Annotated in this window: 94 protein-coding genes, 1 tRNA gene and 1 pseudogene (2 of these 96 cut by a window edge); 37 read left to right on the forward strand and 59 right to left on the reverse strand. The window is 39.3% G+C overall.

The window, feature by feature from the left end; translation table 11 throughout:
• From nrdA to yfaE, 3 genes are all read left to right on the forward strand, one after another.
• A protein-coding gene (gene nrdA, locus J8L71_RS08380) for a class 1a ribonucleoside-diphosphate reductase subunit alpha (RefSeq protein ID WP_211000144.1) crosses the window boundary here: on the forward strand, positions 1-1,519 show its 3' portion. The gene continues 764 nt to the left of window position 1, outside the view; only the last 1,519 of its 2,283 coding nucleotides appear in the window; its start codon lies off the left edge, out of view; its stop codon occupies positions 1,517-1,519.
• Between the two features lie 66 nt (positions 1,520-1,585).
• Positions 1,586-2,716 (forward strand): class Ia ribonucleoside-diphosphate reductase subunit beta, encoded by a 1,131-nt coding sequence (gene nrdB / locus J8L71_RS08385; protein WP_211000145.1) that lies wholly within the window; start codon positions 1,586-1,588, stop codon positions 2,714-2,716.
• Positions 2,716-2,988, forward strand: coding sequence for a class I ribonucleotide reductase maintenance protein YfaE (gene yfaE / locus J8L71_RS08390; RefSeq protein WP_211000146.1), 273 nt, complete (start codon positions 2,716-2,718; stop codon positions 2,986-2,988). Before nrdB ends, yfaE begins: the two co-directional genes overlap by 1 nt.
• Before the next feature lie 66 nt (positions 2,989-3,054).
• Here the strand turns inward: yfaE and J8L71_RS08395 are convergent, their stop codons facing one another.
• Positions 3,055-3,645: a DUF1287 domain-containing protein gene (locus J8L71_RS08395; RefSeq protein ID WP_211000269.1), complete on the reverse strand. Its 591-nt coding sequence runs from the start codon at positions 3,643-3,645 to the stop codon at positions 3,055-3,057.
• Between the two features lie 30 nt (positions 3,646-3,675).
• A pseudogene (locus J8L71_RS08400) lies at positions 3,676-4,038 on the reverse strand (hypothetical protein); the annotation flags it as partial.
• 236 nt (positions 4,039-4,274) lie between these two features.
• Here J8L71_RS08400 and J8L71_RS08405 point away from each other — a divergent pair.
• Entirely contained in the window at positions 4,275-5,207 is a 933-nt protein-coding gene (locus tag J8L71_RS08405; RefSeq protein ID WP_247655251.1) for an alpha/beta hydrolase, read from the forward strand.
• Between the two features lie 96 nt (positions 5,208-5,303).
• On the opposite strand, the gene J8L71_RS08410 is transcribed toward J8L71_RS08405, so the two are convergent.
• Positions 5,304-5,732 (reverse strand): tetratricopeptide repeat protein, encoded by a 429-nt coding sequence (locus J8L71_RS08410; protein WP_211000148.1) that lies wholly within the window; start codon positions 5,730-5,732, stop codon positions 5,304-5,306.
• Positions 5,733-5,961: 229 nt separating this feature from the next.
• Between J8L71_RS08410 and J8L71_RS08415 the strand changes: the two genes are divergently transcribed.
• Both J8L71_RS08415 and J8L71_RS08420 read left to right on the forward strand, forming a co-directional pair.
• The gene (locus J8L71_RS08415; protein ID WP_211000149.1) at positions 5,962-6,348 is read left to right on the forward strand and encodes a YkgJ family cysteine cluster protein; all 387 of its coding nucleotides are present in this window, start codon (positions 5,962-5,964) and stop codon (positions 6,346-6,348) included.
• Between the two features lie 178 nt (positions 6,349-6,526).
• Complete coding sequence (locus tag J8L71_RS08420) at positions 6,527-8,908, forward strand: TonB-dependent receptor (RefSeq protein WP_211000150.1); 2,382 nt, start codon at positions 6,527-6,529, stop codon at positions 8,906-8,908.
• A 220-nt stretch (positions 8,909-9,128) separates the two neighbouring features.
• On the opposite strand, the gene J8L71_RS08425 is transcribed toward J8L71_RS08420, so the two are convergent.
• The 7 genes from J8L71_RS08425 to J8L71_RS08455 all read right to left on the reverse strand — a co-directional run bounded on the left by J8L71_RS08425 (position 9,129) and on the right by J8L71_RS08455 (position 14,596).
• Positions 9,129-9,749 (reverse strand): FKBP-type peptidyl-prolyl cis-trans isomerase, encoded by a 621-nt coding sequence (locus J8L71_RS08425; protein WP_089347571.1) that lies wholly within the window; start codon positions 9,747-9,749, stop codon positions 9,129-9,131.
• Positions 9,750-9,818: 69 nt separating this feature from the next.
• Positions 9,819-10,205 carry a hypothetical protein gene (locus tag J8L71_RS08430; protein WP_211000151.1) on the reverse strand — a complete coding sequence of 129 codons (387 nt, stop codon included), beginning with the start codon at positions 10,203-10,205 and terminating at the stop codon, positions 9,819-9,821.
• 52 nt (positions 10,206-10,257) lie between these two features.
• Positions 10,258-10,348, reverse strand: a tRNA-Ser gene (locus J8L71_RS08435).
• Positions 10,349-10,496: 148 nt separating this feature from the next.
• On the reverse strand, positions 10,497-10,874 hold the full coding sequence (locus tag J8L71_RS08440; protein ID WP_211000152.1) for a hypothetical protein: 378 nt from the start codon (positions 10,872-10,874) through the stop codon (positions 10,497-10,499).
• Positions 10,875-11,072: 198 nt separating this feature from the next.
• On the reverse strand, positions 11,073-11,621 hold the full coding sequence (locus tag J8L71_RS08445; protein WP_211000153.1) for an NAD(P)H nitroreductase: 549 nt from the start codon (positions 11,619-11,621) through the stop codon (positions 11,073-11,075).
• A gap of 237 nt (positions 11,622-11,858) precedes the next feature.
• Positions 11,859-12,542, reverse strand: coding sequence for a DoxX family protein (locus J8L71_RS08450; protein WP_211000154.1), 684 nt, complete (start codon positions 12,540-12,542; stop codon positions 11,859-11,861).
• Between the two features lie 92 nt (positions 12,543-12,634).
• Complete coding sequence (locus J8L71_RS08455) at positions 12,635-14,596, reverse strand: NADPH-dependent 2,4-dienoyl-CoA reductase (protein WP_211000155.1); 1,962 nt, start codon at positions 14,594-14,596, stop codon at positions 12,635-12,637.
• A gap of 219 nt (positions 14,597-14,815) precedes the next feature.
• Between J8L71_RS08455 and sppA the strand changes: the two genes are divergently transcribed.
• Together sppA and ansA are read left to right on the forward strand one after the other, a co-directional pair.
• The gene (sppA, locus tag J8L71_RS08460; protein WP_211000156.1) at positions 14,816-16,681 is read left to right on the forward strand and encodes a signal peptide peptidase SppA; all 1,866 of its coding nucleotides are present in this window, start codon (positions 14,816-14,818) and stop codon (positions 16,679-16,681) included.
• Positions 16,682-16,762: 81 nt separating this feature from the next.
• On the forward strand, positions 16,763-17,773 hold the full coding sequence (gene ansA / locus J8L71_RS08465) for an asparaginase (RefSeq protein WP_138683616.1): 1,011 nt from the start codon (positions 16,763-16,765) through the stop codon (positions 17,771-17,773).
• An 81-nt stretch (positions 17,774-17,854) separates the two neighbouring features.
• Here the strand turns inward: ansA and gndA are convergent, their stop codons facing one another.
• Positions 17,855-19,228 (reverse strand): NADP-dependent phosphogluconate dehydrogenase, encoded by a 1,374-nt coding sequence (gene gndA / locus J8L71_RS08470; RefSeq protein WP_211000157.1) that lies wholly within the window; start codon positions 19,226-19,228, stop codon positions 17,855-17,857.
• A gap of 378 nt (positions 19,229-19,606) precedes the next feature.
• Here gndA and pyk point away from each other — a divergent pair, with 378 nt between their 5' ends.
• On the forward strand, positions 19,607-21,043 hold the full coding sequence (pyk, locus tag J8L71_RS08475; protein ID WP_211000158.1) for a pyruvate kinase: 1,437 nt from the start codon (positions 19,607-19,609) through the stop codon (positions 21,041-21,043).
• A 62-nt stretch (positions 21,044-21,105) separates the two neighbouring features.
• Here pyk and J8L71_RS08480 read toward each other — a convergent pair whose 3' ends face one another.
• From J8L71_RS08480 to thrS, 10 genes are all read right to left on the reverse strand, one after another.
• Positions 21,106-21,930: a LytTR family DNA-binding domain-containing protein gene (locus J8L71_RS08480; protein ID WP_211000159.1), complete on the reverse strand. Its 825-nt coding sequence runs from the start codon at positions 21,928-21,930 to the stop codon at positions 21,106-21,108.
• Positions 21,927-23,000 carry a histidine kinase gene (locus J8L71_RS08485; RefSeq protein ID WP_058549093.1) on the reverse strand — a complete coding sequence of 358 codons (1,074 nt, stop codon included), beginning with the start codon at positions 22,998-23,000 and terminating at the stop codon, positions 21,927-21,929. Before J8L71_RS08485 ends, J8L71_RS08480 begins: the two co-directional genes overlap by 4 nt.
• 238 nt (positions 23,001-23,238) lie before the next feature.
• Complete coding sequence (locus J8L71_RS08490; protein WP_211000160.1) at positions 23,239-24,795, reverse strand: SulP family inorganic anion transporter; 1,557 nt, start codon at positions 24,793-24,795, stop codon at positions 23,239-23,241.
• Positions 24,796-24,912: 117 nt separating this feature from the next.
• Positions 24,913-25,371, reverse strand: a complete 459-nt coding sequence (locus J8L71_RS08495; RefSeq protein ID WP_002960703.1) for an Lrp/AsnC family transcriptional regulator — start codon at positions 25,369-25,371, stop codon at positions 24,913-24,915.
• A 108-nt stretch (positions 25,372-25,479) separates the two neighbouring features.
• On the reverse strand, positions 25,480-26,121 hold the full coding sequence (locus J8L71_RS08500) for an MBL fold metallo-hydrolase (protein ID WP_211000161.1): 642 nt from the start codon (positions 26,119-26,121) through the stop codon (positions 25,480-25,482).
• Position 26,122: 1 nt separating this feature from the next.
• On the reverse strand, positions 26,123-27,940 hold the full coding sequence (locus tag J8L71_RS08505) for a M14 family metallopeptidase (RefSeq protein WP_211000162.1): 1,818 nt from the start codon (positions 27,938-27,940) through the stop codon (positions 26,123-26,125).
• Positions 27,941-28,326: 386 nt separating this feature from the next.
• Positions 28,327-28,689, reverse strand: a complete 363-nt coding sequence (gene rplT, locus J8L71_RS08510; protein ID WP_004587841.1) for a 50S ribosomal protein L20 — start codon at positions 28,687-28,689, stop codon at positions 28,327-28,329.
• Between the two features lie 15 nt (positions 28,690-28,704).
• Entirely contained in the window at positions 28,705-28,905 is a 201-nt protein-coding gene (rpmI, locus tag J8L71_RS08515) for a 50S ribosomal protein L35 (protein ID WP_002960713.1), read from the reverse strand.
• Positions 28,906-29,116: 211 nt separating this feature from the next.
• The gene (gene infC / locus J8L71_RS08520; RefSeq protein ID WP_008466946.1) at positions 29,117-29,677 is read right to left on the reverse strand and encodes a translation initiation factor IF-3; all 561 of its coding nucleotides are present in this window, start codon (positions 29,675-29,677) and stop codon (positions 29,117-29,119) included.
• Positions 29,678-29,739: 62 nt separating this feature from the next.
• Complete coding sequence (gene thrS, locus J8L71_RS08525; RefSeq protein ID WP_211000163.1) at positions 29,740-31,650, reverse strand: threonine--tRNA ligase; 1,911 nt, start codon at positions 31,648-31,650, stop codon at positions 29,740-29,742.
• Between the two features lie 381 nt (positions 31,651-32,031).
• Between thrS and J8L71_RS08530 the strand changes: the two genes are divergently transcribed.
• Both J8L71_RS08530 and J8L71_RS08535 read left to right on the forward strand, forming a co-directional pair.
• Complete coding sequence (locus J8L71_RS08530; RefSeq protein WP_058403926.1) at positions 32,032-32,478, forward strand: DUF3010 family protein; 447 nt, start codon at positions 32,032-32,034, stop codon at positions 32,476-32,478.
• 186 nt (positions 32,479-32,664) lie between these two features.
• Entirely contained in the window at positions 32,665-34,398 is a 1,734-nt protein-coding gene (locus J8L71_RS08535) for an AMP-binding protein (protein ID WP_211000164.1), read from the forward strand.
• A gap of 59 nt (positions 34,399-34,457) precedes the next feature.
• Here J8L71_RS08535 and J8L71_RS08540 read toward each other — a convergent pair whose 3' ends face one another.
• The 5 genes from J8L71_RS08540 to J8L71_RS08560 all read right to left on the reverse strand — a co-directional run bounded on the left by J8L71_RS08540 (position 34,458) and on the right by J8L71_RS08560 (position 39,181).
• Positions 34,458-34,922: a DUF1456 family protein gene (locus J8L71_RS08540; protein ID WP_211000165.1), complete on the reverse strand. Its 465-nt coding sequence runs from the start codon at positions 34,920-34,922 to the stop codon at positions 34,458-34,460.
• Positions 34,923-35,028: 106 nt separating this feature from the next.
• The gene (locus J8L71_RS08545) at positions 35,029-36,273 is read right to left on the reverse strand and encodes a lipoprotein-releasing ABC transporter permease subunit (protein WP_211000166.1); all 1,245 of its coding nucleotides are present in this window, start codon (positions 36,271-36,273) and stop codon (positions 35,029-35,031) included.
• The gene (gene lolD / locus J8L71_RS08550) at positions 36,263-36,961 is read right to left on the reverse strand and encodes a lipoprotein-releasing ABC transporter ATP-binding protein LolD (protein WP_211000167.1); all 699 of its coding nucleotides are present in this window, start codon (positions 36,959-36,961) and stop codon (positions 36,263-36,265) included. Before lolD ends, J8L71_RS08545 begins: the two co-directional genes overlap by 11 nt.
• Positions 36,954-38,171 (reverse strand): lipoprotein-releasing ABC transporter permease subunit, encoded by a 1,218-nt coding sequence (locus J8L71_RS08555; RefSeq protein ID WP_211000168.1) that lies wholly within the window; start codon positions 38,169-38,171, stop codon positions 36,954-36,956. The genes lolD and J8L71_RS08555 overlap by 8 nt, the downstream gene beginning before the upstream one ends.
• A 137-nt stretch (positions 38,172-38,308) precedes the next feature.
• Positions 38,309-39,181, reverse strand: a complete 873-nt coding sequence (locus J8L71_RS08560) for a LysR family transcriptional regulator (protein WP_211000169.1) — start codon at positions 39,179-39,181, stop codon at positions 38,309-38,311.
• 131 nt (positions 39,182-39,312) lie between these two features.
• Between J8L71_RS08560 and J8L71_RS08565 the strand changes: the two genes are divergently transcribed.
• Positions 39,313-40,434: an S-(hydroxymethyl)glutathione dehydrogenase/class III alcohol dehydrogenase gene (locus J8L71_RS08565; RefSeq protein WP_211000170.1), complete on the forward strand. Its 1,122-nt coding sequence runs from the start codon at positions 39,313-39,315 to the stop codon at positions 40,432-40,434.
• Positions 40,435-40,499: 65 nt separating this feature from the next.
• Positions 40,500-41,342, forward strand: coding sequence for an S-formylglutathione hydrolase (gene fghA, locus J8L71_RS08570; protein WP_211000171.1), 843 nt, complete (start codon positions 40,500-40,502; stop codon positions 41,340-41,342).
• On the opposite strand, the gene J8L71_RS08575 is transcribed toward fghA, so the two are convergent.
• Entirely contained in the window at positions 41,296-41,670 is a 375-nt protein-coding gene (locus tag J8L71_RS08575; protein WP_211000172.1) for a hypothetical protein, read from the reverse strand. The genes fghA and J8L71_RS08575 overlap by 47 nt on opposite strands.
• Before the next feature lie 321 nt (positions 41,671-41,991).
• Here J8L71_RS08575 and J8L71_RS08580 point away from each other — a divergent pair, with 321 nt between their 5' ends.
• Complete coding sequence (locus tag J8L71_RS08580) at positions 41,992-42,408, forward strand: MgtC/SapB family protein (RefSeq protein ID WP_211000173.1); 417 nt, start codon at positions 41,992-41,994, stop codon at positions 42,406-42,408.
• A 144-nt stretch (positions 42,409-42,552) separates the two neighbouring features.
• Positions 42,553-43,737, forward strand: a complete 1,185-nt coding sequence (locus J8L71_RS08585) for a heparan-alpha-glucosaminide N-acetyltransferase domain-containing protein (RefSeq protein ID WP_211000174.1) — start codon at positions 42,553-42,555, stop codon at positions 43,735-43,737.
• Between the two features lie 77 nt (positions 43,738-43,814).
• Here J8L71_RS08585 and J8L71_RS08590 read toward each other — a convergent pair whose 3' ends face one another.
• On the reverse strand, positions 43,815-45,722 hold the full coding sequence (locus J8L71_RS08590) for a beta-ketoacyl synthase (RefSeq protein ID WP_211000175.1): 1,908 nt from the start codon (positions 45,720-45,722) through the stop codon (positions 43,815-43,817).
• Between the two features lie 124 nt (positions 45,723-45,846).
• Here J8L71_RS08590 and J8L71_RS08595 point away from each other — a divergent pair, with 124 nt between their 5' ends.
• A complete protein-coding gene (locus tag J8L71_RS08595) occupies positions 45,847-46,857 on the forward strand; it encodes a helix-turn-helix domain-containing protein (protein WP_211000176.1) in 1,011 nt (336 codons plus the stop codon).
• A 75-nt stretch (positions 46,858-46,932) separates the two neighbouring features.
• On the forward strand, positions 46,933-48,159 hold the full coding sequence (locus J8L71_RS08600; RefSeq protein ID WP_211000177.1) for an EAL domain-containing protein: 1,227 nt from the start codon (positions 46,933-46,935) through the stop codon (positions 48,157-48,159).
• Positions 48,160-48,456: 297 nt separating this feature from the next.
• Here J8L71_RS08600 and J8L71_RS08605 read toward each other — a convergent pair whose 3' ends face one another.
• Genes J8L71_RS08605 through J8L71_RS08615 form a run of 3 tightly spaced genes read right to left on the reverse strand, consistent with a single transcriptional unit; the run spans position 48,457 to position 51,495 of the window.
• Positions 48,457-48,969, reverse strand: a complete 513-nt coding sequence (locus J8L71_RS08605) for an MgtC/SapB family protein (protein WP_211000178.1) — start codon at positions 48,967-48,969, stop codon at positions 48,457-48,459.
• Between the two features lie 17 nt (positions 48,970-48,986).
• A complete protein-coding gene (locus J8L71_RS08610; protein WP_211000179.1) occupies positions 48,987-50,096 on the reverse strand; it encodes a GNAT family N-acetyltransferase/peptidase C39 family protein in 1,110 nt (369 codons plus the stop codon).
• A gap of 4 nt (positions 50,097-50,100) precedes the next feature.
• Positions 50,101-51,495, reverse strand: a complete 1,395-nt coding sequence (locus tag J8L71_RS08615; RefSeq protein ID WP_211000180.1) for a RimK family protein — start codon at positions 51,493-51,495, stop codon at positions 50,101-50,103.
• A gap of 305 nt (positions 51,496-51,800) precedes the next feature.
• On the opposite strand from J8L71_RS08615, the gene J8L71_RS08620 reads away from it, so the two are divergent.
• Entirely contained in the window at positions 51,801-52,139 is a 339-nt protein-coding gene (locus J8L71_RS08620; RefSeq protein ID WP_211000181.1) for a zinc ribbon domain-containing protein YjdM, read from the forward strand.
• Between the two features lie 183 nt (positions 52,140-52,322).
• Here J8L71_RS08620 and J8L71_RS08625 read toward each other — a convergent pair whose 3' ends face one another.
• The 6 genes from J8L71_RS08625 to J8L71_RS08650 all read right to left on the reverse strand — a co-directional run bounded on the left by J8L71_RS08625 (position 52,323) and on the right by J8L71_RS08650 (position 57,987).
• Positions 52,323-53,090, reverse strand: a complete 768-nt coding sequence (locus tag J8L71_RS08625) for a hypothetical protein (protein ID WP_211000182.1) — start codon at positions 53,088-53,090, stop codon at positions 52,323-52,325.
• Positions 53,091-53,252: 162 nt separating this feature from the next.
• On the reverse strand, positions 53,253-53,780 hold the full coding sequence (locus J8L71_RS08630; RefSeq protein WP_211000183.1) for a hypothetical protein: 528 nt from the start codon (positions 53,778-53,780) through the stop codon (positions 53,253-53,255).
• A gap of 277 nt (positions 53,781-54,057) precedes the next feature.
• Entirely contained in the window at positions 54,058-54,534 is a 477-nt protein-coding gene (locus J8L71_RS08635) for a GreA/GreB family elongation factor (RefSeq protein ID WP_211000184.1), read from the reverse strand.
• Positions 54,535-54,648: 114 nt separating this feature from the next.
• Entirely contained in the window at positions 54,649-55,584 is a 936-nt protein-coding gene (gene secF / locus J8L71_RS08640) for a protein translocase subunit SecF (RefSeq protein ID WP_211000185.1), read from the reverse strand.
• A complete protein-coding gene (gene secD, locus J8L71_RS08645) occupies positions 55,577-57,415 on the reverse strand; it encodes a protein translocase subunit SecD (protein WP_211000186.1) in 1,839 nt (612 codons plus the stop codon). Before secD ends, secF begins: the two co-directional genes overlap by 8 nt.
• 110 nt (positions 57,416-57,525) lie before the next feature.
• Positions 57,526-57,987 (reverse strand): hypothetical protein, encoded by a 462-nt coding sequence (locus J8L71_RS08650; RefSeq protein WP_211000187.1) that lies wholly within the window; start codon positions 57,985-57,987, stop codon positions 57,526-57,528.
• Positions 57,988-58,092: 105 nt separating this feature from the next.
• On the opposite strand from J8L71_RS08650, the gene J8L71_RS08655 reads away from it, so the two are divergent.
• The 4 genes from J8L71_RS08655 to J8L71_RS08670 all read left to right on the forward strand — a co-directional run bounded on the left by J8L71_RS08655 (position 58,093) and on the right by J8L71_RS08670 (position 64,408).
• Positions 58,093-59,871, forward strand: coding sequence for an ABC transporter ATP-binding protein/permease (locus J8L71_RS08655; RefSeq protein ID WP_211000188.1), 1,779 nt, complete (start codon positions 58,093-58,095; stop codon positions 59,869-59,871).
• Positions 59,872-60,045: 174 nt separating this feature from the next.
• On the forward strand, positions 60,046-62,124 hold the full coding sequence (locus J8L71_RS08660) for a M13 family metallopeptidase (RefSeq protein ID WP_211000189.1): 2,079 nt from the start codon (positions 60,046-60,048) through the stop codon (positions 62,122-62,124).
• A gap of 200 nt (positions 62,125-62,324) precedes the next feature.
• Positions 62,325-63,038 carry a YebC/PmpR family DNA-binding transcriptional regulator gene (locus J8L71_RS08665; RefSeq protein WP_211000190.1) on the forward strand — a complete coding sequence of 238 codons (714 nt, stop codon included), beginning with the start codon at positions 62,325-62,327 and terminating at the stop codon, positions 63,036-63,038.
• Between the two features lie 74 nt (positions 63,039-63,112).
• Entirely contained in the window at positions 63,113-64,408 is a 1,296-nt protein-coding gene (locus J8L71_RS08670; protein WP_211000191.1) for a leucine-rich repeat-containing protein kinase family protein, read from the forward strand.
• Between the two features lie 66 nt (positions 64,409-64,474).
• Here the strand turns inward: J8L71_RS08670 and gap are convergent, their stop codons facing one another.
• The 5 genes from gap to glk all read right to left on the reverse strand — a co-directional run bounded on the left by gap (position 64,475) and on the right by glk (position 70,359).
• Complete coding sequence (gene gap / locus J8L71_RS08675) at positions 64,475-65,479, reverse strand: type I glyceraldehyde-3-phosphate dehydrogenase (protein WP_211000192.1); 1,005 nt, start codon at positions 65,477-65,479, stop codon at positions 64,475-64,477.
• Positions 65,480-65,488: 9 nt separating this feature from the next.
• Positions 65,489-66,109, reverse strand: a complete 621-nt coding sequence (gene eda, locus J8L71_RS08680; protein WP_211000193.1) for a bifunctional 4-hydroxy-2-oxoglutarate aldolase/2-dehydro-3-deoxy-phosphogluconate aldolase — start codon at positions 66,107-66,109, stop codon at positions 65,489-65,491.
• Between the two features lie 34 nt (positions 66,110-66,143).
• Positions 66,144-67,994 carry a phosphogluconate dehydratase gene (gene edd, locus J8L71_RS08685; RefSeq protein ID WP_211000194.1) on the reverse strand — a complete coding sequence of 617 codons (1,851 nt, stop codon included), beginning with the start codon at positions 67,992-67,994 and terminating at the stop codon, positions 66,144-66,146.
• 323 nt (positions 67,995-68,317) lie between these two features.
• Positions 68,318-69,331, reverse strand: coding sequence for a LacI family DNA-binding transcriptional regulator (locus J8L71_RS08690; protein WP_138613384.1), 1,014 nt, complete (start codon positions 69,329-69,331; stop codon positions 68,318-68,320).
• Positions 69,332-69,366: 35 nt separating this feature from the next.
• Positions 69,367-70,359: a glucokinase gene (gene glk, locus J8L71_RS08695; protein ID WP_211000195.1), complete on the reverse strand. Its 993-nt coding sequence runs from the start codon at positions 70,357-70,359 to the stop codon at positions 69,367-69,369.
• Between the two features lie 279 nt (positions 70,360-70,638).
• On the opposite strand from glk, the gene J8L71_RS08700 reads away from it, so the two are divergent.
• Positions 70,639-71,655, forward strand: a complete 1,017-nt coding sequence (locus J8L71_RS08700) for a LacI family DNA-binding transcriptional regulator (protein WP_211000196.1) — start codon at positions 70,639-70,641, stop codon at positions 71,653-71,655.
• A gap of 170 nt (positions 71,656-71,825) precedes the next feature.
• Here the strand turns inward: J8L71_RS08700 and J8L71_RS08705 are convergent, their stop codons facing one another.
• From J8L71_RS08705 to J8L71_RS08735, 7 genes are all read right to left on the reverse strand, one after another.
• On the reverse strand, positions 71,826-74,753 hold the full coding sequence (locus tag J8L71_RS08705; protein WP_211000197.1) for a TonB-dependent receptor: 2,928 nt from the start codon (positions 74,751-74,753) through the stop codon (positions 71,826-71,828).
• A gap of 486 nt (positions 74,754-75,239) precedes the next feature.
• Positions 75,240-77,651 carry a glycoside hydrolase family 15 protein gene (locus J8L71_RS08710; protein ID WP_211000198.1) on the reverse strand — a complete coding sequence of 804 codons (2,412 nt, stop codon included), beginning with the start codon at positions 77,649-77,651 and terminating at the stop codon, positions 75,240-75,242.
• A gap of 9 nt (positions 77,652-77,660) precedes the next feature.
• Positions 77,661-79,157 carry an MFS transporter gene (locus J8L71_RS08715; RefSeq protein ID WP_211000199.1) on the reverse strand — a complete coding sequence of 499 codons (1,497 nt, stop codon included), beginning with the start codon at positions 79,155-79,157 and terminating at the stop codon, positions 77,661-77,663.
• The gene (locus J8L71_RS08720; RefSeq protein ID WP_211000200.1) at positions 79,150-81,009 is read right to left on the reverse strand and encodes an alpha-amylase family glycosyl hydrolase; all 1,860 of its coding nucleotides are present in this window, start codon (positions 81,007-81,009) and stop codon (positions 79,150-79,152) included. The genes J8L71_RS08715 and J8L71_RS08720 overlap by 8 nt, the downstream gene beginning before the upstream one ends.
• Positions 81,010-81,100: 91 nt before the next feature.
• A complete protein-coding gene (locus J8L71_RS08725) occupies positions 81,101-82,954 on the reverse strand; it encodes a glycoside hydrolase family 13 protein (protein WP_211000201.1) in 1,854 nt (617 codons plus the stop codon).
• Positions 82,954-84,447, reverse strand: coding sequence for a tryptophan halogenase family protein (locus tag J8L71_RS08730; RefSeq protein WP_211000202.1), 1,494 nt, complete (start codon positions 84,445-84,447; stop codon positions 82,954-82,956). The genes J8L71_RS08725 and J8L71_RS08730 overlap by 1 nt, the downstream gene beginning before the upstream one ends.
• Before the next feature lie 121 nt (positions 84,448-84,568).
• Positions 84,569-87,361, reverse strand: a complete 2,793-nt coding sequence (locus J8L71_RS08735; protein WP_211000203.1) for a TonB-dependent receptor — start codon at positions 87,359-87,361, stop codon at positions 84,569-84,571.
• A 652-nt stretch (positions 87,362-88,013) separates the two neighbouring features.
• Here J8L71_RS08735 and J8L71_RS08740 point away from each other — a divergent pair.
• The gene (locus J8L71_RS08740) at positions 88,014-89,639 is read left to right on the forward strand and encodes an alpha-glucosidase (protein ID WP_211000204.1); all 1,626 of its coding nucleotides are present in this window, start codon (positions 88,014-88,016) and stop codon (positions 89,637-89,639) included.
• A gap of 123 nt (positions 89,640-89,762) precedes the next feature.
• Here J8L71_RS08740 and J8L71_RS08745 read toward each other — a convergent pair whose 3' ends face one another.
• Positions 89,763-90,314, reverse strand: coding sequence for a TIGR00645 family protein (locus J8L71_RS08745; RefSeq protein ID WP_211000205.1), 552 nt, complete (start codon positions 90,312-90,314; stop codon positions 89,763-89,765).
• 241 nt (positions 90,315-90,555) lie between these two features.
• Here J8L71_RS08745 and J8L71_RS08750 point away from each other — a divergent pair, with 241 nt between their 5' ends.
• Positions 90,556-90,798, forward strand: coding sequence for a hypothetical protein (locus J8L71_RS08750; RefSeq protein ID WP_211000206.1), 243 nt, complete (start codon positions 90,556-90,558; stop codon positions 90,796-90,798).
• A gap of 302 nt (positions 90,799-91,100) precedes the next feature.
• On the opposite strand, the gene topA is transcribed toward J8L71_RS08750, so the two are convergent.
• Complete coding sequence (gene topA, locus J8L71_RS08755) at positions 91,101-93,806, reverse strand: type I DNA topoisomerase (protein WP_211000207.1); 2,706 nt, start codon at positions 93,804-93,806, stop codon at positions 91,101-91,103.
• Positions 93,807-94,058: 252 nt separating this feature from the next.
• Complete coding sequence (locus tag J8L71_RS08760; protein WP_211000208.1) at positions 94,059-96,770, reverse strand: hypothetical protein; 2,712 nt, start codon at positions 96,768-96,770, stop codon at positions 94,059-94,061.
• A 193-nt stretch (positions 96,771-96,963) separates the two neighbouring features.
• On the opposite strand from J8L71_RS08760, the gene J8L71_RS08765 reads away from it, so the two are divergent.
• Positions 96,964-98,298 carry a dicarboxylate/amino acid:cation symporter gene (locus J8L71_RS08765; protein ID WP_211000209.1) on the forward strand — a complete coding sequence of 445 codons (1,335 nt, stop codon included), beginning with the start codon at positions 96,964-96,966 and terminating at the stop codon, positions 98,296-98,298.
• 67 nt (positions 98,299-98,365) lie between these two features.
• Here the strand turns inward: J8L71_RS08765 and sohB are convergent, their stop codons facing one another.
• Both sohB and J8L71_RS08775 read right to left on the reverse strand, forming a co-directional pair.
• Entirely contained in the window at positions 98,366-99,382 is a 1,017-nt protein-coding gene (gene sohB / locus J8L71_RS08770; protein WP_211000210.1) for a protease SohB, read from the reverse strand.
• A gap of 101 nt (positions 99,383-99,483) precedes the next feature.
• Positions 99,484-101,913 (reverse strand): VolA/Pla-1 family phospholipase, encoded by a 2,430-nt coding sequence (locus J8L71_RS08775; protein ID WP_211000211.1) that lies wholly within the window; start codon positions 101,911-101,913, stop codon positions 99,484-99,486.
• Between the two features lie 207 nt (positions 101,914-102,120).
• Between J8L71_RS08775 and J8L71_RS08780 the strand changes: the two genes are divergently transcribed.
• On the forward strand, positions 102,121-102,867 hold the full coding sequence (locus J8L71_RS08780) for a YciK family oxidoreductase (protein ID WP_211000212.1): 747 nt from the start codon (positions 102,121-102,123) through the stop codon (positions 102,865-102,867).
• Between the two features lie 66 nt (positions 102,868-102,933).
• On the opposite strand, the gene rluB is transcribed toward J8L71_RS08780, so the two are convergent.
• The 4 genes from rluB to J8L71_RS08800 form a co-directional block, all read right to left on the reverse strand.
• On the reverse strand, positions 102,934-103,803 hold the full coding sequence (gene rluB, locus J8L71_RS08785; RefSeq protein ID WP_058549033.1) for a 23S rRNA pseudouridine(2605) synthase RluB: 870 nt from the start codon (positions 103,801-103,803) through the stop codon (positions 102,934-102,936).
• Entirely contained in the window at positions 103,800-104,390 is a 591-nt protein-coding gene (gene scpB, locus J8L71_RS08790) for an SMC-Scp complex subunit ScpB (protein ID WP_211000213.1), read from the reverse strand. The genes rluB and scpB overlap by 4 nt, the downstream gene beginning before the upstream one ends.
• Positions 104,391-104,539: 149 nt before the next feature.
• The gene (locus J8L71_RS08795; RefSeq protein ID WP_211000214.1) at positions 104,540-105,061 is read right to left on the reverse strand and encodes an EF-hand domain-containing protein; all 522 of its coding nucleotides are present in this window, start codon (positions 105,059-105,061) and stop codon (positions 104,540-104,542) included.
• A 224-nt stretch (positions 105,062-105,285) separates the two neighbouring features.
• Complete coding sequence (locus J8L71_RS08800; protein WP_211000215.1) at positions 105,286-105,717, reverse strand: exonuclease III; 432 nt, start codon at positions 105,715-105,717, stop codon at positions 105,286-105,288.
• A gap of 240 nt (positions 105,718-105,957) precedes the next feature.
• On the opposite strand from J8L71_RS08800, the gene xthA reads away from it, so the two are divergent.
• From xthA to J8L71_RS08815, 3 genes are read left to right on the forward strand one after another with little or no spacing between them, the layout of a single operon-like run.
• Positions 105,958-106,764 (forward strand): exodeoxyribonuclease III, encoded by an 807-nt coding sequence (gene xthA / locus J8L71_RS08805; RefSeq protein WP_211000216.1) that lies wholly within the window; start codon positions 105,958-105,960, stop codon positions 106,762-106,764.
• Positions 106,765-106,769: 5 nt separating this feature from the next.
• On the forward strand, positions 106,770-107,417 hold the full coding sequence (locus tag J8L71_RS08810; protein WP_211000217.1) for an energy-coupling factor ABC transporter permease: 648 nt from the start codon (positions 106,770-106,772) through the stop codon (positions 107,415-107,417).
• On the forward strand, positions 107,414-108,217 hold the full coding sequence (locus J8L71_RS08815; RefSeq protein WP_211000218.1) for a putative RNA methyltransferase: 804 nt from the start codon (positions 107,414-107,416) through the stop codon (positions 108,215-108,217). Before J8L71_RS08810 ends, J8L71_RS08815 begins: the two co-directional genes overlap by 4 nt.
• Here J8L71_RS08815 and yfbV read toward each other — a convergent pair.
• Positions 108,201-108,647 carry a terminus macrodomain insulation protein YfbV gene (yfbV, locus tag J8L71_RS08820; RefSeq protein WP_211000270.1) on the reverse strand — a complete coding sequence of 149 codons (447 nt, stop codon included), beginning with the start codon at positions 108,645-108,647 and terminating at the stop codon, positions 108,201-108,203. The genes J8L71_RS08815 and yfbV overlap by 17 nt on opposite strands.
• A 257-nt stretch (positions 108,648-108,904) precedes the next feature.
• On the opposite strand from yfbV, the gene J8L71_RS08825 reads away from it, so the two are divergent.
• From J8L71_RS08825 to J8L71_RS08855, 7 genes are all read left to right on the forward strand, one after another.
• Positions 108,905-110,119 (forward strand): acetate kinase, encoded by a 1,215-nt coding sequence (locus J8L71_RS08825; RefSeq protein WP_211000219.1) that lies wholly within the window; start codon positions 108,905-108,907, stop codon positions 110,117-110,119.
• A 2-nt stretch (positions 110,120-110,121) separates the two neighbouring features.
• Positions 110,122-112,281: a phosphate acetyltransferase gene (gene pta / locus J8L71_RS08830; protein ID WP_211000220.1), complete on the forward strand. Its 2,160-nt coding sequence runs from the start codon at positions 110,122-110,124 to the stop codon at positions 112,279-112,281.
• A gap of 227 nt (positions 112,282-112,508) precedes the next feature.
• Complete coding sequence (locus J8L71_RS08835; protein ID WP_211000221.1) at positions 112,509-112,895, forward strand: ACT domain-containing protein; 387 nt, start codon at positions 112,509-112,511, stop codon at positions 112,893-112,895.
• Positions 112,896-112,898: 3 nt separating this feature from the next.
• Positions 112,899-113,396 (forward strand): PTS glucose transporter subunit IIA, encoded by a 498-nt coding sequence (locus tag J8L71_RS08840; RefSeq protein ID WP_211000222.1) that lies wholly within the window; start codon positions 112,899-112,901, stop codon positions 113,394-113,396.
• Positions 113,397-113,400: 4 nt separating this feature from the next.
• Positions 113,401-113,745: an ArsC family reductase gene (locus J8L71_RS08845; RefSeq protein WP_211000223.1), complete on the forward strand. Its 345-nt coding sequence runs from the start codon at positions 113,401-113,403 to the stop codon at positions 113,743-113,745.
• Positions 113,745-114,875 carry a succinyl-diaminopimelate desuccinylase gene (gene dapE / locus J8L71_RS08850; protein WP_211000224.1) on the forward strand — a complete coding sequence of 377 codons (1,131 nt, stop codon included), beginning with the start codon at positions 113,745-113,747 and terminating at the stop codon, positions 114,873-114,875. The genes J8L71_RS08845 and dapE overlap by 1 nt, the downstream gene beginning before the upstream one ends.
• Positions 114,875-115,343 carry the 5' portion of a M15 family metallopeptidase gene (locus tag J8L71_RS08855; RefSeq protein ID WP_211000225.1) on the forward strand. Its footprint extends 218 nt past the window's final position, so 469 of the gene's 687 nt are visible here — the first part of the coding sequence; the start codon lies at positions 114,875-114,877; its stop codon lies beyond the right edge, outside the window. Before dapE ends, J8L71_RS08855 begins: the two co-directional genes overlap by 1 nt.

Raw genomic sequence — 115,343 nt, forward strand, 5'->3', positions numbered from 1 at the left:
TATTAACGCTGGTCGTATTCGTGCTTTAGGTAGCCATATTCGTAACGGCGAAGCATACCACACCGGTTGTATTCCATTTTACAAGCACTTTCAAACAGCAGTTAAAAGCTGTTCACAAGGTGGTGTACGCGGCGGCGCAGCTACCCTATTCTACCCGCTTTGGCACTTAGAAGTAGAAAACCTACTCGTACTTAAAAATAACCGTGGTGTAGATGACAACCGTGTTCGCCACTTAGATTACGGCGTACAGTTTAATAAATTAATGTATTCTCGTTTAATTAAAGACGACTACATTACGTTATTTAGCCCATCAGACGTACCGGGTCTTTACGACGCATTCTTTGAAGACCAAGACGAGTTTGACGCGTTATACATAAAATACGAGCAAGACGAATCAATTCGTAAAAAACGTATTAAAGCGATTGAGCTTTTCTCAATGTTTGCTCAAGAGCGTGCAAGCACAGGTCGTATTTACTTACAAAATGTGGATCACTGTAATACGCACAGCCCGTTTATTTCTAAAGTGGCGCCAATTCGCCAATCCAACTTATGTTTAGAAATTGCATTGCCAACTAAGCCATTAAATAACGTGAACGACGAAGAAGGCGAAATTGCTCTTTGTACGTTGTCTGCATTCAACTTAGGTGCCATTGAGTCACTTGATGAGCTTGAAGAACTCGCTGAGCTTGCAGTTCGCGCACTTGATAACCTACTAGATTTCCAAGATTACCCAGTACCGGCTGCACGTAATGCCACTATGGGTCGTCGTACGTTAGGAATAGGCGTAATCAACTACGCATACTACTTAGCTAAAAACGGTAAACGTTACTCAGACGGCAGCGCAAATGCACTGACTCACAAAACATTTGAAGCGATTCAATACTACTTAATGAAAGCGTCGAATGAGCTTGCTAAAGAGCGTGGTGCGTGTCCTAAGTTTAACGAAACAACGTACTCTCAAGGTATTATGCCAACAGATACGTATAAACGTGACCTAGACAAAATCTGTGATGAACCTCTTCACCTTGATTGGGATTCACTTCGTGCGAGCATTCAAGAGCACGGTATGCGTAACTCAACACTAAGTGCGTTAATGCCATCAGAAACATCGTCGCAAATTTCTAACGCAACTAACGGTATTGAGCCACCACGTGGTCACATTAGTGTTAAAGCGAGTAAAGACGGTATTTTAAAACAAGTTGTGCCTGAGTACGAACGTTTGAAAGATAACTATGAGCTACTGTGGGATATTCCATCAAACGATGGTTACTTACAACTTGTAGGCATAATGCAAAAATTTATTGACCAAACTATCTCGGCCAATACTAATTATGATCCAAATAAATTCGAAGGCGGTAAAGTACCTATGAAAGTCTTGTTAAAAGACTTACTAGGCGCCTACAAATTAGGTGTTAAAACCTTGTACTACCATAACACCCGCGATGGTGCATCTGATTCCCAAGACGACACTCCAGAAGTCGAAGATGACGATTGTGCAGGCGGCGCGTGTAAAATATAGTTACTGATTTTAATTTTAAGCGGGCGCATAGCCCGCTTTGTTCTGATAGTTTTTTGAGTGATAAACATGTCTTATACTACTTTTAGCCGTAATCATAATAACCAAATGCAAGAGCCGATGTTTTTTGGCCAAACTGTAAACGTATCGCGCTACGATCAACAAAAATACCCTATTTTCGAAAAGCTGATTGAAAAGCAACTGTCTTTCTTCTGGCGTCCTGAGGAAGTAGATGTAAGTAAAGACCGTTTAGACTTTCAAGCATTACCAGATCACGAAAAGCACATTTTTTTAAGTAACTTAAAATATCAAACACTGCTTGATAGTGTTCAAGGGCGCTCGCCAAACGTTGCCCTACTTCCTATTGTATCTATTCCAGAGCTAGAAACGTGGATAGAAACATGGGCATTTAGTGAAACTATTCACAGCCGTTCATACACGCATATCATTCGTAACGTAACGCAATCACCAGAGCTTATTTTTGATGACATTGTAAGCAACGACAAAATTAGCGAACGTGCTGATGCCGTAACAACGTACTACGATGATTTAATCAATTCTGTATCGCTTTATAACCTATACGGTGAAGGCAAACACGAGATTAACGGTAAAACCGTTATTGTTAATTTATTCGAACTTAAAAAGAAACTTTACCTTGCTATGATGTCGGTAAACATTCTTGAAGCAATTCGTTTTTACGTAAGCTTTGCATGTTCGTTTGCGTTTGCTGAGCGTGAATTAATGGAAGGTAATGCTAAAATCATTAAGCTAATCGCACGTGATGAAGCCCTTCACCTTTCGGGTACTCAGCATATTTTAAACATTATGCAAGATGGCAAAGATGACCCTGAAATGGCGATTGTTGCTGCGCAGTGCCGCGATGAAGCCATTAAAATGTTTGTAGAAGCCGCTGAGCAAGAAAAAGAGTGGGCCGAGTACTTATTCAAAGATGGCTCTATGATTGGCTTAAATAAACATATTTTATGTCAGTATGTTGAATACATTACTAATGCACGTATGACTGCAATTGGCCTACCTGCACAATTTGAAAACAACAGTAACCCGATTCCATGGATCAACTCATGGCTTGTATCAGACAATGTGCAAGTAGCTCCACAAGAAGCTGAAATTAGTTCATACCTTGTTGGTCAAATTGACTCTCAAGTTGATGCCTCAGAATTTGGTGACTTTGATTTATAATGAATGACAAACCCACTGCAAGCATAACGCTTGCAGATAACAGCCAGTGTATTGAGTTTAGCACTGGCTGCCCTTCTGTTTTACATTGCTTAGAATCACAAAAAATAGACGTAGCGTATCAATGTCGCGAAGGCTATTGTGGAGCGTGTAGAGCGACTTTACTCACAGGTATTGTTGAATACAACGAAGAGCCTTTAGCCTTTGTACGCGAAGGCGAAATCCTGCTGTGCTGTTGTAAACCCAATGGTAATATAAGTATTAATTTAAAATAAGCGTTTTTAAATTAATACTTGAGGAAATTTATAGTACAGAGCGTAGGTTAAATATTAATGCCTTGGCTAAAACCCTTCTGGTACAAATCGATAATGCCCTGTAATTTTATAATTAAAAAGCATATCGCTTTTTTGGGGCCCTCGACCAATATTGTGAACTATAAACGGATTACCTGTCTTTTTTGAGTGCTCATCAATCACCATACCAATATGCGGTAAATTGCCCGGTAACATCCACGTAACTATATCACCAGCTTCATAATCTGCGGGGTTAGCAGACATACTCAAAATATGCCCATGTCTTTTAAAATAAGTTTGTAAATTAGGTACTCTTCGGTGGTCTATATTTTTATCCGGCTTAGTTAAACCCCATATACGTTTAGAAGGATACAATGCAAAATTTTGCAACATATCTTCGTGTACACGTTTTTGTAAATCGATACCTAACTTTCTGTAACTTCTGATTATAACGTCCGTACATACCCCAATATTTTCAGGCACATCACCACCTGGGTATTCAATTGAGTGATAAGCCCCGTCGTAGGTAATATTGTGTTTAGTTCGCTCGAGTAAGGCTGATACTATACTTTCCTCAAACGTTACAGCTTGTGCATTAATACACATTAAAGTTAAAAAGCATCCTAACGTTTTGTTCATATAAATTCCTTTAAAATTAAGCGCTAATAACAGAGTATGAGCTACATATTTTGGCACATCTATTTTTTTACCACGACTAGCACATTGCTCGTCAAGCGCGTATGCCATCTTTTCGAGCGGAGCATGGTGATATCCCACACGTTGAACTTCATTGATGTAACGAAGTATAAATGCGTCAGCGTCTAGCTCAAGCCACTGCGCAACCTGAACAAGTTCATGAAAATGAACCCTTAAATTAGTAGCGACGTGGGGAAGTATATAATAAGTATTTTTTTACGTTATACCCGCCGCGTCCATATCAACAAAATCACCTAGGCCCATTTCTCGTAGACCCGCAAAGTCTGGCTTTGGCATTTGGTCTACAACAACGAAATATGCGTTTTTTGAAAACTTGCATCCTTGTACACTATTATTACACTTCAAAAGCGCAGATATTATTGCTATGTACTAATTAGAAATAACAACTTATACACTATTAACCTGAATAAAATGGTGTAAATAACAGGTCTATTAGATCAATAAAGCGTTATTACAAAAATCACGAGTTTCTTATGCATCCAAATATACAAAAAAGCCTTAAAATAAAACCAGCTCATATCATTTCATTCATTATGCTTTTACTAGTTTCTATGTCTACGCTAACTGCCAATGTGTATGCAGCTGATGCTGTATGGCCTTCAAAAACCACTTATAAATATGCAAACGTCAATGGTAAAAAAATCTTCTATCGAGAAGCCGGTACACAACATGAACAAACCATTGTGTTGTTACATGGTTATCCATCGTCGTCACATAGCTACCGAGAACTAATTCCTCTTTTATCTGGACGCTACCACGTAATAGCACCCGACTATTTAGGTTCTGGTTATAGCGCACGTCCAAGCCCTGATAAACAAAAATACACGTTTGATTTACTTGCTAAATTTGTAGATGGGTTACTCAATAAGCTTGAGGTAAAAAACTATAGCCTTTACATACAAGACTTCGGAGCACCAGTAGGGTTTAGAATGCTTTTAAATAACCCTGATAAACTCGATGCACTTATCGTACAAAATGGTAATGCGTATTTGGAAGGTTTAACACCTGCAAGACAAGCATTTTTTAAAGCAGCAAATAAAGATAAGTCAAAAGAGCAACAGGCTAAGCTTTACTCATTTACATCAGAGCAAGCCATTATTAATAAACAATATTTACGTGATGTGCAAAATAAGACACAAATAATGAACCCAGACAGTTGGACTCACGACCTAAGTTTTTTACAAACAAAAAGCGATCGATTAATTCAAGTGCAACTATTTCAAGACTATTATAATAACTTGCTAGACTACCCAAAATGGCAAGCTTACTTGAGAAAGCATCAGCCACCTACGTTAATTATATGGGGTAAAAACGATCCAGCATTTATAGCCGCAGGCGCTAAAGCGTATTTAAAAGATGTACCAAACGCCGAACTACACTTACTTGATTCTGGGCACTTTACTGTTGAAGAAAAACCCGTTGAAGTTGCAAAGTATATCGTCAATTTTATGGATAAATTGGCTCTTAAAAACACACAAAAGTAATTAATTTTGTAATGCACATACAAAAGCGCTGGGATATAAACTGCCAGCGCTTTTTTATTGATTAATTTTAAGGTTAATACCGCTAATAAAATGGACTTAACCTTCTTCTTCGACAAGCGACTCGAGTAAATCGTGTATCTCGGCTTTAAGTTCTTTATCTGTAATTTTATTTGCGCTAACTTTAGCGTTTTGAAGATTTTTAATAGCCTCATCTTTTTGACCAAGCTCAAGCTGCAGGGTTGCCATAGAAAAAGCAATCGATGACATGTGATCTTTATTATTTATCGAAATAGCTTTTACTAATGCCTTTTTATAAATTGTGATTGCATCTTCTAACTCCTCAGTGAAATCGGCTAGAGTTTCCCACTGCACCGGATGATCTTTAGGCGTGTTTTCGTTTTCGTCGCATATACTTTTAAGCTGCTGAAGTAAAACATCGAACTTTTTTTGATCATTTTTATTCGCAGCCATCATCAGCTTTTCTGCTAAATCATGTACTGCTTTATATACTTTTGTGTTCATCATCACGTAATACCTACTGATATAACTAAATAAAATTCAGTTAATTAAACTATTTTACTATAACCACATGAAATACAAGTCAGTGGTTAAGTCTTTATGACGCAATAATACATGAATTAGCGTCATACGTTTTACTTAAAGACCGTCATAAAGGATAAATTTAAAAGATATTAAATATAGCTACGGTGCTAAACTCATTAATTACTAACAGACATAACTTAACAGCTAGATTATGAAAGAATGCAATCAGTGCGGTAAATGCTGCATTAAATATGGCGGTGGAGACTTAAATGCCTCAAAAGAAGAAATAGATTTATGGGAGCTTTTTAATCCCGAAATTTTTGTATACGTCAAAAATAACGAAATTTGGTTCGATCCAAATTCGGGTCTAAGATTAGCAACGTGTCCGTTTTTAGAAATTGCCCCTAAAAAAGACCCTCTCGATAAAAATATGTATACCTGCAGTATCTACCTAGACAGACCTGAGGACTGTCGCCACTACCCTAGTCTAATCCCCGAAATGATTAGAGATGAGTGTGAAATGATAGAGCCAATAGATGTAACCAATCAGGTCAGAGCACAAAATAAACTTGATGTCATAATGATTGATAGTCGGTAAGAATTAATGAGGACATACTACATATGAATAATAAAAAGCTGTTTAGTACTTAAAACCAATAATCTTAAATACGTGTTTATCTGTCGCAAAATGCTAAGCTATAGTATAACATTGTTGATAAGTCAATAATGCGGTGTTATATTATATCACAACATTATTACCACATATTTTTATAATTATGACAAAGTTAACTTTAATCTCCTCTGCAGTATTTTCTGTTTTATGTTCTCATTCAGCACTGGCTGCCACAGTATCGGGTAAAATTACAGACGATAAAAACCAACCCATTGAAAATGCAGCTGTACATGTCCATGGTAAAAGTCAGGGTGTAAAAACAAATGCACTTGGTGAGTTTTCAATTGAAGTAGACTCGCAGAGTCAATTACATGTAAGTAAAAATAACTTTGTTGATTCACGTATACCAGTAAGCGAGAATTCAAACAACGTCACAGTTTCTCTTATGCCTACCTCTGTTGAGACAGTTGTTGTGTATGCATCAGCTCTACATAAAAACAGTTTAGAAATGATTTCGCCTGTGAGTGTTTTATCAGGTGACGAGCTTAAAAACAAATCAAAACCAACACTTGGGGAAACACTTAAAGGTTTACCAGGTGTTAATGCTAGTTACTTTGGCCCCGTTTCATCGAGCCCAATTATTCGTGGCTTAGATGGCCCGCGTGTTAAAATTACACAAAACGGCTTAGATGCAAGTGACGCATCGCGTATTGGTCCTGACCATGCAACATCGAGCGACAGTTTATCAGCTGAACAAATTGAAGTTTTACGTGGTCCTAGTACCCTACTTTATGGCTCTGGTGCTATCGGCGGTGTTGTAAACGTAGTAGATAATCGCATTCCTACAAGCAACATTGACGATTTAACCGGTGCGGCAGAATACAGCCACGACACGGTATCTAATTCAAACACTGTTGCTGCAAAGCTTGAAACAGGTAATGAAGGCTTTAACTTTCATTTTGATGGCACAAAGCGTAGCGGCGACGATTACCAAACTCCAACATTTACTATTACCGATGACGATGGTGATGTTGAAACAGAAAACTCTGTAGAAAATACCTTTATTGATAGTGAAACACTCAATTTCGGTACTAGTTATGTGGGCGATCATCTAACAGTTGGTTTTTCTTACGGTAGCATAGACACCGATTATGGTATCCCTGGCCATGAGCATCATCACGAGCATGAAGATGAAACCGAAGAAGAGCATGATGAACACGAAGATGAAGAAGCAGAAGAAGCTGTTTATGCTAAGTTAGAGCAAGACCGTTGGCAGGGCTTAATTAGCTATGCTGTAGATAATAGCTGGATAGAAAATATTAATCTTCGTGTCGGGTACACAGATTACTCACACAGCGAAATTGAAGATGGTGAAGTCGGCACAACCTTTAAAAATGAAACCACTGAAACACGTTTAAATGTTGAGCATAAATTAGGCCAATGGCACGGTATGATTGGCTACCATTATAGTGATTCAGATTACGATGCGATTGGCGAAGAAGCATTTACGCCAGCAAGTGTAACTACGACTCATGCGTTATATTTACTTGAAGAACGTCAGTTTGGCGATGTAACTATTGAGCTTGGTGCGCGTATTGAAGATTATAAGATTGAAAGCAACATTACTGAAGGTGAGCATCACCACGATCATGATGAAGAAGAGGAAGATCATGACGAAGAAGAAGCACAAAGCATTGCATACAGTGAAAGCTTCACAAACGTAAGTGCATCAGTCGGTGGTATTTGGCAATACACCCCAGGAGAAAGCGTAGCACTTAGTTTGTCTCATTCAGAGCGAGCACCGCTTTCAGCAGAGCTGTTGTCGAATGGTTTACACATTGCTACAGGTACCTATGAGCTTGGCTTAGGGTATCATATAGAAGATAACGAAGCCCATTTTGAACCAGAAGACATCGAGCAAGAAAAATCTACAAACATCGATTTAAGTTTTAGACGTTTCAGTGGCGATTTTGGTTACACAGTTAACTTTTTCTATAACGATATTAAAAACTTTTACTTCCAAGAAAACACAGGTTTAGTTTTCGATGAAGAAGATGGCTTAGAATCTGCTGTTGGGGCTCATGATGATGCTGTTGCGGTTTATCAATTTAGAAGCAAAGACGCTGAGCTTTACGGTATTGAATTTGACGCTCATTACCAAATAACGTCAAGTGCTATGGTTAAAGTTTTTGGTGATTCGACACGTGCAAAACTAAAAGACGATGAAGGTAACCTTCCTCGTATACCGGCTAATAAACTGGGTTCTGAGTTACAATACGACTTAGGTGATCTACAACTTACGCTTACTGGTACTCATTATTTTGAGCAAGATGATATAACCGCGTTTGAAACCAAAACAGACGGATATACGTTATTTGATGCCCAAGCTAATTACCAGTTAGGGCTTGGCGCCATAGATGCACAGCTTTATTTAAACGTAGATAACATTACCGATGAGTTAGGTTTTGTTCACAGCTCATTTATTAAAAATAAAGCACCACTACCTGGTAGAAATTTCCGCTTTGGTATTCGTGGCTACTTTTAATAACAATATGACGCTTAAAGCTTAACGTTGAAGATCGTTAACTCTCTCTAAAACCGCATTTAGTAAATGCGGTTTTTTTATACCATTTCATTAATAAAGCGCCCTGTTTTAATATACGAAATACTATTGATATTGGTCTTATCGCTAATTAGTGTAATAAATACAAAAAAGCCGTGTTCAAATTGAACACGGCTTTTTAAATTCTTAATTAATATTTAAATTAAGAAAGGATTTCGTGTAACTCAACGTCAAATACAAGCGTTGAGAACGGTGCAATTGCAGCACCTGCGCCACGTTCGCCATAAGCAAGCTCATGAGGAACATAGATGCGCCATTTAGTACCTACTGGCATCATTTGTAATGCTTCAGTCCAGCCTTTGATCACGCCACCAACTGGGAATTCAGCAGGTTGACCACGCTCATAAGAGCTATCAAAAACAGTACCGTTAATTAGTGTACCGTGGTAATCAACACGTACTGTAGACTCAGCAGTTGGCTTTTCGCCTTCGCCAGTTGCTAATACTTCATATTGAAGACCAGACTCAGTAACAGTGATTTCAGGACGTTTAGCGTTTTCTTCTAAGAAGGCAATACCTTCTGCAGAAAGTACTTTAGACTCTTCTTCACGACGAGCTTGAATCTCTTCGTTAATTTTTTCGAATGCAGCTTGGATCTCAGGGATCTCAACTTGAAAAGCGCTACCAGCGTACGCATCTTTCATGCCTTCAAATACTGAATTTAGGTTTAAGCCTTCAAAAGGATTAGACTTAAGTTGCTCACCCATTTGTAAGCCAATACCGTAACTTGCTTTTTCAGCATCTGTAGTAAAATTATCTGACATAATGTGTATTTCACGTTTTGTTAGTTAAAAGACGCGTACATGCTAACACAAAATAAAAGCCGTTTGGGGCTAGTTTTTGCTGAGTTTTACCTTAATTAGGCCAACAATATAACTACAAAGCGGCAAACTGAATAAAATTCCAACAAGTAAAGGTGTAGCAATTAAACCCGACTCACCAAAGAGCATTAATGGTACTGCAATCAGCCCTACAAAACCGATAAATGCAGCTGCAATTACAGGCCAAACCGTATCGTATTTTGTAATTAAGTGAGCAGTCAAAATATTAAAACCCAATCCATAAATAAGTGCCGTTAGCATTGGGTAGTCTGGCTGCGCATCTGATGCCATTTTGACTAATAAATTAACAGCACTTTGATAACAATAACCAAACACAGTCCATAATAAAATATGCTTAATTAATCGCTGTGAGGTTGATAGATTTTTTGTGTTTTTCATTTATTAAACTCCACATAGCAAAAAACCGCCCATAAGGCGGTTTTTTAAATAATGGTGGAGAGATAGGGATTTGAACCCTAGATGGGCTATAAACCCATGCCGGTTTTCAAGACCGGTGCATTCGACCACTCTGCCATCTCTCCGTACGGCGCGAATAATATGGCTAAACGCATTATTTGTAAAGACCTAAATATAAATTTACATAAAATAATAGTTAACTGGTGAGAATATGCCCAGCCTGCTCTTTAATTAATCCATATTTGTATTAATTGGTTAATGGGTTACCGATTACTAGTAGTATTGTTTTGGTCTGCGAGCAATCCATGAGCATATTAAACAAGCTAATAAGCTTAATGCAGTAAAGGTGACGCTTTGAAAAATTAAGTCAAAACGATTTAAATCATCACTGGGGACAACAACAAACATAAAAGCAGGTAAAATGCTGAGTAACAGTACATAGCAACACACTTTAAAAGCACGTCCAAAGTCAAACCGTTTAGTTTGCTGCATCCACACTGTAAGTAATGCCAACATTCCCATCGCTGAGAAAACCATAAAATGAGATGCATTTGTGCTCATTGCAACATATAAAGTAACAAAAGCACCTATAATTCCCCAAATTGACCACGCTAGCCAATTTTCTTTCTCACGTAAAAATAAGTTTCCCATAGTTTTCGTCTTCTTTATCGTTGTTTTTATTAAGACTTTCCATAATGTATCAAAAAACAACCGATTAAAAAACAAACTGAAGAAGAATTAATTTGATGCTTCCGAGCGCTTCTCACAGCAACGCGATTAACTTTTAATACTACTATTCATAACCTTAATGAAATATGACTATGCAAACTTCAAAAAGTTCATACTATTTCACAAAGAGGTAAAATAATTCTCAGGCTTATGGCGCGCAGGCTTTTTGCAATCAACCTCTGGAGTGCCTATGTAAAGGTAGCCAACAATTTCGTCTTTCTCATTTAGTTTTAGCGCTTGTTTAACACCTTGGCTTTGCGCGAAATAACCTGTGCGCCATACGCCCCCTAAACCTTGTGCAAACGCGGCTTGCTGCATTGCAAGCACACTACACCCAGCGCTTTGCACTTGCTCAATACGCGGCACTTTTGGATGTTCTTCGTATTTAGCAATAGCAATTACAATCATTGGTGCTCGAAGAGGAAGTTCTTTGGCTCGGTTAATTACTTTTTCTGGTTGTTGCTCTGCCACGGCGCATTGATGATATATTTCACCTAGTTTATGGCGGGCGTTACCCTGCACAATAATAAACTGCCACGGTGCAATACAACCATGGTCGGGTACACGCAGTGCTGCTTGCTCTATTATGTCGAGTTGCTCAGGTGATGGGCCGGGCTCAGTAAGTTTAGAGTCTGATTGGCGAGTAAGTAAAAGCTCGATAGCATTCATAATAATGTCTCAAAATTCAAAACGCTAGAATAGCATTTAAAACCTTAATATTACCAATCTGCTTACATTCCCCTCGTATTAGGCTGCTTTTTTAAATACGTTTAATAAAGCTAAAGATAATTTAACCTATAAAATGGTTCAGCAGGTAAAAATAAAATGGGTATAAAACTAAGAGTATAAAACACAAGCGGTAGTACAGAATATATTTGTACTACCGCTTTACTATTTTACACCGCACTACTCTTTAATGACTGATCGCTTTAACCAATAATCAACACTTACGAAGCGCCCTCCACCTACAAAAAATAAGCTTAGCAACATCGCAAAATATATGGCCGAAAACTCTATGCCATTGTTTAAAATTGATGGTTTGCCTTTTTCATACAAGTAATCAGGAAAGCCATGCTCTTCAACTAACCCGCGAATTTTGCCTATGCGATCTTGTACTTCAAGTGTATTTTCGAGACTTTCTTTTGCACCAGGGATAGATAACCAATCAAGAACTTGTGCTGCACTCGTGTCGGGGTTAGTCGGTGCAATGGCAAACCAACCGTTATGCCAATGTACAGATGTTGCAGCTACAACCATTGTAAACATTAGCGGGATACTGACTAAGCGAGTAAGTAGACCGATTAATAAGAACCAACCACCTAAAAACTCACTCCAACCAGCTAAAAAAGCCAGTAAATCTGGAAATGGCAAGCCCAAGCCCCATTCACTATTTCCAAACCATTGCACAACATCTGGTGACGCTAATAGGTTATTAAAAAAGCCTTGGGTATCACCACTTATAGCTAGCTTGTTATAACCTGCGATGATCATAACAGGAGCTAAAATAAGGCGAAATAGTAAAGCTGGCAAACCATCTAAAAACGATAATTTACCAATAGCAAAATGATATAGGTGGGTTAGTTTTTTCATGTGTGTCCTGTGTGTTCAAAGTTTATTAAGTTATAGACTATAAACAGCAAAGACCGCATGAATTAGGGCATTATTTCATTTTATTTACCAATTTAAATGCTTCTCGCTATTTGCAATGCTTCAAAAATAGCCCGTTTAGCATCAATAGCAGCAGCAAGTTTAGCGCCGCCAATAACATGTACTTTAGCGTTTTCGACCTGTGATTTTAATACTTCATCATTAGAAACTTGACCAATACATGCAATAACCGTATCAACCGCAAGCACTTGTGTTTCTCCTGCTACCGCTATAGTTAAACCATTATTATCAAAGCTTTGATACTGACAGTCAGCAATTTGTTTAACACCGTGCTGCTTTGCTACTTGACGGTGAATCCAACCTGTTGTTTTGCCAAGTTCACTACCAAACCGACCAGAACTTCTTTTAAGCATAAACAATTGGCGTTCGTCTTTGTGCGGTTGTGGCTTACACTCAATACCCCATTGCGATTTAAAGTCACTAATAGTTTGTGATTTATGCTCGCTTAAAAATGCCACCATATCAAAGCCGATACCGCCAGCCCCTAAAATAACAATGGACTTACCAAGCTCTACTTCACCACGTATTACTTCATCATAAGCAAACACTCGTTTGCCATCACTACACTTAATTGATGCTTCACGAGGGCGCACACCTGTTGCAAACACAATGTCATCGTAGTTGTTCAACATCGAGTCGTCATACGCTTTGCCTAGTTCAACATTTACCTTTAATCGCTCAAGCTCATTGGTAAAGTATGCCAATGTATGATTAAAATCTTCTTTACCAGGTATTTGCATTGCTAAGTTAAATTGACCACCCATTTGGTTTTTTTGATCAATTAACGTAACGTTATGCCCTTTTTGTGCCAAATAACAGCTAGCCGATAACCCAGCGGGGCCTGCTCCTACAACCAGTACATTTTTAGCTTTAGTGGCTTTTTCCAATGGGTAATCAAGTTCGAACGCAGCTTGAGGATTTACCAAACATGTAGCACGTTTATTTTTAAATACATGATCTAGACAACCTTGGTTACAACCAATACAAATATTAATTTGCTTTGATTGCTGATTAGCATACTTATTAAAAAACTCAGGATCTGCAAGTAATGGCCTCGCCATTGAAATTAGATCAGCTTCACCGGCACTTAAAATATCGTTTGCTATATCAGGGGTATTAATACGGTTTACCGCTATAACCGGAACATCCACTACATCTTTTAAACGTTTTGATGCTTCTTTAAATGCGCCCGGCGGTACCATACTCGCAATTGTTGGTACTCGTGCTTCGTGCCAACCAATGCCCGTATTAAAAATATCAACACCTGCTTTTTCAAGTTCAGTAGCTTGAATGACGACTTCATCTGGCGTTGAGCCATCTGGGATTAAATCGATTACCGATAGTCTAAAAATGATTAAAAACTTTTCAGAAACTTTTGCTCTAACCGCTTTAACTATTTCAAGAGCTAAACGCATTCTGTTTTCTAGGCTTCCACCAAATTCATCAGTGCGCTTATTTGTATGCGGAGCCATAAACTCATTGATTAAATACCCTTCTGAACCCATAACCTCTACGCCATCGTAGCCTGCTTTCTCAGCCATGTAAGCTGAGTGAGCAAAGTCTTTTATGGTTTTTTTAATCGAGCTAAGTGACATAGCTTTAGGTTTATAAGGATTAATAGGTGCTTTTATTGCACTAGGTGCTTGATTGAATGGATGATACGCGTAGCGACCAGCATGTAGTAACTGCAAACAAATTTTACCACCATGCTGATGTACAGCGTCTGTGTACGCACGGTGTTTAAATACATCGTAGTAGCTATTAAAAGAAGATGATACAGGCGTTAATTTGCCACGTAGATTAGGGCTGTAACCACCTGTAATAAGCATAGCAGTGCCACCTTTGGCGCGAGCTTCATAAAAGGCGCGTAAACGTTTACGGTTATGCCACCCTTCTTCTAAGCCGGTATGCATTGACCCCATTACTAAGCGGTTACGTAATTGTGTGTGTTTTAATTGTAGTTGTTGTTCTAACATCCTGTGCCTCGTTAACTGGTCTAACCTGTATACATTAACTAATTCTGCTTTAATGGCAAGTAATAAGCAATATGTGCCAGCATTTAATTAAAAATTGTAGTCGAAACTTACATTTATAGTCTCTCATAAACACTTCGTTACGATTTAGCAGTTAAATTTATTTTTATTCTAGGCTAAGATGGAACTAATGTATTAGCTGTACCAAATTAAGGAGCTATTTTGATAGCAAAGGTATTTAAAGGTATTTGGGCTGGAATAAACTTTTCTCGCCGTTTGATACTCAACATTTTGTTTTTATTACTGGTCATCGTTTTTTTTGTTTCACTATCAAGTGATGACGATGAAATAATTATAGAAAACGGTTCTGTGCTTAGGCTTAACCTCAATGGCCCCATTGTTGAAGAAAAAACATATGTTGATCCAGTAGAAGCAGCACTAAGCGATGCAACTTCTGGCTCTGAGGCACCAAGCGAAATTCTACTCGACGATGTTGTCGAAGTAATAAATGAAGCAACCAATGATGACCGTATTACTGTCATGCTGCTTGATTTACAAGAAATGCCTAAAGCGCATTTAAATAAACTCAAGCAAATTACTAATGCTATCGATGCATTTAAACAAGCAGGTAAAAAAGTTATTGCATCTGGGTATTACTATACTCAAGCGCAGTATTATATAGCATCGCACGCTGATGAAGTTGCAATGCACCCTTATGGAAGTGTAGCTATAGAAGGCTACGGCATGTATCCACTTTACTTTAAAGATGCTCTAGAAAAACTAGAAGTAACGCAGCATATTTTCCGTGTTGGTACATTTAAATCTGCGGTAGAGCCGTTTATCCGTAATGATATGTCTGATGCAGCTAAAGAAGCTAATAGTGTATGGTTAGGAGCGCTTTGGAGCGAGTACAAACACGATGTTTCAGCAGTACGCCCTTTTGATGAGTCTAACTTTGATGAAACAATGGATGTTTACCTTGCAAAAATGAAAGCAGCCGATGGCGATGCAGGTAAATATGCACTTGATCACCAGTGGGTTGATTCATTAAAAACAAATCAACAAGTTCGTCAACAATTAATAGAGTTAGTAGGCGCACAAGAAGATGGTAAAACATTTAAGCAAGTATCATTTCGTGAGTACTTAAGCTTAGTTAGACCGCCTATCGAATTTGATAATCCAATTACCGAAAAAGTGGCTGTAGTGGTTGCTAAAGGCACTATTGTAGATGGCGAACGTAAAGCAGGTGAAATTGGTGGTGATTCTACCGCTGCTCTACTTCGTAAAGCTCGCCTTGATGATAAAGTTAAAGCTGTTGTTCTTCGTATAGATTCAGGTGGCGGCAGCATGTTTGCTTCAGAAGTCATTCGCGCCGAAGTACTTGCATTAAAAGCAGCAGGTAAACCGGTTATTGCATCTATGAGCTCTGTTGCCGCTTCAGGCGGCTATTGGATTGCCTCAGCAGCTAACGAAATCTGGGCAGCACCAAGCACAATCACCGGTTCTATTGGTGTATTTGGTACATTTATGACATTTGAAAACACCCTGTCTAAAATTGGTGTTTATTCAGACGGCGTTGCTACAACCGAAATGGCTGGCTTTTCGATTACGCGTCCATTAAATGAAAAGATGGCAGAAGTTATTCAAATGAGTGTTGAAGAAGCTTACGGCCGTTTTTTAGCTGTGGTTGCCGATGCACGTAACATGACCCCGGAGCAAGTAGATAAAATTGCTCAAGGTCGAGTTTGGATTGCTTCTAAAGCGCAAGAGCTTGGCTTGGTTGATAAACTAGGTGATAAGCAAGACGCAATAAAAGCAGCCGCTGCACTTGCCAAGCTTAATCATTATGAAGTTAAAACAATCAAACAAGATTTAAGCCCGCAAGAGAAAATGATTCAAGATATTTTTGGTAACGCGTCAATTAAATCAATGCTTGGATTACAAACACAAAAAGCGTCGGTGTTAGCTACACAGGCTAATTTACAAAGTGTTATTAACCAATTAAGCACAGAAGTAGAAAACCTTAAAGATTATAACGATCCACAAGGCGTATACGCTCGCTGTTTAGTGTGTCGTGTTGCACAATAAAAGTGCACCTACGTTCCTAAGTAGCTGTATTTAGAGCTGCTTAACGCTATACTAAGCCCAGTTTTTTTACTGGGCTTTTTTATGAAACGTAAACGCATTTATATCGCTTACACTGGCGGTACTATAGGGATGAAAAAATCGAGCCGTGGATACATTCCGGCTGAAGGCTTTTTAACTGAAACTGTAGTTAATAACGCAGAATTTAATCGTGAAGAAATGCCTTTATTTGATATTCACGAATACTGCCCTCTTATCGACTCCTCCGATATGTCACCTGAGCATTGGCAACTTATTGCTAACGATATCAAGAGTAAATATCAAGATTATGATGGCTTTGTTGTGCTTCATGGCACAGATACAATGGCATACACTGCATCGGCACTGTCGTTTATGTTCGAGAACTTAACTAAACCCGTTATTGTTACTGGCTCACAAATACCGTTGTCTCAGCTGCGATCTGACGGGCAAGTGAACTTACTAAATGCAATGTATTTAGCTGCTAATTACCCTATCGCTGAAGTTAGCTTATTTTTTAATAATCAGTTATTTAGAGGTAATCGAGCAACCAAAGCACATGCAGATGGCTTTAATGCGTTTACATCGCCTAACCTTGAGCCTTTAGCATTATCTGGTATTAATATTCAGCTTATTAAAGGTCAGCTTAGCCCGTATGTTGAAAACGAGTTACAGGTAACCTCAATTACACCACAGCCAATTGGTGTACTTTATTTATACCCAGGTATAAGTAAAGAAGTGGTGGAAAGCCTAGTTAACGGCAGCATAAAAGCATTAGTATTACTCAGTTTTGGCGTAGGTAATGCCCCGCAAGATCCAGCTTTTTTAGCCATACTTGAGCAAGCGAGTAAACGTGGTGTAGTTATTATTAATTTAACCCAGTGCTTGAAAGGCCATGTAAATATGGGCGGCTATGCAACCGGCAATGCACTTTTAAATATTGGTGTAATTAGTGGTTACGATATGACTTTAGAGGCATGTTTGACTAAATTACATTACTTACTTAGCCAAAAGCTTGAAGTAGAAACTATACGCCATTTAATGCAAGACAATTTACGCGGTGAATTAAGCAGGTAACTTTTTTTACCAAAAAGCAAAAGGCACGCTATTTAGCGTGCCTTTAGTGTGTTACGTAACCAAATTTTGATTACGTAATAATTATCTAACTTTAGCGTCTAAATCGACTAAGTCAGTTAAGTGACAAGCCTCGCCACTGTGAGTTTTTACACCATGCTCACCAAAGTAATCACGCTGGGCTTGTACTAAATGCCCATTACTAGGTGTGGTAAGTGTTGCTAAATACGTTTGCGTAGCACCTAATACCGGAAATGCTAAACCAGTCATTACGGCTTGGCCGGTAATTTTGCGTAAAGAGTTTGACTCTTTTTCAAGGGTATCAATAAATTCAACACCTTGTGCAACACTATCTAAGTAGTCAGCACGGATAATACAACCCGCACGCCACGTTTGAAGTGTCTTAGATAAATCAACTTTCCACTGGTGAGTACGCGATGCACCTTTGATAAGTGCTAAGCCTTGGCGGTAAGCTAACAAACTTGCAAGTAAAAATGCGTCTTTTAACTCTTCTAAATCAATATCAACATTATTAGTAGATTTAGCTGCGTACGACATTTCTTGTGCAGCAGTTGTGTTACACGCGTTTGTTAAATGACGTGCCTGCACTGCAGCTACAAGTGATGGTACCGCAATACCTAGTTCTAATGCATTTTGTGCAGTCCAAAGACCGGTGCCCTTGGCGCCTACTTTATTATCAATTAAGTCAGCAAGAGGCACATTATTTTGATTTTCAAGTGATAAAATATGGCTAGAGATAGACAATAAGTAGCTATTTAATTGACCCTGAGACCAGTCGTTAAAAATTTCAGCAACTTCTTTAGGTGAACGGCCCGTGCCAATACGAAGTAGTTGATATACTTCAGCAATAAGCTGCATCAGGGCATATTCAATACCATTGTGAACCATTTTTACAAAATGACCACTGGCAGATTGGCCAACGCGTGCAAAACACGATTCACCATTAAAACTCGCAGCTGCTTTTTCAAACCACGGTTCAATTCTTCCCCAACCACCTTCAGAGCCACTGGCCATCATAGCTGGTCCGTGGCGAGCGCCTTCGGCCCCACCTGAGATGCCCATGGTGGCAAATTCAAATTTGTTTTGGTATTTAAGTTTACGCGTTATACCATCTTTATAATTGCTGTTACCGCAATCTACAATGATATCGTTACACTCTACGCCCGCTTCTACTAGTTCATTACAAACAGCATCAACTAGTTCTCCAGCAGGAACAAGTAATAAAATAGAACGAGGTGCTTCTAAACGCCTTACCATGTCTCTTAAATCAGAAACAATGTGAAGTCGTTCAGCCATGCCTTGAGATTTAGCACAGCTTAATAACTCTTCACCCGCATGTGGGTTTTTGTCATAAGCAACGAGCGTTATCCCTTTTTCAATCAAGTTTAGGGCAAGATTTTTCCCCATAACGCCTAACCCTACTAATGCAACTTGCATTTAGTGTCCTCCTCGGTAACAACTATTTGGTTAGAAAATTCAGTGTATAAATTAAATAATACCGCGTGCATTATACTCATGCAGTTATAAAATACTAACCACGAGTCAATACAACATGCTTTTTTATTACAGATAAATAAGCTACGTAATTATATCAAACATCAATGCCCTAAGGGTGACTAAAAGCAAGCTATTTGAAATTAAGATCATTGACGCATTCTGACACCGGTGTCATAATGATGACACAATAGTTTTGTATAAAATAGTGGTAAACCTTTGATGTTTGCCTACAACTAAAAACGTTTTATTCTAATATAGATATTTTTAGTAAACAAAATAACAGTCAACCTGCTTTCACCAAGCACACAGGAGAAATTGATGCTAAGACGCACAAAAATAGTCGCTACCCTTGGGCCTGCTACCGATAGAGATAACAACCTAGAAAAAATAATTATCGCTGGGGCCAATGTAGTACGTTTAAACTTCTCACATGGTGTTGCCCAAGATCATAAAGACCGTGCACAAGCAGTTCGTAATATCGCCAAAAAATTAGGTAAGCACATTGCAATTCTTGCAGACCTTCAAGGCCCTAAAATCCGTGTTTCTACTTTTAAAGAAGGTAAAGTAAACCTTGCCGTGGGTGCAAAATTTACTCTTGATGCAAAAATGGAAAAAGGCGAAGGCGATGTAAACGCTGTAGGTATTGATTATAAAGAATTACCACAAGATGTAACGCCAGGTGATTTACTACTGTTAAATGATGGTTTAATCCAACTTACTGTTGAAGAAGTTGATGGTCATTTAGTGCACTGTAGCGTAACTGTTGGCGGCGTATTATCTAACAATAAAGGTATTAACCGTTTAGGTGGTGGCTTAACTGCACCTGCATTTACTGAAAAAGATAAAGAAGATTTAATAACTGCGGCTGAAATTAACGTAGATTACATTGCAGTATCATTCCCACGTAGTGGTGACGATATGCGCTATGTACGCTCACTTGCTGAAGCTGCAGGCTCAAAAGCACAACTACTTGCAAAAATTGAACGTGCAGAAGCAGTTGAAACTCAAGAAGCTGTTGATGATATCGTTTTAGCGTCTGACGCTGTAATGGTTGCTCGTGGTGATTTAGGTGTTGAAATTGGTGATGCTGCTCTTATGGGTAAGCAAAAACTAATTATTCGTCGTGCTCGTTCATTAAACCGTACTGTTGTAACCGCAACACAAATGATGGAATCAATGATCGATAATCCTATGCCAACACGTGCAGAAGTTATGGATGTTGCAAATGCGGTACTTGATGGTACTGATGCGGTTATGCTTTCAGCTGAAACAGCTGCAGGCGATTACCCTGAAGAAACAGTAGCTACAATGGCACGTGTTTGTTTAGGTGCTGAATCTCAAAAAGAAACGCACGTATCTAAGCACCGTTTAGACAGCCGTTTTTCTAATAACGCAGAGTCAATTGCCCTTTCAGCTATGTATGCAGCTAACCACTTAGACTCTGTAAAAGCGATTGTTACGCTTACTGAGTCAGGTAGCACAGCTAAATTAATGTCGCGTATAAGCTCTGGTTTACCAATCTACTCGCTTTCACGTCACGCAAGTACACTTGGTCAAACAGCGCTTTACCGTGGTGTTTACCCTGTGCTTTTTGATTCAACAAAAACTGAAAAAGACGGCATGGTTAAAGCTGCACTTGATACGCTTGTAGCTCAAGGGTCATTACAGTCTGGCGATACAGTTATTATAACTCACGGTGATTCTATGGAAACTGTGGGCGCTACTAACACAATGAAAATTGTAACTGTAGCGTAATTTCTGCTTTGTATAAAAAATGCGAGCTAAGCTCGCATTTTTTATGTCTTTAAAATATCACACTAGCTCGCGAGTGCTGCTTTTACCTTGTCACGGTAGCTTCGGCTCACTTTAAGCTCTTGCCCGTTTTCAAGTACTAATAAATACTCACCACTTACTTGCGTAACCAGTTTACTTATTTGTTTTGTATTAACGATTGCACTGCGGTGTACGCGAACAAATAAATGAGGATCGAGCTCTTGCTCAAGTTCCTTCATTGTTTTTCGTAGTATGTGTGTTTGCCCGTCTTGGCAATGTAAACACATATAGTCACCGGCAGCATCTACCCACTGAATAGTGGCCACTGGCACACGTATTATTTCACCTTGCTCTTTTACAGCCAATGATTCTGGGTAACGTCTATCTGTTAGCGTATCGCCTGTGGCTAATTTTTTTAATATTTCTTCGCAATTATTACCAGTAATTCCGGCTACAAAACTCGCTAGTTTTTTCTTATGGACGTTGTCTTGCTGCGTTTTTAAATAGGTATGCACTTTTTCTACCGCCTGTTTTAGTCTGTTATCATCAACGGGTTTTAAAATGTAATCTAGCGCATGAATTTCGAACGCTTTAACAGCAAACTGATCAAAGGCAGTTACAAATACAATCGCAGGTAATGCTTTTGTACTTTCGCTTAGCGCTCTTGCTACTTCAAAACCATTCATGCCTGGCATTTGAATATCTAAAAATACTAAATCTATTTGTTCACTTTGACACATTTCAATTGCATCTGCGCCTGAGCTGCACAATTTTATCACTTCAATATCAGCAAAATCTTCAAGTCTTACTGCTAAACCTTTTCTTGCTAAGGGTTCGTCATCAACGATAAGTGTTTTTATTTTAGTCATTTCTTCACAGCCTTTTCAAACGGTACTCGCAGATTAACTTTTAATCCACTTGGCGTATTATGTGATAATACAAACGAATAATTATTTTCATACAACGTTTTTAATCTATCCTTGGTGTTAGCAACCCCTACCCCTTGGGCATTTACTAGCTGGCCATCAAGTATTTCAGTGCCAGGGCCATTATCGCCAACTTCTAATAATAATTCGTTTGCAAATACTTGTGCTTTTATATCTATCACACCACCTTGCGCTAAATGGGCAATAGCGTATTTAATTGCGTTTTCAATTATTGGTTGCAAAATTAAGCTTGGCACTAATGCCTCTTTAGCTTGCTCGCTTATATCTACATTTACTTTTAATCGTTCGTCAAAACGTACCCGCTCTATTTCAAGGTAGAGCATTAATGCATGTAACTCTTGCTCAAGTGGTACTTTTTTAATTGGATCAGTATTTAGTGTATAGCGTAAGAAGTCACTTAGTCTTGCTACCATTAAGTTAGCATCTTTGTTTTCTTTCACCAAAATTAATGTAGAAATAGCGTTTAGTGTATTGAATAGAAAATGAGGGTTAAGCTGATACCTAAGCATTTTTAATTGCGCTTCATGTGCCATAGTCGTGGCTTTTAGCGCTTTTTGTCGTTCACTTTGTAATAGCTGGTAATATTTAACGCCAAAGTACAAACCACTCCAACATAGAATAATATAAACAGAATCTAAGCCTTGTTGTAGGTAATAAAACCACTCTTCGGGCCTATAACCATGGCGGTATATTTCCCATAAATTAAACTTTTGAACAACCGCCCATAAAGTGCCCGTTATATACGAAGCACCAAATACAACAATCATTAACACCCAAGGCGAGGCGTTCCAAATTTTACGATAAATGTACCTTAGTGGCACTGTCATTAAACAGCCGGCATACGCATTAAGTAAAATAACAAATACGTATATGTCGCGCATTTCAAATACTTTAGAGCCAATGTAATTTACTAACGCATAACCAATCCAACCTGCAATTTGCAAAAGCCAAAAAAAGCGTTGTCTGTTATCGACTAAGGATTGCCAGTTCAAAATTTACATTTACTCCGTATAGTTAAATACTAACTTTATATTAGGTGCGTTTATTTTTATTTATTGCTTATTGTTTATTGTTTAAAGTCAGCTTTCATTATTATATAGATTTATCCGTTTGCTTAGCAGTACCACCTATCTTGCTTTATGCGAGTCTTACCGCAAACTTTTATCATCGCACTAAAAAAGCGAAAGGTTTTGGCCTTTCGCTTTTTGAATTAAGGTCGCTTAGTAAGACTTAAGCGAGTTTATCTGATGCAACTTTATAGGTTGGATCTTCAATCACATTAACTTCAACTAAATCACGCGCTTTATGTAATAACTGTGTACAGTCTTTACTTAAGTGGCGTAAATGAAGTTGTTTACCTGCTTTAGTGTATTTATCTGCAAGGCTGTCTATTGCTTCTATTGCACTATGATCAGAAACACGACTGTGTTTAAACTCTACTATCACGTCTTTAGGGTCGTTTTTAACATCAAATAGCTCCGCAAAGTTTTTGACTGAGCCGAAAAATAACGGCCCGTGAAGCTCATATACTTTAGCGCCCTGTTCATCGATATAGTTTGTAGTATAGATGTGTTTTGCATGCTGCCAAGCAAACACTAATGCAGATACAATTACACCTACACACACTGCAATTGCTAAGTCAGTTACCACGGTTACACCTGATACAAGCACAATAACAAATGCGTCAGATAGCGGTACACGCTTCATCATCTTAAAGCTTGCCCACTCAAATGTACCTAACACAACCATAAACATAACACCCACTAAGGCAGCAAGTGGAATCATTTCAATTAAGCTCGAGGCAAAAATAATAAAGGCAAGTAACATTAATGCGGCGCTAATTCCTGATAAACGCGAGCGACCACCAGAATTAATATTGATCATTGATTGACCAATCATTGCACAACCACCCATCGCACCAAAAAAACCACACGTTACATTTGCAGCACCTTGGCCGATACATTCTTTGTTAGAATGACCGCGAGTTTCAGTAATTTCATCTATTAAGCTCAGTGTTAATAATGATTCGATTAGGCCAATAGCTGCTAAAATAAGCGCATATGGAAAAATAATATAGAGGGTATCTAGAGTAAACGGTACCATAGGGATGTGAAATTCAGGTAAGCCACCGGCAATGGTTGCCGCTTCATTTCCAGTCATACCTTTTAAGAAATCAAGTACGGTGTGTGCTTCTAAATCAAAACCAATTACTAAACCTGTTACGGTTACAATAGCCACCAAAGAAGAAGGCACAGCAGTAGTTAATTTTGGTAAAAAATGAATTATAGCCATAGTCAATGCAACTAAGCCAAGCATGATATAAAGCGGATTGCCTGTCATCCATTGCTGTCCACCGGCACCATCAGGCACTTTAAATTGCCCTAATTGTGCTAAAAATATAACAATAGCTAAACCGTTTACAAAACCGAGCATTACCGGATGAGGAACCATACGAATAAATTTACCGAGCTTGAAGACCCCTGCGAGAATTTGCAGTATTCCCATGAGTAATACGGTTGCAAACAGGTACTCAACACCATGATCAAGTACTAAACTTACCATTACAACAGCAAGTGCACCGGTAGCACCTGAAATCATCCCAGGACGGCCACCAAATATTGCCGTAATTAAACCAACGATAAACGCGGCATATAGACCAACTAAAGGTTCTACATTTGCAACAAAGGCAAACGCAACAGCTTCTGGTACCAAGGCAAGTGCCACGGTTAAACCAGATAGAATATCGTTTTTAGCAGAGCTTGGGGCTCTACTGAGTAAGTTAAACATCGAGTTCCTCAGGTGTTATAGGTATCAAAAAAAGCGCTAAATTCTATCAAATTAGCGCTCAGTTAACAATTGTCATTATGTGGTTAAGCTAAGATTTAACCTAACAAGAAGTGCTTTTTATAAAGGAAGAGAAGTACTGCGTTTTACACACGTCATTGTTACGTTTGAATGAACTTCTTGTACGTATTCTAAGCTTAATAGGTTATCGCGTACAAAATGCTCGTAGCCTTCAATGCCTTGAGAAATTATGCGTAACATAAAATCCATAGTGCCGGCCATTGTGTAGCATTCAGTTACTTCATCGTAACTCATAATTAGTTTTTCAAACTCAGCAAGGTTCTTTTTACCATGATTAGATAAGCGAACATGTGCATAAACAAGCATATCAAAGCCAAGCTTTTTCTCATCTAAAAGAGCCACTTTGCTTTTTATATACCCGTCTTGCTCAAGCTTAGCAATTCGGCGCCAGCATGGAGACTGAGACAAACCTACTTTATCTGCAATTTCTGCAGTCGATAAACTAGCATCTTGTTGTAAAAGTGCCAATATTTGGCGATCTACGTGATTTAGAGACATTTTATTTCTTATTTATCAAATAAACTGGTTAAATTATACAGCTCTTTTAAAAAACAGTCTGCATATTTTTAATTTTTTATAACCATTTTAAGCATTAGGTGACGCTATTTAGCCAAATTTACCGCTTACAAAAGGGTTTGTTTGTTTTTCAAAACCCACAGTGGTGTCGCTTCCATGTCCGGATAAAATTTTTGTGTTATCTGGTAAGGTAAGAATGTGTGCTTTTATCGACTCTATAAGTTGCTTACTATCCCCTTTAGGAAAGTCTGTACGCCCTACTGAGCCTTTAAATATGACATCTCCGACAATCACAGTTTCGTGTTGTGGTTGGTAAAAAACAATATGCCCTGGCGTGTGTCCTGGGCAATGTTTAACAACAAAGCTAAGCTTACCTACACTTACAACATCGTCATGATTTAGCCATATGTCAGGGTAAAACGGGGTAATTTGTGCAAAGCCAAACATTTGAGCTTGCATTGGTAAGTTTTCAAACCAGAAGACTTCATCTTTCTGAGGACCAATTAGTTGTACATTAAAGTACTTGCGCAGTGTATCGGCGCCACCAACATGATCTAAGTGCCCATGCGTTAACCAAATAGCTTTTAAATCTAACTGCCTGTCATTGAGTGCTGTAATTATCTTATCAGTATCGCCACCTGGATCTATAACAACTGCTTGATTGGTTTGCGTACATATAACAATTCGGCTATTTTGAGCAAATGGGGTAACTGGTATAGTAATAACTTGCATGTTATATCTCTTTACTCTTTTGATCTGGAATAACAACAGGCTCTTCAAATGACATAAGTATTGGGTATTGTAAATATGCTTTGTCGTAAAATGGGCTTTGTTCATATAGCCAATCTAGGCGTGCATCGGCATCCTCAGAAAATGACTTATCCTTTAATTTTTCGTCAAATTTAAGTGCAAGCTTAGGATTATCTTTAAGCATTTGGCGAGCAAAGGGTATAAGTGCATAATTTTCCATGTATTCGGTTCGCTGAAAAATAGTATTAAACTCGCCCCACGCAAAAAATGAATCCGGCGCTTCTGGGTGTAATAAATGAACTGCCAACTCACCGGCCTTTTGCTGTGTATTAACTTGATACCATCCATCTAAATCAACATTTATCGCAGGGACATAATCAAAACTTGCCGATACCCTAAAGCGTCCTTCAAATGGTGCTTTATCAAATGCATAGTCAATAACCTTAGCCTTTTTTAAAGGCTGTGTATTTGCACCTTCTAGCTTATTAACTGATACTCCATGTAACTTTAGCTTTTCAATAATATTGCTATATACTGGTGGAATAAAAAACGCCTTTGGCACTTCTACTGTGCTGATGACTTCTTTTTGCCAATATATTGGTAAATCTGAATAAGTGTGGGCTTTTCCTAAATACTTAACCTCATTTTGCCCTGAGAGCGCGCTCATAGTAGTAGAATACTCAATACCTTTAAATTCACTTATAAAATCTGCTTGCTTTGAATAACCACGTTTAACTATTAGCTGTTTAGGTACAAATTCTTGTTCTTTTTTTACCGCATTCGCTAGTTCATGGCTATGTTTTGATAACGCACTAATCGCACCATCTAAAAATACATAAGTACCTAAAACGCGTTGTTTGTAAGGTTTTAATGAATGGTTTTCGACTAATATTGTTGGTAATGACTTTAAATCTCCCCATCCATTTGAAAATCGAGGCGTCGCTACCCAGCCCGCTAGCCCTTTTTTAAAATCGCGTTTATCCATAACAAATACAAGTTGCCCAGGGGTGTGCCCCTGCTCGGCAAGCTTTTCATCTATTAACGGCTTAAAGTAATGATTTAATGTATCTGATACTGCCGGAGACTCACTCGCAAATACAGGGTTATACCCGTACGTCACATCGTACTGGTAATCTGCGCCATCAGTTACGTGAACATCAACATATAAATTTGGGTTATAGGCATTAATAATCTTTAAAACGCTTTTGACTTCGGGGGTATCTAATTTAGTAAAATCACGATTTAGATTGAGGTTATTAGAGTTCGTACGAAAACCCATTTTTGCAGGGCCACGCTGATTTATCCGATTAAACGCACTGCTTCGCTCGTGCCCATCGACATTTAAAATAGGAATAAATAATATATTTACCTTTTTTAATATATCGCGGCGTTTTCCTGTTGCAATATCACGTAGCAACATAAACATAGCATCTTTACCATCTATCTCACCGGCATGAATACCAGCTTGAATAAAAATAGTCGGTTTAGTGCTATTGGCCATTTGCCCAGCGTCAAAAAAGCCTTGCTCGCTTGCAACCAACATCTTTATTGCACGCTTACTATTGCTGTAACCTATAGTTTGAGACTTAAATTGAGTGGGGTTTGCTGCCACTAGCCTATCTACAAATGCCATCGTGTCTTCGTAGTTTGGTGATATTTCACCTGCAGATAGCTCAAAGTCTGTTGTTAACGGACCTTCTTTTTGTAGTAACTCACTACTTTTACCTTGCCACTGTATGAGTGGTGGTAAATGTGCGTCATACGCCACACTTGCAGACAGCACTAAAAGACTTGCAATCATATTATTCTCAACCTAACGCCTCAATAGCAAAATTATATCAATTAAACTTTTTTATATTATAAAACTGCGGTGATTCAACAAAAATACACAGCCAGTAACCGTAATTTATTGAACCTATCGACCTAAATTCATTAAAACAAGTTTGTATGCTGATTTTATATAATAAAAAATATATTTCACTAATCAAAATAACAGACCGTAAACTTTAAAGATGATTAACTAATTATTTGAAATATATTACTTTAATTGGCTATTTTTAATGAGGCCAAGTTTACTGACGTGTCAAAAAACACCTTATGTCATGAAATTAAGCTAATCAAAGCCAAAAAAATTCAGGCACAAAAAAAGGAGCCATGGGCTCCTTTTTAATACTTATATGAAAAAACTTAAGCTGCCGCTAGGCCTTCTTTTGCTTTTTCTACAAGCGCTGCAAATGCAACTTGGTCGTAAACAGCGATATCTGCAAGGATCTTACGATCGATTTCTACAGACGTCTTTTTAAGACCATTGATAAAACGGCTGTAAGACAGACCATTTTGACGTGAAGCTGCATTGATACGTGCAATCCATAATTGACGGAAAGTACGTTTCTTCGCACGGCGGTCACGGTAAGCGTATTGACCCGCTTTAGTAACAGCCTGGAAAGCTACGCGGTAAACACGTGAACGTGCTCCGTAGTAACCTTTCGCTTGTTTTAAAACTTTTTTGTGACGTGCACGTGCGACAACGCCGCGTTTAACTCTTGCCATTTCTAAAAACCCCTATTAAGCGAATGGTAACATACGTGAAACTAGACCATGGTCATTCTTATGAACCATCATCTTAGGACGTAGGTGTAACTTACGCTTAGAAGTTTTCTTAGTCAGAATATGACGAAGATGCGCTTGTTTACGCTTGAAACCGCCAGAAGCAGTCTTTTTGAAACGCTTAGCAGCGCCACTGTGACTTTTTAGCTTATAAGCCATTGCAATAACTCCAAATGTATTGCTTTAAAATTAGTAAGCAGGCGTGAGATATATTTCTATAGCTCCACTTTTAGGCCTAACTTACTGCCATATTCCGGTGAAAACCCAGCATAAATGCCGCAATTTTACTTTAAAACCGGTTAGCACAGGTGAATATTTGCATATTACTTGAGCACCTGAGCTAAATTCGGTGCGTATTATCGCTTAAAAATTATTTTTTAGCAACAGGCGCCATCATCATAACCATTTGGCGGCCTTCAACACGATTTGGGAAAGACTCAACTACTGCTAACTCTTCTAAATCGGTTTTGATACGGTTTAATAATTCTATACCAATTTCTTGGTGAGCCATTTCGCGACCACGGAAGCGGATCGTAATTTTAGCTTTATCGCCAGCTTCTAAGAACTTACGTAAGTTGCGCAGCTTAACCTGATAGTCACCTTCATCCGTGCCTGGACGGAATTTGATTTCTTTAATCTGGATTTGCTTTTGCTTCTTCTTCTGCTCTTTTAGTTCTTTGCTTTTTTCAAAGATGAACTTACCGTAGTCCATAACCTTACAAACAGGCGGCTCAGCATTTGGGCTAATCTCTACCAGATCAACACCCGCTGCATCAGCCATAGCTTGTGCGTCTTTTAATGACTGAATTCCAGCTTGTTCGCCGTCGATGTCGATTAAACGAACTTCTTGAGCTGTAATTTCTTCGTTAATACGATTTTTTTGAGCTGTTTGTTGCCCTTTCTTGCCGCCTCTAATAGTACGTTCCTCCAAGAATATCAATAATATAAGTGTGTAGTTTGGCTGTTTGTATATGCCCTACACACTCGATTTTTTTACTGTCGATTTTTAATTTCTTCGCTGATCTTAGCTACAAAATCATCAACATTAAATTTGCCTAGGTCTTCACCTGTGCGAGTACGTACTGCTACTTCTTGTTGCTCAACTTCTTTATCGCCAACAACCAGTAAGTAAGGAATACGCTTAAGTGTATGTTCTCGGATTTTAAAGCCAATCTTCTCATTTCTCAAGTCAGCAGCGGCTCTAATTCCAAGTTTATTTAATTTTTGTACAATTTCATGCACGTAATCTGCTTGTTTATCGGTAATATTCATAATTACCACTTGCTTTGGTGCAAGCCACGTTGGGAATAAACCAGCATACTCTTCAGTTAAAATACCAATAAAGCGCTCAATTGAGCCTAATATAGCACGGTGTATCATAACAGGAGTGCGTCGTTCGTTGTTTTCAGCTACATAAGTAGCCCCTAAACGACCCGGTAATGCAAAATCTAGTTGCACTGTACCACACTGCCACGCTCTGTCTAAACAATCGTACAAAGTAAATTCAATCTTAGGGCCATAAAACGCCCCTTCACCCGGAAGGTAATCAAATTCAATGTCGTTTGCTTTAAGAGCATCAGCTAATGCAAGCTCAGCTTTATCCCACACGTCATCGTCGCCAATGCGTTGTTCTGGGCGAGTTGAAAGCTTAACTACAATCTTTTCAAAACCAAACGTCTCATATGTATCATAAACCATCTTAATACACGCTGACACTTCGTCCATTACTTGTTCTTCAGTACAGAAAACGTGAGCGTCATCTTGTGTAAAGCCACGTACACGCATTAAGCCATGTAGTGCACCAGATGGTTCATTTCGGTGACAACAGCCAAACTCAGCCATACGTAGTGGTAAATCACGGTACGATTTTAAACCTTGGTTAAATATTTGAACGTGACCTGGGCAGTTCATTGGTTTAATTGCGTATTCACGCTTTTCAGACTCAGTGGTAAACATGGCGTCTGAATATTTTTCCCAGTGACCTGATTTTTCCCATAATGAACGGTCCATCATCATTGGACCTTTTACTTCTTCGTAGCTGTATTCACGTAATTTTTCACGTACAAACTCTTCAAGCTCACGGTAAATGCTCCAACCATCGTTGTGCCAAAATACCATGCCTGGCGCTTCTTCTTGCCAGTGCCATAAATCAAGCGCTTTACCAATACGACGGTGATCGCGTTTTTCAGCTTCTTCTAAACGCTTTAAGTACGCTTTAAGTTGCTTTTTATCGCCCCACGCTGTGCCATATATACGTTGTAGCATTTTGTTTTCAGAATCACCACGCCAGTATGCGCCTGCCACTTTCATTATTTTGAAGTTTTGGCAGAATTTCATGTTTGGTACGTGAGGTCCACGACACATGTCTACATATTCTTCGTGATGATATAATCCTGGACGGTCATCTTTTGCAATGTTCTCGTCCAAAATTTCAATTTTGTATATTTCGCCACGCGCTTCAAATGTATCGCGAGCTTCTTGCCAGCTTACTGTTTTTTTCACTACGTCGTAGTTTGTTTTTGCAAGTTGAAGCATACGCTTTTCAATGGCGTCTAAGTCATCTTGTGACAAAGAGTGTTCCATATCGATATCGTAGTAAAAACCGTTATCAATAGTTGGACCAATAGCCATTTTAGCTTCAGGGAAAAGTTGCTTAACTGCATGTCCAATCAAGTGAGCACATGAGTGGCGAATAATTTCTAGGCCGTCGTCATCTTTAGCGGTGATGATTTCAAGACGAGAGTCTTCGCTAATTAGGTCACACGCATCAACACGATCGCCATTAACACGACCTGCAATGGTTGCCTTAGCTAGACCAGGGCCAATATCGTTTGCTACATCAAGAGTACTTACAGGGTTTTCGAAACTACGCTGACTGCCGTCAGGGAGAGTAATAACTGGCATTATAAATCCTTACATACAGTGGTGACACCTACAATGTATCACGTGTATTTTCTAATAAAATTAAATGAGAATGACTCGACAACGCTCTTACGAATAAGCATTGACTATTTTTCGCCTTAGTTGGCTATGTAGATGCTGAGTCTGCTCAACTACAAAAAAGATATTGTCGCGTGATAGAGTAACAATTACAAGTTTAAAGCGCCTACATTCAGTGTTATTTTACCTTATTAAGCTATTTTTAGTGCTGCGTTACGTAATTTAAATCAATAATGTGACAATTTTAAATATCGCATTAATTAAACAACAGTTAATTGCTTGTCCTCGCAATTTAATAGAGGTTGGGTATAATACGTGGCAATTAAGTTATATTAGAGAACAGCAATGAGAACATGTGGTGTAGAAATTACCGGTAGTGACGTACTACTTTGTATTTTAAGTAAAGATAATGACGTATTTGATATTCGCGATGTGCGCCAAACACGTTTTACCTTAGGTAATGGCAATGACACTGAAGTAATGCGCAAATTTCAATTTGATTTTGCAAAACTAATGCAAGATTACCAAATTGACTCTGTAGCCATTCGCGAACGCCAGCCAAAAGGTAAATTTGCAGGCAGCGCTAAAGGTTTCAAAATGGAAACTGCTATTCAGTTAATTGAAAACTTAGATGTTCGCGTGTTCTCAACAACCGAGATTAAAGAGCAGGTTAAGCGTAACCCTATCCCTATTGCTTTTGAAGAAACCGGCCTTAAAAAATATCAAGAAAATGCATTTGTTAATGCCTACGTATACATAATGAAAAAAACGTACCGTAGCGACGAAATGTAATTTAAGGCTTTAAAAAGCTTAGCAGTAAAAACGTGCCCAAGTGGCGCGTTTTTTTGTACCTACTAAGTAACGACTAAGAAGCGCCGCCCTAAGACATTAGTCTAAACATACTTCTCTTTGTCGACAATATGTGTTTATTTAAACTTTAGTTTATGTTCTTCACACACATCGACACGGAGAAAACACATGCACACACAACATAAAGCGGTTAAAGAAGTAGAACTAATAAATACGTTGCCGTTGTCAAAAAGCTACTTTAAAGGCTCACAAAACACACCATTAACAAATAAAACCATTGGGGCGTACTTTGACTTTATTGTCGACAAAAACCCTAATTCACTCGCAGTAGTAGTAAATCATCAAAACATTCGTTTAACCTATATGGAGTTTCAAAAAGAAGTAAATCAACTCGCTATGGGGTTATTAGCCATAGGCGTTAAACCAGGAGAACGGGTAGGAATATGGTCACCTAATAATATTCAGTGGTGCTTAACTCAATTTGCTACCGCAAAAATTGGTGCCATTATGGTATGCATCAACCCAGCCTATCGGCCAAACGAGCTTCAATTTGCATTAAATAGCGTTGAGTGCTCAACACTCATTACCGCTTCACAATTTAAAGGCAGCAACTATATAGACATGCTAAATAGTTTAGCGCCAGAACTTAAACATTGTGACAATGGCAAACTTTCAGCTCAAGCCTTACCCAGTCTTAAAAATGTGATCCGTATTGGTGATGAAGCAAGCGCCGGTATGTTTTCGTTTTCAGATATTATGAAAATGGCCACTCCTGCTCAAGAGCTTGAACTTAATGCTATTGCAGCAAATTTAAATGCCGAACAGGACATAAATATTCAATTTACTTCGGGCACAACAGGTAACCCAAAAGGCGCAACACTTACTCATAAAAACATATTAAACAATGCGCTATTTGTAGCAGAATCTATGCATTTTACAGAGCAAGACAAGCTATGTATTCCCATTCCATTATATCACTGCTTTGCAATGGTGCTTGGCAGTTTGTTATGTGTTGCCAAAGGAGCTGCAGCCATTTACCCAAGTGATTCGTTTGATGCAAAAACAACGCTTGATGTAATTGAACAAGAAGGCTGTACAGCACTGCACGGTGTTCCCACTATGTTTATTAGTCAACTTGAGCTCAGCACATTTAATGAATATGACTTAAGGTCACTTAGAACGGGGGTTATGGCAGGCTCTACTTGCCCTGAGCAAATCATGCGTAAAGTTCAAACCCAGATGAATATGCATCAGGTTTTAATTGCATATGGGCAAACAGAATGCAGCCCTATAAATAATATAACTGAAACAGACTCATCAATAGAGCGCCAAGTAACCACCGTTGGGCGCGCCCTTGCACATACTGAGGTTAAAATTATTGATGAACTGGGTAATATTCAAAAAATAGGTTTACCCGGTGAAGTATGCTCTAAAGGCGCAGGCATAATGCGCTGCTATTGGAATGACAAAGAAAAAACAAAAGCCACAATAGATAGTGACGGCTGGCTTCATTCAGGCGATTTAGGTGTTATGGATAGCGAAGGGTTTGTAAGTATCGTTGGGCGAATTAAAGACATGATTATTCGTGGTGGTGAAAACGTCTACCCTCGAGAAATAGAAGAGGTCCTTTATACGTACCCTGGTATACAAGACGCCGCTATATTTGGTATTAGCGATGAAAAATACGGTGAAGAAGTGTGTGCGTGGATTCAACCAAAAGAAGATGCAATACTTGATGAGCAAGCAATTCGTGCGTTTTTAAAAGACAAACTAGCCTACTTTAAAATGCCTAGATATATTCGTTTTGTAGAGAGCTACCCAATGACAGTAACAGGCAAACTACAAAAATTCAAAATGCGTGAGCAAATGCAAGAAGAACTCTCAGACAAAGCCTTCTCTTAAAAACAGTCTCTAAACACCAAAAAGCTCAGCATTTGCTGAGCTTTTTGGTGTTTTTTCATTTACTCTGCAGGGCGGTATTGCTGCTGAACGCCTGTTAAAAACAAACGCAGTATTTGATCGTTACACACTCGGTAATGCTTGTTTTCTACCTTACGAGAAAACGCACTTAATTCGTGTTTACTTAAATCAAAGTCAACTAATGCAAGCGTTGCTATTACATCTTCTGCTTTCATGTTTAGCGCAATACGCAGCTTCATAAAAATAATATTATTATTTAGCTTACTTTCTGGTATTGGTTGCTCACCGTCACGCTTACCACGTTTGGTATTAATAAATCCGTTTAAGAACGTTGCAAACTCAGTGTCTGAAATTTTAACAAACTCTTGCTCACCCTCTTTTGTTAACCATGCAATGACTTGCTCTGTGGTTACTGTGGCCTCTGCTGCAGCAAAAATATCAACCATGGCAGTATCTGTTAAATTAAAGGTGTAGCGAAGACGGCGTAAAATATCGTTATTTGTCAAAGTAATTTCCTGAGTAAGGGGTTGTAAGGCTAACCAATAGCGCTCAACATTTTATAAGCGCGCAGTTTAACAGCTTTACAAACCCGACCCTATTATTTTAGTAAGGTTAATTGCCAAGTACCTTGGCGGGATCGACACGTGTAGCTTGCCAAGCAGGGTAAATAGTAGCAAAAATTGCTAATACAAAAGTGACTATTACAGTTATACCAATATCGCTAAGTACTAATTTACTTGGTAAAAACTCAATAAAGTACACGCCTTCAAGCGGGTTAGCACCAAATAATTGGCTTAACCAAGTAAATAGTTCACTGATATTTAATGCAAGTACTACCCCAACTAAAGTACCGAGAAGCACACCAACTAAAGCCTGCGTTAAACCTTGCATTACAAAGGTAGCTAAAATAGTGCTGTCTTTAGCGCCCATGGTTTTTAAAATTGCTATATTGCCTTGTTTTTCGCGTACTTCCATGACAAGCGATGACACAATATTAAAACTCGCTACAGCAATTATTAAAAACACCACAATATAAACAATAGTGCGCACCATTTGAATATCTTGATACAAGCTGCCCTGCGTTCTAAACCAACTAGACACATAAACATAATCACTAATACTTTGCCCTACTTTGAGCGCAATTTGATGAGCCGAAAACACATCATCAACACTCAAGCGTAGCCCAGTGACTTGGCTGCTATCGTAACCTAAAACGCTTTGTGCTTTATTTAAATGAATAAACGCAGCAGTGCTATCTATTGGACCACCCATTTCTATTATGCCAGCTAAAGTGAGCGTTACGCGTTTAGGTGCAAGTAGTGATTGCCCTTTTTGACTTATTTGAGGAATTAATAAAGTGACATTATCGCCAATGTGAGCATCAAGCTGCACAGCTATTTGCTTACCTAAAATCACATCGTCTAGGCCAAGCTGACTTACTAAAGTACCGTGTGAAAACTGATTAACAGCCGATACATTTCCTTCGAGTGATGGTTCCACACCTCTTATTTCAACTGCTTTTAATTGGCTTTTATATTGTGCCATACCATTTACAGCTATAAATGGGGCAGCACCTGTTACATGTGGCTGCTGCTCTAATCGCTCAACTTTTTCAGGCCAATTGGCAATTGGCCTGCTTGGCGCTACATACTCTACTTGCGGTACAACACTTAATAAGCGATGCACTAATTGTTGCTCAAAGCCATTTATTACCGACAGTGCAACAATTAAAACCGCAACCCCTAGTAAGATCCCCACAGTAGAGGCTTTAGCTATGAAACTAACAAACCCGTTTTTTTCGTCTTTATGGCCTGAATATGCTCTAAAGCGTTCACTTAAAAATGCACTAAGCAACATGCTGCGACTCTTTAATTAATAATTTTCCGTCGTCTAAATATGCTATTTTTCCAAGCTTATCAGCGAGTTCTAAATCGTGTGTTACAACCACAAAACTGGTATTTAAGCTCTGGTTTAGCTCATTAATTAAATCGTAAATTTTAATCGCATTTTGTTTATCTAAATTACCAGTTGGTTCATCAGCAAGTACTAATGCCGGTTTAGTTACCAAAGCACGTGCTATAGCAACGCGTTGACGCTCACCACCAGAAAGTGCTGAAGGTTTATGCGCACTTCTATACGCAAGGCCAACTTTATCTAGCATCTCCAGCGCTTGTACTTTTGCAGCCTTTGCGCTTAACCCTTTAATAAGCAGTGGCATTGCTACGTTTTCTACGGCACTAAATTCCATTAATAAATGATGGAACTGATAGATAAAGCCTAAGTTTTGATTTCTAAATGCGGCTTGTTGCGTGCGTGAGAGCTTAGCTACTTCTTGGTTTTTAATTTTTGCACTGCCCGAAGTTGCGCTATCAAGGGTGCCTAAAATATGCAACAACGTACTTTTACCAGAGCCGGAGCTGCCTACAATAGCGAGCATTTCTCCTTGCTGTAGTGCTAAATCAACACCTTTTAAAACTTCAACTTGGTTGCTGCCATCTTGATAAACTTTACTTAAATTTTCGCAGCTAATAACTAAATCATTCATAACGCAGTACCTCTGCTGGTTTTACTTTTGCGGCTTTACGCGCAGGATATAAAGTAGCTAAAAAGCTCATTGCAATACTACCTAATGCAATAATAGTAAGGCTTAATACATTAAATTTAACCGGAAGCTCAGCCCCCGCTAATAAATTCAAGCCTACAAAAGCCAGTAGTTCGTTAATATATAAACTAAATATCACACCTAAAAAAGCGCCAATAGCAGTGCCTATTACACCGTTATATAACCCTTGTACCATAAATACTTTTTGCACTTGTGAGGGCGTTAAACCAAGGGTTTGTAAAATAGCGACTTCACCTTGTTTCTCGCTCACCATCATTGTGAGCGCCGAAACAATATTAAACACAGCCACAAGGACTATAAGCCCAAGCAACATAGTCATAATACGTTTTTCCATTGCTACAGCAGCAAAAAGTGTTCCTTGAGTGCTGCGCCAATCGGTATAGGTATACTCTTTTAAAATAAACTGGCTTGCTTTAATAAATTCATCGAGCTCAAAAGGCTCATACAGCGATACGCTTAAATTAGGCGCAGTATTTGTACTTAACTTTAAAACCCGTTGTAACGATGCACCGCTTGTAAATGCAAGCCCCATGTCTATTTCAGAACCGGTTTCGTAAATAGCTGCCACTTTAAATAAACGTTGGCTAGGCACACGACCAAGGGGCGTATATGTTGAGGCATTAGGCATAATTACACGAAGCTTCTCGCCTACTCCTACCCCTAATTTTCGGCTCAAGTAACGGCTAATTGCAATGTTGTAATTACTGTTCACAACGCTTTGCCAGTCACCTTGAACTATTTTATCCGTCACTTTATAAATCGAGCCGTTGTCGTCAAATAAACCTTGTAATAACACACCGTGAAGGTCGTTGTTAGTTTGCAATATAGCTTCGCCGTGCCTATAAAGGCTGACATGATTTACATAAGGAGATTGCTCTAAGCTTGATTTAAGCTCTGTCATTTGTGCGTTGGTGTGTTTGTTTGCTTGAACCTCTACGTGCGGTATAAGTCCAAGCATGTTTGTTTTAAGGCTATGCTCAAAGCCATTCATTACACTACTTACAGTAAATAAAGCCATTAAACCAATAGCAATACCGGCAATAGAAAAAAACGAAATAAACGATATAAACGCGTTCCCTTTTGAGGAGCGGCTGTATCTAAGTCCTATAAATAAGCTAACCGGTTGAAACATATTATTTAAAACATTTATGTTAAAAGTGTGCGGCTATAGTAGCACGAAGTTAGCGCCATTGAATATGACCATAAATGTAAGAAATAATTTATAAATCTGAGGCTTGGCTGATTTTTCAGCAATCTATTTAGCCTATTTTATTCTTTGAGGCCAGCAACTAAATAATCTAGCAATACACGTACATTAGTAGCTACAAATTGACGCGGCGGATAAACGCCCCACACACCTTCTTGCTTAGGTTGATATGATGTTAAAATAGGTACAAGCTCCCCACTGTTAATCTCGCCCTCTATGTAGTAGTCAGGCAGTTGCACAATTCCTAAGCCTTTTTTAGCACCATCAACAAGTGCCCACCCACTATTGCACTGTAGCCTGCCAGCAATTTTAATGTGTTTTTCACGCTCACTTTCGTGTACACGCCAATAACTGCTATTACCTATTAAGCATTGGTGGTTATTCAATTCCCCCAAGGTATGCGGCTCACCAAAGCGCCTTAAATACGAAGGTGATGCACACATAATAAAGCGCCGAGCACTTAGCCTTCGCGCTTTTAAACTTGAATCTTTTAAATGCCCTAAACGTATTGCTAAATCAAACCCCCCTTCTAGTAAATCTTCTTGTTCGTTACTTAGAGTGGCAATCACTTCGACTTCAGGGTGATCGTGCATAAAATTGTGCACAATTGGCATAATAAATGTCTCCCCATACATAACAGGGGCCGTTAACTTAATTTTTCCTTTAGGCGTAGTTTGATGCGTTGCAAGGCCTTGCGTAGCATCGTCCATTGCATGCTGTAAATGCTTTATTTGATGTAAAAAAATCTCACCCTCTTTGGTAAGAACAACTTTTCGGGTGGTACGCGTTAAAAGCTGGGTATTTAAACGTTGCTCAAGGGCGGTTACATGCCGGCTAATATGCGCAACCGAAAGCCCTAGCGTTTTTGCCGCAGCAGTAAAGCTCCCTTCTTCACCGACTGCTATAAATTCATCAATCCCGTCCCAACGCGCCATTATTACCATACTGTAAAAGTGTTTTAATAAATCAAAGATTATCATTATATGAGAAACAAATACAATGGTCGCATCACCCAAACAAATTGGGTCTACAATTGATATTTAATACCACTACAAAGGATAAACACATGTCTGAATTTATAAAATCAAAAGCAGCGATTGCTTGGGGCCCTAACCAACCTTTAAGCGTTGAAGAAGTTGATGTGATGATGCCTAAAAAAGGCGAAGTAATGGTAAAAATTTCTGCTACTGGTGTTTGTCATACCGATGCATTTACCTTATCAGGTGAAGATCCTGAAGGTATATTCCCCGCTATTTTAGGCCATGAAGGCGCAGGCGTTGTATATGCAGTTGGCGAAGGCGTAACAAGTGTTGAAGTGGGCGATCATGTTATTCCTTTATACACAGCCGAATGTGGCGAATGTAAAATGTGTACATCTGGCAAAACTAACTTGTGTTCAGCAGTACGCGAAACACAAGGTAAAGGCTTAATGCCAGACGGCACAACGCGCTTTTTTAAAGACGGCCAACCAATTTATCACTACATGGGCACGTCTACATTTTCTGAGTACACAGTACTTCCGGAAATTTCATTAGCTAAAGTAAACAAAGAAGCATCGCTTGAAGAAATTTGTTTACTAGGGTGTGGTGTAACAACGGGTATGGGGGCTGTAACAAACACGGCCAAAGTTAAGGCAGGCGACACAGTGGCTATATTTGGCCTTGGCGGTATCGGTTTATCAGCTATTATTGGCGCAAAGATGGCAGGCGCTAGTCGTATTATTGGTGTTGATATTAACACCAGTAAATTTGACCTTGCGACGAAACTTGGCGCAACAGATTTAATAAACCCAAAAGATTTCGACAAGCCAATTCAAGAAGTGATTGTTGAAATGACCGACGGTGGCGTTGACTACTCGTTTGAATGTATTGGTAACGTTGATGTAATGCGATCTGCTCTTGAGTGTTGTCATAAAGGTTGGGGTGAGTCGGTAATTATTGGTGTAGCCGGTGCAGGCCAAGAAATTTCTACACGTCCTTTCCAACTTGTTACTGGCCGTGTATGGCGTGGTAGTGCATTTGGTGGCGTTAAAGGTCGCTCGCAACTGCCTGAAATTGTTGAACGCTACATGGCAGGTGAATTTGCCCTAAATGACTTTATTACACATACAATGAGCCTTGAAGAAATTAACGACGCGTTTGATTTAATGCACGAAGGTAAAAGTATTCGTACAGTAATTCATTACTAATACATATTACGTCAACAACTCATAAGAGCCGCAAATTTAAAGGTTTGCGGCTTTTAAGGATTTTTATGTTAGAGAATATCTCAAGTACAAAAGTAGCCGGTGGTTGGCATAAGCAATATACCCATGCTGCAACAAGTACACATTGCACTATGCGCTTTGCAGTATTTTTACCACCAGGTGCAAGTGAAACAAACAAAGTACCCGTGCTTTATTGGCTATCGGGTTTAACCTGTACCGACGAAAATTTTATGCAAAAAGCCGGTGCATTAAAAAAAGCTGCCGAGCTGGGTATTGCAATAGTTGCACCTGATACAAGCCCGCGTGGCGATAACGTCCCCAATGAAGACAGCTACGACTTTGCACAAGGCGCAGGCTTTTACGTAAATGCCACGCAAGCACCTTACAACACACATTTTAATATGTACGACTATGTAGTTGATGAGCTACCAGCGCTTATTGAACAGCATTTTCCAATAACAAATACCAAAGCAATTAGTGGTCACTCTATGGGCGGGCACGGTGCATTAATGGTTGCACTTAAAAACCCAAAAGCCTATGTAAGTGCCTCGGCTTTTAGCCCTATTGTAAATCCGATTGAATGCCCTTGGGGTGTAAAAGCATTTACTGGTTATTTAGGAAATGATAAAGCACTTTGGGCACAATATGACAGCTGCGAGCTGATGAAAAATGCAGAGCAAGCTAATTACTTACCTATGCTAGTAAGCCAAGGCGATGCCGATGGCTTTTTACAAGAGCAACTTAAGCCAGAAAATTTAGTCGCTATTGCTGATAAAAAAGGCTACCCGCTTACACTTGAAATGCAAGCAGGTTATGATCATAGTTACTTTTTTATAAGTAGCTTTATTGACCAACACTTATTATTTCATAGTCAGTTTTTGACTGCGTAGTCTCATTAGTGTGTAGTTCTGACTTATCTACTTCTACACACTCTTTTAATACTCTACTCACTTGCCTACATACTTGTACAGTATCACCCTCACCTTTTACTAAATCGATCAGTAATGAATCTATTTTTAACCCTACATCGGTAAAATTAAACCCGTTTTTATCTGTAGGTATAGGTTCGATTGGATTTTTATAAGGCTCTGAACGAGCAGAAATACTGCTATATTGATTTTCACGTGCATTTGACTGTGCCTGCCCATCAATTATGGCGCCAGCCACAGTGCAACCACTTAGGTAAATAATACATAAAAATATAATTAGCGTTCTCATAATTCATCCAAGTCAAAGCATTACCTAAATTATATACAACTTTGGAAGCAGCGTTGTAAGAATATGTAATATTAAACATTTTACATATCGTGACTTAGTTATTTTGACGCAACTCGACTCAAATTTATTTCTTAAAATAAGTCGCTGTTTTTCACATAACTATAATGGTAAATATTGAAAATAAGTGTAAATGGCTATGTAAACTTTTCAGACTTCAATAATCCAACTTGTCAAAAATCATTTAAGCAATTGATTTATAGAAATTTAAATTCTGGCTTGTCCTTTGCTATAAGTTTTCATACTTTAGCAATAGGAATCGTTATGGAAATTGATTTACAGTGGAACGAAATCATCGATAATTTAATTCACCTTGGGATAGCCTATTTGCTCGCCCTACCTATGGCTTACGATAGAGAGCGTAGCCATGATGGTGCAGGATTAAGAACCTTCCCTTTAGTAGCCGTAGCATCGTGTGGCTATGCCGTAATAGCTATGTCGGTGCTAGAAGGTGCAGAGGCGCAATCTAAAATGCTGCAAGGCATAATAACAGGTATTGGCTTTATTGGCGGTGGTGCAATTTTAAAAAATAACAAATCTACGTCAGGCACGGCTACTGCAGCCAGTATTTGGAATATGGGTTTAATTGGTATAGCTGTCGCATATAACCGTTATGAAATCGCCATTGTGTTAGCTGTCATTAATTTTATCACTCTTAGATACGTTAAAAAGTTTAAGTAATCGAACATATTAATAATCGAGCAAATAACTTGTTTTAAAAAATCATCCTGTAGGTGATATAAAGTTTGTTATACCCATACTCGCGTGACGTTATTATATAACATATAATACCGGCAAATTTTTAACGCCTGTTTGAGCTCAGTAATGTCAACCCTAAACTCAACGCCTCGATTACATCACATTGATTTACTTCGAGGTATTATCATTATTTTTATGGTCATAGATCATGGCATGTATTACTGCCTAAACTATTCAGTGACCGATCCGATGACTATTCCGGGAACCGATCCGCTAACCTTTTTCACCCGTTTTGTTTCACACTTTTGTGCGCCGCTTTTTGTATTTTTAGCGGGCCTTTCGGCAGCCATAACCGAACATAAGTACGTCTCAACTAAAGCGTTTGCACATAACTTAATTGTTCGAGGGCTAGTGCTTATAATATTCGAATTTACAATCGTCTCATGGTCGTGGAGCTTTAACCCATTATTTCCAATGTTATACGCACAAGTTATTTGGGCTATTGGTTGGGGCTTTGTAATGCTGGGGCTGCTTCGTTTAGTTGGCTTATATTCTGTATTTATAGCGGGTTTGCTATTAGTGTTTGGCCACAATATGTTTGATGATGTAAGTTTTGAGCCAAATACTCTAGCAAATACGCTTTGGTCTATAGCTCATCAAAAAAATGTACTCGAACTGCCTTTTGGCTTTAAAGTAAGAACAACCTACCCTGTAGCTCCCATTGTAGGCTTAATGGCGCTTGCTTATTGCGCTGGCGCTTATTACAAAGCAAAACAATACAGTGCAAAAGCAATGAACCACGCAGCTTTACTCGGTGCAAGTTGCTTAGCGTTATATGTAGTGCTACGCGGGTTTAATTTATACGGTGATACATCAACATTTACTATTCACAGTAATACTTTTGACACAATTATGTCGTTTTTAAACCCAACCAAATACCCGCTATCATTACAGTTTATGCTGTTAACGGTGGGCTTGGGGCTTATAGCACTTAAGCTTTTAAATAATGTTAAAGCTGACTTTTCACGTGGATTTTTACAAGTACTTGGCAAAACAAGTATGTTTTCATACCTTGTACATTTATATTTGTTGCATGCACTAGCGTGGTTGCTTATCCCTGTTTTAGGGCTTAATTTTAGCGATATGACCTACGGTGAAACTCTTGTTGGTTTACCGCCAGGGTATGGAATGAGCTACGTAGCTACACTTACTTTTATAGCCGTTGTTATTGGGCTTACCACTTTACTTGCTAAACGCTACATTATTTGGAAACGAAATAACAAACACAGCTTAATTGCCAAATATATATAGAAATTACTTCTCTAAGTAGTAAATTATAGGCATGAAAAAGGCGCTTTAAAAGCGCCTTGGGATTCAAGTATGTGTGCTTAAAACATATCTTGATAGGAATGGTTTGCACTAAACGAAATTGCTTTCTCAAAACCTGGAAGCTCAATACCATCTTCGCCTATTACAATGTCGTTATCGTCAATGGCGCCATCGCCAAAACGGTATACTAATTCGTACTTGCCAAGGTCAGCTTGTGCTTTATAGGTATTTTGCGCAGTAACAACTGATCTATTTTTATCTGCATAATTACTCATAACCTCATCACCGTGGCGTTTAGCAAGCATTTGCATCGTTACTTTAGCGCTAAGTACAGTCGCTGTGGCGTTATTACCGCCAAAGCCTTTTGAGTTTATAAAGGCTATGTCCATATCGCCGCAATCGTAATGACTGTTACGTATATCTAAGTGATCTGCATAAACATCGTCAGCAACTTTATCAATAGTCGTAATGCCCGGCATAATATTATGGCTAAATACACCCAGCGCAATCGCAAGCTGATCGCCACTAGCAGGTGCAATTGTATGCCCTACATAAGCTTTTGGCGCTGTGACTTTCCAGCTATCAATAGCAAAAGTTTGCGCTACTTTATGATAAATAAGTGACTCTGTTACTCTGTTTTGCGGCGTGCTAGAACCATGCGCTAAAATAAAGCTGCGGTTTTGTAGTGCGTCTTTACCTAATAAGCTTGTTGCCAATGCCGCAGATTTAGCCATGGTAATGTAATTACCCGGGCCCGGTGAGGTGATTGATTTTTTAATGCCATCGGCATTTACAAATACATCAGGAACTGAGCCCATAATATCTGCACCAAGCTCTAGTGCTAATGCATCATCCATTAAAATAGTCACTTGTGCACCTTCACCTAATGTAAAACCACAGTTGTCGCCAAATGGGCGACTGCTTTTACGGTAATCTGGCTCTTGTTCACTGCTTAAGTTATCTAAACGGCGCAGACCTTCAATATTTGCAAGGGCGCTCATATTACCAAACCCTTCGACTACTTCTGGCGTTATAGCGCATTCAACACTTGCAACAACCGCAACACGGGTTCGCCCTGCTTGAATATCGTTTACTGCAGCGCGCAAGTTATATAAAAATGTGGCACATGCCCCCGAGGTCGAAAACGTAGTTCCTACATTACCTGTAACGTACGCGTTTATAAAATCAGTCGACATTGTGTTTAAACCAAGCGCTAATTGCTTAGTACTAACACGATCGCCCTGCTGACGCGCTTTAACTAAACCACCTAATCCTTTATCGTCCATTTGGCCAATAACCGAGGCTGAATAAGTGCCAATTTTATCTGGCTCTACGCTATTCATTATGCGTTGCCAGTCAAGTCCAGTAGACTTGATAGCGTCGTTTGCTGCAAATATAGTGGCTTGCAAACCGCGTGGCTGATAACGGCTGTTATACATAATTGATGGATCAAATCCCGTAGGAAACTGCCCCGCCGATTTAATTGGGTTATCACGTGTAGAATCAAGCTTTACGTCTAGCTCTGCGGCTATCGTTACTTTTACTTTTTTGCCCTCAAGCTCTTGTACACTCCAACTTGCAGGCACAGGAGTTGGTAAATCACGAGCGCGAGTTTCAAATACAATTGCGTTTTCGTCAGACGACTTTAACGTCATTTTCTGCTGCCAAGGCGTGGCATCTGCATCAAAATGTTCTTTTTCAATTTTACGAATAAGCGTCCCAGCTATAATTTGCTTACCAAAGCGTGCTTCTATGTCGCTTTGCTCAACATTATTACCGTTTGTGTCTTGTAATTGACCATCAACAACGCGTACTAAGTTCATTAATGTGGCGAGGCCTAAAAATGTTTCACTACGGACTTGTGCGTTTAATGCATCTAACACGATACGGCGGTAACCTTGATGAAAAGACGTTCGGCCTGCAGCGTTTATACCGCCCATGCCTACAATTACAGGTAATGCTGTCATAATTAACCTTTAAAGCGTGTTATTGGAGAAGCACACAGTTTAAATGGATTAACCACCACACTTTATGCTTTAATAGCCAAATATTCAGCATTAAAGGCCAAAAACCACTGGTCGGAGCTTTAAAATGAATAAAAAACTGCTTAACCCCGTATTAAATATTGCAATTACTGTGTACCCACACTTACTTATTACCAGTTTAACGCTACCCATTGAAATGCTAAGAGCCGGCGAAGCCTTTGCAAAAGGCCACTTAAACCAAGCTGACTTTAGACCACTTAGTATAAATTTAATTGCTAAAAATAATGAGCCAATACAAAACCGTACCGGCCTTGCTATAGTCCCCGATTGCACTACTGCTAACGCACCGTATAACGATCTAATTATAGTACCCGGCATATGGCGAAATCCTCGTCCTGTCGTTCGTACTAATAAAGAGATAGTTGAGTGGTTACAAGAAAGCTTTGAAACTGGCAGCCATATAATTGGTGTAGGTACTGGTAATTGCTTAGTTGCAGAGGCAGGGTTACTTGATGGGCACCCCGCTACAACCCACTGGCATTATGCAAAACAATTTAGCCACGACTACCCATTGGTCAGCCTAAAACCCGACTTTTTTATAACCCAATCTGAGCGCATGTATACGGTGGCGAGCTTAAATGCACTTGCCGATGTAATAGTACATATTATTAGCCAATATTACGGTAAAGCCGCTGCACAGCACGTAGAACGTAACTTTTCGCACGAAGTACGTAAACCCTACGAAGATCAGCGCTACCTTGAAGGCGCGGTTGACCGCCACCCAGATGAACTAATAGCGCAAATTCAGTTTTGGCTTAAAACTAATTTAGCCAGCGAGTTAAACCTGCAAGAAGTCGCTGCACAATTTAGCTTAAGCTACCGTACCTTTACACGGCGTTTTAAGCTTGCAACTAACCAAAGCCCTATAGAATATTGGCAGCAATTACGGGTTGAAGGTGCTAAGGAATTATTAGCGTCGTCAAATTTAACTATTCAAGAAGTGGCACTTGAGGTTGGCTATAACGACCAAGGCCATTTAACACGCGTATTTAAAAAAGTGCTAAGCCAAACACCAAGCGAGTACAGAAAAGTAGTAAGAAGAAAGTTATTTGGTTAATGCATAACGGCTATTAAGTGGCTTTTATTGTTATATAAATTACACTATTACCTAAAATGCGGTTCAGGTTATTGTATGAGTGATGAAATAAAAAATCAGCTTTTTAATCAACAAAGTGACGACTCTATCGACGAAAAACTATTGCGCCTGCTTTCGCTTGTGCGCAAACACCTAAAAATGGATGTTGCGTTTATATCGGAGTTTACAAAAACAGATCGCGTTTTTAAAGTGGTCGATAACCAAACCAACAACACCTGTGTATCAGTTGGTAATTCTGACCCAATTTGCCAAACATATTGCAAAAAAATCTCAGATAACGAACTTGAACCTATCATACCCAACACGCATAAACACCCAATTACTAAGGCTATGCCAGTTACCAAAAAGTTAAATATTGGCTCATATATCGGTGTGCCTATAGTTTTAGCATCAGGTAAAATTTATGGCACCTTTTGTTGCTATAAAACGATATTTGATAACAATTTAGATAATAAAGATTTGGCGTTTTTAAAGCTTATATCAGAGCTTGCTAGCGAGCTAATAGAGCAAAAAGCACAATCTGATACTTTAAGTATTGAGACAAAAATACTCATTGAAAATATTATAAAAGCAAAAGCTATCACTATTTATTTTCAGCCCATTTTTAACCTAGCGACTAACCGGCTATCGGGTTATGAGTCGCTTTCTCGATTTTTTACCGAGCCTTACAAAACACCCGATGTATGCTATAAAGATGCCGATAATTTAGGTCTCGGTGAAGCACTAGAAATACTTGCAATACAAAATACCCTACACTGCATGGATGAGCTTGCCCCCCATACCTACGTAACCATTAATACATCGCCAGCGCATATATTATCGGGCGCGATTAATAATGTATTAAAAAATGTAGATTGCACCAGAATAATATTAGAAGTGACTGAGCACTCGCCTATTACAAACTATCAGGCTATGCGTGCTGCACTTGAGCCATTAAGGGCAAAAGGCGTAAAGCTGGCAATAGACGATGTAGGCGCTGGGTTTTCGTCTTTTCAGCATATATTAGAGTTAGAAGCCGATATTATAAAACTTGATATTAGCCTTACCCAAAATATAAATAACGACCGTAGAAAGTTTTTATTAGCAAAGGCGTTATGTGGTTTTGCAAAAGCAATTAACTGTTCAATTGTAGCTGAAGGCATAGAAAATGAAGATGAGCTTTTCACACTCAGAAAACTAAATGTAGATAACGTACAAGGTTATTTTATTGGTCGCCCCGCGCCAATTAACGAGGCAATAGAGTATCAAGCAGTCACGCTTTAATTAGGGCGTGTTGATCTTTGCGGATTGAAATTTGTTCAATCTAGGGGCGATTAAATCGCGGCGCGAGGTTTGTAACCTAGTGGGCTAAGTAAAAATCGAGCAACAAAGAGTTTATCGCCCCTAGGAAGAACCCGAAGGGCAGCACATGTTTAGCATTTATGCTGCGTTATCGCCTATTTATGTGGAATAACCACACTTCATAGGCTCTGCCTTGCCTAAAAACCAAACATACTGCTGCAAATTCAACCATCAAAGATCAACACGCCCTAATACATTTTAACGTAGTACGCCACTAAATTAGTGGCGCTCTGTGTCGTTAAACTCTTTTTGGTAGTAACGCTTTTGATAGCTTTTTACTTTAGTGTGTACGCCTTTACTTAAGCTTTTAAATTTTACCTCAAGTACATCTACGCCGTATAAAATACCGACCACCAGCACCGAAAGTTTAATAGCAGCAGCCAAATTGTCAGTAGCTATCATTACGCCAATTGAGGCAAGCACCCAAATGGTTGCAGCTGAGGTAACCCCTACTACAGCTCCGTCTTTTGCAAGCATAACACCAGCACCTAAAAAGCCAATGCCTGTAATTATTTGCCCCACTACACGAGAATGATCAATTACATCCCCTTGTAAGTTAAACGCGGTCGATAAAAACAAATACGTGCCCAGCGTTATTAACGCTGAGGTACGAATACCCACAGGTTTACCGCGCAATTGCCGTTCTATACCAATTATGGCACCGCAAAAAGCGGCGGTGCCAATGGCTGCCCATGAATAAGGAGCTACATCAATTAAATCTAAAAAAGTCACTCTTTACATTAAACCTATTAATTATTAGCAATGGCCACTGCGGTTCTTAGCCGTTGGCCACCAAATGCTGACATTTTACTATAATCACTGCGACCTATAGGTACGTACTGGCAATCTATTGCGAGTTGTTTATCGCTTCCTGGCTCGCAAAACGGGTCGTGAACATACACGCAGTGCTCATCAAGGTGAGTAACGCACACCCAATGCGGTGATTTTTTACCATCAAAACTGTATGTGCTAATTAATAACAGCACACTAAAACCTTGGCTTAACCACTGTTCAATGTGCTCAAGCTCAACATCTTTGTGCGTAAGCGGTATATTTGCCTGTGCAATACCATCAACAAATTGTTGATGCACTGTTGAAAGCACCACTTTTTTGCTTTCACTGCGTACACCATCTAAAAACAAAGGCTCTGTGGTATTTACCATGACCTCGCTTTTAAAGCCGCGTTTATTAGCGGCAAGTGCCAAACCAAACGGATGGCAACCACCATGGCCCGATGTCATAAAAATGGTGGTGCCTTCGCGCCAAAGTGCCAGCTCATGTGATTGGCTAAGCTCGGTTGTTGGCTTAAGTGCCCCCATTGCCATTAATAACGCCGCTGGCCCACAGGTAAACTCGGTCGTTTGCTGATACCATGGCGTTAAACGCGCTACTTTTAGCTCACTCGTTTGGCGAATATTTTTTTGCATTCGCAATGCATCACTATGATCGTCGTAATAATCGCTATATTGACCAAATACTTTGTAACCCAAACTTTTATAAAGCCCAATGGCACTTTCGTTATTTACGGCCACTTCTAATCGTAAGTAAATTCGCCCACGCTCGCTGGTTTGTTTTTCAAGCGCTGCTAATAGCATTTTGGCAATGCCTTTACCTTGCATTTGGGGTAATACCGCAAGCGAATATAAACGCGCCAAACGCGTGCCTTTATGGCACCACACCAACCCATAGCCGCATACTTGCTCGCCATTTTCTGCAACAAGCAAAATACCGTGCTTAGCATTTAACCAGCGCTTTAAACTGCGCGGGCTCAATTTATCGTTATTAAAGCAGGCGTTTTCAACGTCAATCAGTGCAATTAAATCACTACTAATTGCCTTTCGAATAACAAGGTTACTCATGTTATTACCCACGGCCTCGCGCTTCTAAACGCTGTTTAAACTCATCCATAATAATCATGTATAGCTCATCGCCTAAATAGCCGTCTTCAACTTTGTGATCAATACTTGGATTATCATTTACTTCAAGCACGTATGCTTTGCCTTGATGCTCTTTAACATCTACGCCATATAACCCTTTACCTACTGTTTTACATGCTTTTAAAGCGGCATCTAATACGGCTTTTGGTAACTCAAAGGTAGGTAGCGTTTCAAAACCACCAGAGAAAAACCGTTTAGCATCGTGATTATAAATTTGCCAATGGTTTCGTGCCATTAAGTAGCGACACGCATAAATAGCGCGGCCATTTAATACACCTACTCGCCAATCGTATTCTGTGTACATGTATTCTTGTGCAAGTACCAATGCGCTATATTCAAACAGCTCGGTTAATTTAGCTTCAAGCTCACTGCGGTTTGCAACTTTAAATACCCCTTTTGAGAACGACCCTTCAGGCATTTTTAAAACCAGCGGATAGGTAAACGCCTCTTCTAATTGCTCAAGCGTTTGCGCTGATTGTTCAGCCACTACCACGGTTTTTAAGCTCGGCACTTTTTGGTAATTAAACGCATCGTGTAAATACACTTTATTACAACAACGTAAAATAGATTCAGCATCGTCAATTACCACTAAACCTAGGCTTTGCGCTTTATTTGCAAGGCGATACGTTGGATGGTCAATCGCTGTAGTTTGGCGAATAAATAACGCATCAAACTGAGCAATATTATCAATTTCGTCAAAGCTGAGTGCTTGTGCATTAATACCATGTTTAGCCGCTGCTTTTATAAAACGGGCAATGGCGTCTTTATCACTCGGTGGTACTTTTTCGTTATGATCAACAAGTATTGCCATATTCCATCTAAAACGGCGCTGCACATTTCCAATGCGCCATTGTGTTTGGGTAAACATATTTAATTTTGCTATAAAATTGCTGTATTGCTCCTCGTTTAAAGAGCTAAGCGAACCTTGCTGTAACAAACCTTGCTCATCTACAAATAAAATAGGCGCTGGGTATTGTTTAAATACCGATTTAGCCGCTTTACTCTGTAATTCATTTAGCGCATTACCAAAATATACTGCGCCATCAATTTGACCAACATTTAACATAGGTGCTTGGCCGCCTCGAAGCGCGTTTATTGTTTTAACACTGGGTAATACTTGGTGTTTGCGGGCCTCTGCAAGCAACGAGCAATAATAACCCTTACTCAAGTATTGGCTTGAGTCGCATAAATTAATAATGCGGGTTTTAGGTTCATTATGTTTTGGGTAATCACGTAAGTAACTATTAAACGTAATTACATTTTCGAACGATTGAGCAAGTGTTTGCTCGTTGTTATCAACCACTATTAAGGTTTTAAACACGACTTTTCCTAGTTAAGTCAGAAATATAAAAAGCATGCCTAATAAAATACTCAGCACTATAAATAGAAACACCCATCGTACTAAGTGAGCATTGCGCGTATCACTTAACACGATGGGTGCTTTAACAAATACCTACTGTAAGTGTTAGCGCTTAAATTGCTTAAGCGACATCTGCTTTATATGCCCTTTTTAAAAACCACACAAACGAGATATTTTTAGCGTGAAGATAAAAAATATTGATTAACTATATTTTCCTATTAATGCAGATTAAAATACGCAAAATTACTATTTTATGAGCGTTATAAATGTCATACCCTGCCTGCCCACAGTGCCAATCTGAATATGTTTACGAAGACCAGCAACTGCTTATTTGCCCTGAATGCGCCTACGAATGGAACCCAAATACGACAAACGATGAAGACGCAATTTTAGTTAAAGATGCCAACGGCACTCTACTTAGTGATGGCGATAAAGTGACCGTAGCCAAAGATTTAAAAATAAAAGGCAGCTCACAAGTTATTAAAATTGGCACCAAAGCGGTCGTAAGGCGTGTGCTTGATAAAAAAGACCACGAGCTAGATTGCAAAGTTGATGGTATTGGCGAAATGATGGTAACAGCGAAGTTTGTGAAAAAGGCTAACTAGTAGGTCGGATTGGTGCGAAGTAATGCCTTCCCACAATAGATTTATGAACAAGGATAGGCGTTTATTGTTTTGCTAATTAGGATGAGTTTCATCCTAATTAAACCTCTTTTAAAATTAGGCAATACCTAAACCTTTACTAGTCGCCCACTTTAAGGCATGTTCCTATATGCCTTTATTAACTTACTATGAAACTGCTTTTTTGGTTCTTTCTATTGCGCTTAAAAATCCATCGACACCTTCATGCATAGGAGATTTATCTCCATGTTTTTTATCCAATGTATCTGATGCATTTTTAGATACTGCATCAATAGCTGATACAAGTAGCTTTTTCATTAAGTCAGGATCTGATTGATCCAATGCTTCGATCTGCATTTTAAAATTTTGATATGATTTAGCTAATGCCTCTTTATGAGCATACTCTTGCTGTAATCGCTGACTTTCACTCCTTCTCTTAGATGCAAACACAGTAAGCCATAAAACAGGCAGCACAATAGGTAACTTATACAAAATGCTTGAAGCAAGCTTACTTAGGTCTGTAATTTCAACAAACTTAATAAAGAAAAGCCCAACTTCTTGAGTAATAGATAAAAGAGCAACCAAAACTAATACGGTTATTGAGCCATAAAATAGCTTTGAATAATTTTCAATCGGTTTATTAAAAGACTCTTTAAGATCGTGGTAGGCAGTGGCTAATCCTGCACTTGTTGCTCCTGGTAATAGGCTTTCAATTTCATCATTTAGAGTTTTATATTTTAATTCTTGTTGCTTTTTAAATTCTTCTAAATGTTTTTCTCTAGCAATGATTTCGGCCTTTAAACCTCCTTCGAAATTCCCTTCATCGTTCTTAGTTCCAAATACATCTAAATGATATTCCCTAAAGTCTTTTAGCTTACCTTTAACTTCACTAAGTAAACTTTTAATGGTTTCTGATTCGGTTTCTGCTAACTCCAATGCACTATTTATTTCAGACGAAATTGATTCGTTAACGCTATCCCCGTCAAGCAAATCGCTTTTATACTGTTGAATTTTTTCATAGTTTTCTTCGAGTTTTTCCTCAAAACTATTAATTCTGGTACTTAAGCTTTCTTCTTCACCGTCATCAAAGTAATGTGTTTATAATTCTTTAATACGTTGATTTGAAAGCTCTAATTCTGAAACAAGGCTTGATGCACTGTCCTTATAGTCACAAACTGTATCCAAAATAGAGCTTGCTTCAGTTTGAAATGAATTTAACTTTGAATTAATTGTTTTCGTGTACGCTACGAATGAGGCACTTGCAGACTTTGCTGCTTTACCTGCAACAACTTGATAAGGCCTAATATAAGTTAATAAATTATCTAGATGCTTATTAGCATTTGTAATATGCCCAATGTTCCGATTACTTTGATAGCTTTTTATTTGCTGTAAGCACGAATTACATTGACCATGATAATTATCCCAAGTTGAAGGTGGTATTAGTTCTGGATCACAAGCTTCTAATAAAGAATTTAAATAATTAACTACTTTTTTAAATCTTGCTATTTCCTCCACGCTCGTTACGACAGTTTCATCGTCAACAAGTACCTCATCAGTAACATCAAGTATTTCTTCCCATACTGGTTTAAAAGCATGATTTTCAAATTGTTGAATCCAACGACTCATATAGTTCCCTTATCTTTTGATTCGCTGAAGCTTAAATCCAACGACTACCATATAGCATTGTATTGAATAACATTTTAATGATTTATAAAACAACAAAACGGCGTATATTACATAGCTCAATAATTCCACCAAACAACTTTAATGTAAACAAGTAATTACCCATGCATTCAAATGGGCCAAATGATTTACACCAAAACGACATTTAATAATGTTATGAGAAAAATTAGCTTTGTCGGATGGCGCTTCGCTAATCCGACCTACATATAAAACCAATGTTTTATAAAATTTCTACCACATCATATTCATGGTTTTTACCTGCAATAGTTAGGCTTACTTCATCATCAAGCTGCTTGCCTATAAGTTGTTTTCCCAGCGGGGCTTCGGGTGTAACAACTTGAATAATTAGCCCTTTAACTTCAACCGTTAAGCCGCCTGCGGCTGGGCCTAAATAAAACCATTTTTGTACCGTGTTTTCATCTTCTAAGCAAACGAGTGAGCTTATAATCACTTTATTATGAGTGGGCTCTTTAAAAATGGCTTCAAATTGTTTAATGCTTTTGTAGCAATCGTTTACGCGCTCAGCTTGGCCTTGTGCTAAATAAGCGGCTTCAAGCCCTAAGGTGTCGTATTGCGTTTCTGCAACGCTTTCTTCGTGAGTTGCGGCGTCGTGCGCGGCTTTGGCAGCTTGTTTAGCGCTGTTTAATTGTGCTTCAAGTGCAAATTTAAGGTGTTCAATTACGTGGGTTTTGTTCATGAGGGAGCGCTAATAACCAATGCTGTAAACTATGTGGTTAATTTTAACGTTATAAGGCGCTTAAAACCATTATTTTAAGCGCCGATATGTTTACTTAATTATTAAGACTCGCATTTATGGCATATCCATTAATGCTTGGGTTTTTACATCAAGTTTTTCTTCGTAGTTTTTAGCACTTAACCCTAAAAGCTCAGGCAAGGTGGCCGCAATACAAATAGAAGAAAATGTGCCCACTACAATGCCTGTAAATAATGCAATGGCAAAGCCTTGTAATGGTGCCCCTGCAAGTAACCAAACGCTCGCAACCGTTGCAAGTGTGGTACCTGATGTAATAAGTGTGCGCGTTAAGGTGCTTTTTATCGCATTATTGATAATACTTGCAGGGCTAAGTGCATTATTAGATTTAACACGTAAAAGCTCTCGTACTCTATCACCTACTATTATTGAGTCATTAAGTGAGTAACCTATAATGGCGAGTAAACTAGCCAATACAGTTAAATTAAACTCAATTTGTAATAGCGAAAATAGCCCCAGTACCAGTAGTAAATCATGTACCAGCGCAACCACTGAGCCTACGGCTAAACGCCATTCAAACCGTACCGCTAAATAAAGCATTACTGCAACCATAGCTGAAAACAGGGCTAAACAACCTTGCTCAAACAGTTCATCACCCACTTGCGAGCCAATATACGCTGACGATAATACCTCTGCGTTTATATCTGCGTTTTGAGTAATGGCAGATTGCCAATCACTTCGGTCACTGTTTACAGAATCGCTAGGCGCTTCGCGTAGTTGAAAATGGCTATTACCTTGCGCAGTTAGCTCAAACTCGCCATTGTGATTTTTAGTAATAAACGATTTAAGCTCTTTTAGCTCAACACTTTGGCTGGTGGTAAATTCCGTTAGGTAGCCACCGGTAAAGTCTAGGCCAAAATTAAGCCCTTTTTGACTAAGCGTAAATACCGATAGCAATACAAGTATGGCGCTCAAAATCATGCCTGAAAAACGCAGACGTGTGCCCGCCTCGCCCTTTAAAAAAGTGTTAAGCATGTGCATTTACTCCTGCTTTTTTAGCCAATTTTAAATATAACGTTTGGCTTAGTACTTTTGATACGTACACGCCAGTAAATACTGAAGTAATTAAACCAAGTGCCAATGTTATGGCAAAGCCTTTAACTGGCCCGTAACCTATGCCGTATAAAATAAGCGCGGTGATCATAGTGGTTATATTGGCATCAAATATCGTATTGGCCGCCTGTTTATACCCCTCTTGAATTGCTTGGTATGGCGTACGCCCTTTACGGCGCTCTTCTTTAATTCGCTCAAATATAATAACGTTAGTATCTACCGCCATACCAATAGTGAGCACAAGCCCGGCAATACCCGGCAGGGTTAATACAACCCCCGGTAATAACGACATTAAGCCAACAAGCGACGTTAAATTTAACAACAGCGCTACGTTTGCAATAAGCCCTAAGCGGCGATACCACAGCGCCATAAAGGCAAGTGTAATACCCATACCAAGCATTAATGCGGCTAAACCATTACTAATATTTTCGCTGCCAAGGCTTGGCCCTATTGTTTGCTCATGCACTATTGTTACTGGCGCGGTTAGTGAGCCTGCTCGTAATAACAGGGCTAAATCGGCCGCTGCTTGCTGGCTTTTCATATTGGTAATGCTAAAACGTGAGCTTAAATGCTGCGCAATATTAGCCACATTAATAACTTCGCTTTTTTTAACGGTTTCACCGCTTGCGTTTTGAGAGTACTCAGAGTAAACCGTGGCCATAGGCTTACCAATATTAGCTTTTGAAAACGCCGACATAGCATCGCCGCCTTGCCCATCTAGACTAAGTTGCACAAGGGGTTTACCCCAGTCATCGCGCCCTATGTTGGCATTATTAATATGATCGCCGGTAAAAATAGGCACAGGATCAAGGTTTATGGTGCCACCAGACTGCATATTAAATGTTTTGCCACCCACTTCTTTTAACTGATAAAACCCAAGTGATGCAGTCGCGCCAATAATGCGTTTTGCCTCGGTTGGGTCTTGCACGCCTGGTAGCTCAATACGTATACGCTGTTTACCTTGACGCTGTGTTACAGCTTCGGTAATACCTAATTCTTCAATGCGTGAGCGAAGCGTAGTAAGCGTTTGGCTCATTACTTCTTTATCAAAGTTGCTGCGCCCTTGCTCTGAGTAGCTAAATTTTGCATTTTTAACATTGCCATTGCCGGTTGTTGTAACCGCTAAATTAGCAAAACGACTTTGTAGCTCATCAATCACTGGGTTAAGTTTTTGCACCGCATTAGGCAGAGCGTTGATTTCAAAGCCATGCTCAGTTTGCTGCGCTTTAAGACCGTGCGCTTTTTGCTTAAATATAATTGACTTAGCTTGTTGATACGCACTCACTAATTGCTCATCAACGGCTTTATCTAAATCTACGTCGAGTACAAATAACACGCCGCCGTTTAAATCAAGGCCTAACTTTATAGGCGACAAACCAAAGTTTTGTAACCATAGTGGGCTTGTTGCATGCTCTACAATCTTAACTTGTGTGTTTGGGTACTGCGCCTTTATGGCCGCTTGCGCTTGTGCGCTTTTAGTTGGCTCGTTTAACATAATATTTATAGTTGATTGCTTATCAAGCCCTTGCTCTACTTCTAACCCTTGGTTATTTAAAAAAGTAACGAGTGCTTTAGTGCTTGGCACGGCTTGTGTTTCACTATGTGGCGCGTTGCTTACATGCAACCACGATTTATTAGGATATAAGTTAGGTAGTGCGCTAATGGCTAATAAAACCAACACAATAAGCATGGCTACATAGCTCAATTTAAATTTAGCCATAAATGGCTTTTGATCTTTTTTTACACTTAACATGATTTTTCCTTATTGCCAGTAAATTACTGGCAACGTGCTTTTTAAAGCACAATTAATCTCAAGGCTTAAACGTGTAACGTTAAAGCCTCATTAAAATTAAATAAGAAAAATTAAGCGTGGTAAGTAGTGACAGCTCTATAGAGTAAGTTGGCATCTTTCCAGCCACTTAAACGGGATTTTTTACTATTGTGCACAAACGTATACCAAGGCTGAATAACGTTTACCGCTTGAGGGCGTAAAAATATTTGCCTAACAAGATGCTGCGCAAAAAACTCATAAACAACGTCGTATTCTGGTTCATTTTGTACACTGTGCAAAAAAAACGATGAATTGTTAGCTGTTAGACGTGGCTGGTGAGCTGAAAAGTCAGTTTGATGCGTTTTTTTATGCGTAGGTACGCCTGCAGACTCTGTGACAGGCTCTGTTTTAGTTATATCAACGGCATCTGTAAATAAAATATGTGAACTTACAGCAGGGTTTAAATTTTGTGTTGTTTGCGCAGCGTTACTCTGCACACTAAAAAGTGCAGCAAGTAGCAAAAAGGCAGTTATAAACACACGAAATTTAAACATGATTATTTTAAAACTAAAATAAGGGATGCGTAGTATATAAGGGCAAGTATTTAAAATACAATGCCTACCTATTTAGTATTCAATTTAATTTTACCGAGGCTTTTAATGCGCTCTAGACAAACCACAGAAAAACGCGCCGATGCCATGACCTTAAAACAAAGCATTAAAACGCTGTGGCCTTACATTACTAAATTTAAAGGGCGAGTATTTATTGCACTTTTAGCGCTTATAGGTGCTAAAGGCGCAACACTTTTAATGCCTTGGGCGCTAAAAGAAATTATCGACTCGGTAGATAAATCAATTAATCCAATTTTAGTTATTCCCGCGTTACTACTGCTTATGTATGGTGGACTTAGGTTTGCAAGTGTTTTTTTAGGCGAAGTACGCGATGCGGTGTTCTCTCGTGTAACAGAGCACGCTATGCGCGATATTGGTTTAAAAGTTTTTAAACATTTACACTCACTTGAGCTCGCCTTTCATTTAGATAGACAAACCGGCGGAATAAGCCGCGATATAGAACGCGGTACAAGCGGGTTAAGTTTTTTAATGCGTTTTTTAATGTTTAACATTGTACCGACTCTTTTTGAAATACTCACCGTTGCTATTATTTTTGGGACGCTATTTTCTGTTTGGTTTGCGTTAATAACCTTATTAGCGGTTGCTATTTATATTACCTTTACCGTAACAGTAACGCAGTGGCGAAACCGCTTTATACGTGAGGCAAATGCCGCCGATAATTTAAGTAATACCCGCGCTATAGACAGCCTTCTCAACTTTGAAACTGTAAAATACTTCAACAACGAAGAATTTGAGGCCAAAACATACGACTCATTTTTAGCAAACTGGGAAACCGCCCGTTTAAAAAATAGAATGTCGTTACTTGCGCTTAATTCTGGCCAAGCATTAATTATTGCCAGTGCTATTACAGCGCTTATGTGGCTAGGCGCCAAAGAAGTGGTAACAGGCGCTTTAACAATTGGTGAACTTGTAATGATAAATGCATACATGATCCAATTATTTTTACCGCTTAACTTTTTGGGATTTGTATATCGTGAAATAAGGCGAGCGCTTACCGATTTAGAAAACATGCTGGGCTTACTTAATAAAAAGCCGCAGGTAACTGAGCAGCCTAATGCCCAAAACCTAATACTTACCAACGGCGACATAGCGTTTAAAAATGTGAGCTTTAGTTACAATGCTAGTCGTCCAATACTCAATGATATTAGCTTTAAAATAAAAGCAGGCAGTAAAGTAGCGGTTGTAGGAGCAAGTGGCGCAGGTAAAAGCTCATTAGCACGGTTACTTTATCGCTTTTACGATGTGAGCTCGGGCACTATTACTATAGATAACCAAGCCATAGATTCAGTTACACTTAATAGCCTGCGTAGCGCCATTGCTATAGTGCCACAAGACACTGTGTTATTTAACACCACTATACGTGAAAACATAGCCTATGGCAGGCCATCAGCCACTGGTGCTGAAATAGATAAAGCAATAGAAATGGCCCATTTAAAAGACTTTATTTCAACATTAGAAAACGGCGATAAAACACTGGTTGGCGAGCGCGGTTTAAAAGTATCTGGCGGCGAAAAGCAACGTATTGCCATTGCACGCGCTATTTTAAAACAATCCCCTATTTTAATATTTGACGAGGCCACATCGGCACTTGACTCTCAGGCCGAACAAGCAATATTAAAGGCCATGCATGAAGTAGCAAGCGAGCACACCAGTATTGTAATTGCGCATCGCTTATCAACCATTACCGATGCACACTCTATTATAGTGCTTAAATCAGGCCAAATTGTTGAACAAGGTAAACATAATGAGTTACTGCCCTTGGGCGGTGAATATGCACATATGTGGGCATTACAACAACAAGATTAACCTGTTTATTAATTTATATGGGTCACTTATTGCTTGCTGTTGTTTATTGGCTTTTATCGGGTCAGGCTGTGATTCACCTCAAAAGAATTGTGTGCCTGTCTTTTATACATAACAATCAAAAATGATATTTTTTATAACAAAAATTAACAAATTCATTATCCAGGGGGATAAACAATGAAAAAGAGTTTAATTGCAGCGGCTTTAGCTGCCACTTTTATAACTGGCTGTTCAGAGCCACAAACTACAAGCAGTGAAGTTCAAATTGCAAGTGCTGAAAGTACAGCCATTAGTAATAAAGCCGAACTAGGTAGCTTTGGTGTAGATTTATCAGCGCGTAACGAAGCCGTTAAACCTGGTGATGATTTTTTCATGTACGCCAGTGGCACATGGTACGACAACTACAATATGCCAGCTGACAAAACGCGTTATGGTGCGTTTTCGGCATTAGCAGAACGCAGTGAAGACCGTGTTAAAAAAATTATCGAAGACATAGCTGCACGTAAAGAGCTAAACGCTGAAGAGCAATTGGTTGCTGATTTTTATAATTCGTACATGGATACCGACACACTTAATGAGTTGGGTGTTAAACCTATTCAACCGCTGTTAAATCAAATTAGTAATATGGAATCAACCGACGACTTAGCTTATGTATTTGGGCAATCGTGGTTATCGGGTCTGCGTACTCCTATTGGTGGTGGTATGTGGTTTAACCGTTTAGATCCAAATAAATACGAAATGTCGTTAGGCGCTGGTGGTTTAGGCTTACCTGACCGTTCTTACTATTTAGAAGATGCTGAGCGTTTTGTTAAAACTCGCGAAGCTTACGTGGCTCATATTGCCGACATGCTAAAGTTTGCCAATGTTGAAAACACAACAGAACGCGCAAAAGCCATATTAGAGCTTGAAACTAAAATAGCACAAGGCCATTGGCCACGCGAAAAACGACGTAACCGCGACCTGTCGTTAAATCAAATTAAACGTGAAGATTTAGCCGCTACTTACCCTGGTTTTAACTGGGATATATATTTTGAGCAAACAGGATATAAAGTACCTCAGCTTAATGTATCTCAGCCTGAACCGGTTAAAGCCATGATTGAGCTTATTAATAATGAAGATATGGCGGTTTGGAAAGATTACCTAACTTACCATGCAATTAGCGGTAATGCGGGATTACTTTCTGAAGATATTTTTAACACCCGTTTTGCATTTTATGGCAAAGAGCTAAACGGCCAACAAGAGCCGCGCCCTCGCTGGAAACGTGCAATTAACACAATGTCGGGCACAAGCTCGCTAGGCTTTGCTATTGGTAAAATTTACGTTGACCAATACTTTCCTGAATCATCTAAACAACAAATGTCTGAACTGGTTGAAAACCTGCGTTCAGCGTTAGGTGAGCGTATTAATAACTTAGACTGGATGGGCGCTGAAACTAAAGTAAACGCACGTGCTAAGTTAGCTGCATTTGTTCCAAAAATTGGTTACCCAGATGTATGGCAGTCTTACGATGGTTTAACTATTAGCCATAACGATTTAGTGGGTAACGTTAAAAACATGCGTAAGTTTTTCCGCGCTGAAAGCGTAGAAAAAGAACTACAAAAAACGGATCGTAACCGTTGGGGCATGACACCACAACGTGTAAATGCCTACTACAATAGCTCGTTTAACGAAATTGTGTTTCCTGCCGCAATATTACAACCTCCGTTTTTTGATCCAAATGCCGATCCAGCAGTTAACTACGGCGGTATTGGCGCTGTAATTGGTCACGAAATGGGCCATGGTTTTGATGACCAAGGTTCAAAATCAGACGAAAATGGGATTCAACGTAACTGGTGGACTGATGCTGATCGCGCTGCATTTGATAAAAAAGCAGACCAATTGGCCGCCCAGTATAGTAAATACGAGCCAATAGAAGGTAACTTTGTTAATGGTCGCAACAGCCTCGGCGAAAACATTGGTGATGTGGGTGGTTTGTCGATGGCTTACCATGCTTACAAGCTAAGTTTAAATGGTAAAGAAGCGCCTGTTATTGATGGTGTTACTGGCGATCAACGTTTCTTCCTTGCATGGGCACAAGTATGGAAAGAAAAACGTACTGAACAAAGCATGTTAAACCAACTTCGCGGTGGAACACATGCACCGGGTCGCTTTAGAGCGCAAGCACCACGTAACCACGATGCTTGGTACAAAGCATTTGACGTAAAACCGGGCGATGCCTTGTATTTACCAGAAGAAGAACGCGTTCGTATTTGGTAATTGCCTTATAATATGTAAACAAAATCTAAACAGCCCGCAACAGCGGGCTGTTTTATTTTAAGCGTATTAATTTATGCAAATGGTTATTTTAGCTTTTTAACTATTAATGTTCCCCATTCCGTACTAGCCCTTAATGCCATTTACCTTTAGAATACGGTCTATTATTTTTCAGTTATTTATAAAATTAAGGCGAAACGCAGATGGGAAGAGCTTACCAAAACAAAAAAGATTCAATGGCTAAAACTGCGGGTGCTAAAACTAAAGTTTACTCTAAGTACGGTAAAGAAATTTATATTTGTGCTAAAAATGGCGGTGTAGATACAGATGGTAATCTATCATTACGCCGTTTAATTGAACGTGCAAAAAAAGACCAAGTACCAGCACACGTAATTGAGCGCGCAATTGAAAAAGCAAAAGGTGGTGGCGGTGAAGATTACGCAGCAACTCGTTACGAAGGCTACGGCCCAGGTAACTGTATGATTATTGTTGATTGTTTAACAGATAACAACAAACGTACCTTTGCTGATGTACGTGTTTGTTTTACTAAAGCAAATGCTAAAATTGGCGCACAAAATTCGGTTTCTCATTTATTTGATCACCTTGCTATTTTTGTTTTTGACGGTGATGACGACGAAGCTGTCCTAGAAGCATTAATGATGGCTGATGTAGATGTAACAGATGTAGAAGTAGAAGACGGAAAAGTAACTGTTTTTGCTCCGCATACTGAATACAACAACACACGCACAGCACTTGAAGAAATGGGCGTTACAGAATTTGACGAAGATTTAATTGCCTTTGTTCCACAAATTGAAGCGCCTATTGAAGGCGAAGATGTTGAAGTAATGGAACGCTTTTTAGCTATGCTTGAAGATTGTGACGACGTACAAAACGTGTACCACAATGCACAATTTTAAAGCTTAGTAGATAAGAACGACTTTGAGCCAACAGTGATGTTGGCTTTTTCATTTTAAAAGGCTTGTGAAAATTTATGAATACCCTTGCAGAGCTTAAAGCCGGTAAGTTAAATGGCGTAACACGCTTACAACTTGTTGAAGAGCTGACTGAATTTCCTCACGAAATTTTTACCCTTGCAGATACTTTAGAAGTACTCGATTTATCAAATAATAATTTATCGGATTTACCTACAGAATTTGCTTGTTTACACCGCTTAAAGCGCGTGTTTTTATCGTTTAACCAGTTTAAGTATATTCCTAAAGTACTCGCTAAATGCCCTGCTCTAATTATGGTCGCGTTTAAAGGTAATCAAATTTCAGAGTTTGCACTAAGCAGCCTACCAAAAAATATTGAATGGTTAATACTCACCGATAACACGTTAAGTGAATTACCCGAAGACTTTGGTAATTACACACAGCTTAAAAAGCTTGCGCTGGCTGGTAATAGCCTAAAACAATTACCTATAAGCCTGGCTAACTGTACTAATTTAGAACTTGTAAGGCTCTCTGCAAACAACTTAACAAAAATTGATGATTGGCTACTAGAATTACCAAAACTTGCTTGGCTTGCCTTTGCAGGTAATGAATTTAATAAAGCTCAGTGCTTAACTAAAAGTACTTTAAAAAATACCCCGCTTGAAAATTTTCAGCTTAAAAAAGTAATAGGCCAAGGTGCATCGGGCGTTATACACCTTGCAAATGCAGAAAATAACAATGTGGCGGTAAAGCTTTTTAAAGGAGCAATTACAAGCGATGGCTACCCACTTGATGAAGTAAACTGCTGCCTACAGGCTGGCAGTCATATTAATCTAATCAATGTATTGAGCTACATAGAGCAAAGCACACAGCTTGGCTTAGTAATGGAATTAATAGGTACCGATTATACAAATTTAGGTTTACCACCAAGTTTAGAAACGTGTACGCGCGATACATTTAATGACGGTTGTACTTACCCCGTTGAAGCTGTATATAAAATAGCAAAACAGATGGCAAATACCCTTGCTCACCTACATGATAATTACGTAAGCCATGGTGATATTTACGCACACAACACCATGATAAATGAACAATATGACGTTTTATTTGGCGATTTTGGCGCGGCTACAAATTTAGCCATGCTTAGCGAATATCAGCAACAGCAAATACAGTTAATAGAAGTGCGTGCTTTTGGGTGTTTAATTGAGGATTTACTAAGTACTGTTAGCACAAAAGATAAGCAAAGTGAATTGTTTGCTAAAATGTCCGATATAGCCGCACGTGCTATAAATACCGCTATTGCGTCTCGCCCAAACTTTAAAGCGCTAAGCGCTTTATTAAACGACTTAGTATAAATAAATCAAAAAAAAGCCTGCGTAATGCAGGCTTGGTTGGATAAAGCTAAACTTTTACGCGGTCAATTATAAGTACTGACCTAATGCTTTAACTTGGTCTAACATGCGGTTTGAGAAACCCCATTCGTTATCGTACCAAGCCATTACTTTAACTAGTTTGCCATCAGCTTTAGTTTGCGTTGCATCAAAAATTGATGACGCTGGGTTGTGATTAAAATCAATAGAAACAAGCGGAAGCTCATTGTACTCTAAGATTTCTTTCATTGAACCTGTTGCTGCGGCTTTCATTACTTCGTTGATTTCTTCAGCTGTAGTGTCACGTTTAGTGATAAACGTAAAATCAACTAAAGAAACATTGATAGTAGGTACACGTACCGACATACCGTCTAATTTACCTGCAAGCTCAGGAAGTACTAGGCCAACAGCTGCAGCAGCACCTGTTTTAGTTGGGATCATAGACTGTGTTGCACTACGTGCACGGTATAAATCTGGGTGGTAAACGTCAGATAGGTTTTGATCGTTTGTATAAGCATGAATTGTAGTCATACTACCTTGCTCAATACCTACTGTATCGTTAATTGCTTTTGCAATTGGCGCTAAACAGTTAGTAGTACAAGAAGCGTTAGAGATAATGTTGCTATCAGTGTTAATCACGTCGCTGTTAACACCGTGTACTACAGTTGCGTCTAGATCTTTACCAGGTGCAGATACAATCACTTTTTTAGCGCCCGCTGTAATGTGCTTAGCCGCGTCTTCGCGCTTAGTGAAAAAGCCCGTACATTCTAAAACGATATCTACATTTAGCTCTTTCCACGGTAAGTTTGCAGGGTCACGCTCTTGAGTAAGCGTAATTACATCATCACCAATTAACATAGTGTTATCTGATAATGTTACTTTTTGAGAAAATTGACCATGCACTGAGTCAAACTGTGTTAAGTGTGCATTTACGTTAGCCGGTGCTAAATCGTTGATTGCTACAATTTTAATTTCACTGTTTTGTGCTGACTCGTAAAGTGCACGTAATACATTGCGACCGATACGGCCATAACCGTTAATTGCTACATTAATCATTTTAGACTCCTATTTAAGTTCACTTGCTTGGCGAGCAAGCGCTTCAATGGCTTGCCAGTCTTTATTTTCAATAAGTTGTTTATCTAACATCCACGTACCACCAACACAAATAACATTATTAAGTGCTAAGTAGTTAGGCGCGGTTGCTAGGCTAATGCCACCTGTTGGGCAAAAAGTAATATGTGGTAATGGGCCTCCAATAGATTTAAGCATTGCCGTTCCGCCTGCAGCTTCAGCTGGGAAGAATTTTAAAAACTTAAAGCCATGGCTTGCTAACTGCATAACTTCACTTGCAGTTGCAGCGCCTGGTAGAAATGGAATATTAGACGTTTTAGCCAATTCAATAAGCTCGTCACTTACGCCCGGGCTAACCATAAAATCTGCACCGGCTTCTACTGAAGCGTCAAAGCTTGCTTTATCTACTACCGTACCAGTACCAACGAAAGCCTCTGGAACCTCTGCTTTCATTAGCTTTACAGCTTGTGCTGCAATAGGTGTACGTAGCGTGATTTCAAGGGCTTTTAAGCCGCCGTTATATAACGCTCTAGCAAGTGGTGCTGCATCTTCTAATTTTTCGATTACAACCACTGGCACCACAGGTGCCGACGCTAAGATTTTTTCAATACTCATTACTTGTTCCTCATTACCCAGTGTGTGGCAATTATTATTCAAGTCCAAAAGCACTCGCACCTAAATCGGCGCTGCTTACAATATTTCTAAATCCAGTAAATAACTCTCGGCCTGTACCAAACGTTAAGCTTGATTGGCTAAGTTGTAGTTCACGCTTAGCAAGTTCTTCATCGCTAACATGTACTTTTAATATTCCGTTAGGCGCATCTAGAGTTACTAAATCACCTTCGTGAATTTTTGCAATAATGCCACCTTCAACAGCTTCTGGCGCTAAGTGGATTGCAGCAGGCACTTTACCTGATGCACCCGACATACGACCATCAGTAACAATGGCTACTTTAAAGCCTTCGTCTTGAAGGGTTGCCATTACCGGCGTTAATTTATGAAGCTCTGGCATACCTTTAGCTTTAGGGCCTTGCTCTTTAAGTACAGCAATAAAGTTTTGGTTTAATTCGCCACGGCTATATGCCTCTTGCAGTTCGCCTTGTGAGCTAAATACTTTAGCAGGCGCTGTTACTACTTGGTGCTCGGTTGCTACAGCAGATACTTTAATTACTGCTTTACCTAAGTTACCAGTAAGTAGTTGTAAGCCACCTTGCTTACTAAATGGGTTGTTAATTGGGCGAAGTACTTCTTCATCAAGAGAGTTTTCAGGACAATCTACCCATTTAACTTTAGTTGGGCCATTTGAATCGCTCATGATTAAGCTTTCGTCTTTATCAAGACGCGGCTCTGTCATGTACGGTGCAAGGCCATCACCTAGCATTGTTTTAACATCGGTATGCAAATAACCAGCGCTTGCAAGTTCACGCATTAAAAAGCCCATACCGCCTGCAGCTTGGAAGTGATTTACATCTGCTGAGCCGTTCGGGTAAATACGCGTAAGTAGTGGAACAACTTCTGATAAATCAGACATGTCTTTCCAAGTAACTTGAATACCAGCCGCTTTTGCAATAGCAACAATATGAATAGCGTGGTTAGTAGAGCCACCTGTTGAAAGCAAGCCAACTAAACCATTAATAATGGTTTTTTCGCTGATCACATCTGCTAAACATGGGCTTTCTTTATCATCTGTAAGTTGCTTAAGCATGGTTTCTACAGCATTACCTGTTAGTCCATCGCGAAGCTCTGTGTATGGGTTAATAAATGAGCTGCCTGGAAGGTGCAAGCCCATTATTTCCATAAGCATTTGGTTTGAGTTAGCGGTACCGTAAAACGTACAAGTACCCGCGCTGTGGTAAGACGCGCTTTCAGCTTCTAGCAGGTCTTCGCGGCTTACTAAGCCTTGTGCAAACTTTTGACGAATACGTGCTTTTTCTTTATTTGGGATACCAGATTGCATTGGGCCTGCTGGTAAAAAGAACACAGGTAAATGGCCAAATGATAATGCGCCAATTAATAAACCTGGGACAATTTTGTCACATACGCCTAAACAAAATACGCCGTCAAATACGTCATGCGATAATGAAACCGCTGTAGACATTGCAATAACATCGCGAGAAAAAAGCGATAGTTCCATGCCGTCACGCCCTTGCGTAACACCATCACACATTGCAGGTACGCCACCAGCAACTTGTGCTGTTGCGTCGTACTTAGTTGCAAGGTCTTTAATTAAATCTGGGTAGTCTTTGTATGGCACATGAGCCGAAAGCATATCGTTATATGAGTTGATAATAGCAAGATTTGGCTGCTCATCAGCCTTTAAGCGCGCTTTGTCGTCGCTGCTACATGCAGCCATAACGTGAGCGATGTTTCCGCAGCCTAGTCCAGCACGAACTCTTGTTTGTTTTTTTGCGTGCGAAATACGATCTAAATAATCTTGACGGGTTTGTTTACTGCGTTCGATAACGCGTTGGGTGACTTCTTCAATGCGAGGGTGCAACATAATTTAGCTCATCTCTATCAGTTAGAGGAAAAAGGCTCAGTAGCAATTACAGACTCCACGTAAATAACTGCCCTGAGCATCTTTGATTTACCCGTTCAAAGGTACGCTACCAGGGAGCCTCTCACAACAACCCTGACACCGGTGTCACTGTATTAACGCATAGCATTGACACCGGTGTCAACCCTGGGTAACAAAAATAGTGTGAAATTTTAACGTGACCAATTAATGAACATAGTAATTTTATGTTTATTTACTAAAATCCGCACAAAAAAACCCGAATAAGCGTCACTCATATTCGGGTTACTGTGAAAAACAAATAAAGTTTACTTTATAACCGCTGTGGACTCTCGCGTTATTAGTCGTGATTCAAGAGTTACCTGATATGGCTGTTCTTGAGGTTGTGAAATATGCGAAATAAGCTGTGTCACTGCCTGTTTAGTCATTTCTTCAACTGGCTGTGCAATAGTTGTTAAGCCTGGCCAAATGTGGCGTGCAATCGGCGCGTTATCAAACCCCGCTATAGAAATATCATCTGGCACTTTTAATTGACGCTGTGTAGCAAGCTTAAGTACCGCCGCCGCCATGTAATCGTTCGATGCAAATACAGCCGTAGGCCTTGGCGATAAATCTAAAATACTGCGTGCACTGTCTACACCAGAGTGATAACTAAAGTTACCCTCTTCAACTAAACGCTCGTCAAATTCAATCCCGTGGCTTGCTAAAGCTCGCCTGTAACCTTTAAAGCGCTGCTCAGTAGCACTATGATCAGGGTGCCCTTTAATAAAGGCAATAGATTTGTGACCAAGCGAAATTAAATGCTCAGTAATTTCATACGCGCCCTGCTCGTCGTTGCTACGAACTGAAATTGAATCATCTTCAAGCAGTGCTGATGCAACCCGTGCATACGGTATTTTTTTAGCTTTTAAAAAATTAGCGAGCTTTTCAAAATCACCAAATGGTGGGGTAAGCACAACGCCATCTAAGCGTGATGTTTGTAATAACTGTTCTATATCGTTAATTAAATCGTCACCACGTAATTCGCAGGGGTGTATTAATAAGTTGTAGTTATTCTCTTTACAGGCAGCAAGTGCACCTGTTTGTACACGTGTTATATAGCTTTTACTTGGGTTGTCGTACAAACAGCCAATAATAAAGCTACGATTTTGAGCAAGTCCGCGTGCTATTGGGTTTGGCGTATAATCAAGCTCTTTAAATACTTTCAGCACTTTTTCACGCGTCGCTGCACTTACATTAGGCTCGTTATTTAAAACCCGCGATACTGTTTTTTTAGAAACGCCCGCATGGCTTGCTACACTATTTATGGTTACTTTTTTCATTTGTTCATTATCCAAATACAACCATTAAACAAAAACTATTTGCTGTTATATAAACACGCACCAGCGCCAATAAGTGGAATGTTATCTTGCGTTACCAGCGTAACTGGAATCTGACTCGCATATTGTGACATTACGCCTTTTTGCGAAAAACGCTCTACAAAACGACTTTCTAATAATCGGCTTTGCATTCGAGGTAAAATCCCACCGCCTATAAACAAGCCACCTAATGCACCGTATGCAACAGCTAAGTCGCCAGCCACACTGCCTATCCAATCACAAAACTGGTTTAGGGTTGCATCACACACTTCACACTCGCCACTGTTAGCCAGGCTACTGATTTGCGCTGCATCTAAATTTTTAGGTTTAACACCTTTCACCGCGGCCATTGCTTTGTATAAATGGGTAATACCTGGGCCTGAAAAAACAGTTTCAACAGAAACATGAGGGTGCTCTTTACGAAGCTCATTTATTAATAAAGAGTCAAGCTCGTTTACTGGAGCAAGCGTCATATGGCCGCCTTCAGAGCTCAACACTGCTGTAGATTGTGCTGTACGCACTAAACACGCTGCGCCAAAACCAGTACCGGGTCCCATTACACCAATATTCGCGATAGCATCGGCTTGGCCTGATTTAATCGTAATATTTTGCGTTGAGTCTAAGTAAGGGGCTGCATAAGCAAAGGCTGCAAAATCATTAATTACTTCTAACTGAATTAAATTAAATTGTGCTTTAAATTCGTTAACACTAAAATGCCAACCTAAATTTGTTAAATGTACTTGCCCTGCTTTTATAGGGCCTGCAACAGCTAGACACGCATGTGTTGGTTTAGTATGAGGAATAGTTGTTAAATATTGTTCAAGTGCACTTTCTAAAGAACCAAAGGTTGCGCTAGGGAATATGTTAATATGCTCAATAACAAATTGGCTTAATTGCTCGTTAAAATCGGTAATTAATGCAAAGCGCGCATTGGTGCCCCCTATATCAGCAACTAAGATAGGGTTAAACTGGGCAGAAGAATTTTGGTTCATGGTATTATCTCTTTTGTGTAAGCGGCTTATGCTTATTATTTTACAATGGCTTTGCATTGTTATTTATATACTTTGAGCTATCACCTCAAAGTAGCTATCACAGTAAAAAAGGCTGCTATTTAAAATTGCAACTAATACGTTCTGACAACAAAATGATAAAACACTTGCATTATGACACCGGTGTCAGGATTAGATCAATAATAAATCTTAAAAAGCTTGAAATAATTCATTAATAGTCGAAAATGACACAATTATTTAGCATTTAATTAAGTTGTAACAATGAAAGGTAAAGCCACCTCATTTGACATTGCCCATCATGCAGGGGTTTCACAATCAACGGTATCTCGTGCTTTACGTAATAGCCCTCTTGTTAATGAAGAAACACGCAAACGTGTGCACGACATAGCAAAACAACTCAATTATAAAGTTGATAAAAACGCAAGTAACCTTCGCACACAGCAAAGTAGTACCCTAGCCTTATTATTATTTGAAGACCCTACTTCTGATGAATCGCAAATAAACCCGTTCTTTTTATCGATGCTTGGCAGCATTACCCGCGCGTGTGCAAAAGAAGGTTACGATTTACTGGTTTCGTTTCAATCAGCAAGTGCTGATTGGCAAGCAGATTACGAGGACAGCCACAGAGCCGATGGTATTATTTTACTCGGTTACGGTGATTACATAGACTTTCAGCCAAAGTTTAAAACCCTGCTTGATCAAAACACCAAGTTTGTATGCTGGGGGGCCACTGTAGATAACCGCCCTGATCTCACTGTATGTTGTGATAATTACGGCGGTGGTAAACTTGCAGCAAGGCATTTAATTGCCCATAGCCGCACAGATTGTGCGTTTATTGGTGATGCATCCGATCATAGCCCAGAATTTTTTGCTCGCTTTGAAGGCTTTAAAGACGAGCTATTAGCTAATAACGTAACTATAAATGAGCGAAAAATGGCTAATGCTATCTCTACTGAGGAGTCGGGGTATCATGCAACACGCTCACTTATAGCTAATAACATTAAATTTAACGCACTTTTTGCAGCGAGTGATTTAATAGCCATTGGTGCAATTCGCGCACTTAAAGAAGCTAACATAAAAGTACCTACTGATGTGGCCGTTGTAGGCTTTGATAACATAGCTATTGCAAGCTACATAAATCCGCCGCTCACGACCATCGCACAAGACACTACCATTGCAGGTCAAATGTTAGTAGAAAACCTACTTAAATTAATACGTGAAGAAGAAGTGCAAAGCACCCTCTTACCACCAGCGCTGATAGCCAGGGGTAGTAGTTAGTAAATAGAGTACATATAAAATTTTTACTTATAAATTAGCTTAATTGTAAAACTACTTTTCCATCATTCTAAAATATCACCCTCTAATCTATATCATTTAAAATACTAAATAGTTATAAAAAAAGCCTCATAATGAGGCTTTAAATTAATCAAACTCTGTAATTCAATTTATTAGAAGTCGTAAGACGCCGATAATTGAATTCTACGTGGAGATTGGTAAGCCTCAGCCAAACCAAATGTAGCACTTCCATCGCCGGCAGCTACTTCGGCCTCTTCGTCGTAACGAGTTTCAGTCGCAGCATCAAATACGTTAAATATATCCATAGCTAAACGAACCTTTTGGTCATTAAAGCGAAGGTTATAAGTAAAGTTAAGATCTAGTCGCGCTGTCCATGGTGTAGTACCCATGCTACCGCGAGGGAAACGTTGATCGCCTACATAGTAAGTATCACCATATTGGTATAAATCAGGGTCTGGAGTATAACCTTGACCTAAAGCGGTCCAAGGACGACCAGATGCGATATTAACATTCGCACCAACTAAGAAGTCTTCTGTAACAGCATACGCACCATAGATTTTAATGTTATGGCGACGATCTGCAGGTAGATTACCATTAGCACCGTCCATTAAGTAAGGGTAATCCCAATCTTGCGTCAGACCAGCATCATCTTGAGCATTATCAGATTTAACAAAACCTTCGGTGTTACCATAGTTGTGTGACCATGTGTATAACGCTTTGAAAGACCATACCTGATCCCATGTTTTCTCTAATGTTAAGTCAACCGATGCATATTTACGCTTAGCATCTGGGTAACCTAATTCGTCAGCACTAAAACTATACTCCTCTGTAGTGCCATCCCCATCGAGATCAAAATTGAAAGTAGCACCATTACCTGGGTTAAATAAGAACCAATTTTCACCTAAGTATTCACCGTTCTCATCTCTAAAAATATAAGAACCATCATCAATTTGATTACCTAAGACGCGGTAAGTAGCTTTTACACCCCATGACCAATCATCATTAATTGCCGCTTGATAGCCAATCATATATTCATCGTTATACATTGGTTCAAGGTCTTTGTCGGATAATGTATTTGAAGGTTTTGCAGTTCCATCACCGCCATTAGAAATAGCAGGATCACCTAGCTGTGTACTTAAACCAACAGGAGTACCGTCAGCATTTAAGCCTTCATATGCATACCATGTTTGTATGTAAGTCTCTGCACCAGCTAAACGAATATTAGTATTCGCAGCTACAGGTAAATAATAACGACCTGCTGTGAAGTATAATTTACTGTCACCGTCACCATTAATATCCCAAGAGCCACCAATACGAGGAGCAATTTGGTTATCGATAGATACAAACTCTTCACCATCTGCATTGTAGTTTGTAAAGCTATCATTACGAAGGCCTAACGTTAATGTTAAATCTTCAGTAACTGACCATTGGTCTTCAATATAAATAGCCCAGTTTTCTACTTCAAATTCGCCACCATTTTTGTAATCGCGAACTCGAGTTGTTTTCATTTCTTCTGGTAAAACATAGCCATTAGGTAGTCTTGCGCCTTCTTCGTATGTTCTGTAGTAGTAATAAATACCACCTGAGTTTATAGTTGTTGAATCAGCTGTATTAGTTTCAGAATCATAACCAAATCTTAGTGTATGTTCATCGTTCAGGTAGTAATCAAAGTCAACGCGGAATTGCTCTCGTTTATCTTCATTTTCACCAACGGTAAAGTTTACATAACATGTAGTATCTTCACCTAAGTCCGCATCGTAGCCTGTTGGGCAATCATCAAAATCTGAGTAATCAGTTTCTGAAAATTTAACTTGGCCATACATTGCTGACATGCTTAAATCTTCAGTTAGGTTACCTGTGTAACGAACAGCAAAACTTTCTCCGCCTCGCTTGTGATAAGCTGTACCGCCATCTTCAGTGTAATTACCATTTCCTTCAGGATCTGAAATCGTTTTCTCTGAATATGTGCGTTTATCACTAAAGCCCCACAGCATTAGCTGGTGATCTTCGTTTATATTCCAATCAAAACGAGCTAGGTAGTATGGGTCATCATCTTTTTCAACAGTTAAATCGGTTTGAGATGCGTTCCCGTATTCGTAGTCATTATCTCTTGCAGTGTAAATACCATAGAAAAATAATGTATCTTCAATTATCGCACCAGAAGCATAAATATTTGTTTCAAATGAATTCTCGTAGTCATCTTGGTTATTAACAAATAAATCACCAATACAATGCCCGTCTGCATCGTCACAGCGATCGTTTTGCTTATAAAGTGAGTTAGGAGCTTGCTCACTTAATGAGTCAGACGAATAAATCGTTTCAACTCCAAAATGAAAATCATTTGAGCCAGATTTGGTAACCGATGAAATTAATCCGCCTGTAGTTCGGCCGAATTCTGCAGAATAACCACCAGTTTTAACTTGGAAGCTATCGTAAGCAGTGAACGGGATTGTTGCACCACCAAGGCCGTTACGGAAATTAGTCATATTGAGACCATTTACGTAATAAGCATTTTCAGCTACCGAAGCGCCACCAAAAGAAGCTTGGTCGCCAAAACGACTATCGCCTTCAGTTGCGCCAGGCGCAAGCAATGCTACTGAAGTTACAGAACGAGAAATAGGTAAAAGCTCTAGTTCTTCAGAGCTAATATTTAGTGAAGATTCTGATGCAGATACATCTATTGCGCGAATAGAGCCACCTACAACCGCAATTCTTTCGATATTACCTGTGGTTAGTGGTATTTCAATAAGAGCCGTTTTACCAACCCCTATAACTACATCTTTAACTTGAGCTTGGTCGAAACCAGCTTGTGAAACTACTATATTATACTTGCCTACCGGTACCTGTTTTAGATCGAACTCGCCGTTAGAATCTGCAATAAGCGTTTTTGAATAGCCTTTAGTGTCATCTGTTATTGTTACTGTTGCACCTGCTAACGAAACACCTGACTGAGCTGTTAAGCTACCTTTTATGGCACCATTAACGTTATCCGCCATCGCTGGCATAGCTGCACTTAGAGTCATTGCTACTGCAGCAGCTGTAAGCGAGCGTTTAAATGTTTTAGAGAAATTACTTTTCATGTTTAACATATCCCTGAATAACTTATTATTTTTTGAAAGCCGGTTTTATCTTACCAATTAATTACCACTGTAAATAAAACCCCCTCTTGATTAACAAGAGAGGTAAATAAATAACACACAGCAAACAAAGTCGTCAACTATATACCATTAAAATTAACAGCTTATAAACAAAAGATACAAAACATAATATTTACAAACCCATTGCAAAAAAAACAAAAAACAAAACAATTAACACCTGGTAACAACCTGTGAATTGTTAAATAAAAGATATGAAATAGTGGAGGTAAATAAAATTATTGGGTGGAGAATACCCCTCCCCCCTTATAAAGCCCAAAAGAGGCAAGTTAATTGCGTTAATGTAAATTAAATATGTATTTTCTCACTACCACGCTGTATGTTAATAAAGTTTAAAATTGCATTAAACTGTATTTAATTATAAAAAAAGCTCCAATTAAGGGAGCTCAAAAAATTTAGATTTAAGTTCAATTATTTTAGCGACTCTTCAACAAGCGGGTAATGATCCCATACTTGTTTATCGCTCAATGAACGTACCAGTTTAACGTACTCAGCGTGAGTCCATGCCAATGGTGTTGCTGAATTAGTGCCCTCGCCTAGCTCATACCCTGCTTTATTTACACCTACGCCATCCCATACTTGTTCCGGTAACATAAGACCATTATTGGCAAATTGTTCTAAGCCTTTAACATAGCTGTTTTTAATTTGCGCTTGTTTAGCATCATCAAGGGCGTTGTTTGCATTGGCAGCAGCTATTTCATAGTGGCCACGTTCACCTGTGAAAAATGGCCAAACACGACCGCGTTGACCTGGTGTATTGCTGCCACCTTCTGCATAGTTAGTGCCTGTTACTTCATCTTCGCCGTAACCGTCATTACCGTAGCGGCGGTAGCCTGCAAAGGTGCCGCTGCCATCGTCAAAACTAAAACTGTATTTAACTTGTAGGTTATCTTCAAGCGTTTCGTCATCGTACTCAGGCAGTGTTTTAACAATGCTTTCGTCATTAGCACCGCGTACGCCATAGCGTACTAGCTCTAAAAACCCGCCATCTAAAATTTGCTTTTTATTAAACCCTTCACGGCCATTATTAGCATTAATTTTAGTGTTTGAGTTAGCATCGGTATCTTGGCCTATACGTATAAAGTATTCGCCATCACTATTTTCGCCTTTTAAGTTACCTTTAGTGGTAAACATGTGCGATTCAATATCGTTGTTGTACTTTTTAGCCGTTGTAAGGTAGCGCTTTGCGTTTTTATCATCGCCACTAAGCGTTGCTATATCACTGGCTGTAATAAGGCCAGCGACTATTGCCGCAGTAGTCGAAGGCGAATAACCTTCTTGCTCTTCCCAGCGTTCTTGTTGGGTTCCCGGTGGTGTAATTTGCGTGTTGTTCCACAAAATTTTAGCAAGGCCGCCATCAACTAAAAAATCAGCCGCTGGTTTTAACATTTTGCTGTACCAACTTTTTAGCTCTTCATCGCTAAGTACATTGGCTTTATGTAACTTCCAAGCAAGCATAATAGGCATAGCGGTTTGATCTAGTTGTACACCTACCCATTCAAGCTCACCATCTACATGTGTTTTTTGTAAAAACCAGCCTGTGTCGCCGTTATTACCCGGTGTTTTGCTGTTTACTTGTACTTTTTCAAGGTATTCGAAAGCCGTTTTTGCGGTGGCGGTATCGCCCAGTGCCATAAATGCCATGGCTACTTGATAAAAGTCGCGCACCCATACCGCTTTATAACCGGTTGAGCCTTCTTTGGCAGATACGGTTTCGCCCCAAGGGTTTGACAATGACGCAATAAGCGCACCGGCATTGGTTTTATCTTCTTGTGCCTTTAAAACCATGGCGCTGGTGTATAAAAGCTTACCGTTATCGGCTGTTTGTTCAACCATGGTATTAAGCGGTTTTAGGCTTTGTAGGTAATCTTGCCAGCCTAGCGCTTCACCTTTGCCGTTATAGTGATCAAGCACCGCTTGATAGCCTTTTGCTAAGCTTTGCTCGCCTTGCTGAATACTTTGCTGCTGCGTTTTACCAAAACTCAATGCTAAATCGAAGGTGGTGTTAGCGCTTATTTCGCCAAGCTCAGCCAACATGCTTACATTACCTGAAGTTTCGCCAGTATTTATGTACTGGTTTTTTAAAGATTGCGTTGTTTTAAGTGCGCTAATACCATCGCTTTCACCTGTAAAGCCTACTGTTTTAGCTTTAAAAGGGGTTACTGATTGAAGTGATAAATAGTTATCGTCTTCCCATGCCACAAGCCCTTGCTCTGTCGTTTTAGCAAAGTCACCTAACCCGTTGTTGTTTATGTAAGGGTTTACAGCAACATAGGCTTTTAACCCTTCAAGTTCAGTGTTAAATACACTGCGAACAAATAATGTTTGCCCGTCTGGGTCAGTAAATATGTGTTTTTCTAGACTAAAGCGGCCTTTTTTATCAGTGCTTGTTACTTTGTAGGCAAGCGAAAGTGGGCGGCCTTGTGCATCTTTGTATAAGTAATCTATGCTTACATCTAATTCATCAGCTTCACTAACGGTAAAGTCTTTACCTGTTACAACAAACTGCATATCTTTAATTTGCGCTTGGTGAATAAGCCCGAACATAGTTTCGGTGATCATGCCTTTAGCAATTGAAAACCACACCTTAGATACATCGCCCGTTGCAGCTGAATCACTGTATTGGCCTTTTTGGTATTGCTCGTAAGACGTGCCAATCCCTGTTTTACCTGCATAAGCCCAAAATGGCTCTACACCTGGTGCGCCAGGTGCCGATTTCACCTGTGCAGCGGTATTTTCATTATCTGTGCTTGTGTTTTGTGCACCACAGGCAGTTAAACCTAATGTTAAGAGTGAGGCAGTTATAAGGTTATATTTTTTCATTGTGTGTCCTTAATGTGAATTTTTAACGCGCATTACAGCAATGCCGGCAACAACGAACGAGGCTGCGCCAATTAATAATGCGTAAATAGGCTGATTTGAAAATGCGTGACGTAAAATAAGCCCTAAAATACTGGCGGCAAGTAACTGCGGTATAACAATAAAGAAGTTAAAAATACCCATGTAAACGCCCATTTTGTTACTTGGTAAGGCGTTACTTAACATGGCATATGGTAGCGATAGAATAGAGGCCCACGCAAAACCAACGCCTATCATAGGAATAAGTAACATTTTAGGGTCTTGAATAAACATAAAGCTTGCAAGGCCTAATGCTCCCAGTAATAAATTAAAACAATGGGCGCCTTTTAAACCCATTTTTTTAACTAAAAACGGAATACACATTGCGGCAATAGCAGCAAAACCATTGTAAGCGGCAAATAAAATACCCACCCAATCTGCACCATCGTTAAATGCTTTAGAGGTTGCATCGCTACTACCATAATGAAAGCTTGTTACCGCGGCGGTGGTGTAAATCCACATGGCAAATAACGTAAACCAGCTAAAAAACTGCACCCATGCAAGCTGCTTCATGGCCTCTGGCATAGTAAATACATCTTGTACTACTTGGTAAAAACCACCTTGGGTTTTATTCGCACTTTTAAGCGCCGCTGCAATCCACTGCACAATACCAAACGCTAGTAAACCACCAGCAAGTAGGTAAAGCTCTTTTTCAAGCGATAACCCCATTACTAATGCAAGGGTTGCTAAACCTAACACCACAAAAATAATGGCGCCTTTATTAAAGTTAATATCAACCAGCTTGCTGGTAGTAAGTTGAGCACTTTGCTTTTCAAACTCAGCTAATTGCTCTGGGCTGTACTCTTTTGTACGTGCAACGGTCCAAAGCACAGCCACTAGTAACACAACCCCACCCCAATAAAATGAGTATTTAACAGACTCAGGAATTTGCCCTGGCGCTGCGGTATTGCTTACATCAAACCAATTAGTCATCATCCATGGTAATGCTGAGGCGAGTACCGCACCAATACCAATAAAAAAGCTTTGCAAACCGTAACCGTTAGCGCGCTGTTTTTCTGGCAAGTTATCGCCTACAAGTGCTCTAAACGGTTCCATGGTCACGTTGATTGACGCATCCATAATCCATAACATACCTGCGGCAATCCAAAGTGTAGGCGAGTGCGGCATAATAAATAATGAAAGCGTTGTTAACACCGCCCCTACAAAGAAAAACGGACGACGGCGGCCAAAACGACCCCATGTTTTGTCGCTCCAGTAACCAATAATTGGCTGTACAATTAAACCGGTAAGCGGTGCTGCAACCCATAAAATGGGTATATCATCTACTTGGGCGCCTAATGTTTGAAATATACGGCTCACATTACCGTTTTGCAGAGCAAAACCAAACTGTATACCTAAAAAGCCAAAACACATGTTCCATATTTGCCAAAAGCTTAGATTTGGCTTGGCGCTATTATTTTGATTATTCATTATTAGCCTTATTTGTTAATACTGCGCTGCTAAATGCATCAAGTGTGAGTGTAAATGTGGCGCCTTGCGACCCTGATGTGATCTCGGTGCTGTGCTGCTCAAGTAAGTCATGCAATTGGGTGTGTTCGCTAAGTGCCGCTAGTTGCGCTTTTGATAAGTTAACCGTAATAGTTTGAGGTTGTTTGCTAAAGTTACTTAAAACGTACAGTGTTTGTTGGCCAAGTTTGCGCATAAAGCCAACAACTCGCTGGCTTCCTGTTACGCTAAGCTCGGTCATTTCCCCCCCAACCACAGCAGGTAAACTATTAAGTGACATAATGGCTTTATAGTAATCACGAAGTGCCGACTGCTCTTTTGTTAAATTAGCGCCGTCAAACTTGCCGTTATTCATCCACGCTTGATGCGTCGGTACGCCAATGTAATCAAAAATACTGGTGCGTGTAGCAGTGCCAAATCCTGCGTTTTCTGAGCCATCTTCTCCCACATCTTGACCAAAATATAATAACGTGGGTGCCCGGCTCATTAAGTTTGAAACCACCATGGCCGGTTTACCCCACGCAGCGTTACCTGCAAAGTCAGGGCTTGCGATACGTTGCTCATCGTGGTTTTCTAAAAAGTGCAGCATGTGCGCTTCAATATCAGTAACTTGGCTTTGAACTTCAAAAATAGTATTAGCAGCTTGCTTACCCTGCATAATGGCTTTTAATGTGTCGTAAAAGCCTACTTTGTCGTAAAGGTAGTCCATTTTACCTTGGTGAATATACGCACGGTACATTAGCGGGTTGTACACTTCAGCTAACAAAAAGGCATCGCTTTTTTGCATTTTTATCGACGAATTTAAAAAACTCCAAAACTCTACAGGCACCATTTCGGCCATATCGTATCTAAAGCCATCAACGCCTTTATCGAGCCAAAAAAGTGCTATATCTCTAAATTTGTACCAGCTGTTAGGAAGCTCTTTATCTTGCCAAAATGCATAATGAGCACGGTAGTCTTTATTTTTGTACTCACTTGGCAATTGAACAAAGTCGTAGCTGCCATCAGGCTTTACGCCATAATTAACTTTTACTGTTTCGTACCAATCGTTTATATCGGGTTTTGGGGTACGGGCACCATTACCTGTCCATTTAGCGGGCGTTTCATCAAAAAAGCCATCCGCTAGTGGGTGTTCATTCCCCCCTAAAACTTTATACTCTGGCGATGTTGGCACCTGAAAAGACTGCCCTGGTACGTAGTAAAAGTTATTATTTTTATCGTACGCTTTAGTGGTGTCGTCATGTGCGCCAAAGTCTTCAACGCCTTTAGGTTTACCAAGGGATTCGTAATTTCGTGCTACGTGGTTAGGCACTATATCAATAATTACCTTCATGCCATGATTATGTGTACGCTCAATAAGAGCACTAAATTCATCCATGCGCTGAGTAACATTAACTGCTAAATCAGGATTTACATCGTAGTAGTCTTTAATAGCATACGGTGAGCCCGCTCTGCCTTTAACTACATCAGGGTCATCTTGAGAAATCCCATAATCAGTGTAATCCCCAACTAACGCATGATGTAGCACGCCGGTGTACCAAACATGTGTAGTACCCAACTCTTTTATACCTTTTAAAGCTGCGTCATTAAAATCGGCAAATTTACCTACACCATTTTGCTCTTTAGTGCCCCATGGCATATTAGACGTGTTGGTATTACCAAATAGGCGGGTAAATACTTGGTATACAACAGGCTTGGCTAATTCGTTTTGTGTTTGTGCTGGCGCTTGTGGTTGCTCGGGTTTGTTACTTTCTGAGCAACCCATAGCAATAAGTGCGCTACACAGTATTGCGGGTACATAAACTGATTTTTTCATTGTGTGTCTTTTTGTCAGTATTGTTATTAACTTTATACTAAAGATTAGTGCAGCAACCATACAGTTGCTGCATACGTATTCAGGTAAACTATTAAGGGGTATTTATAATTAATACCGTTGCACTCATTGCCGGTAAAGCCACTGTGTTACCTAGCAACTGTATTTTGTTAGTAAATAAATTAAGTGCTTTAGTATTTTTTGGTATTACTTCCTGCATATATTCAATATTCTTGGTTAACTCTTTTGTGTTTTTATTCATAAATACCAATACAGTTTGCCCGTCGCTAATACGCGCATAACTATACACACCTTGCTGAGGCGTAAAGTGCACTAATTTGCCTTTATCTAGCGCAGTGCTGTTTTTTCTAAAGTTAAGCAAGGTGCTAATTGTTTTGTGCATGTTCTTTTGCTGCGAGGTAAGCCCTTTACCTGTAAATGCATTACTTGTTTGGCCTTTAAATCCACCCGGGAAATCTATTCTAATATCACCATGGTCTTTACTCGGGGTGTTATCTAATAAAACCTCCGTACCGTAATACATTTGCGCAATACCGCGCGTAGTTAAAAATAGCGTCATGGCCATTTTAGTTTTTGCAGCATCTTGTCCAAGCTCGGTGTATACACGGCTCATATCGTGGTTATCAGCAAATACCATAATGTTATTGGTATCAGGGTATAAAAAGTCATTAGCTAACGACTCATAGACTTTAACCCAGCCCGTATTCCAGCTTTCATCTTCATTTAGCGCTTGAATTACCGACTCCTGCAAAGAAAAGTCCATCACGCTTGGTAGGCTTGATGTATAGCCATCTTGGTTATTTTTACCACGTTGCCAGTAAGAGGCAATTGCAGGGTTTGAGGTCCACTCTTCTCCTACAATATTAAAGTCTGGGTATTCTTGCATTATGGCTTTTGTCCAATCACTCAAAAATGCTTTATCTGAGTAAGAGTAGGTATCAACGCGAATACCGCTTAAATCAGCGTACTCAATCCACCAAATAGCGTTTTGAATTAAATACTCGCTTAACAGTGGTTGGCGCTGATTTAAATCAGGCATGGTTTCTACAAACCAACCATCGTTAAACTGGCGTTTGTCGTACTCACTCGCGTGTGGGTCTTGTATAGTTTGGCGAGCATGGCTTGTAGCGTTTTTACCTTTTTTAAACTCACCATTAAAGTTAATCCAATCTTTGGTAGGTTTATCTTTAACCCATGTATGCTCTGAGCCAAAATGGTTTAATACCATATCCATTACAAGGCCTATGCCTTGCTCTTTTGCTTTTACCGAGAGCGTTTTATATAACTGATTTGAGCCCATACGTGGGTCAACTTTATAAAAATCAGTAATTGCATAACCATGATAAGAGTAATCTGGCATGTTGTTTTCTAGTACTGGCGTTAACCAAAGCTGTGTAACGCCTAAATTGTTTAAGTACGGTAATGCGTTTATAACTCCTTGTATATCACCCCCGTGGCGCCCACCCTTGGTGCTAGGGTCTACGGCTTCTAACATGCTAGGGACGGTATCGTTTTGCTCATCGCCATTAGCAAAGCGATCTGGGTTAATCAAATAAAGCGTATCAGCTGATGTAAACCCTTGTCGCTTTGCGCTGTTTTTCTCTCGCTCAAGAAGTGGAAACTCAAAGTTATTGCTCGTTTCGCTGCTATTAAATTCAAGCGTTCCGGCTTTAGCGACGTCGGTAATGGTAATATTTAAAAACACATAATTTGGATTATCTGTGCGCGTTACTTTATTTAATTTAACACCATTATATTTAGCTAATTTAATTTGCTCGTTTGCAATATTTTGCTCATGCACCATGATGGTAATCGTGCTTTTATTCATGCCTACCCACCAATTGGCAGGTTCAACGTCAAGTGCATAGCTAATAGTTGGTAGGCTGCACGCACTTGCAAGTAAAAGTGTGTTTAAAAATCGCATCATTAGGCCTTTTTAATTTTTGCTAAAAAATTTTTATGAGTAGATAATTTTTCTACCGTTGAAGTAATAAGCGTTTTTAATGTAGAAAATAAATCGTTAAGTTGTTCTCTGCTTAATGAGTCAACAATACTATTGTAATCATCGGGAATAAGGCCTTGGCCTATAAACACTTGCTGCCAAGCAACTTCTGCAAATAGTTCGTCGTTTTCACGTACTACTTTGCCTGTGTGTTTAAATAAATTGAGTTTATGAGCCAACGAATCGGGAATATTCATTTGCTTACACTGACGCCAAAACGCCGAGTCTTCTCGCGCTGTTAGTTTGTAATGCAAAATAATAAAATCGCGTATGTGCTCTATTTCTGTCACGCTTTGCTTATTAAACTCTGCAACTAACGCATCGCTAATACCATTATGCGGAAACAGCTTTATTAAACGGGTCACTGCACTTTGTATTAAGTGAATACTGGTTGACTCTAACGGCTCTAAAAAGCCACTGGCGAGTCCAACCGAAACCACATTTTTATGCCACTGCTTTAAGCGCCGCCCTGTTTTAAATTTTATAACACGTGGCGCTGTAATGGGCTCAGCGGGTAAATTATTTAATAGTAACTGCGTGGCCGACTCATCAGATAAATAACGGCTACAGTAAACAAGCCCATTACCCACTCTGTTTTGCAGCGGAATTTGCCATTGCCAACCTGCGCTATGCGCAATTGAGCGAGTATAGGGTTTTAGCGAATCAGTACCTTGAGATTGCACTGCAACGGCGCTATCACATGGTAAATAATGAGACCAATCCACAAAGCCTGTGTTTAGTGTTTGCTCTATGAGTAAGGCGCGCTGGCCAGTAGCATCTATAAAAAGGTCACCGTTTATTTGCTGTGAGTTATTAAGGGTTAAAGATTTTATATTCCCTGATAGCGGACATTGTTCAACCTGCTCAATTTTGGCATCAACATGCTCAACACCACGTGCCACTGCGAGATTTTTTAAAAACTCAGCATATAAAGTGGCATCAAAGTGATATGCATAACTCAAACCGGGTAATTGCGTATTAGGCATGGTATTTAAGGGTGCAAACTTATGTTTTTTTGCTGCTTGGTAATTTAATGAAAAATCCCATAGGCTGTTTTCAGAGCCTGAAATTTTTCCTTTTATCCAAAAATTGTAAAAATCGCAAAAGGGGAAGTCTTTTCCAAATGAGCCAAAAGCATGCATGTAGCTATGAGAGGTGTTTTTCCAATTTTCGAACTCAATTCCTAATTTTATAGATGCATGTGTAGTGTTTATAAAATCTTGCTCGTTTATACCCAGTGCGTTGTTAAGTTGAATAATAGGCGGAATGGTCGCTTCACCCACGCCTATCGTGCCAATAGTGCTTGATTCTATAAGCGTTATTTTAATCACTTTACCTAACACTTTATTAAGCAAGGCAGCTGTTATCCATCCTGCCGTACCCCCACCAGCGATTACGACGTGTTTTATTGGTTTCATAGTAGTGTCCACGTTTAGCCCCACAAAATGATTAGGTAATATTGCGGATTAATATTAGATAAAGTAGCTATAAAAAAGCCCTTGTAAAACAAATTACAAGGGCTCCTACACACAACCTTTATTATAGCTTGTAGCTAAAGCCTAACAAGTAAGTACGTCCGTAATCTTGGTAGTCACGAACTTGCAGCGCGTTATCGCCAGAAAGCGATGTAAACGGCTCTTCTGTTAAGTTTTGTACTTGGAACTGAATTGATAAACCTTCAAGGCTTTCAACACCGGCTTCACTAAAGTCATACCCAGCTTGAACATCCCAAATTGTTTCACCTAGGATATCTACTTGCTCGGTGTTAAAACCTAAACCGTATACATCACCTTTAAAGGCACTACGTTTGCGCATACTGGTACGTAATTGCATGCCATTCATTTCGTAGTAAACCGTTAAACTTTGAATTTTATCTGAAAGACCTGGTAATTCGTATTCGTTACCGTTTTGATCTTCAATGTCAGACTCAATGCCTGTGTGGCTTGCAATTAAACCAAAGCCTTCAAGTGACGGGTGGAAAATTTTAAATGGTAACGCTACTGATAGCTCATAACCGTACAGGTCGCCGCCGCCACCATTTACTTTACCACTACCTGTGCCCTCAGATGTTGCAGGAATTTCTCCATTAGATGGATCTGCAACACCCGACATATCAATTGCATAAGTACCGTCAAAAATCCACTGCGTTAAGTCTTTATAGAAAAAAGCAGCAGAGAAGTAACCTTCATCACTAAAGTAGTTTTCATAAGATAAGTCGTAGCCTGTTGCTTCTTTAGGCTCTAAATTAGGGTTACCGCCCGATACAGACCAAAAGTTACCGTTTTCATCCGGTGTATCATTATATGATGCATTAACAGAGGCGTTCATTTCATCTATGCGCGCACGTGAGATTGTTTTAGCTGCGCCAAAACGTATTGTTTGCTGCTCATCAATCGCAAGTGATAAATTTAAGCTTGGTAAAACGTGAGAATAATCGTGCCCAATATTTGTAGGTGAAGCAATGACCAAACCTGTATTATCATCTACACCAAAAGCGTTACCTTGAGACGATTGATCTGTATGAACATAGCGCACCCCCACATTACCCGTTAATGGAAGACCATTTACTTCAGCATTAATATTAGCTTGTGCAAATGCTGAGGTGATTTCTTCTTTTACGGTCCAAGATTTAGTTGTATGGCTAGAGTTAGTCAAACTCTCATCGAGTGTTTCATAGTAACCATCATTGACTAAACCATTTACATCGTAGGCTATCATGTCGCCTAACCCAATAAAGTCTAAACCAACACTGCCTAAACGGTATTGCTCTGGCACAGTTAGCATACCTGGATTATCAAGAGAAAAATCACTTAAAGTTAAAAAGTAACCTTGCGAAGATTTAGACTTTTCACGCTCTTTATAACCTAAGCCAAATTCAATTGAACTAATGTATTCGTTTTCTAATACTTTAGAAGCTGCTAGCTTAAGTGTTACAAGTTCATCTTCAATGGTAGGTGCATTAATAAAACCGTCTTGAGCCTGGTTTTCATACTCAGTGCCAGTTAATCCATATGCATCATTTAGTGCAGAGCTTGCGCCCCACGAGAGGGGGCCACCTAATTGGATTAAATCATAATCGCTGTAATCTAAGTCATGTGAAAAAGTAGCGCCAGTATTCCCGCCATTAAAGGCATAACCTAGGTTATCTGCAACCCCGCGAGAATCACCACGCCCAGTACCTGAATAACTTTCTATACTCCAAATTTTACGGTCAACTTGAGAGTAACTTGCATCAAACTCTACTGACCATGAATCATCAATATCGTATTTAGTGTTAAAGCCAAATGCAGTTAGTTCAGCATCACGCTCTTGGTAATCGTTACGCACAACAACACGTTGTCCTTGTGTTACAGCACTTGTTATAAATCCACTTTCTGCATCTACTGTAGCACTGCTTGCATCAATACTACCTTGACCCCAAGCAAAAGGAACTTCAATACCGCGTAAAATTTGCTCATCTGTGAAATCTACATACAACGCATCAAACGTCATATTTAGTTTATCAGTAGGCGCAGCTTCTAATACGATCATTGCTGAATCACGCTCAAGTGTTGATGAACGAACGTAAGGTTTAGCGCCGCCTAAAATTGAATATGAGTTCCCATCTTCAGCAGTAAATTCAGGGTACCCCCATGAATTCCAGCGTTTTTCTTGATTTGGTGAACTCATTGTATTTAAAGCAAATGCAACACCAATAGTGTCATCAGCAAACTGGTCAATGTATGAGAACGTGCCACGGTAACCGTCGTCGTTACCGTCTGGGTTTAATTTATCAAAGCTGGTTTGTTCATACTGTCCATTAACTTGAACAACGCGCTCACCTTTACTTAAAGGTCGAACTGTTTGCATGTTAATAACACCCGCAATACCATCGGCATCTAAACTTGCACTGGGTGTTTTGTAAACGGTAACACCGCTCATAATTTCTGATGGGTAAAGGTCAAACTCTACGCCACGGTTATCGCTTATAGATACCTGCTCACGGCCATTAAACGTAGTACCGCTTTCGTTTTCACCAAAACCACGAATTGATACTCTGCTTGCGCGACCATCTAGGCGCTGCGCCGTTAAACCTGGTAAGCGCGCAATAGACTCAGCAATAGATGAGTCAGGTAGTTTACCTATATCTTCAGCTGAAATAGATTCTACAACCTGTGTAGAAAAGCGTTTTGTGTTGATTGATTCTACAACGCTGCCACGAAAGCCTTTTACTTCGATAACCTCAACGTCATCATTTTTAACTGTATCTTCTTGCGCCGCTACAGAGGTAAAGCTTGCTAAACCTGCAGTTGCTAATGCCAAAGTTAATATACTTGGTTTGAACATAAACATGATGTTTTTCCCGTTACCCATATTGTGATACCCGCTTCTTTATTTGAGTGATAGTCAAACAGGCGAGCTAATTTTGTTGTCAGCATCAATATTAACGCTCGAATTATTTTATTAACAACTTTATGCATACGTATTCAAGACCATGCAATGTAATATAAATTAACATTTAGTTCACAAAACAAGGCTAACCTATTGATTTTAAATTTATTATTATGGTGCAACATGATTGTTAATGAGTCTGATAAAAATACAAATGTTCGCACTATGAATCACCCATGATACAGCGTGTAAATAGCGTTAAATAAAGCATTTTTTAATATTTACATAAGTTATTTTAATAATTTATGTTTTATGAAATTGGTAAGACCATTCAGTATTTTCACCAATACCGTGCAAGCCTTTTAAAATAAGCACCAAAACAGACCGCGCTATTTTATTCATAAGTAAAAAGCATGATTGGTAAAGCTAGCAATAAAAAAATAGCACCTTAAATACACCTCCTTAAAAGCGCATTTAAGTAAGTAAATTAGCTGCATACGTATGCAGGCTTTTTACAGAGTAGTCCCCTTCACGTATGCTTTTTGAAAATTTAGCGATTGTTTCAATCGAACTAATAACAATATAAATACTGTGTGGAACGACGGAGAAAAGCATGGCCCAACAGCAGTGGTATAAAGGTGCGGTTATTTATCAGGTTTACCCGCGAAGCTTTCAAGACAGCAATAACGATGGTATTGGTGATCTTAAAGGGATAATTAATCGCATTGATTACATTAAAAGCTTAGGCGTAGACGCTATTTGGATTTCTCCCTTTTTTAAATCGCCTATGAAAGATTTTGGCTATGATATTAGCGATTATCGCGACATAGACCCGCTTTTTGGCGACTTAAACGACTTTGACGAATTAATAGATCAAGCACACAAACGCGACATTAAAATTATAATTGACCAAGTATTAAGTCACACATCAGATCAACACCAATGGTTTTTAGATAGCCGCGAAAGCCAAAATAATGATAAATCAGATTGGTATGTATGGGCTGACTCTAAAGACGATGGTACAGCGCCTAATAACTGGTTATCTATATTTGGTGGCGGCGCGTGGCAATGGGAACCTCGTCGTGGTCAGTACTATTTACATAACTTTTTAACCGAACAGCCTGATTTAAACTTTCATAACCCAGAAGTAAGAAAAGCAGTACTTGATAACGTTGAGTTTTGGCTTAAAAAAGGGGTTGATGGATTCAGACTCGATGCAATTAACTTTTGCTACCACGATGCTCAGCTTCGTGACAACCCAGCTAAACCAAAAGATAAACGCCAAGGGCGTGGCTTTAGTGAAGATAATCCGTATGCTTTTCAGTATCACTATTATAATAACACGCAGCCAGAAAACATTGAGTTTATGCAAGACATACGCGCATTACTTAATAAGTACCCAGGCACTGTGTCCTTAGGTGAAATTTCATCAGAAGACTCATTGGCAACCATGGCAGAGTACACTCAAGGCGGCGATAAGCTGCACATGGGATACAGCTTTGAACTACTTACTGATGATTATTCGAGTGAATACATTAGAGAAACTGTACAAACACTTGAGCAATGTATGCTTGAGGGTTGGCCATGTTGGGCGTTTAGCAACCACGACGTAGAGCGCGTAGCAAGTCGTTGGAGCCAAAATGGTGAGATAAACTCTGCCCAATGTAAAATGCTTACAGCCCTACTTGCTTCATTACGCGGCAGTGTATGTATGTACCAAGGTGAAGAGCTTGGCTTAGGTGAAGCCTCTGTTGCTTTTGAAGACTTACAAGACCCGTACGGCATTACTTTTTGGCCAAACTTTAAAGGCCGTGATGGCTGCAGAACGCCGATGCCATGGGATAACAATGGCTCAGAACATGCAGGTTTTAGTAATGCAAAACCTTGGTTACCTGTAGATAACGCGCACACTCAAAGTGCTGTATCTGTTCAAGATAACGATTCAGGCTCTATACTTAATGCCTACCGTGAGTTTATGGCATGGCGTAAACAGCATGCTGTGTTATTAGAAGGCGACATTGAGTTTATTGATACTGCTGAGCCTATTCTCGCCTTTTACAGAACATTAAGCGAGCAAACTATGTTATGTGTGTTTAATTTAGCACAAACCAATCAAAAATTTGAGCTAACTAAAGCTGTGACTGATGCGCATGACTCGCTATCTCATTGTAATGCCACTTTAGAGGGGAATACGTTAAGCATAAGCGGCTTTGGGTGCTATTTTGCTTTTGTAAATTAATAGAGCCCTAACATATAGTTTAAAAGCCCGATTTTATCGGGCTTTTTTGTGCGCTTAAAGCTTGGGGGCACTTTGGTCGGTATATGACCAAATAGCTGCCAGCAAAGCACTAACTTAACTTTTTTAATGTGGTAGTGTTTTACTATTTAAATAATCAGTGAGCGCAAATAATACGCCTGAGCTTACAAAAGTAATATGAATAATTACCTTCCAAAATAACTCATCACTTGAGTGAATATTTGAATTAATAAATACCTTTAAAAGCTCAACCGCAGATATAGCTACAATAGCGCTAATAAGTTTCATTTTTAAACCAGAAAAGCCAACCTTCCCCATCCATGATGGCCTATCTTCATGGCCCTCAATATTAAGCTTTGAAACAAAGTTTTCATAGCCGCTAAAAATAATAATAAAAAGCAAACCTGCTAATAAGGCTGTAACAACCAGCGTAAGTATACCAACGAGTAATTCTTGATTTGTTGTGCTAAAGGTTGCTATGCCCATTAAATAAAGTTGTTTAAAAAACTTTATAAGTAACAGTATTACTGCAAACAATAAGCCCACAAAAAACGGCGCGAGTAACCAACGCCCTGCAAATATAAACGATTCTAACCCTTGCTCCACCTTGTGTATTTTACTAGGTGCGTGAGGGACATTTGATTGCTGATCAGCCATTCATTTTACTTTTTATAAAAAAGCGACCTTAGCTTATAAGTTATTACAACACAAATACTTACAATGTGATTTAAGCGTAATTTTCTCATCTTCACGATAAAAATTTTTCGTTATCTTTTATTTCGTTTTCGATTAAAAATCAACTTACCAACAGAATTGTTCTGGATTGGGCACTACTGATTTGTACTTTAATCTCGATTGGTTAAATCAGTCATCACACCATTTATTTAGGAATAAACGAATGAAAAAAGCATTGTTAGCATTATTCGTAGCGCCACTATTTACAGTATCTGCGACTTACGCGGTAGCAGACGATACGCCAATAGCTTCAGCCGAAATGATAAAAGAGTACACAGAAATGTGTGTTAACTGGGCTAAAGATGATGATGTAAATGATGAGGCTTTAAATGCCTACGTATTAAGATGCGTAAATGATGAGCTTGAATCTGAAGGTTATAAAAAAATATCTTCTGTTAAGGTTTAATACCAATACACTTAGTTGAATGTACTGCTAATAAAGCCGTTGCGAAAACATTTGATACTAATTCGCTGAATTAATTGATCTATTTTAAGGCTAGAAAAACATGTTGTTAGCTATGAAAAAATTCGCTATTTAGTTGTTCTAAGTGTGAGTCTTTAAAACAGGTAGCGACACGTTTAGCCCCGCGAATGATTAAGTATTTTTGCGGATTGGTATAACTAGGTACAAAAAACCGGAATGACACAAGCTGTGCATTCCGGTTTTTTTATGTGCTATAAAAAGGTAAATAAGTAACTAAATACTTATTAATCTTCTTTTTTAGCTTTAGGTTTTGCTTTTGCTTTAGCAGGGGCTTTTTTAGCAGCCGCTTTCTTTTTAGGCGCCGCTTTTTTCTTCGCTTCTTCTACCCATTTACCCGCTTCATAATGAGCAGTCCAGCCTGTTGCTTTACCGTCTACTTCAGTCATTACATACTGAGATTTATTTTTACGGCTATAACGCACAACGGCAAGATTACCATCAGGGTCTTTAGCTGGGGCATCTGCTAAGTAATAAAACTTAGGTGAAATACGATCTCTAAAGCGTTTTAACTCTTCTACCTTAGGTGCGCGTGTTTCACGTGATTTAGGAAACGTATTAGCAGCTAAAAATATACCTGCCGCGCCATCACGCAGTACAAAGTACGCATCAGACTTTTCACATTCGAGCTCAGTGATATGAACAGGATCTTCTTTCGGTGGCGCTGCTTCACCATTTTTGAGTAACTTACGAGTATTTTTACACTCTTCGTTATTACAGCCAAAGTACTTACCAAAACGACCTGATTTAAGCTCCATGTCAGAACCACATTTATCACACTCGATAATGGGCCCATCGTAACCTTTAATCTTGAAAGTACCCTCTTCAACTATATGCCCTTGACATGCAGGGTTGTTACCACATACATGCAGTTTTCGAGTTTCATCGATAAGGTATGAATCCATTGCCGTTTCACAAATTGGGCAACGCTTCATTTGCATTAGCTTTTCAGTTTCTTCATCTTCTACATCAGCAGCAACAGCTTCATCACCCGACACTAAATTCATCGTTGTAGTACAACGCTCTTTAGGCGGTAAGCTATAACCTGTACACCCTAAAAACACACCCGTTGATGCTGTTCGAATACCCATTTTTCTGCCACATGTAGGACAGTCAATATCGGTTTCAACCATTTGATTAAGGCGCATGCCACCTTGCTCTGGCTCATCTTTAGCTATGTTTAACTGAGTAGAAAAATCAGCATAAAATTTATCAAGCACTTGTGTCCAAACGCGCTCGCCTTCAGCGATATCATCTAAACGACCTTCCATTTTTGCTGTAAAATCAAAGTTCATTAAATCAGTGAAGTTTTCAACTAAACGGTCGGTAACTATTTCACCCATTTTTTCAGCAAAGAAACGACGGTTTTCTACGCGTACATAACCACGATCTTGTATTGTTGAAATGATTGATGCATACGTAGATGGTCGACCAATACCACGCTTTTCGAGCTCTTTAACTAGGCTTGCTTCACTAAAACGCGCTGGCGGCTTAGTAAAGTGTTGCTTAGGGTCAAGTTCAATTAAACTAAGTACTTCGCCTTCTTTAACAGCTGGTAATGATTGATCTTCTTCATTCTTTTTGCGTACTGCCGGCTGTACTTTTGTCCAACCATCAAAGCGAAGCACTCGCCCTTTTGCTTTAAGTTGAAAATCATTAGCTGCAACAGTCAATGTTGTTAAGTCGTATTCTGCAGGTACCATTTGGCACGCTACAAATTGGCGCCAAATTAGCTCATAAAGCTTTTTAGCATCCGCATCTACGCCTTCTACATGCCCAGAAAGCACACTTACACTTGAAGGGCGAATCGCCTCATGCGCTTCCTGTGCATTGCCTTTTGAACTGTAATTAATTGGATCTTTCGGTAAATATTTATCACCAAACTCTTGTGTTACATATTCGCGGCACATTTCAACAGCATCTTTAGATAGATTAGTTGAGTCGGTACGCATATAAGTAATGTAACCACCTTCATACAAGCGCTGAGCAAGCATCATGGTCTTTTTAACACCATAACCTAAGCGGGTACTTGCAGCCTGTTGCATAGTTGAAGTAATAAAAGGAGCACTTGGGCGACTCTTACTTGGCTTTTCCTCAACACTTATTACTTTGTATTCGGCATTCTCAAGGCTTTTAACTGCTTCTGTAGCCTGAGCTTCGTTTACAGGCTTAAATGGCTTGCCTGCTTGTTTGGCTACTTCTAATCGTAACTGTGACTCAGCGTTTTTAACATCAGCATGAATATCCCAAAACTCTTCTGGAATAAATGCTTTAATCTCACGCTCGCGCTCTACAAGTAAACGAACTGCAACTGACTGTACTCGACCGGCAGATAGACCACGTGCAACTTTAGCCCACAACAAAGGTGAAACCATAAAACCTACAACACGGTCTAAAAAGCGACGTGTTTGCTGAGCGTAAACCATATCGGTATTTAACTCACCAGGGGTTTCAAAAGCTTGTTGAATCGCATTTTTAGTAATTTCGTTAAAAACTACACGCTTATACTTTTCAGGTTCTCCGCCAATAATTTCTTGAAGGTGCCAGGCTATTGCTTCCCCTTCTCTATCCAAATCCGTTGCGAGGTATATTTGGTCTGCATTTTCAGCCAGTTTTTGTAATTCTTGAACAACTTTTTCTTTACCTGGCAATATTTCGTAATGAGGTTTCCATCCTTTTTCTGGATCGATACCCATACGCGCAACTAAATTTGTGTAATCTCGTTGCTGTTTATACGCTGCTTTTTCTTCTGGTTCCATTTTGCGAACTTCTGCTGGCGTTTTAGTTGCCGGCACTTTAGCTTTGCCCGAACCTGAAGTAGGTAAGTCTCGTACATGCCCGATACTGGACTTTACGATAAAATCATTACCTAAATATTTATTAATTGTTTTAGCCTTAGCAGGTGACTCTACAATTACTAGCGATTTGCCCATAGTTGCCTATTTCTAACCAAATATTTAAAATGTGTTTTGCCGGTATAAACGGCGCGAATATTTATAGGTATATCTACAAACACTAATTGTTACAAGCTTTTAATACAAACTTTTCTGTATTTACTGAATAAACGAACAATTTTTGCTGTTAAATTAAACAAACAGGTGTTTTTAGATTATTTGATGTGGAATATATAGAACACAATGAAAAATGCCAACCTAAAGGTTGGCATTTTAAATACTTTATTTATTCTAAGATTTTGGTTCATCCAAAATCGACATCACAGAATATTGAGTTTTAACTCCCCCTGGTGTTTCAAACTCTATGTATAAAAAGCCAGAATCCACATCATCAGGCTCTGCCTCTTTAGTAATATTGACAGTCACTGAATTTGGTACTTTTTGCGCCGTGTTAATAACAGTATAGTTAGTCAATCCCTTCAATACCGCGTTATCAGATGTTACTGCTACAGTGGTACCCGCCGGTAATGGATTGTTGTGAATATCACTGAAAAATATAGTAATCGAAATTGCACTGTATGGCGTTGAGTTGCTGATATCAATAAGGTTTATGTCACACATACCTGCCATATCAGAAGTTTCTAAGCGAATACCATCACTTAAACTACAGTCATTCAATGCCGTTACAGCTCTAACGTAAGGTGTGCTACCTGACATAATTAGCTCAGAACTCGCGCGCACATTTACTGTTTCACGGGTACATGCATTTGCAGCTAGAGCTTCATCACTACATAACAAGCCATTGTATTTACCATCAGCACTGTCATACAGGCCATTATCTTGTGCACCTGTGCGCTCCACATACCATTCATCTTCACCACCATTGGAATCAACAGGGTTAGTTGGTGCTGGTAAATTTCCATCAAACACACCATTTTCATTAAAATCTATAAAAGCTTCAGGTAAATCTTGTAAAGTTGAATCAAACTCGTTTTGATTAAATTCACCGTTAGCAGATACATCATTAAATGACTCTTCACCAACAGAATAAGCAAGCAAACTAACACGTCCACCAAGGGGATAATCAATTGGCGCGTCATTAGGCGCATCAGCTAATGCAATAGGAACGCCCTTACTATCTAAATAACTAATTAAGTTACCATCTACGTCTAGTTGTGACTCTCTAATACCTAAAGTACAAGGTGCTGGTTGTCCAAAGTAACGATCGCATTTGTCTGCAACAGAGTTATTATAAATGCTGTAATGGTATGGAATTGGGTTTTGGCTACGCCACTGCGCTTTGCACACTCCGTCTATGGTGCGACAAAGTAATAAAGGTGTAAATTGTTGCTCATCAATAGTGCCTACCGCCCCCCCTTCACTGGCAATATAAATTGCCGTATTATCTGGTACAAAATTATTAAAATGATCGGCTGCAAATACGGTTAAGTCTGTAGTCACTCCAGCTTCGTTTAATGACTCAGTATTAAACGTTTGCACTGCAAGTGTAAAACTGTCTTGATCTGGTACGCCTGTAGTAATAGTAATATCATTAGATACAATAGAGATCACACTGTTTTGTGAGGTATCACTACTGTCAATTTGATGAGATGCAATAACAGATAAAATACCAGCAGCTTTTCCTGAGCGGACGTTTACAGTCACTAACCCTTCATTATTGGTGAATTGAAATACGCTATCTAATAGCGCGCCACCGGGATTTTGTGAAAGTGAAAAATCAATTTGCTCTTGACCTACTGGATTTCCATTTACATCAAGAAGTTTAAAGGTGAGCTCTGAATTTTCAGTCAAGTTTTGACCGCCAGTTCCTTTAATAGCTAATACTTGATTAGTCACTCCCATAAACGCGATTGAACCTGTCTCAGCCGCAGCTACGTTTATGTTTATGGTCTTTGTTGCAACATTACCACCAGTAACCACAGTGGCGGTAATCGTATCAATACCATTGCAGCCATTAGCTTTATAAGTTGCACTTGCTGTACCACCAATACTAGTTACTATGTTATCGATAGTGGCCCTGGGAGTCGATTCTTCTGCGCAGGCAGAAGTAAATTGCACCTCCAACGGTGTCGTAAATACATTATTACTACCGTCTACAATCTGAGCTGTTACAATAGTGGTAGAGCCAGCAGATAGCACATCACTCGTGGCAATACTTGCACTTAAATTTACATTTACTTGAACAGCGTTAATTTCAAATAAAGCACTCGCAACTCCGCCCTGTGCTGTTAATTCAACTTGACCCACACCTGAGCTACTGCCAGGCAATAAATTCAATATAGCAACACCAAACTTATCAGTTTTAGCCGTTAAACTTTCAGGTAATAAAATGCCTAGTGTGGTTGTCGCCTGAACTAGTACATTACTTGCTGGAGTATTACTGCCAGGTTGTGTGATTTTGGCGTAAACGATGGCTTGCTGCCCAAGTAAATTACTATTTTGTGAACAACTCGATGGATCAAGCTCAAAAGAGTCTCTGTCTATATTTAACCAGCTATCAGGACAGTTCTGTAAGATTTTAATGTCAATATTTGCCGCAGAGTCATCAGATTGCGGCTCATCTCCTGCGGTATAAAAACCTAGTTTACTGCTAATATCTTCATACGATGCTACAATGGTGCCAGCACCCTCAATACTACCAGCCTCCAGCTCAATAGTCGCTATCCCACTAGTATCGGTTAGCGCACTGCCCGTTGCGGGAATAAATGAACCTAGCGTGGTTGTAAAACTAATCTCCTGACGTTGCACAGGCAGCCCATCAGAATCTAAAACAATTGCTGTTATTTCCAATGGTGAATCAGCTGTAACAATACGGTCTTCAAAAGTAATTTCAATATTCGCTGACTGTACAATAGCCTCATCAGCAGTTTCCCCTGTATCACCATCTAGTGTACCGCTGCCTTTTTCTAGTGACCCACCGCCACCACAAGCTGTGAGTAAAAAACTAAGCAATAAAATGCCGAGCAGTCGCATTAAAGGCATGAACCTCTCCCTAGGGTTGTTATTATATGTAAGATTAATTTTCACTTAATATTAACCTATAACTTAGTCTAAAATCTCAGTTTTCTATTACTTTTTTATGTAAAAAAAATTTAAATAAATACTAATTTTTTCTGTAGTAAATATTTCCTTGCTGGTAGTCTATGGCAAATTTATAAAATGTAGATCAGGGAATATGTCAAAAGTCCGTTCAATGAGTTTAACCACTCGCATCATGATTGGTATGGCGCTTGGGGTTGCAGTAGGTTTTATATTTCAGGCTATATTAGCTGGTGAAGACGATTATCTAATACCACTTGGGTTATTCTCTTTGCCAATTAAAGCCTTTTTTGTAGATGGTATTTTTCATGTTGGTGGTCAAATATTCATAGCTAGCTTAAAAATGCTAGTGGTTCCACTTGTATTTGTATCGCTTGTTTGTGGTACATGTAGTTTAAGTGATCCTAAAAAATTAGGCCGCCTAGGTGGTAAATCTATTGGTTTGTATTTATTAACCACTGCGGTTGCAATTACCGTTGCTATTACTCTTGCTTTATTATTCAGCCCAGGTGAAGGGATTAGCCTTCCATCGAATGCAACTTACGATGCTAAAGAAGCACCGACCCTTGCCCGTGTAATTATAGATATGTTCCCTACTAACCCGTTTGAAGCAATGGCTAAAGGTAATATGCTTCAGGTCATAGTGTTTGCACTATTATTTGGTGTAGCAATGGCACTAAGTGGTAAAACAGGTAAACGCGTAGCAAGTGTATTTGAAGACTTAAATACAGTTATTTTAAAACTTGTAACATTATTAATGAATATAGCACCTTACGGTGTATTCTTCTTAATGGCGAAACTATTTACAACAATTGAACTTAACTTAATTGTTAGCTTAGCTAAATATTTTGTTGTGGTTGTACTCGCCTTGTTATTACATGCGCTGATAAATTACACATTACTGTTAAAAATCCTGACAGGTTTAAATCCACTGACCTTCTTAGCAAAAATGAAGCACACGTGTTTATTTGCATTTAGTACCTCAAGCTCTAGCGCAACTATGCCTATCACGCTCGAAACAGCAACAAAAAAACTAGGTGCAAACAACTCAGTGGCATCGTTTACCATACCGCTAGGCGCTACTATCAACATGGATGGCACCGCTATTATGCAGGGTGTAGCTACTGTGTTTATTGCTCAAGTGTTTAGTGTTGATTTAACTATTTCTGATTATTTAATGGTTATATTAACGGCAACACTTGCCTCTGTAGGTACTGCGGGCGTGCCCGGTGTTGGTTTAATTATGCTAGCAATGGTGCTCAACCAAGTAGGACTTCCAGTAGAGGGGATTGCAATAATTATCGGAGTAGATCGCTTACTTGATATGACTCGCACTGCGGTTAATGTTACCGGTGATTGTATGGTCACTTGTGTGGTTGCTAAATCTGAAGGCGAGCTTGATGAGAGCATCTTCAACGACCCAAATGCCGCTAAAGACTTAGAAGATTATCACAAATCTATCGACTCGTAATATCGAGTAATATAGTTATAAAAAAAACCTTGATGTTTTGCATCAAGGTTTTTTTGGTTATTAATAATTAAGGATTCATCGACTTAAATTTAGAAAGTAAGCTTATCCCAACCTTGTTTACACCACTGCTTAATCCAAGTGCCAGTTTATCGCTTAGTCCCTTTTTAACTTTATATTTTACTTTATATATTTGACGCTCAGATTGCTGCTCTAATAAAGCATCATCACTGGTTTTAATAACATCTACTAAGCCTTTATCAATTGCTTGCATTGCAAACCAATGCTCACCTGTAGCCACTAAATCAATATTTAGGCTTGGGCGCTGTGTGCTTACAAAGGTTTTAAATAAACCATGAGTTTCTTCAATTTCGTCGCGAAACTTTTCACGTGCTTTATCTGTGTTTTCACCAAATAATGTGAGGGTACGTTTAAATTCACCTGCTGTAATTTGTTCAAACTCTACGTCGTTTTTCTTTAATATTTTATTAAAGTTAGGGATTTGTGCAATCACCCCAATCGAACCTACAATTGCAAATGGCGCTGCAAGTATTTCATCAGCTACACATGCCATCATATAACCGCCGCTTGCTGCTACTTTATCAATTGCTACACTTAAAGGAATACCCGCGCTTTTAATTCTCTGTAACTGAGATGCAGCAAGTCCATAGCCATGAACAACCCCACCACCACTTTCTAAACGCACTAATACTTTATCTGTTTTAGGATCTGCAATCGAAATAATAGCAGTCACTTCCTCTCGTAAACTTTCTACTTCGTGCGCGTCCATACTACCGGTAAAATCGACTACATATAAACGAGGCTTTGGATCATCACTGACTGTTTTTTTACTCTGCGCTTTTAATTGCTTTTGATGCGCTTTTAACTCTTTTTTAGACAATGTATTGTGCAAAAAACCTTCTTTGAGCTCGTTAAGTTTTTCAGATACATCTTCAATTTCAATCTCACCTTTTTTCGCTTTTGGCTTAACGGCGGAAGCAACTATAAGCATTAACACAACGGCAATTGCGATAACAAATGTCACTGTTTTGGCAAAAAACAAACCGTATTCGTATAAAAATTCCAACTGGTTTCTCCATTAATAAATTTAAGCTAATTTATCATGCTTTTAACCAAAAAAAAGCCACTATACAGTGGCTTTTATAAGTTAACGTTTAAAGTAGTAGATTAATCAGTAACAACGTCACTATTTGTTACTAATAACATACGACCGCGTGTTGCTAAGTAAACAGCAACCTGCATCTGCATTTCTGCATTTGCAGCCGCGCTTCCCTCTACAGTAGCGGCCTCTGCAGCATCTTGAGCTGGCGTTAATATAGAACCGTGGTGCCCTTTAGTAAATTTAACTAAATAGCTTGCTGGTGTTTCGCTTGATGGCTGAGTTGTACTTACAGTCTCTAGACCCATAAAAGTGGCCAGTGGGATTGTGCCAGAAATAGGGTTATTTGCAGCCATTGGTGGTATAACTTGGTCAGGCTTATTATCCTCGCCATCACCTACAACAACATTTGTATAAACAGGTGTGCCTAAAGCTTTAACCGCTGCCGCATAATTTGTTGGGTCACCGCTATCAAGGGCTGTTTGTGCTGCAAATGCAAACTGAGTAAAGACATCTTGAATATTAGTAAGCTTGCTTGTTTCGCCAGCTGTAGTTAAAGAAGCTACATACTCGTTATAACCACACGTTAAATACGCTTCCATATCTGGTAAAAATGTACCACAGTTTGATACAGCATCAGCTTGTAAATACGCGTTAAACTCATCAGCCTCTGTTGTACCAGCTTGAGATAACACTGAACCTTGAATAAATGGGCCAAATGCCGCCGACTCAAGTAAAAAGCTAGCAATACCGCCACCGCCACTGGCAAGTGCTACTGTGTTTACATTAAACAAAGGATCAACAGTTGGCGCTAGTGGGTTATTAGCCTGTGAAATAAATGCAGGGGCTACAATAGAGCCTAATGAATGGCCAATGTAAGTGACGTCTTGCGCGTTGATCGTTTCATCATTTATAAAGTTTAATCCTAAACGTAAACCTAATAAATCGGCTGACGATTGACGTAAACTATCACGCGCGACTAACAATGAGCTTAAGTTCATGTAACTTAGAACAGAACCCGTAGTTGCATTAAAATCATCAGTGCCATCGCCATCAACATCTACTCCACGCTCACCATGGCGAGGATGATCTATTGCTGCTGTAGCAAATCCTTGAATTGATAATTGCGCGGTCAGTGCTAACATGCTTTCTTTTTCTGTAGTGATGCCATGCTGCATAATAACCACCGGCCAGCCGCTTTCAGGCATTTCGATAGCATCTAACTGAAGTTGTGCGCGTATACCGTTTATAACGGGTAAAATTGGTTTAGTTATTTGTACTGGCACATCAGCCATGCTTTGAACTTTAGGGATAGAATTATATTTTGTTAAGTGTCGAGTAGAATCTAAGCCTAAATCACGAAGTTGACCCTCACTTAACGCTGCACATAGCGCATCATTTTCACTCACAGGCTCTGTAGGAAACGACTCCCCAAGTGCTGCTTTATACCCTAAAACAGCAACTGCGTTATCACACATACCTTGCCAGTATGTATCGTTTAAATCGCTTATCTCTGTTCCTGTAGGTGTTCCTAAATACATAGGTAATGTAATGTTACCTTTTAAATACTGAACGCCAGAAAAAGCAGCTGATACTGGCACACCACCTGCTGCAAAAACTTGCTGAACATTTACTACATCTTGTTCAGGTACATTAACCATTGGTGTTGGCAATGCATCGTTTTGCAAACTAGCTGCAAGTAAGTTTTTAATGGTACCAAGTACAGGCCCTGCTGATTGAATCGTCATCGCAGAAGAAAAGATAATATCGTCTTTGGTAATATCACCAGAACTAACCACTACATTTTCATAACTATTTACAGCCGCTTGAAGACCCAGCTGAGCATCTGTTATTAAAGGAGCTTCTTCACTTACTAAAGCATAGGTAGAAGAAGGTTGAATAGAGCGCCCTAATGAATCTTTAAGCCCCGTAGTTAAAACATTTATATAAGAGCTGCCTGGTGAAAATGGTTTAAGCGGTATAACAGCAACGCCATTACCAGAGGCCTGAGTTATAAAATCTACACCAAAAGTAAGTTCACCTACTAATTTACAGGCTGTACCAGCGGTAACTACAGAGCATTCTGCATCCGTTAAACTTGCGCCCATAACCACTTCAAAAATTCTTAACGTACCAGGGCTTGCAGCTGATGCTTCATCAAGTGATACATCACTTGGAAATGTTAAATCAATTTTATAAGGAACCTGAGAGGACCAACCATCTAAAGCCCCCAGAGCTAGTTGAGGGTCTGAGTACGCAGCGCGAGATATAGATACATTATCATCATTTAGCTCCCCAGGAATGTTAAGTGTACCGTCTTGAGTACCGCTCATTAATAAGTCATTAGGGACAGATAAAACGCCATTTGCAGGATCGAAAGTAACCGTTGCATTGGGGACTATAGTTGCACTGTCATTCTTAACATCTTCTAACGTTTCTCCGCCGCCACAACCTGCTAATGCAGCTGTAACAGAGAGTGAGAGTAGCATTTTTTTCATATTGTTGGCTCCGCACAAATCTTATTTTTATAGTGTGTGTTTTAAGTGTGTTAAAGTTAAAATAATGTAACCGATTTATTAATGAGACATTAGACCAGTTAAACTTAACGTAAAGTATCTATTTTCGCCACCTAAATTTACAATAAATTCGATTACTTCACGTTTTGCTATGTTAAAATCATAAAAATTTTATGAATTGGTAATTTTATGCACACTTATCAAGCAGCTGAAAACGCATTACAAGACAAAGTTATTTTGATCACAGGCGCTGGCGATGGTATTGGCCGAGTAGCCGCAATAACCTATGCAAAACATGGCGCAACTGTAATTTTATTAGGGAAAACAACTAATAAACTCGAGTGTGTTTACGATGAAATAGTAAATGCTGGTTACCCACAGCCCGCTATAGTCCCAATGGATCTTAAAGGGGCGACTAAGCAAAACTATCGTGACTTAGCTGCCACTATAGAAAGTCAATTTGGACGCCTTGATGGATTACTTAATAATGCCGGAATTTTAGGGTCTCTTGGGCCACTTGAGCATTTTTGTTCGTCTACTTTTGAAAACATAATGAAAGTAAATGTAACCGCACAAGCAATGATCACTAAAGCGCTTTTCCCTGTACTTCGTAAATCAAAAAGTGCCTCTGTCGTTTTTACATCTTCAGGGGTAGGACGAAAAGGCCGTGAGTTTTGGGGGCCATATGCTATTTCAAAATTTGCTGTAGAGGGCATGATGCAAACATGGGCGTGCGAAGTCGGTAAAACATCTATTCGTGTAAACTGTATCAACCCAGGTGCCACCAGAACGTCTATGCGCGCTGCAGCTTACCCAGGCGAAGACAGAGACAAACTTGCCACACCGAAAGATTTAATGCCAACCTATTTATACTTAATGAGTGATGACTCATCATCAGTAAATGGCGAATCACTTGATGCGCAACCTAAAAAATAAAATATATTTTTAATTATCAAAAAAGCCGCATTATTTGCGGCTTTTTTGGTAGTAAATACTCAGTAATTACTTACGTTTAGTTTGCTTAACACGTTGATTGTGTTTTTTTACAGCTTTGCGTATTTGATTGATTTTAGCACGCTTGTCTTTACGCTTTTCAGGCATAACTGACAATTTAGTCTGGGTTTCTCTACCAAGTTTAACTGTTTTACGTAAATAGTTAACTGTTTCAAGGTCTAACTCATTCCAGCCACCTTGAGGTACGCGCTTATCAAGCTCTAATTTGCCGTAACGGATACGAATAAGGCGAGATACTTCAACATCTTGAGACTGCCATAAACGACGAACTTCGCGGTTACGTCCTTCATTAAGTGTAACGTTAAACCAGCGGTTGATACCTTCGCCGCCCATTGGTTTTACACTTAAAAACTTAGCGGGACCATCTTCTAGCTCAACACCACGAGTAAGGTTTTTAACTGTTTCATTTGTGACTTCACCAAATACTCGAGCAGAGTATTCACGCTCTACTTCGTAGCTTGGGTGCATCAAACGATTTGCCAGCTCGCCATCATTAGTAAATAACATTAAGCCTGCGGTATTAATATCTAATCGTCCAACCGCAATCCAGCGCTCACCGTCAATACGAGGTAAGCGATCGAATACAGTACGACGGCCTTCAGGATCTTTACGTGTACTTAACTCACCTTCTGGTTTGTTGTACATAATGACACGACAGATACGATCTGCTTTCTCTTCAATTTTTACAGTATGACCGTCAACTCGAATTAAATCGGTTTCTTCAACACGGTCGCCTAGCTTAGCTACTTTGCCGTTAACACTAACGCGATTAGCATCAATGTATTTTTCCATTTCACGGCGTGAGCCTACGCCTGCACGGGCTAAGACTTTTTGTAACTTTTCACCTTGTATACTCATTCGGATGGTTCTCTCACAGAAGGATCGCTCATTAACTGATTAATTTTGCTTTGCTGATCTGATGGCAAAGCAGGTAAATTATCTAAACCTGTTAACGAAAAATAATCTAAAAATTGCTTAGTAGTTGCATATAATGCTGGTTTACCCGGTACTTCTTTATGCCCTACCACTTTAACCCACTCTCTTTCGAGTAAGGTTTTTATAATATTCGAACCCGTTGTTACCCCTCTTACTTGCTCAATTTCGCCACGCGTAATGGGCTGCCTGTAAGCGATAAGAGATAGCGTTTCAAGTAATGCACGTGAATACTTAGGCGCTCGTTCCTGCCATAAGTTATTTAGCCAAGGGCTTAAACTACTACAAGCCTGAAACCGATAACCACTTCCTACTTCAACTAAGCGTATACCACGGGTTTGAAAATGTATTTGTATTGTATCAATAGCGTCATTTATACGCGCCATAGAAATGGCTAAATCAGCCAGCACAACATCTTTAAGCTGGCGTTTGCTTAGAGGTTTACTAGCTACAAATATCGCCGCTTCAATGATTTCAACTAATTGTTCATCACTTATACGCCGACTAGCCATACACCTATTACCAAATAAAAATACACAGCCAACTATTATGACAGAAGTAGAGCAAACTAGGAAAATATATCTGCTTTTTAACTAAATTAAATGCACAAAAAAGCCAGCAATTAGTGCTGGCTTGTTCTACTTAACTTACATAGATAATATTAGCTATGTCTAAGTACTTTAAGGGCATCATCTTCGGCTACGGCTTTACCGTATTTTTTAATGTAACCTTTAAACTCACCTCTGCTGATGCGTTTATCGTTATTGCCGTCCATATAACCGAAATGATTTGAAATATCGTCATCGTCAGCTTCTTCTACTGAAATGTACCCATTTTTATCATTATCTAAACTCTTAAAATCGTTTTCAATTTTATCAAATTTAGCTATTTTAGCTTTAAATGCTGACTCACTAACTTCACTGTCAGTGGCTACCTTACCGGTATTTAATTGCATGTAGGTGTTAAATTCTTTACGACTGATCTCATTATCCATATTGGTATCAATATTTGAAAAGTGGCCCCAAATGTTGTCATCATCTGCCTCTACTTTTGAAATATAACCATCACTGTCGTTATCTAAACTTGCGAAATCGCTGTCGATTTTTTCTAACCCTTGGTTAGATGCACAAGCCGCTAAGCTCAAAGATGCTAAAATAGTTGTTGCTAGTGTTAACTTTTTCATAAGACGTATCCTTGTAGTTAGTAAATGTCACTTTAACTAATACAAGTCCAATGCCAAAATAAATAACGCAATAAATATCAAGCACTTAATATTTTTTAGCTCACTTTATATACTCTAATCAATCACTTAGCTTTGCAATGATTGCAGCTTACTTTGTAATTTTTGCAAAAAAATACCCGGTATTAACCAGGCACTTTTTATAAAGCTAATATATTGCTTGAAAATTAAATAGCAGCGTTTTGGTAACGCTTAACAAACTCAGTTACGTTTTGACCGTTACATTTTAAAGAGTTTAAGTTACCAATCTTTTGACGTACTGGCGCTAACCCTTTTTTAAGTGCAGTCATACATAACTGTGTTTCTTGCTGTGCATCTTTAGCAAACACTTCTATTTTGTCTACTGAGGTTGTACTAACAGTTGTTTTTTTAGCGATATTGCGAATGTCTTCACCGTTACACAAAATACTCTTAGAAAAACGAGATAAATAAACGCCATGTTGCGCAGCTTCTTTACGGGCAACACTAAAGCCTTCATTAGCACTTAATACACATAATTTAGACTCAAGTTTGTTGTCTTGACTAAAGTAAGTATTGCTTTGTGCACAAACAGTTGCAGATGCAAATAAAGCGCTGGCTAAAAGTAGTTGTGTTTTCATGAGAGATCCTATTTGAACGAGTTAAATAAGTAATTTTTGCGCATTATATATTCAAAAAAACTTATATCAATTGAAATTATTATTTATTTAAATAATTAATATTGCATTTACAATGTTTAAACTTTAGCCACCATTTGATCAACATTTGTGCAGCTATTAACTCAATTTAGTCATGTGATGTACGCGTATTTACTGATACAATTTAGACCATTAAATAGAACCAATTTTAAGGTAAATTTTATGAAAGTGATTTCTTTCAATATCAATGGTCTGCGTGCTCGTCTTCATCAATTACAAGCAATAATAGATAAACACCAACCAGACGTTATTGGCTTGCAAGAGATTAAAGTTCATGATGAAGCATTCCCATTAGAAGATGTTCAAAAAATGGGATACCACGTTTATTTTCATGGTCAAAAAGCACATTACGGTGTAGCTATGTTATGCAAAAAAGAGCCTAAATCGGTCTTAAAAGGCTTTGCTACAGATACTGATGAATCACAAAAACGCATGATAAGCGTAACTATTGAACAAGACAATGGCCGTGACCTAACCGTTATGAATGGTTATTTCCCACAAGGCGATAATATTAATCACGAAACTAAATTTCCTTATAAACGTCAATTTTATAAAGACTTAATGACTCACCTTGAAACTAACCACACACCAGAGCAAGACGTAATTGTAATGGGCGACATAAACATCTCCCCTACCGACCTAGATATCGGCATTGGTGATGTAAACGCTAAGCGGTGGTTAAAAACAGGTAAATGTTCTTTCCAGCCAGAAGAGCGTGAGTGGTTAGCAACATTACTTAACTGGGGCTTTAAAGATACCTTTAGAGAGCAAAACCCAGACACAAACGATCAATACTCATGGTTTGACTATCGTTCAAAAGGCTTTGTAGATAACCGTGGCCTTCGTATCGACGTAGTACTTGCTACTAAAGACCTTGCTGCACGATGCATAGATACAGGTATTGATTATGAGCTGCGCGGTATTGAAAAGCCCTCTGATCACGCACCTATTTGGTCTACATTTAAATAGTTTTGATGCTTAGCTTTACTTTACAAGGGCTACTTTGGGCCCTTGTTATTATTATTGCTTTACTAAGCTTTGATAAAAAAACATACAAAGCACTTTATACAACACCCGCACGGCAAACGGGTGTGCTTGCATGCGCTTTAGTATTTGCCGTGCTTTGGCGTATAAAAGCCGGTATTCTAACAGGCCTCGATTTACACATTTTAGGCGTTACTGCAGCGACCTTAATTTTAGGGTGGCGATTAGCTATTTTAAGCTCTCTGCTAGCCAGCGTATTATTAACTGCCGTTGGTCAAATCGAGCTTAATCTGTTACCCATGCAAATACTTATTGGTGCCTTTATACCTATATTATTGAGCTACCTTGGCTTTTTAATTAGTTACCAATATTTACCTCGCCATTTTTTTGTTTATATATTTGTTTGTGCATTTATAACAGCTGGGTTTATTGCCTGTATAAAAATAAGCTTAGGTGCATTATTTTATTTGGCAATAGGCCAATACAATTGGCAAGAACTGGCTGATAACTACGTTTATTTGAGTGCTATAATTTGGTTTCCTGAAGCAATGCTCAATGGTATGGCTATTACCATTATGATTACTTACCGCCCACACTGGGTTAAAACTTTTTACGATAAGGACTACCTAGACTCATGAGTCTACAATATCAATGCCCACTGTGTAACCAAGCACTTATAAAAATAAAATCTACGCTTCGCTGTACTAATAATCACAGTTTTGATTTTGCAAAAGAAGGTTATGTTAACTTGCTGCCAGTACAGCAAAAAAATTCAAAGCAACCGGGCGATTCCCTAGAAATGGTGCAAGCTAGACGTGCATTTTTAGAAACTGGTCATTACCGCTTTTTGCAGCAAAGCCTTAGTAATACAATTAGTAAGATAAGCGCTAATACTATTGTAGATTTAGGTTGCGGCGAAGGGTTTTATACTCAAGCCATAGCAAATAAAACAAACGCGCAGGTATACGGCGTTGATATTTCAAAGTCTGCGGTTAAATATGCCGCTAAGCGTTATCCTAATTGCCATTTTAGCGTGGCTTCTATAAGCCAAGCCCCGTTTGAAAATGAATTTGCTGATGTGCTTGTTAGTGTTTTTGCTCCTTTATTTGAGCAAGAGCTAGCCCGCCTCGCAAATAAAAACACAACTTTAGTGGTTGCAAGCCCAGGTCCTTGGCATTTAAAAGAATTAAAAACGTACATTTATTCAAATGTAAATGAGCACACAGAAATAGCAACACCAGAAGGCTTTGAAAAATCAGCACAATCGCTTTTAACCGAAACCGTTACACTCGGTGTAGCCGACATTAAAAACTTAATTATGATGACTCCGTTTGCATGGAAGTTTAGACCCGAGCACTGGACAGCGCTTGAAGAAAAAGGTGAGCACAAGGTCACCTTATCGTTTTACATAACTCAGTTTATTAAAACTGCTCTTTAGTGAACGCCCTATCCATTTTTTCAAACATATCCTTAAGTAAGCTAGCAAGCTCCATGTAACGGGGCTTGTTTTCACTAAGTTGAACTTGATAACCGTTTTCTACCATTTTTGTATAAAGCTCGGTGTACCACTTATGCATTGCGGGTTCTAAAGGTGTTTGAGCTCGTTTACCTAGCCAAAATATACCTTGTAAAGGCAGTGATATAAAAAATAATGCGCTAGCAATTGCCTGTGGTAAAAAGTCAGGGCCTAAGTAGTTAAGTTGAAAAAACAAAGTAAGCATAGCTAAGATTGGCATCACAGTTATGGCAAGTTCAGTGGCTTTTATTACCCTAACTTCTAAAAACAAAGGTGCAAGCTCTTTGCGCATAGGCCAGTTTTTTGCATACAAACGACCCGTTTGTAGTTGTGACATCACACTTTTTTGCATCATGACTCCTCACAGATACCGCTTTTAAAAATAAGTTTAGTACTCAGCATTTCCAAAGTGTAACACAAAATAAGGACGTTACACTTTATCAGTAAAAACACTTAATTTTGCTGTTAAATCACCCAAAATACTAAACTAAATTGCTGAACTAAGTTAAAATAGGCAACGCTAAAATAAAATGTTTAGCCTTTATCAGCTCAAGTGTAGCGCCTAATACTTAACGCTCACTTACTAATTTGTTTATGGAAATTAAATCTATGCCAACAACTTCCCCTAAGTCACAACATGTTTTAGTACTAAATTGTGGTAGCTCTAGCTTAAAGTTTGCCATTATTGATGCAAACGACGGGCACGAAATAATTTCGGGCCTCGCAGAGCGCTTAGGTGCTGACGCGCCGTCTATTAAATATAAATATAATGGCGCCAAAACAGTAATTGAGCTGGGAGCAAATCAAGCACATGCTGAGGCAATAAATACGCTTGTAACCTTAATAAAAGATCACAAACTAGATGAGCACCTAATCGCTGTAGGCCATCGGGTAGTTCATGGTGGTGAGCACTTTACAAAATCAGTTCTAATTGATGATGCTGTAATTAAAGGTATTACTAAAGCATCATCATTGGCTCCTTTGCATGGCCATGCTAATTTGTTAGGAATTTCTTCAGCACAAAATTCCTTTACAGGCTTACCTCAAGTAGCCGTATTTGATACCGCTTTTCATCAAACCATGGATGAAGTTGCCTACTTATATGCATTACCTTATAAGCTTTATACCGACTACGGTGTAAGACGTTACGGCATGCATGGAACAAGCCATTATTACGTAGCAGGCCAAACAGCTAAATTGTTAAACCAGCCTATTGAGCAAAGTAATTTTATTAGCGCTCATCTAGGTAATGGTTGCTCTGTTTGCGCAATTAAAAACGGAGAAAGTGTTGATACAAGCATGGGCTTAACACCACTGGCAGGCATAGTTATGGGGACTCGTAGTGGTGATATTGACCCTGGTTTATTTAATTTTTTAACAACCCAACTAGATTATAACGCAAAACAAATTGATAACTTATTAAACCAAGAAAGTGGCCTTTTAGGTATTAGTGAGCTTTCTAATGACTGCCGTACAATTGAAGAAGCCGCAGTTGCAGGACATAAAAAAGCACAATTAGCGCTTGATATTTTTTGTTACCGTTTAGCTAAACAAATTGCGGCTTACATGGTGCCATTGCAACGTCTAGATGCACTTATTTTTACCGGCGGTATTGGTGAAAACTCCGATATTATTCGAGCAAATGTCATCAAACAACTTGGCTACTTAGGCCTTAACTGTGACGAGCAATCAAATTTAAATGCACGCTTTGGTAACCAAGGTATTATAAGTGCATCAGATAAGATGCCAAAAGCAATAGTAATGCCGACTAACGAAGAGTGGGTGATTGCTTTGGATGCCGCAAATATTGTGAAGGAGCTGTAATTATGGCACGTAGAATAATGCTTATACCCGTGTCTACCGGTGTTGGCTTAACATCAGTATCTGTTGGGTTAGTGCGCGCTTTGGAACAAAAAACGGTTAAAGTTAATTTCTTTAAACCAATCGCACAACCACGTACTGGTGAAACTGGCCCAGAAAAATCAACACAAGTTGTTATGCAAGGCTCATCAATCTCACCTCCAACACCCTTTGCATTAAGTTACGCTGAGCAAATGATTGGCGACGGTAAGGGTGATGATTTGCTTGAAGAAATTGTAGAACGATTTGAAAGTAAAATTAATGACGACGAAGTCGCTATCATTGAAGGTATGGTCCCTACGCGTAGGCAACCTTATGCAGGTCGCGTAAACCGCGAAATAGCGCAAACTCTCGGTGCCGACATTGTTTTTGTACTTACCCCTGGCAACTACAATATAACGCAAATAGAAGATAGACTTGAAATTGCTGCTGGTTATTATGGTGGTATAGATCACCCACGTGTTCTTGGTTGTATTTTTAATAAAGTAAATGCCCCACTTGACGAGGAAGGCCGCGCACGAGCAGATTTAGTCGATGCCTACAAACCTGACGAATTAGATAACGAGCTAAACCGCTTAGCTTCTTTACCAATTTTTAGAAAAAACCCGTTTATGTTACTTGGGGCCATTCCGTGGGACTTTGACCTAGTAGCACCACGCGTTAAAGATTTAAGCGCGTATTTAAAAGCGACCATTATTAACGAAGGTGACATGCTGCATCGTCGTCTGCGTCGAATTACATTTTGTGCACGAACAGTGTCAAACATTTTGAATCACTTTACGCCTGGCGCATTATTAGTTACACCAGGCGATCGCTCAGATATACTTGTAGCTGCCTGTTTATCGGCCATGAATGGCACCAAAATTGGCGCAATATTACTAACCGGTGGCTTTGAACCTGAAGCGCGCATAATGGCACTGTGCGAACAAGCTATGCAAACAGGCTTACCAATACTTGCGACCGAAGCCGATACATGGCGTACATCACTACTACTTCATAACTTTAATATGGAAGTACCGAGTGATGATGACCAACGAATTGAAAAAGTAAAAGATCACAATGCGCAGTTTATCGATTCAGACTGGTTAGATACGCTCGCTAAAAACGTTGGTAAAACACGTAAGCTGTCACCACCAGCATTTCGTTACTTATTAACAGATAAAGCCCGCAAAGCAGGTAAAACAGTCGTACTACCTGAAGGTAACGAACCACGCACAATAAAAGCGGCTGCTATTTGTGGTCAGCGCGGTATTGCTGAAACTATATTGCTAGGTGATCGCGATGAAATTATGCGTATAGCAGAGCAACAAGGTATAGAATTAAACGAACATGTAAGCATTGTTGAACCTAAAAGTGTTATTAGCGATTATATTGAACCTATGGTCGAGATACGCAAAGGTAAAGGTTTAACAGCCGTTGTGGCGCAAGAGCAACTGCAAGATAACGTAGTGCTTGGTACTATGATGCTAGAGCAAGGTAAAGTAGATGGCTTAGTATCGGGTGCAGTAAACACCACTGCTAATACTATTCGCCCGCCTCTTCAGCTTATTAAAACAGCCCCGGGCTCCTCGCTCGTATCCTCTGTATTTTTTATGCTACTGCCTGATCAAGTTCTTGTTTATGGGGACTGTGCAATAAACCCAGATCCAAATGCAGAGCAGCTTGCTGATATAGCAATTCAATCAGCCGACTCAGCCGCCGCGTTTGGAATTGAGCCGCGTGTAGCTATGATAAGTTACAGTACTGGCACATCTGGTACTGGTGCCGATGTAGAAAAAGTACGTGAGGCGACCAAAATAGCGCAGCAAAAACGTCCTGATTTGATTATTGATGGCCCCCTTCAGTACGACGCCGCAATTATGGAAAACGTTGCGCTTAAAAAAGCACCAAACAGTCCTGTTGCAGGTAAAGCAACCGTATTTATATTCCCAGATCTAAATACTGGTAATACAACCTATAAAGCCGTACAACGTAGTGCCGATTTAATAAGTATCGGCCCTATGCTACAAGGTATGCGTAAACCAGTTAACGATTTAAGCCGCGGCGCATTAGTTGACGATATTGTATATACTATTGCATTAACGGCTATTCAAGCAGCCCAAGCTGAAGCTTTAATTACGCAATAATCTAAACGTGTGCTTTTTATAGCCTAGCTATTATTTATTTAATAATTAATGAGTTAGGCTATTTATACCTACCAATTCCCATACTTATCCACAGAAATTGTGGGTAAGTTTTTAATCTTTATAAAAGCCTGCCTACAAACCGCTATTTTAGTCACTGATACACCTTTAATTTAAATCCAATAATCTATACTATAAAGCTATCTATATGGCTGTACCGCAGGCGTTTAATGTCAAAACAAACATTACAATTACACAGCACGCTTTTATCTATTCACAGTTTAGACGTTGATGCCAACATACCTTCGGCACTGTTAAAACAGCCTTTATTTTTTATTTCTAAAACTCACGATGAGCTATCGATTGTTTGCCCTAGTGAATTTGAAATCCAAAGCTTAGATACAGAGCCTGACTGGCAAGCACTCGAAGTGGTTGGCCCATTAGGCTTTTCGCTCACAGGTATAATGGCTAATATATCAGGCGTGCTCGCCAGTGCTAAAGTTTCTATTTTTTCAATATCTACTTACGATACAGACTATATTTTAGTAAAAAAACAAACAGCCTCAAAAGCACTCAAAGCGTTAAAAAGTGATGGCTACAATGTGGTAGCAGGTTAGCCAATGAAAGCACAGCAAATCGACTATTTAGCCGTTAATAAAACACCTAATAATGCAATTTCTATTATCAGCCCATTTACTGGTAAAGTAGCCATGCTTGATAGCCATCCCGAACCGTTTTTTAAATATGGCACGCTTGGCCCTGGCATTATGGTGAGCCTTACCAGCCATAAAATTTTAGCCCCTTTTGATGGCACATTACTTCAAGTAAAAAACGCAGGTACTGAGTTTATTTTGCAGGCTAAAAATGGCCTAAAAGTGTTAATAAACTTAACTATTGCTGGCTCACCGCCTATTACTCATACCCATATAGCCCAGCTTAACGGTAGTGAAATACATAAAGGTCAGCGCCTTGCGTATTTTGACCTGCGAAAGCTTGATACCCCCATGCTGGCAAGTTTAATATTACTCAACGGCCATACTTTAGGTACATTTCATTACTCGCATACGCATGTGAATGCGGGTGCAGATCCCCTATTAACTATTATCAAAAAGAAGTAGATTTATGATCACTCTATACGGCATAAGCAATTGCGACACGATAAAAAAAGCTAAAAAATACTTAGCAGATAATAATATTGAGTTTACTTTTCATGACTATCGAAAAGATGGCGTAAACACTCAAATGGTTAGCACGTTTGCAGACAAACTAGACTGGGAGCAGCTAGTTAATAAACGCGGCACCACGTACCGCGCATTATCTGATGAGCAAAAACAAAGTCTGACTAAAGAGTCTGCAATAGAGCTACTTGTTGAGCAGCCAGCAATGATCAAACGCCCTGTACTTGTAAACAATAGTAGCTACCATTTAGGCTTTAAAGCTGCTCAATATGATGAGATTTTTAAATAATGACACACGATGTAATTGCACTTGCACAAGCACTTATTCAGCGTGAATCAGTAACACCTGAAGATGCTGGCTGCCAACAAATGATGAACGATCGCCTAAAGGCGGTTGGCTTTAATATTGAATCATTATTTTTTACTGACACGCTAAATACATGGGCACGTAAAGGCACTCAGTCACCGCATTTTTGCTTTGCAGGACATACCGATGTTGTACCTACAGGCCCAGCACAAAATTGGCAACATCCACCGTTTTCGGGTTTGGTAAAAGATGGTATGTTACATGGTCGCGGCGCCGCTGACATGAAAGGCTCTCTTGCAGCAATGCTCGTTGCAACAGAGCGTTTTGTTGCTAAAAACCCAGATCACAAAGGCTCTATTTCATTTTTAATAACCTCAGACGAAGAAGGTCCATTTATAAATGGCACAACTCGCGTAATAGATACGTTAGAAGCGCGCGGTGAAAAAATCGACATGTGTCTAGTTGGTGAGCCATCATCACGCGATGTATTAGGAGATGTAGTTAAAAACGGTCGTCGTGGTTCTCTAACCGGCTTTTTAAAAGTAAAAGGTATACAAGGCCATGTTGCCTACCCACACTTAGCACAAAACCCTATTCACTTATCATCTGAAGCCATTACTGAGCTTAGCCAAACAGTGTGGGATGAGGGTAATGAGTTTTTCCCAGCGACTAGCTTTCAAGTATCAAACATAAATGGCGGCACTGGTGCAGGTAATGTAATACCAGGTGAACTTGAAATACAATTTAACTTTAGATTTAGTACCGAAGTAACGCATGAGCAATTACAAGCACGCGTAAACGCAATATTACAAAAGCACAAATTAAACTACGAGCTAAGCTGGATAGTGAATGGTCTACCATTTATAACTGAGCACGGCCCGCTCGTGGATGCCACTGTTAGTGCTATTAAATCTGTCACAGGGCTTACTACCAACTTAGAAACCACCGGTGGGACATCTGATGGACGCTTTATAGCGCAAACAGGCGCAAAAGTTATTGAGCTTGGACCGCGTAACGCCACAATTCATAAAGTAGATGAATGTGTAAGTACAGATGACTTAATCGCACTTGCCGATATTTACGAACAAATCCTCGAAAACCTTTTAACATAATGGCCTTAAGCAACTTAATAGCCTGTGAGTGTATCACCGGGCAAAGTGATACACATTTAATCGAGATTCAAGGCCATCGCTTACATAGCGAAATTATTGATGATTTTTTAGCGCTACAAAATGCAGCTAAAAATGCAGGTTTTGATTTAACAATTGCCTCAAGCTTTAGAGATTTTGAACGCCAATCGATGATTTGGAACAATAAATTTTCAGGTTCTCGCCCTGTTTATAATAAGCAGCAACAGCCCGTAGATTTAACCAAATTAACGGATATAAATAAGTGTATTGCTATAATGCGCTACTCTGCCCTGCCCGGTGCAAGTAGACATCATTTAGGCACCGATCTCGATATATTTGATAAAGCGGCGGTAAATGACGATTACAAATTACAGCTAACTCCAAATGAGTATGAGCAAGGCGGCCCATTCGCCCCTATGAGCGATTGGCTTAACAATAACTTAGCTAAAT

The organism is Pseudoalteromonas sp. MMG007, from assembly GCF_018100985.1.
Classification (GTDB): Bacteria; Pseudomonadota; Gammaproteobacteria; order Enterobacterales; family Alteromonadaceae; genus Pseudoalteromonas.

What these genes read in the sequence shown, in the direction of transcription:
- nrdB (WP_211000145.1), top strand. Translation starts at nt 1,586, where the DNA reads ATGTCTTATACTACTTTTAGCCGTAATCATAATAACCAAATGCAAGAG.
- yfaE (WP_211000146.1), top strand. Translation starts at nt 2,716, where the DNA reads ATGAATGACAAACCCACTGCAAGCATAACGCTTGCAGATAACAGCCAG.
- J8L71_RS08395 (WP_211000269.1), bottom strand. Translation starts at nt 3,645, where the DNA reads ATGAACAAAACGTTAGGATGCTTTTTAACTTTAATGTGTATTAATGCA.
- J8L71_RS08405 (WP_247655251.1), top strand. Translation starts at nt 4,275, where the DNA reads ATGTCTACGCTAACTGCCAATGTGTATGCAGCTGATGCTGTATGGCCT.
- J8L71_RS08410 (WP_211000148.1), bottom strand. Translation starts at nt 5,732, where the DNA reads ATGATGAACACAAAAGTATATAAAGCAGTACATGATTTAGCAGAAAAG.
- J8L71_RS08415 (WP_211000149.1), top strand. Translation starts at nt 5,962, where the DNA reads ATGAAAGAATGCAATCAGTGCGGTAAATGCTGCATTAAATATGGCGGT.
- J8L71_RS08420 (WP_211000150.1), top strand. Translation starts at nt 6,527, where the DNA reads ATGACAAAGTTAACTTTAATCTCCTCTGCAGTATTTTCTGTTTTATGT.
- J8L71_RS08425 (WP_089347571.1), bottom strand. Translation starts at nt 9,749, where the DNA reads ATGTCAGATAATTTTACTACAGATGCTGAAAAAGCAAGTTACGGTATT.
- J8L71_RS08430 (WP_211000151.1), bottom strand. Translation starts at nt 10,205, where the DNA reads ATGAAAAACACAAAAAATCTATCAACCTCACAGCGATTAATTAAGCAT.
- J8L71_RS08440 (WP_211000152.1), bottom strand. Translation starts at nt 10,874, where the DNA reads ATGGGAAACTTATTTTTACGTGAGAAAGAAAATTGGCTAGCGTGGTCA.
- J8L71_RS08445 (WP_211000153.1), bottom strand. Translation starts at nt 11,621, where the DNA reads ATGAATGCTATCGAGCTTTTACTTACTCGCCAATCAGACTCTAAACTT.
- J8L71_RS08450 (WP_211000154.1), bottom strand. Translation starts at nt 12,542, where the DNA reads ATGAAAAAACTAACCCACCTATATCATTTTGCTATTGGTAAATTATCG.
- J8L71_RS08455 (WP_211000155.1), bottom strand. Translation starts at nt 14,596, where the DNA reads ATGTTAGAACAACAACTACAATTAAAACACACACAATTACGTAACCGC.
- ansA (WP_138683616.1), top strand. Translation starts at nt 16,763, where the DNA reads ATGAAACGTAAACGCATTTATATCGCTTACACTGGCGGTACTATAGGG.
- gndA (WP_211000157.1), bottom strand. Translation starts at nt 19,228, where the DNA reads ATGCAAGTTGCATTAGTAGGGTTAGGCGTTATGGGGAAAAATCTTGCC.
- pyk (WP_211000158.1), top strand. Translation starts at nt 19,607, where the DNA reads ATGCTAAGACGCACAAAAATAGTCGCTACCCTTGGGCCTGCTACCGAT.
- J8L71_RS08480 (WP_211000159.1), bottom strand. Translation starts at nt 21,930, where the DNA reads ATGACTAAAATAAAAACACTTATCGTTGATGACGAACCCTTAGCAAGA.
- J8L71_RS08490 (WP_211000160.1), bottom strand. Translation starts at nt 24,795, where the DNA reads ATGTTTAACTTACTCAGTAGAGCCCCAAGCTCTGCTAAAAACGATATT.
- J8L71_RS08495 (WP_002960703.1), bottom strand. Translation starts at nt 25,371, where the DNA reads ATGTCTCTAAATCACGTAGATCGCCAAATATTGGCACTTTTACAACAA.
- J8L71_RS08500 (WP_211000161.1), bottom strand. Translation starts at nt 26,121, where the DNA reads ATGCAAGTTATTACTATACCAGTTACCCCATTTGCTCAAAATAGCCGA.
- J8L71_RS08505 (WP_211000162.1), bottom strand. Translation starts at nt 27,940, where the DNA reads ATGATTGCAAGTCTTTTAGTGCTGTCTGCAAGTGTGGCGTATGACGCA.
- rplT (WP_004587841.1), bottom strand. Translation starts at nt 28,689, where the DNA reads ATGGCAAGAGTTAAACGCGGCGTTGTCGCACGTGCACGTCACAAAAAA.
- rpmI (WP_002960713.1), bottom strand. Translation starts at nt 28,905, where the DNA reads ATGGCTTATAAGCTAAAAAGTCACAGTGGCGCTGCTAAGCGTTTCAAA.
- thrS (WP_211000163.1), bottom strand. Translation starts at nt 31,650, where the DNA reads ATGCCAGTTATTACTCTCCCTGACGGCAGTCAGCGTAGTTTCGAAAAC.
- J8L71_RS08530 (WP_058403926.1), top strand. Translation starts at nt 32,032, where the DNA reads ATGAGAACATGTGGTGTAGAAATTACCGGTAGTGACGTACTACTTTGT.
- J8L71_RS08535 (WP_211000164.1), top strand. Translation starts at nt 32,665, where the DNA reads ATGCACACACAACATAAAGCGGTTAAAGAAGTAGAACTAATAAATACG.
- J8L71_RS08545 (WP_211000166.1), bottom strand. Translation starts at nt 36,273, where the DNA reads ATGTTGCTTAGTGCATTTTTAAGTGAACGCTTTAGAGCATATTCAGGC.
- lolD (WP_211000167.1), bottom strand. Translation starts at nt 36,961, where the DNA reads ATGAATGATTTAGTTATTAGCTGCGAAAATTTAAGTAAAGTTTATCAA.
- J8L71_RS08555 (WP_211000168.1), bottom strand. Translation starts at nt 38,171, where the DNA reads ATGTTTCAACCGGTTAGCTTATTTATAGGACTTAGATACAGCCGCTCC.
- J8L71_RS08560 (WP_211000169.1), bottom strand. Translation starts at nt 39,181, where the DNA reads ATGGCGCGTTGGGACGGGATTGATGAATTTATAGCAGTCGGTGAAGAA.
- J8L71_RS08565 (WP_211000170.1), top strand. Translation starts at nt 39,313, where the DNA reads ATGTCTGAATTTATAAAATCAAAAGCAGCGATTGCTTGGGGCCCTAAC.
- fghA (WP_211000171.1), top strand. Translation starts at nt 40,500, where the DNA reads ATGTTAGAGAATATCTCAAGTACAAAAGTAGCCGGTGGTTGGCATAAG.
- J8L71_RS08575 (WP_211000172.1), bottom strand. Translation starts at nt 41,670, where the DNA reads ATGAGAACGCTAATTATATTTTTATGTATTATTTACCTAAGTGGTTGC.
- J8L71_RS08580 (WP_211000173.1), top strand. Translation starts at nt 41,992, where the DNA reads ATGGAAATTGATTTACAGTGGAACGAAATCATCGATAATTTAATTCAC.
- J8L71_RS08585 (WP_211000174.1), top strand. Translation starts at nt 42,553, where the DNA reads ATGTCAACCCTAAACTCAACGCCTCGATTACATCACATTGATTTACTT.
- J8L71_RS08590 (WP_211000175.1), bottom strand. Translation starts at nt 45,722, where the DNA reads ATGACAGCATTACCTGTAATTGTAGGCATGGGCGGTATAAACGCTGCA.
- J8L71_RS08595 (WP_211000176.1), top strand. Translation starts at nt 45,847, where the DNA reads ATGAATAAAAAACTGCTTAACCCCGTATTAAATATTGCAATTACTGTG.
- J8L71_RS08600 (WP_211000177.1), top strand. Translation starts at nt 46,933, where the DNA reads ATGAGTGATGAAATAAAAAATCAGCTTTTTAATCAACAAAGTGACGAC.
- J8L71_RS08610 (WP_211000179.1), bottom strand. Translation starts at nt 50,096, where the DNA reads ATGAGTAACCTTGTTATTCGAAAGGCAATTAGTAGTGATTTAATTGCA.
- J8L71_RS08620 (WP_211000181.1), top strand. Translation starts at nt 51,801, where the DNA reads ATGTCATACCCTGCCTGCCCACAGTGCCAATCTGAATATGTTTACGAA.
- J8L71_RS08630 (WP_211000183.1), bottom strand. Translation starts at nt 53,780, where the DNA reads ATGAGTCGTTGGATTCAACAATTTGAAAATCATGCTTTTAAACCAGTA.
- J8L71_RS08635 (WP_211000184.1), bottom strand. Translation starts at nt 54,534, where the DNA reads ATGAACAAAACCCACGTAATTGAACACCTTAAATTTGCACTTGAAGCA.
- secF (WP_211000185.1), bottom strand. Translation starts at nt 55,584, where the DNA reads ATGCTTAACACTTTTTTAAAGGGCGAGGCGGGCACACGTCTGCGTTTT.
- secD (WP_211000186.1), bottom strand. Translation starts at nt 57,415, where the DNA reads ATGTTAAGTGTAAAAAAAGATCAAAAGCCATTTATGGCTAAATTTAAA.
- J8L71_RS08650 (WP_211000187.1), bottom strand. Translation starts at nt 57,987, where the DNA reads ATGTTTAAATTTCGTGTGTTTATAACTGCCTTTTTGCTACTTGCTGCA.
- J8L71_RS08655 (WP_211000188.1), top strand. Translation starts at nt 58,093, where the DNA reads ATGCGCTCTAGACAAACCACAGAAAAACGCGCCGATGCCATGACCTTA.
- J8L71_RS08660 (WP_211000189.1), top strand. Translation starts at nt 60,046, where the DNA reads ATGAAAAAGAGTTTAATTGCAGCGGCTTTAGCTGCCACTTTTATAACT.
- J8L71_RS08665 (WP_211000190.1), top strand. Translation starts at nt 62,325, where the DNA reads ATGGGAAGAGCTTACCAAAACAAAAAAGATTCAATGGCTAAAACTGCG.
- J8L71_RS08670 (WP_211000191.1), top strand. Translation starts at nt 63,113, where the DNA reads ATGAATACCCTTGCAGAGCTTAAAGCCGGTAAGTTAAATGGCGTAACA.
- gap (WP_211000192.1), bottom strand. Translation starts at nt 65,479, where the DNA reads ATGATTAATGTAGCAATTAACGGTTATGGCCGTATCGGTCGCAATGTA.
- eda (WP_211000193.1), bottom strand. Translation starts at nt 66,109, where the DNA reads ATGAGTATTGAAAAAATCTTAGCGTCGGCACCTGTGGTGCCAGTGGTT.
- edd (WP_211000194.1), bottom strand. Translation starts at nt 67,994, where the DNA reads ATGTTGCACCCTCGCATTGAAGAAGTCACCCAACGCGTTATCGAACGC.
- J8L71_RS08690 (WP_138613384.1), bottom strand. Translation starts at nt 69,331, where the DNA reads ATGAAAAAAGTAACCATAAATAGTGTAGCAAGCCATGCGGGCGTTTCT.
- glk (WP_211000195.1), bottom strand. Translation starts at nt 70,359, where the DNA reads ATGAACCAAAATTCTTCTGCCCAGTTTAACCCTATCTTAGTTGCTGAT.
- J8L71_RS08700 (WP_211000196.1), top strand. Translation starts at nt 70,639, where the DNA reads ATGAAAGGTAAAGCCACCTCATTTGACATTGCCCATCATGCAGGGGTT.
- J8L71_RS08705 (WP_211000197.1), bottom strand. Translation starts at nt 74,753, where the DNA reads ATGAAAAGTAATTTCTCTAAAACATTTAAACGCTCGCTTACAGCTGCT.
- J8L71_RS08710 (WP_211000198.1), bottom strand. Translation starts at nt 77,651, where the DNA reads ATGAAAAAATATAACCTTATAACTGCCTCACTCTTAACATTAGGTTTA.
- J8L71_RS08715 (WP_211000199.1), bottom strand. Translation starts at nt 79,157, where the DNA reads ATGAATAATCAAAATAATAGCGCCAAGCCAAATCTAAGCTTTTGGCAA.
- J8L71_RS08720 (WP_211000200.1), bottom strand. Translation starts at nt 81,009, where the DNA reads ATGAAAAAATCAGTTTATGTACCCGCAATACTGTGTAGCGCACTTATT.
- J8L71_RS08725 (WP_211000201.1), bottom strand. Translation starts at nt 82,954, where the DNA reads ATGATGCGATTTTTAAACACACTTTTACTTGCAAGTGCGTGCAGCCTA.
- J8L71_RS08730 (WP_211000202.1), bottom strand. Translation starts at nt 84,447, where the DNA reads ATGAAACCAATAAAACACGTCGTAATCGCTGGTGGGGGTACGGCAGGA.
- J8L71_RS08735 (WP_211000203.1), bottom strand. Translation starts at nt 87,361, where the DNA reads ATGTTTATGTTCAAACCAAGTATATTAACTTTGGCATTAGCAACTGCA.
- J8L71_RS08740 (WP_211000204.1), top strand. Translation starts at nt 88,014, where the DNA reads ATGGCCCAACAGCAGTGGTATAAAGGTGCGGTTATTTATCAGGTTTAC.
- J8L71_RS08745 (WP_211000205.1), bottom strand. Translation starts at nt 90,314, where the DNA reads ATGGCTGATCAGCAATCAAATGTCCCTCACGCACCTAGTAAAATACAC.
- J8L71_RS08750 (WP_211000206.1), top strand. Translation starts at nt 90,556, where the DNA reads ATGAAAAAAGCATTGTTAGCATTATTCGTAGCGCCACTATTTACAGTA.
- topA (WP_211000207.1), bottom strand. Translation starts at nt 93,806, where the DNA reads ATGGGCAAATCGCTAGTAATTGTAGAGTCACCTGCTAAGGCTAAAACA.
- J8L71_RS08760 (WP_211000208.1), bottom strand. Translation starts at nt 96,770, where the DNA reads ATGCCTTTAATGCGACTGCTCGGCATTTTATTGCTTAGTTTTTTACTC.
- J8L71_RS08765 (WP_211000209.1), top strand. Translation starts at nt 96,964, where the DNA reads ATGTCAAAAGTCCGTTCAATGAGTTTAACCACTCGCATCATGATTGGT.
- J8L71_RS08775 (WP_211000211.1), bottom strand. Translation starts at nt 101,913, where the DNA reads ATGAAAAAAATGCTACTCTCACTCTCTGTTACAGCTGCATTAGCAGGT.
- J8L71_RS08780 (WP_211000212.1), top strand. Translation starts at nt 102,121, where the DNA reads ATGCACACTTATCAAGCAGCTGAAAACGCATTACAAGACAAAGTTATT.
- rluB (WP_058549033.1), bottom strand. Translation starts at nt 103,803, where the DNA reads ATGAGTATACAAGGTGAAAAGTTACAAAAAGTCTTAGCCCGTGCAGGC.
- scpB (WP_211000213.1), bottom strand. Translation starts at nt 104,390, where the DNA reads ATGGCTAGTCGGCGTATAAGTGATGAACAATTAGTTGAAATCATTGAA.
- J8L71_RS08795 (WP_211000214.1), bottom strand. Translation starts at nt 105,061, where the DNA reads ATGAAAAAGTTAACACTAGCAACAACTATTTTAGCATCTTTGAGCTTA.
- J8L71_RS08800 (WP_211000215.1), bottom strand. Translation starts at nt 105,717, where the DNA reads ATGAAAACACAACTACTTTTAGCCAGCGCTTTATTTGCATCTGCAACT.
- xthA (WP_211000216.1), top strand. Translation starts at nt 105,958, where the DNA reads ATGAAAGTGATTTCTTTCAATATCAATGGTCTGCGTGCTCGTCTTCAT.
- J8L71_RS08810 (WP_211000217.1), top strand. Translation starts at nt 106,770, where the DNA reads ATGCTTAGCTTTACTTTACAAGGGCTACTTTGGGCCCTTGTTATTATT.
- J8L71_RS08815 (WP_211000218.1), top strand. Translation starts at nt 107,414, where the DNA reads ATGAGTCTACAATATCAATGCCCACTGTGTAACCAAGCACTTATAAAA.
- yfbV (WP_211000270.1), bottom strand. Translation starts at nt 108,647, where the DNA reads ATGCAAAAAAGTGTGATGTCACAACTACAAACGGGTCGTTTGTATGCA.
- J8L71_RS08825 (WP_211000219.1), top strand. Translation starts at nt 108,905, where the DNA reads ATGCCAACAACTTCCCCTAAGTCACAACATGTTTTAGTACTAAATTGT.
- pta (WP_211000220.1), top strand. Translation starts at nt 110,122, where the DNA reads ATGGCACGTAGAATAATGCTTATACCCGTGTCTACCGGTGTTGGCTTA.
- J8L71_RS08835 (WP_211000221.1), top strand. Translation starts at nt 112,509, where the DNA reads ATGTCAAAACAAACATTACAATTACACAGCACGCTTTTATCTATTCAC.
- J8L71_RS08840 (WP_211000222.1), top strand. Translation starts at nt 112,899, where the DNA reads ATGAAAGCACAGCAAATCGACTATTTAGCCGTTAATAAAACACCTAAT.
- J8L71_RS08845 (WP_211000223.1), top strand. Translation starts at nt 113,401, where the DNA reads ATGATCACTCTATACGGCATAAGCAATTGCGACACGATAAAAAAAGCT.
- dapE (WP_211000224.1), top strand. Translation starts at nt 113,745, where the DNA reads ATGACACACGATGTAATTGCACTTGCACAAGCACTTATTCAGCGTGAA.